Below are 115,343 nucleotides of genomic sequence, written 5' to 3' on the forward strand. Positions count from 1 at the left end.
GCAAAGGTAATTTATAGAACCTGCCTTAAACAAAATAGAAATGGTAAGGAAACGCGCCTTCGTACAGCTGTACTAATAAGGCGATGTGGTTTCGATACCATTTCTATCACGCTATAAATACGCATTGCCCAAGGGCCAACCGTGGGTCTAGGGCAATGGAATTGAGGTTACTTATTGAACATTCTTTCGAACGATTTAATCAAGTCGCTAGCCTGCTTGTACACGTCGGGGAAGTTCTTCTTCGTGAAGTAGTCGTTAAAACCATAGCTAGTTTTATCGTCAAACTTCAACAAAGCATAGGGTTTCCACATCACTTTATACTCTAGTGTTAAGTTGTTGTGTACTTGTTCTGCAAATACTGCTAACTCAATATTGGCGCTACGCTTATCAGAACCCTTCAAGAATATACCTGCATTGAGGTGATTATTGGCTTGTTCTACAAATCCCTTGGATTCACTCTCGGTGTAATAAACAAAGCTGTTGTTCTTAAACATACCACCTTCTTCAAGCTTTCTGTACCATTTGTTAAACGTGCTACCATCGTCTATCTTACCTTTGAACTGCACTTCACCCAGAATATCGAACGCCATATTTACCTCTCCTACACTCTGAATGCGGTCGTTGGTGGCTTTACCATTAACAGAAATCACCATGTCGAACAGCTTTTGGTTGCCAATAGTGACGGCGGCATCGGCCTTTGCACCCTTAGCGGCATCGAACAATGCGCGCTTAACCTCCACAACATAGTTGTTGATGGTTAGCTTGCAGTTGGCCTCGATATTGTCTTTTGCCACGTCGAGCGTGCCGTTTGTAGACACCTTGGTGTTCAATTCGCCCGTCATCAAGGTGTTTCCGCCCTGCGTAAGCGTAAGTGTTGCATGTTCGGGGATGTTTAATTTGGTTTCAATCTTTGTATGATCGTAATATCCATTGCCTTTATATTCCCTTTCTTCATCGTCCAAGAAAGGCACGTACATATTGGTTTGCTTACCCGAAAGCACAAGTTTTAGCACACATTCCTTGCCGTTATTGTCGTTAAAGACGAACTGCAAGTCGTTGGCATCCTCTCTAACCCATTGTCCGTTTACCACTTTAAAGTGCCCGTTAATCTGCGAAAGGTCTATCATGCGCTGCATTACCTTCATGTCTTTCTCGCGCTTGCCAAGGTCGGTCCAAAAGCTTTTCAGCTTATCCTTCCACCACTTGTTAATCTTTGCCGTGGCATGTTCGCTCGAAAGGTTGTCGTGTACATAGTTGGCAATGTTCTCAATGTTGTTAAAGTCGGTTGATTTAACCATTGCCAAGGCGCGTTTAGCGGTTTTGTCCAACTCTAGCTTTTTCTGTTCGGGGGTCAGTTCGGTGTTAATCTCGGTTTTGTTTCCTGGGTCTGTTCCGCCAGGAATAGTGGGCTTGTCGTCGTTCGACGAGCCACAAGCAGCCACACCGAACACCAAAGAGGCACCTAACATTAGGTACCCAAAGCGTCTAAATTCTCTCATGCTATCTAATTTAATTGTTAATTAATGGCCTTATGGCCGTGTTTTATTGTGTTAAGTTATTGAAGTCTGTAATTTGTAAGATGTTGATTTGGCGTGTTTTCCTTAGTCATAGTGTACTCATACACAAGGAAAACTTTTATCAATTGTTTCTATCTATTATAAAGCTTACGTATGCTTTCAAAGCGTCTTGCAGCTGTGGCTGAGCAATGTATTGGTTGATAAACCCATCGGTAAGTACCTTACATTGGGCCATTTTTTGTTCGGCATAGGCTATTCCGCCGTTGTTCTTGGTAAACTCAACCAGCTGAGCAATCTCTTCGGCCGACACGTTTCGCGCTTTTACTTTGCGCGCTAAGGCCGCCATTTGGGTATCGCCGGTGGTGTTAAGCGCATAAAGCACGGGCAAAGTTAGCTTACCTTCGGCCATATCGTTGCCCGTTGGCTTGCCTAAGTCGGCCGATTGGTAATAATCAAAGATGTCGTCGCGAATCTGAAAGATAACGCCCACGTTGCGTCCAAAGGCGCGAGCCGCCTCAACAGCTTGCCTGTCGGCTCCTCCGGCCTTTGCTCCAATCACGGCACAAGCCTCAAACAAGGCGGCCGTCTTTTGTCTTATAACCTCGAAATACACCTCTTCCGAGAAGTTGGTGTTGGCAATGTTGGTTAGTTGCAGTATCTCGCCGTTTGATAATGTGCGACCCAGCTCGGCCAAATCGCAAACAATGTCGCAATCGTTTGTGCGCGCAATGTTAAGCAAGGCCGTAGAAAGAATATAATCGCCAACCAGCACCGCCACCTTATTGTTATACGAAGCGTTTACCGATGCTTGCCCCCGGCGTTCGCCACTCTCGTCTACCACATCGTCGTGCACAAGGCTTGCCGTGTGCAATAATTCAAGTCCAACGGCGGCATATTGCGCCACAGATGTAACCTTGCCAAAGCTTTTTGTCATCAGCAAGATAAGTATGGGGCGCATGCGCTTGCCGCCTTTGGCGCGAACATGCTCTAATGCCTGACCCAACAGTCCGTCTTTGTGGGTCAGCGACTCGTCGAACAGCGCGATAAAGTCTTTTAATTCGGTATGTATAGGTGTCCGTATGGTCGACAAATAATCCATGTATTCTCAAATTTGACACAAATTTACACAATAAATCGTTACTAACCCCATTTTATTTCGTAATTTTACACGATATAACAATAAAACTTATGGATAAACTATTCCTCATAGATGCTTACGCTTTGATATATCGCTCGTATTATGCCTTTATCAATAACCCACGCATCAACTCGAAAGGACTTAACACTTCGGCCGTAATGGGCTTTTGTAATACCCTTAACGAGGTGCTAAACAAGGAGCAACCCTCGCACATTGGCGTGGCTTTCGACCACGGACTGACTTTTAGAAACGAAGCTTTTCCGCAATATAAGGCACAGCGCGAGGCAACACCCGAAGATATCAAACGCTCTGTGCCCATCATCAAAGACATTCTTACGGCCTACCACATCCCTGTGTTGCAAGTAGACGGCTTTGAGGCCGACGACGTTATCGGTACGCTTGCACTGAAAGCTGGTGAACAAGGCATTGACACCTACATGCTAACGCCCGACAAAGACTATGCCCAACTGGTGCGCCCCAACGTTTATATGTATCGTCCACGACATGGCGGCGGTTACGAAACGATGGGACCCGACGAGGTGAACCAAAAGTACAACATATCTTCGCCTTTGCAGGTTATCGACCTCTTAGCCCTCATGGGCGACTCGGCCGACAACTTTCCAGGCTGCCCAGGCGTAGGCGAAAAGACGGCATCTAAGCTTATCAACGAGTTTGGAACGGTGGAAAAGCTGCTCGAAAACACTGCGCAACTGAAAGGAAAGATGCGCGAAAAGGTGGAAGGAGCCGTTGAAGACATCAAGATGTCGAAGTTTTTGGCCACCATACGAACGGACGTGCCACTGGAATTAGACCTCGAACAGCTACGACTGAAAGAACCCGACACGGCCAAACTGCAAGAGATATTTACCGAATTAGAGTTTAAGAGCTTTGCCAACCGCTTGCTAAACAAGGCCGAAAAGCCTAAAAAGGCGGACAACAGGCAGCTTTCGCTGTTCGACGAACCAGCTATGGCTGAGGCCGACAACAGTCGGTTCGAACCCCTATCGGCACCCGTTGCCAATCGACAAACGATTGAAACCACACCCCACGAGTACCATTTGGTTCAGACCGAGGCCGACATTCAAGCCCTCGTTAACCTGCTTTCGGCTGCCGATGTAATCAGTCTGGACACCGAAACAACCTCTACCAACGCCATTGATGCCCAATTGGTGGGGCTTAGTTTTGCCGTAGAAGAGAAGAAAGCCTATTATGTACCTGTGCCCGAACAGGCTAACGAGGCGCAAAACATCGTGGATAAGTTCAAGGCTATATACGAAAATCCAAATACTTTAAAGGTAGGACAGAATATAAAATACGACCTTGAAGTTCTTCGCAACTATGGAATAATGCTGCAAGGACCACTCTTCGATACCATGATTGCCCATTATCTGCTGCAACCCGAACTGCGCCATAACATGGATTTCATGGCCGAAGTGTACCTGAACTACGAAACAGTGCACATCGATGCCCTTATCGGAGCGAAGGGAAAAACGCAGAAAAACATGCGCGAACTGGCTCCTAGCGAGGTGTATGCCTACGCTTGCGAAGATGCCGACATAACGCTGCAACTTAAAAACGTGCTTCAACCCAAGCTTGTTGAGGCTGGTGTGGAACGTCTTTTCAACGAAGTGGAGATGCCATTGATACCTGTTTTAGCCGAAATGGAGTGCAACGGTGTGCGCATTGACACGGCTGCACTGAAAGAAACATCGCAAGTTTTCACCGAACGCATGCTGCAATTGGAGCAAGAAATTTACCAAGCGGCTGGCAAAACGTTCAACGTGGCATCGCCAAAACAAGTGGGCGACATCCTTTTTGGCGAGATGAAAATCATCGATAAGCCCAAGAAAACCAAGACAGGGCAATATGTTACCAGCGAAGAGGTGTTGCAAACACTGCGCTCTAAGCACCCCATCGTGGCGCATATTCTAGATTATCGCGCGCTGAAAAAGCTGCTCGGCACATACGTAGATGCACTGCCCAAACTGATAAACCCACGCACGGGCCACATCCACACGTCGTTTAACCAAGCTGTTACGGCCACTGGTAGACTTTCTTCGAGCGACCCTAACCTGCAAAACATCCCCGTTCGCGGCGAAGATGGCAAGGAAATACGCAAGTGTTTCATTCCCGAAGAGGGCTGCGAGTTCTTCTCGGCAGATTATAGTCAGATTGAATTGCGCGTTATGGCTCATCTTAGTCAGGATGCCAACATGCTCGATGCCTTCCGCGAAGGCTACGATATCCATTCTGCAACGGCCGCAAAGATTTACGATAAGCCTGTTTCGGAGGTTACACGCGATGAACGAACGAAGGCTAAACGCGCCAACTTCGGCATCATCTACGGCATAACGGTGTTTGGTTTGGCCGATAGGCTCAACATCGAGCGTGCAGAGGCTAAGCAACTTATCGACGGATACTTCAAGATGTTTCCGCAAGTGCGCGACTATATGGAGCAAGCCAAGGAGACGGCAAAGGCCAATGGCTACGTGGAAACGTTCTTCCACCGCCGCCGTTACTTGCCAGACATCAACAGTAGCAATGCAACGGTGCGCGGAATTGCCGAACGAAACGCCATCAATGCACCCATACAAGGGTCGGCAGCCGACATCATTAAGGTGGCTATGGTGCGTATTTTCCAACGTTTCCAGCGCGAAAACATCCGCTCGAAGATGATTTTACAGGTGCACGACGAACTTAATTTCAGCGTTCTTCCAACTGAGAAAGAACTGGTTGAACGCATCGTTATGGAAGAAATGCAAGCTGCCTACCCGCTAGATGTGCCCTTGGTGGCCGATGGCGGTTGGGGAAACAACTGGTTAGAGGCACATTAAAAGGTGAAAAGGGGAAAAGGGGAAAGGGTGAAAAGATGGCTAACGCCCATAAAGAGGCATAGCCTTCAGATGCTTTTTTACTTTCTCAGATTAGTCGGAGCAATCAGACCTGTCGGACCAGTCAGACCTGTCCGACTAATCAGACTTTCCCCTAATAACGAAAGCCGCAAAACTACTGGCTTAACAACTTACTCATTCTTCCTACTTATTACCTTTACTACCTACTACCTTTACTACTTACTACCTTTACTACTTACTACCTTTACTACTTACTACCTTTACTACCTACTACCTTTACTACTTACTACCTTTACTACTTACTACCTTTACTACTTACTACTAACTTTTAAGTCCTGTTCTATAAATTACCAGCTTTTCTAAAAATCCATTGAAGGTAAGTTATAGAACACGCCTTAATTTTGTTTTATAGCAACCTCCATAATCCGCTCATCTTTCTCTATAACATGAATGTCAGGGGGAAGATGGAGGGCTTTCCCCGTGGTCTGGGCTTCTTTGTGAATGAATACGACCCCCATACGTGGACGAACAAGCTGGCAAAGATGGCCGAGCGTTGCCACATCGGCATGGCCGCTAGTGTGAAATCCATGCGCTGTACCATCAAAGATACGCGTGCCAAACAGGTTTCTTATTTCGATAATGCCGGGAATACGGTTCTCTTCTTTTCCATTGTGATAGCCTTGCCACATGGAATATATCAGGCAGGCAGGTTCATCGCCATAAACTTGCATTATGGCTTTTATCAGGTTGATCTGACTTGCCCTAACCGGCATCAGAAAACCTTCGTGCTGCAACTTGCGCTTAACACGATTGGCCTTATAACTAGTAAGCTCAAAGATGTGCGTAAACTGGAACAGTTCAGCCTGGGTATAGTTTGTGAATATATCCAATATCTTTTTTTGGTATCGATCGCAATAGAACACTCTGCCCGTTTGTTTACAGCCAGCATGGAAAGAAGCTAACCGCTCCATATCCGTAGATGAGCAGAGGGCAAACACATACTTGTGCCGTTTCAACACCTTTATGGTATTCGCCTGTATTGCATACTCAGGCAAGACCTTTTCGTGCGGTCGGCTTAGCATTGTTCCTTCGGTTATTAAAATATCTACTTGCCTGATATACTTTTTTAGAACTCCATCCAGACTTTTTCCCAAATAACCATGACGGCGGAAATCTCCCGTGTGAAGAATAACCCTCCCCTGTGTCTCTATCTTAAACATATAGGAATCGAAGGCCGAATGACTGCAATAGTAAGGGGTGATGCGGATGTCGCCTATCTGTATCGTACAATTTACCTGATAGGTTTTCATGCGATTAATGGCAGACAACTCTTGTTCTATGTTTTCATGCCTTGAAAGCGTCTCATATTTACATTTCATTACTTTCAAAGCACCTTCACCAATGTATTGGGGTATAGAATCTGGAACAAACTGGAACAGCCCCACATGATCGCCATGATAATGCGTATAGAAAATGGCGTCAACACCAGAAACAACCTCGGCTATTTGTTCTGCCATCAATTCCTTTACTTTACTTCCAGGCAGGTTGCTTCCCAAATCAATAATGATGCGAGACTGTGCTGTGGCAATTTCCGTGATGCAGCCGCCAATTTGATTTGCACCACGGTGAATATTAATCTCTATTTGTGACTTTGAAACTATCTCTTCCATATATGTTACCAGTTTTGATAAATATCTTTTGCATAGGACTTATCGTCAATGGGTTTCATAAACGACGACCAGCAGTAATCGCTTAACACAAGGTTATTACCACGCCTATACATAGTGTCAACCATCCCCCTTTCTTCTTTATAAGAAAGGGGGAGAGTCTTCACTACTTAACCACTCGCTTAAATTCAACAACCATCTTATCCATCTTGAGGATAGGCTGGCTAAGCCGTGTCTTCACCTCTTGATAACCATGCGCCTTTATCCAATCTACAACCCTGTTACGAACCGCGTTGTCGTAGTATAAGGTGAGTTGCAAAGGCAAGGCGTACTCATCAACGGGTTTTAGAAGGTTTTTTTCCAGTGGATTTCCCGTAGTTATTCCGAGGCAATAAGCCACGATACTTCCTGCCAGATTACCCTTGAAAGGCTCGGGAACGGCTTCCAAGTCTTGCCTTGCTCCGTCTACGATAGCTTTCAATGTCAGAAGGTTGTCTGCCAAACCGAGGTTCAGCAATAGTCTCAATTCGTCGTCAATGCGTGTGCGCATTTCATCCGTCAGCTCAAGTCCAAGGTTATGGATTCCCCATTCAACTTGGAACTGGAGTGACTCATCTTTTGTTCTTTTAGCCAGTTCGGCTTTGCGTCTTTTTGTTCTTTCCATATTATATAATACGAATGAGAAATTTAATATCGACAGCAAAGATAGAACGAAGATGCAGAAAGGTTAAGAATGGAATGTTATTTTTCTATCAAAGACCAAGTTTTAGCTTCCGAAGGCATGTTGGGAGTATATTTTTTTTCAATTCCTTTCTGTTTTTCAAACTCGAACTCATCAACAGCAATAGAATAAAGCTCTACATTAGATGTATCAAATTTCCACCCATTAATACTCTTTTCATCCCAGTTTTCCCAATAACTATTATTAGCTGCTACTACAAGTCTTGTTCTATCAGAAGCCACTTCCTCCCAATCAACAGCCTTACCGTTTTCCTTATGTCCATGAATTTTTTCATAATTTTCTTTAATTAGCTCATGATAGCGTTTCAGTTGCTTTGCAGCTTCTTCGGGGGTATCATTGTCGCTAGATTTCTTTCTAAACTTTACTTCACATAGCACATACTTACCATCAGCATCTTTGCCGATAAGGTCAATGCTTTTTCCACGTGGTTTTCCAGAATAATCTACGGGTATCTCTATGTCCAACCATTCTACTTCCTTACCATTCAGGTTAGATACTGATGATAAAATAATTGCTCTCTGCAAGGCACGTTCTGCTGAATCCGAAATTTCTGTGCTATAACGTACCGGATGATTTTCTTGTTTCATAATAAAGTAAATATTAAATTTGTAAAGTTGTTTTTAGTTTTTAATACTTCAATATGAAGAAGAGCTTTGTATCTTTTATAGGCAAACCAAGATAAACACTCCTCATCATTTACGAAGTGATGGACAAAGGTACAATAAAAATTGAAATTGTTCCCCACATATTATTAGAAGAACGAAATTACGTTTAGCACAAAACCAACCAGTTGAAAAGCAAGTGCACCACCTTGCGTTCATGGTTAGTCTAATCAAAAAGTGAAAAAGAAAAACTACTTTCCTACTTACTACTTTCCTACTTACTACTTTCCTACTTACTTCTCCACTCCCCAAAAATAAAATAAGGAGTTAAGTCACAAAGCATTTGGCTTAACTCCATAACTCCTTAACTCCTTAAAGGTGAAAAGGTGAAAAAGTGAAAGGGTGAAAAAATGGCCTTAAAAGGTGAAAAAGTGAAAGGGTGAAAAGGTGAAAAAATTGCTGCGCCTACCACGCTTGTTCACTATCAAAGTGAAATAAAAGCGTAATTTCACCTTATGTTCTTCTGTCAAAATAGAAAGGGTGAAAAGGTGAAAGGGTGAAAAAATGGCTGCGCCACATAGGCATTTGGCTTAACTCCATAACTCCTTAACCCTTAAAGGTGAAATGGCTAACACCACCTAGGCATTTGGCTTAACTCCATAACTCCTTAACCCAATAACTCCTTACAAGCAGGGCTTTTTTGGGGGTTAGTACATCTTTAAACACCATATAGTGCAAGTACAAAACACTTGTAGCGCTAGTACAAGACCCTTGTAGTGGTAGTACAAGATACCTTGTAGTGCCAGTACAAGACGCTTGTAGTGCTAGTACAAGATGCTTGTAGCGTGAGTACAAGGTGCTTGTAGTGTCAGTACAAGGCACTTTGTACTGATATTTACACCCGATATGTGCTAACTATCCCATAGCACAATTAATGCCAAAACCAATTCTTTTCGATTATAACTGAAACACTCGTCAACTTGTTAACTCGTTAACTAAGCCACTTGTCTTCTCGTTAACTTGTTAATTTGTCAACTCATCAACCAATACTACACTTCAATTAAGCCCATAATAAAAGCGTTCGAGTTAAGTTCTCGAACGCTTTTTATTATAAACCAACAAATGTTTCCGCTTATTTTTTAAGCTGTTTAAGCAATTTACCTGCCGTATCAGAAAGCAGTGTTATTGCCCCAGCCAATATCACAGTGTCTTTAATCACCAATCTACCTGCACCCGAAAGCAAGGGGAAACCATGTTCGCCACTTCCCAAATCGGGAACCCAACATTCGGGCGTTGTTATGAGGAAAGACAGCGTTCCTAAGGTCATAATGATACAGAGCAGTTCGCCGAAAATGCCAATCTTTGGTGAGAACATACCCAAGAAAACCAAGATACCGATGCTCATGATAAGGCAACCAAGTCCATAAGAAAACACATAGGTGCGGTTTTCTTCGTGCCACTGGCGGTTTTTCAACACCAATTCGCCCTCTTTGTTTTTATATTGCTTGTATTCTGGTGCTTCTTTTGCATAAAAGAAACTCATAAACGGACTGTTTGCAACGAAAGGAACGATGCCGTCGGCCTCGTAATGGGTAAACTTCAAACCTCCAATCCACACAAACACAATAAGAATGGCCACACGGATGAGGTTCAAACCTGTTTGGCGCAAGTTAGACGCCAATTCTAGAAATGCAATTACTTTACTTTTCATACTTACTTTATCGATTAAAAACGCACGCCCAAATAAACGGGCTAATGAATGAATATTTACTTACTAAGGCCGCTACATAAGTGCACTTACGCACCTTGTAGAACATTACATATTGTAACGTACAAGGCCTTTTAACCATGCAAAAATAATTGATTTAGCACGAAAAACAATGCAAAATAACATTGCTAATATCTATAAAGGCATTGAAAAAAGCTATCAGTTAACCACTGCCACCTTGCAAGCCACGCCGCTTTTACCCTCTTCGGTGGCCTCTAACACCACGTAAACGCCGCTTACAACGCGCTGGCCGCGAAGGTCGGTGGCATCCCAAGTAAACATTCCGCCGTTGCTACGCCCTTCTTTTACCAGCGTTCCGTTGGGCGAAACAATTTTTACATAGGCGTTGGGCGATAGGTTTACTATCCTAATAAGCCCCTTATAGCCGGGTTCAACGGGGTTGGGATAGGCGTATGCCTGCCTATCGTCGCCCGTTTGCGGTTCGGTTGCATCGCCTTGATAAGAGCAAAGGCCATTGTCGGTGGCGAAAAACACCTCGCCTGTTGTGGGGTTTATGGCGATGCAGTTAAGCACATTAGAACTTAACGCACTGTTGGCACTGGTGAAATGCTGCACTTGTTGCAGGTTATCGGCCGATATAAGGTAAGCACCATCGTTTAAAGTACCCATCCATTTGCGGTTTGCCCCATCGATAGCGATGTGCGTGATGTGCACTTCGTTAAGCAGATAATCGGCACTATTGGTGCCATCGTTACGCGGAATTTTAAACTGAACGAAATGTTTTTCGGCCTGATTGTTGCGTATTTGCAAGTAAAGCGGTGCCGCATTGGTGCCCACCCAGAGGTTTCCTTCGCGGTCTTCGGCAACACAAGTAACTGCATTTACGTGTATGGCCACGCCGTCTTGGTTGGTAAAAGTGTCGTAAACAGTGCATTCGCCCGTGGCTGGCTTATAGCAAGTAAGACTCGGAACGGTCCAATGGTCGTTGCAAAACCATACCCATCCACGACTATCCACCAGCATTTTCGTCATGTTTCGCAAGCTAAGTCCATCGGCCATCAGGCGTTCTTGATGCCTACTTTCCATCTGCTTGCCGCGCGGAATGGTAAGCAACGACTGGCGTTTAGTTTGACTATTCACAAGCCAAAGGTTGCCTTGTGCATCAAAATCCACACCATTTACGATAACATAATTATTGTCTAACTCCACTACCCCATCCACAGCGGGCAGCAAAGGGCTGTTATCGCGATTGAAATACGCCTTTAAACGTCCGTCTTGAAACTCGTATAAGCCCGGTCGTCCGCCCACAAACACGTGGTTAGGGTCTAGTGGGTCTACGGCTAAACAGTTAATATCGTTAAACGCGATGCCCGTAGTGGCGGCCACATCGTCTTGAAAGAAAGTCCACGAACCATTGCTTTCCAGCACTTGCACCAAGCCTGGGTAACCCTTTTGCGTACCTCCCGATGCATATTGTCCGCCAACGGTAAACAATTTACCAGCAGTAAACTTCATGAAATAGAAGTTGTTGTATCGCGGTCCGCCCACGTTAGCCTTCTTAGCCATTTCTAGCAGCTTGGCATCAGGCTGTGCTTGCGGGTTGGGTTGGTACTCCCCCACCCTCGTCCAGCTGTTTTTGTCGTTCAGATTGGCCGTTAATGGGGCTGCATAACACCCCACAACATCCGAGTAAGCCCATATTCGGTTGCCCTCAATGCGTGTCCAGTTCACCTTAAATCCAAGGTTATACGTGTCGTTAATCTGCATCTTTCGGGCATCGAGCTTAACAATTCCAAAGCCCGTTGCCAGGTAAGTGTTTGCGCCATAGGTGTTAATGCCAAACACAGTCTTATCCACCATCATGTTTTTATGGTACAAATCAGACAGGTTTTGCACCTCTCCATTGGGCATAACGAAGTCGATATTCTGGTTATCGTACACCACTACAAGTCGTTTAGCCACGTTGTTCCATGCAATAAAGGCAATGGGCGTGTCGCTAAGTCCGTTTATTCGGTCAAATGTTTGTATGCTTTCATCGGCCGTGTTATAGGCAAACAGGCGTTTAGAGGCCAGCACGTAAAGCGTATTTCCGGCTTTTTGCACCTGCGTTATGTCGCTGTATGCCGTGTAACTGCGCCATAAGGAAGCGCGAACGGGCAAACAAAAACATAATAATAAGGCGAGAAATAAACGAATAATAGTGGGTTTGCGCATATTAGGACTATGATTTATAAGCGTTATAATTTTATCTGTTGATAAGATTATAACGCAAAAACGGCTGATATATTGTTTAAAGGTGAAGGGGTGAAAGGGCTTTTAAAGGTGAAAAGGTGAAAGAGTGAAAAGGTGAAAAGGTGAAAAGATACTTACCCCCTCACTACCTTTACTACTTAACTATTTACTACCTTTACTACTTACCTCCTACCCCTTAAGAAACTGAACCAGCTTACCAACAGCCCTAGCCCGATGCGAAATTTGGTTCTTAATGTCGGTTCCAAGTTCGGCAAACGTCTTGTCGTAACCATTGGGAACAAACAGCGGGTCGTAGCCAAAGCCCGCTGTTCCGTGGCGTTCCGTGGCGATATGTCCTTCTACAATGCCTTCAAAAAACAAGGGTTGGTCTATGCCCAACCTGTTATTTGGCGGAGCAACAAGGGCAATGACCGTGCGAAAACGTGCATCGCGGTGGTTGTTATCTGCCAAACGACAAAGCAATTTGTGCATGTTAGCCTCGCTATCGTGCCCATCGCCACCTGCATAGCGTGCCGAATACACGCCAGGTTCGTTGTTTAGGGCGTACACTTCCAGTCCTGTGTCGTCGGCAAAGCATGCCATTCCATAGTGTTCTAGCACATATTGCGCCTTGATAAGGGCGTTTTCTTGCAATGTAGAACCCGTTTCGGGTATGTCTACATCGCAACCGATGTCCTTTAATGATAGCATTTGCAGGTTGGAAGGCATTATTTGGCGTATCTCTTCCAGCTTATGCGCGTTGTTGGTAGCAAAAACGATGGTTGTATTCATATCATTTCATTTATTTCTCAGAATTGTCGGACTGGTCAGACCGGTCTGACTAGTCGGACAAGTCCGATTAATCCGACAATAGCTAAAAAGCAATTGACTTAACTCCTTAACTCCATAACTTCTTAACTCCTTAACTCCATAACTCCTTAACTTCTCCCTTTACTACTTACTACTTTACTCCTTACTACTCCCTCCTTGATAAATCAGCGTAGTTAATTTATCTTCTGCAAACACCTCGCGAGCCACACTTTGCAGCTCTTCGGCCGTGATGGCGTCTATCTGTTGCAGCAAGTTGTCGATGTGTTTCTCCTTATTGAAATGGAGAAAACTTTTGCCAAAGTCGAGCGCAAAGCTCTCCCTATTGTCGCAAGCCACACATATCTGACCCTTAATTTGCCTTTTGGCAGCCGCCAGTTGACGAGCAGAAAGCGGCTTTTCGATAAGCCTGTTCAGTTCTTTCTTCACCAAACGCAGACAGCGGCGCAGGTCTTTTGGGTCGCAACCAAAGTAAACACACCACACACCTGTGTCTGCATAGCTCACCAAATTGCTTTCAACGTTATATACCAGGCCGTTGCGTTCGCGCAAAGCGATGTTCAAACGAGCGTTCATACCTGGTCCGCCAAGCAAGTTATTGGCCAAATAGAGGGGCAAACGGCGTTTGTCGTAAGTGCTGAAAGCACGATTTCCAAGCATAACATGTGCCTGATGCGTGTCCATCTGGCGTATAATTTCGCTGGGCTGATAGGGTGGGAGAGGCTCTCCCTCGTGCGTATCAATGTGCGGAAGAGCGTTAGGGAAATGTTGAGTGGCATGCTTTAACGACCTAACCAGCCAATGAAAATCCAACTCGCCGTATGCAAAGAACACCATATTGTTGGGCCTATACATCCTTCGCGTAAAGTCTTTGGCGTGTTCGGATGTGTAAGTACGCAGCAAAGAGGCCTTTCCAAGGATGTTATGACCCAGCGGATGACCCGAAAAAACGGCGTTTTCAAAATCGTCGTATATCAGTTCGGCAGGCGAATCGTTGTAGCTTTCAATCTCATCGCATATCACTTCAATCTCTTTTCGCAACTCGGCAGCTGGATATTGGCTGTCGAACACCATATCCGTTAGCAGCTTTACCGCCCGTGGAGCATGCCCTTTGGGGATGGCCGCATAATAAACCGTGTGTTCCTTGTTGGTGAAAGCGTTGATATCTCCGCCAACACTCTCCAAACAATTCAGTATACTAAGCGGCGTTCGCTTGCTCGTTCCCTTAAACGAAGCATGCTCGCAAAAGTGCGCCATGCCCATTTCGTCGTCTTTTTCGTTGCGTGTGCCAGCGTTAATTTGAAAGCCACAGTACACCACAGGCGACGAAGAACTGCGGTGAATGATGCGAAGACCATTGGCAAGCGTGGCCGTATTGTATTTGTTATCCATGCGAATGGCGGTGTTACTCGATGTGGTCATTGTTGAATTTAAAAGAAAAGGCGACGCGCGCTCGTCTCAAGCACACATCGCCGAATAAACCAAAATAAATATTACATGAAAAAAAACTGTATATTACAATAGCGCCTGTATCTCGGCGTCTAAGTCTTTAATCTGCGCATCGCGCTTTTGTAGGGTGTTGTTTCGGTCGATGAGGAAGAAGGTAGGCAGCGTTTGCACATTGTATTGCGACAATACGGTGCTACGAGTTCCGTTTTCGTCCCACACACTTACCCAAGGCAGCGCGGCTGTCTTTGTCTTCCAGAAATGTTCTTCGGGGTCGAACGACACCTGATAGATTTCAAAACCGCGGTCGTGATACTTATTATATATCTCGCGCATCATCATAATGCGTTTCAAACTGCCCTCGGCAGCAAAAGCCTGGAAGTCTAACAGAACCACCTTTCCTTTCAAGTCGGTAAGCTTTCTCACACGTCCGTGGTTGTCAGTAAGTGCAATATCTATCACGCCGGCCACCTTAACCTTGTCTGCGCTGATGGTTTGGCGAGCGTTATTTTCTGCAATACGCACGTTTTTCATCCCTTCGATGGCGATGTTGTGCAAGTTAAGTCCGCGTTCGGCCTTCGGGAAATAAGTGTCCCAACTTGTTGCCACGGCCGCGAACACCTTCACATCGTCTTTGCTGCTGCGTGGGTTGAAGATAAGGATATTGGCATTTCCCAACACGATGGTTTGGAAAAGGGCATAATAAGAATAGGCTTTCATGGGCTCTTTAAATATATAATTGAGCTTAACCTTATTCTTATAAACCTCCAAAACCTTGGTAACACTATCTTCTACTGCCTGTACGCCCAGCGTAGGGCTGTTTGCAATGGCCGTAACTTGCCTTTGCAGGGCTAGCTGCATGTAGGCCAAGTCGCGTATCTTTGCGCATTCTTCCGACCCGCTAACCTCGTAATTGACCGACATAGTGGGGTAGGCAGCCTTCACGGTGATGCTTTCCGTAGAGTCGACGGCAAGATTCACCATTTGGTTGGCAATGCGCAGGCGATAAAATTCGGGTGCATCGGGAGCTTTCTGCTTAAACTCGAAGTTGCCATTCTCGTCTAGCTTAACGCTATCCACCGCCTTAGGACCGTTAAGACTCATGTTTTCGAGATAGAGAACAGAGTCTTTTGCCTGGGTGATTGTTCCGTTAATGTTGAACTTCTTTTCGCTACACGAACCCAAACTCAAAACGGCTACACCCAAAACAGCGGTATAGAATAATCCCGATAGTTTTTTATTATTCATTTTTAGCAAGTTGATTAACTTGTTTGCAAAGTTAAAATAAACCTATCAAAATACAAAACCGTTAAGCGGATATTTTTAAAGTGTGCGAGTTTATAAGGTTTTGAGCAACTTAGTTTTTCGGTTTACTAAGGTTTAAGTTTGCCGTGTAAGCTGAATTTAGAATGTAATAGAGAATGGGGTTTCATACTCCAAGCTAGCTTTCAAACTCCTTCTTTTCTTGTTCTGCAACCATTATCTTGCCTTCTGAGATATTTTCAGAGAGCCAAGCATATTGGAGCGGTCTGAACAAAAGCTAATTGGTGATTATTTTACCTGCCTCAGGTTCCATCTTTCCATATCCAATCAACGCTATAAGTCCCACGATAGCAATCAGTACAAATGATAGCTGATAATGTGCAAGCGAATGAGGATTGGCAGAGGTAGATGCTACAAATCTCAATGCCAATGCACCTAGACCGATACCCAATCCGGAGGCGAGCTGAAGGGTAGTGCTGTAAAGCGTATTGGCTGAAGACATCATTTGTTGGGGTACGTCCATGTATGCCACCGTGTGAAGAGTGCTTAACTGTACCGAGCGGAAACAGCCCATCAAAAAGAGGCATACGATGATGGCGAAGACGGGTGAAGAGGCCTTGAACAGTGCGCAGGCAGCTGTTGACAGCGAAAGCAACAGTGCGTTAAGGAACAGGATATACTTGATGCGCCAATGATGCATCATCCATACGGTGAAAGGTTTGGTGGTGAGATTGCCCAGCATTAGCGAGAGTAGTAGCAAACCGGAATGAAAGGCATTGAAATGTAGGCCGTCTTGAAACAGTAACGGCAGTAGGAATGGGGCTGCACCGATAACCATCATCGACAGTGTGCCATAGATAATCGTTACCGAATAAGTGGGCACGCGCATTACGGAATAGTCTATCAGCGGCAATGAGGCGTGCAGCGAACGGCGTATACTGAAAGCAAAGAGTAGTATACAGAGAAACAGCAGAATGAGGGGGCGCACGAAACTGGAAACGTTGTTTCCCAACAGTTCAAGGCTGTACATCATGCCCGAAAGCGACAAGGCACTCAACAAGAAGTCAGGTATGTCTAATTTACCCCGCTGTCTGTCTACCGGCTGTTTAGGAATATATCTTATTGCCAGGACAAAGACGAGTAGCCCTACCGGAACATTCAGGAAGAATATCCAGTGCCACGAGAAATAAGTGGCAAGAAATCCGCCTATGGGAGGACCGACAACGGGCGCAATAAGCCCTGGAGTGGTTATCCATGCGATGGCATTTACCAAATCGCGCTTGTCGCAGTTTTTTAATACAGCCAATCGCCCTACGGGCACCATTAGTGCTCCGGCCATGCCTTGTATGAAACGTACAAAGGCAAACTGCGTTAGACTGTTGCAGAGAGAGCACAGGACGGACGTGCCGATAAATCCTAGAACTGCATAGGCGAACACCGAACGCGTGCCATACCTATCGGCAATCCAGCCGCTTACAGGGATAAACACCGCCAGCGAAATCATATAGGACGTAATCCCGATGCTCATCCTACCACTTTCCACACCGAAGTCTAAGGCCATTAGTGGCAGAGCTGTCACCAAGGCGGTCGAGTCAATGTATTCCATGAAGAAAGCCACAGCTACGAGAGCTATGACAATCCGTGAGATATACTTTTTCATTTCCTTGCCTCTTTGTAAATTGCAATCGAAGTTCTGTTGTTCAGACTTCTATTGCAAACAGATTAAAAAGTCTAGATGACTTCACTGTTTATTTTCATCATACGCTTCGGCAGCCTTTTCCAAAAGTACCTCAATAAGGCTCTTTAAGTTCGTCCCCCTGTTTGCAGCCATGATGGAAAGCCAGCGAAATGTGTCTTCGCTAAGGTCTATTGTTATTTTCTTCGATTGTAATTCCGTTGTTGCCATAAGCCTAAACTTTAATTCATTGCAAACATAAACAATATATGCCATATACACAAATATGGAGATGAAAATCAATTAAATAGATACAAAAAACACGTTTACTAGCCAAACCAACTTCAATGTATGGCTATCATAAACGCATTAAGTAAAAAAACTCAATCAGATACAAACCCAAATAATTCATCAACTAATCCCCTTACCAAATTAAAAACTCGAAATTCCGCACCATTTATCCACACGCACACAAATATTATCTTATATCTTTCTTTTTAGAAGAGAAAGAAAATGATGGTGATGATATGGCGTGGATAAGTTGATAACTTTTCTCATTACGCAACGTGTTTTTGGTTATCAACATTAGAAAAAAGTTATTCACAAGTTATTAGAAGTGCTTTTGGTTTGTAAGTTAAGGCTTTATATATGTTTTCCACATAGCAAAGTGGGGTAGGGCATTGTGCAAATGTTCATAACTTTTGTTGCTCTAAAAGTGTTGATAACGCTTGCATTTCGCCACAACAACTTCTTAGTTATCCACCAATCCTTAGGGGTGCGTTGTAGGTTGTGGATAAGTGAGGGGTTGTACATGGCTTTTACACGGGTTATCAACAGGGTTTTCCACAGCCTATGGGGGATAACTAGGATGCTATCAACAAACATAATAGGCAAACAAGGGTATGTTTTCATTCTTTTATAAAGTTGTATTGGCATAGTGTAGAAAGGGTTTATATCGAAAAATCCTTGCGGTTTCCATTTATTTAATTTGTAATTTTCTTTGTAAGTGTGTTATAAATGTGCTATCTTTGTATTATCACCAATAAACAATTTTGTTATGCACATTATAACCGCGCGCGAATTTAGGGCAAATCAGAAGAAGTATCTTGATTTGGCCGCAACAGAAAAAGTAGTTATTCTAAGAAACAACACACCATCTATCCAGTTGGTGCCTATGTTGGATGATGAAACTACCATCAGTGCTGCTTTGTTAGCTAAAATAGAGAAATCTAGAAAAGACATTAAGGCAGGGAAAGGTAAGACCTGTCGTTCTGTTGACGAGTTAAACGCATATTTAGAAAAGCTATGAGCTATGTTTTACGCTTTTCGCCCGATGCTGAGAAAGAGCTAAAAAAGTGGAAGAAGTCTGCACCAAAGCTGTTTAAAAAGCTTTCGGAAGTTCTTAGCGAACTAATAACACATCCAAAGCAAGGTATTGGGCATCCAGAAGCTTTAAAGGGTGGTGACGGTATTACTTATTCGCGACGTATTAGTGGCAAGCATCGTGTTGTTTATGATGTTTACGAACAAATTGTTGAAGTGCATGTTTTGTCTATTGGTGGGCATTATGATGATAAGTAAAACAAAGTTCATTTAAAAGAAAACACCTGATACCGATCTTTTTGACGAAAAACAGGAGCTAACATTCGTGCATGGGGTAAGGCATACTCTTAAAAACGCCGCGCATTTACTTGCTTTATACAGGGCATGATGATGGAGGATGCAGTGTATTGAGTGAGTAAATGCGCGGCGATTTTTGATATAGAATGGTACGAGGATTGTAAGAAATGTGCGTTACGACACGCATTTTCAGCAGCCGTCTTTTCTTATGCCGCCTTCTCTTCCACGTTCGCTTTATTGCGGTTAAGCTTGTCTACAACCAGTGCTATGGCTCCGTCACCCGTTACGTTACAAGCAGTTCCAAAGCTATCCATAGCAATGTAGAGGGCAATCATCAGTGCTTGTTCGTTCTCGCCAAAGCCAAGGATGCTGCCCAAAGGGGCAAGCGAGGCCATAATGGCACCACCCGGCACGCCAGGAGCGGCTACCATGAAGATGGCCAGCACCATAATGAAATGCAAGAAGAGGGGAAAATCGGTGGGCAAACCTTCAAGTAGGGCGATGGTAAAGGCGCAAGCGGTTATCTTCATGGCCGAACCCGAAAGGTGAACCGTGGCGCAAAGGGGGATAACAAAGCCTGCAACACCTTCGGAAACGCCGTTTTTGCGTGTCTGCTTTAAGGCTACGGGGATGGTGGCTGCCGACGAAGAGGTGCCCAGGGCCGTGAGATAGGCTGGAAACATGTTGGCCAATAGGCGGAAAGGGTTTTTGCGAACGATGGCTCCGGCAATGAGATATTGATAGAGCAGCACGAAAATGTGCAGCGCAAAGATAACGACAATAATCTTGGCAAACACGGTCATCATGCGCATTACGTCGCCGCTGAAAGTCATGTTGAGGAAGATGCCGAAGATATACACGGGTAAGAGGGGTATGATAACGCGCTCGATAACGCCCACGATGATGGCTTTCATCTCGTTGGTGGCACCGCGCAACACCGTGTGACCGCTGTATGCAATGCCCAAACCTACGATGAACGACAGCACAAGCGCGCTCATCACGTCTATCGGGGCAGGGATATTGATGGTGAAATAGGGCAGTATCTCGGCCGATTTCTCCACGGTTTCTAAGGTCTGTGAGCCGTTTCCGATGAGCGATGGGAAGAAGGTGCTGCCCGTTGCATAACTCAGTATGGCCGCAACAACGGTGTCGGCGTAGGCAATGCCCACGGTAATGAGCAGCAATTTGCCTGCTCCCTTACCAATATCGGCAATGGCCGGCGTTACCAATCCCAAGATGATAAGGGGAATGATAAAGCCCAAAAACTGTCCGAAGATGCTGTTGAAGGTTGCGAATATGCGCACCCAGGGCAGTGTAAAGATGTGACCTAATGCTATGCCGAGGGCAATGGCGATGAGAATGCGCCCAAGTAATCCGATTTTCATAGGTAATGTTATGTTTTTTAAGTTGGGCAGTCCGGTTTGGTTATGTGGGCTGCACGTGATACAATTGTCAAGAGGTTGGCCGCTCTGTAAGAAAGATAAAGCAGGGGGAGAACTTCAAATGAAGAGGCTCACGCCTCCAAACCAAGATATTCAGCCTATAGACTCACGCCTATGTTCTAGCTAAGTGGACAAAGACAACATGGTCTTTCGCTCCATTTTTGCATTTTAATTGGCCACAACTTAAATGCTCACGCATTCTTTATGTGTGGCTATTTCCAACAAAAAGTTAGTTATCTCCCCCTGCTGTTATCTTCTACGCGGCCGATGGGTTTGGCTTGTTACGGCCAAATCCACCGTGGCTAGCGTAGTTTGTTGTAGAACTTAACCTTGCGCCAAACGCTCGGCCATGGCCTTACCCAGTGCGCGACACTGCTCGGCCACTTCGGGCGATAGAGCCTGTTTCATTTCAACGGGCGTGCCAACGTGTTCGAAGTGCAGTCCGTTTTCGTTCCATTCGCCAATCTTCTGCACGGCTTTGCTGGCCCATCCGTAACTTCCGAACCATCCGATAAGGTGGTTTTTGATATCGCGGTTGGCCAGCTCGCTCAGCAAAACGTCCATTTCGTGGTATAGTCCGGTGTTGTATGTGGGTGCTCCCACGATGAGTCCGCGATAACGGAACACGTCGCGGATGATGTAAGAATGATGCGTTTTCGACACGTTATGCACCGCAATGTTCTTTACACCGGCCTGACTGGCAGCCCTAGCAATAACTTCGGCCATGCGTTCTGTATTGCCATACATCGTTCCGTAGCATATCACAAGGCCGTCTTCAGTTTCGTATTTGCTCATGTGGTCGTACATTTCAACCACCTTTTGCAGCTGTTCGTGCCACACGGGGCCGTGTGTAGAGCAGATATAGTCTATCTTTTCGTTGGCTAGTTTTTTAAGGGCGTTCTGCACGGGCGTGCCATATTTGCCCACAATGTTCGAATAATAGCGCACCATCTCCAGCCAGAAGTGTTCGCAATTAATCTCGCTGTCGAGCAATCCGCCGTTAAGAGCACCGAAACAACCGAATGCGTCGCCAGAGAAAAGCATGTTATTGGAAGTGTCTAGCGTCATCATTGTTTCTGGCCAGTGCACCATAGGCGTTAAGAAGAACTTCAATGTGTGCTTACCTAGCGACAGTTGGTCGCCGTTCTTTACTTCGTACTCGCAGCCTTCCATGCCATAGAAACCTTTAAGCAGGTCGAACGACTTCTTGTTTCCCACTACCTGCACGTTGGGATAATACTTCCTCATCAGGGCAAAAGAGCCGCTATGGTCGGGTTCCATGTGGTTTGTAACGATATAGTCGATGGGACGGTCGCCGATAACTTCGCGGATATTCTCGATAAACTGCGCGAAGAAGTCGGCTTCCACCGTGTCGATGAGGCACACTTTTTCGTCTACGATGAGGTACGAGTTGTACGAAACGCCGTTGGGAAGTGGCCATAGGCCTTCAAACTTTTCTTTCTTTCGGTCGTTCACACCCACGTAGTAGATGTCTTTTACTATTTCTATCATATTCTGAGTTTGTGAGTTTATGAGTGTATATGTGTATTTAGTTGACGGGTAAGCAAGTTAACAAGTTAACGAGTTCGTTAGTTGACAAGTTAACGAGTTACCGATACATTTGTCTTATTATATGGTTGATGAGGCAAAGTAGCAATGCTAATCACGCCCCTCTCCCCTTGGAGAGTGGTTGTTGGTGAGGCTTTTTCACTCCCCCAGAGTGGTTGTTGGTGAGGCTTTTTACTCCCCCAAAGTGGTTGTTGGTGAGGCTTTTTTCACTCTGGTTTCCAACCTTTCGGCACATAGTTATCCGTTCCCTTGCAGCTTTCGGCCGAGAAAGCCAGGGCGTAACTCATTATCTTGTTCCATTGTTCTTTGGTCAATCCGTCGATAAGGCGTTGCCTTGTAACGCCCAATTTCAGCATGCCGAAGATAAATCCGGCGTTGAAATTGTCGCCTGCCCCAATGGTGCTAACGGGCTGTGTGTCGCTAACGGCATAGCTTTCGCAAAAGCCGCCGTCGGCACGTAGCTGCACGGGGTTGGCTCCATCGGTGTAAACAAACCGCTTGCAATAGAAAGAAACCTCGGCAGCGTACACCTTAGCCGGGTCGGACAGGCGATAAAGCACCTCGAAGTCTTCTCTACTTCCGCGCACCACGTCGGCATACTCGTAGTTCTCCAACAAGTTGGGCGTTATGCGCATCACGTCGGTTCGGTGGCCCGAACGGAAGTTCACGTCGTAGTAGATGATAGCCCCACGGTTGTGCGCATATTCTAGGAACGAAACCACTTGTGGCCGTGTGGCAGGACTAACGGCGTAGTAAGAACCGAACACAACGATGTCGTCGGCCTGCACGTCGGGGTAAGCAAACTCCGGATTGTTCTTCTTATTGTCGCGATAGAACAGGTATTCGGCATCGTTTCGCTCGTTCAGGAAGGCCAGCGAGATGGGTGTTTGCCCCTCATCGCACTTCGTTACGTAATCGGCCTGCACGCCATTGTCTTTTAAGAAACTGATAACGTTGGTTCCAACACGGTCGTTTCCTACGGCCGAGATGAATGTTGCGTCGGCTCCCACGCGCCCTAGCGATACGATAGTGTTGAAAACCGACCCCCCAGGCAAGGCTCCTATGGGCTGTTCGTGCTTGAAAACGATGTCTAACACCGTTTCACCTACTCCGATTACTTTCCGCATAACGCTGTGATAAATGTTCTTTTTTAGGGTTGATATTTAAACAATATGCAAATATCCGAATTTTTAATCAGACGGCAAAACAATTGTGTAAGTTTTTGATTGGACATGTGGGATGGGGCTAAAAATGTACAAGGGGTTTGCATAACGCCAAGGGTTGGGGTGGGGCAACGCCCTTTGTTAGGGGGGCATGGCTTTGTGTTTGGGTATGCGTGTTTTGGCGTATAAGTTGCTTGTGCTGTTTATGGGCATTGTTTGCCGCATCCTAATTAGATTGGAGTTGGCAGCTAATGCGCATGTTTTTTCGTACCTTTGCATCAGCAACAGGTACGCCCCGTATGGCGTTTAAAAGGGAAACGGGTGAAAAACCCGTACAGTCCGGCTGCTGTGAGTTGCCCTTGGCGGCGTAAACAAAGGTCACTGAACACGGTGTTTGGGAAGACGTTTACTGCCTGGCAACAAGTCAGAATACCTGCCGTTGCACGCCTTCGTGTGGCCTCTTGGGTTAGGTTCGGCGCATTCGGCACGCTTTCGCTGGCGTGCTTTGTAGCATTTCATTTCGTTAAATCATGTCTTTTCACTTTGTATCAGGTTAAAAACCCCCTGTGCTTTCGCTGTGTGTGCAGCGCAAACAACATGTAAATCAACATTAACATCACAATAAATTATGAAGCAAAACCAACTTTTCATGGTTCTTTGCACCCTCTTTCTTTATGCCTTTTCGCCCCTGGTGGCTACGGCACAAAACAGAGAAGTGCGCATGGAACTTACGCCAAAATCCATTGATGTGGACGAAACGCCAATCGACTTTTACGACGACGGCGGACCCAATGGGCAGACTTCGCCCGAATTTAAGGACGGAAAAACAAGCAGCGTAACCTTTATTCCCAAGGTTACGGGCAAGAAAGTGCAAGTAGATTTCAAGCTGGTAGACATCTTCGAAGGCAGTATCCACAAGCAGTTTATCCGCGTTTACGATGGCACGGAGGTACGCGCCAACCGCCTTTTGGCTACCATCACCAAGGGCACTACGCCCATTGTGAAGGCCACCAACCCGCAAGGCGCACTCACAGTAGAGTTTGGTAGCACTACGGCCTTCCGCTCCAATGGGTTTAAAGCCGTGGTAAGTCTTTTCACTCCTCAACCGATGCGCTTTCGCGATGTAACCATTTCGCCCATGAAAGATGCCTCGCTGACCGCTGGCGACAAGGCTCAACCGCTGTTGGGCTTTAATGTTCGCACAGAAAACACCGAACCTGCACTCACCCTTAACGGTTTAACGCTCAAAGCTAGCGGACCAATAGCTGCCATTCAGCTATATCAAAGCACATCGGCCACCGACTTTTCAACTGCTCATCGCTTAGCCGAGGGCACCGTACAAAATGGAGAAGTGGTGCTAAACATAGCCGCTAAGCCTGCACTTCGTTCGGGCGACAACTTCTTTTGGCTGGGTTGCGACGTGGCAGACGAGGCCGAAAACCATAACACGCTCGCCCTTTCGCTCGCTCAACTGGCACTTTCCGATGGCCAACATGCCCTCCCCGCACCACTGCCAACAGGCGAACGAGTGGTAGAAAACGTGGTTTACGCACTCGAAGGAACGCATCAAAGGCGTGTAAATGGCGAATTGACGTTCCGTTCTAAAACCAATACGTACAACGATAATTACGAAGGCGGCTCGCGCGACCGCATTACCACCTTCACTCCGCTGCACGCCAGGCATGTGGTTCAGATAGATTTCTCCAAGTTCGATATTGTGTATTCGCCACGTACCGACGTCGGTGTGCGTGCCAAATTCGTTGTGTACGAAGGCAAAGGAACGACGGGGCGCAAGCTTTGGGAACTTACTTCGTCCGCCGATAAACAGCGCGGACCCGGCCAAACGCTACGTTCGCAATCGCCCGATGGTGCATTAACCATCGTGTTCAACCCCAACGACAGCCACTATGCGGCCAAAGGTTTCGTAGCCAAAGTAAGCGAATACATTCCCAAAGCCATGTCGTTGGCTAGTGTAGACGTGCGCCAAGCATCTGCGGCAGCTGTTTCGCCGGGTGCTACACGCCAGCCCTTGCTGCTGATTAACCTGCATACCGAGGACAATTTGCAGCCCATAACGCTGAACAGCCTGCAACTTAACCTCAAACAATCGTTGCCTGCTATGGCCGGTTTGCAGCTTTTTGTACAACCTAAGAACACGCCCGATGCCACTCCTAGCGGCAATCCGCTGGCTACCATCGCGCAAGCCGCCCTTAGTCAGCAACAAACCATGTCCCTGTCTACTCCCCTTGCCCTTACCGAAGGCGACAACTGGCTGCTGCTTTGCGCCGATGTGACCAACGATGCACAAGCCGGAAAACTGCTCGATGCGGCCTTAATGAAGGTTGAAACATCGCTAGGCGAAACAGCCGTGCAACAAGGTGACCCCGATGGAGCGCGCCGTGTGGAATACGAACGCGCACTAGTAAAGGGCGATAATGGCCGTGTTGAGGTGGCCGACAACACCACATTGACACTATACGACGACGGCGGAAAAGACGAAAATGAAAGTAAAGGCTTTGAAGGGCTAATTACTTTCGTGCCCAAAACCGCGGGAAGGCTCATCGCCATAAAGCCGACAACATGGAAATTAGCTGCTGCCGACAAGCTAGAAGTGTACTTCGGAACGGAGAAAAAAGACAAACCCGACTTCTCGTTCAGTCGCAACGACCATTTCGATAAGCTGATTTCCACCTCTCCCAACGGTGCCATTACCCTGCGTTATACCACGGGTAAGTATGTTGCTGCCGAGGGTTTCGCCCTCGAAGTGTCGGCCATTACGCCGCAAAAGCTTGCTGTTAGCGAGGTGCAAACCCACGCCATCGCCCCCGAAAAGGCATTTAAGGGACAAACAGATGTGCCTTTGCTGCACGTTGTTGTCAGCGTTAAGGGCGACAATGGCCAGCTCTCCATCACCCAAATGCAAGCCCAAATGCAAGGCGATGCCCCCATACATATATATAAGGTGTATGCAACTGGGCAAGACAATGCCTTTGCCACCACGCAAACATTCGCTACCAACACCCGCAACAACGGCATCTTCGATGGCACTTACACCATCGAAAAAGAGGGCGAATACCATTTTTGGCTCGCGGCCGATGTGGAAAGCGAGGCGCAAGTAGGGCAAACGCTCACCGCATCGCTCACCAATATAACCGCCAACAATGCCCAAGTTACGCCACAAACCGCTGAAACAGCCAACACCATCGTTGCACAAGGCATCAGCGGAACGCTTAACGTAGGCCCAAACGCCACCTACAAAACCATCCAAGCAGCCGTAGATGCGTTGAGAGATGGGGTAGACGGCCCCGTTACCATCAGCATCGAAAGCGGTAAGTACAACGAGCGCGTCCTCATTCCGCACATACCTGGCCTGTCGCCTGCCAATACACTCACCATCAAACCCACCTCTGGCAAACGCGGCGACGTGCATATCTTCCACGATAAGTTCGAAAAAGGCGGTTACGACCCCGACCAAATGGCCAAAGAGTACGGCGTGGTAACTTTCGACGGAGCCGATTATACCACCTTGCAAGCACTCGAAATAAGCACCGAAGACCTTACTTATCCTGGTGTGATACACCTGCGCAACGAAAGCCGACACGTAACGATAGACAGCTGTTACGTGCATGCGCCCCAATCAACCAACATACAACAGAAGGTAACGCTGCTCAACATGTACGCCAAAAGTCAGGCCAACGCCAACAACGACCATCTAACGCTGCGGCGTTCGCTACTCGAAGGCGGTTATATGGGCGTGCGTTTGGGCGGCACAGGCACCGTGGCACTGCCCAAAGAAGTGGGTGGGCGCATCCTCAACAACGTCTTCCGCAACCAAGAATCGAAGGCCATATACGTGGCACGCGAGGCAGATGCCCACATCGAAGGCAACATTGTAGAGAACGAAACCTCCGACCATAACGACTTTAACGCCGTAGACATCGATGCCTCGGGCGATGTTCGCCTTGCCCGTAACCGCATCAACCTGTCCACAAAAGCCTATTGCACGGCCATTTACGTGCGCAACATGTCGGGTTTGCCCACTTCGCAGGCGCAGATAGTCAACAATGTGGTGATGGTTAGCCACGGCACAACGCCCGCACGGCGCAATGCCTCTAAGGCATTAACCTTGAAAGGCGACCTGGCCAACCTGCTGGTAGCCCACAACAGCCTTTGCGTTGAAGGCAACGAGAAAGACATTACGGTGAGCATACTCGGCAAAATGGCCGACAACGTACGCCTAACCAACAACCTTTTTGCCAATACGGGCAAGGGAGCCGTTTACCAATGCACACGCAAAGAAAACCTAGCAAGCTTGCGTTTAGACCACAACAACCTTTACACCAACGGCCCTTCGCTGGCCGATGTGCGCACACCCGTAGCCACACTTTCGGCTTGGATGGCTCTTTCGGGCGAGCGATACGCCTATAATAATAAGGTGGAATTTGCATCAGACGTATTGTTGCAACCCCTTTCGGAACCCGAATTGCGCCACGCCACGCCCCTTGCCGTGGTGCCGACCGACATACTTGGGCAGCAGCGCAACACGTTAACGCCCCTCATTGGTGCTTACGAACATGCTTGGAACGGGCCTTCAACGGGCATCGTTGCGCCTTCGGCATCGGCCAATGGCATCCAACTAAGTGCACATAAGGGCGTGTTGAGCCTTTCGTTACTGCCCGCCAATGCCGTTGTCGAGGTGTTCTCAACGAGCGGCCTGTTGCTCTCGCGCCACGCTTTGCCAGCCAACGCCGACAGTTTGCAAGTAACGGACTTGCCCCAAGGCGTGTTGGTGGTTCGCATAACATGGAACAACGGCAGATGGAGCAAGGCCATCAAGCTATAAACAGGTGCGCCGATACCACCCAATTTTGCGGTTAATACCGCTAAGGGGTATATCATTACAAGGCAGGGTAGGGGACTTAGGTTGCCTGCCCTGCTTGCGTTATACAGGGCTTTAACCCAAGTTTGGGGTTTAGGCATCCGTTAAAAACTACCTAAGTGCTGCCAATATTCAGTATATAATCTTTACCTTTGCACCTAACATACATACAAATTAAGGATAACAAAGACAAGAACATGATTAGAGAAACGTGGAAGGGGCATCGGCCCTACAATGAAAGAATAGGCAAAATGCTATCCTCTTTATTTGCATCATTATTTCATCCAAATCCTGAAAAAGGGGCATGCGTAAGGCTGTTTGCTTATGTGCTTTTGGGTTTCATCGTCTCAATTCCTGTACAAGCGCAGATGCTTTTCACGGAAAACCTAACGATGAACATCGATAGTACAAAGACGATACAAGGTTCGTTGCAGCCCGTTCTCGACTTTAAGACAGAGAAAGAGAACGTGCTTACCTTTAAAAACACGGCCAACCTTAACTTACTTATCGGCAAAAATCGCGTGGTGAACCTCATCAACAAGCTAGAGTTTTCTGCTTATGGAAAGAAAGTTACCGTGAGTGGCGGCCATGTACATGCAGAGTTTCGTTACTTGCTTGTCCCTGCCGTTGAGGTTTACCCTTACGCCGAATCGCAATGGGCAGGCAGTAGAGGTATGAACTTCAAGGTTTCTGCTGGCTTGCAGTCGCGCTACCGATTGGTAAATACCGACCATTTCCTTATGTTTGCCACAGCAGGAATGTTCTATGAGTTCGAAAAATGGGAATATCCCGACCCACCGGTTGGCACACCGCTCCATGCGTATAGCCGAAGCATAAAGAGCCATGTGTCGCTTAGTTTCAAGCATACGATAGGAGAACATTGGGAGTTTATCGCCACGGGCATTCACCAAGCCCGACCGGACAGCTACCACAAGAGCGCTCGGTTTGGCGGTGCAGTAGACCTTGCCTACCACGTAACGCCCAGTGTAGGCTTTCGTGGCACTTATCGCATAATCTACGATACGGCACCCATTGTGCCTATTCGCAAAGACTACAACGTTGTTGAGGCCGGTATCGACATTTCTTTCTAAGCAAAAGATTGTTGTTGGCAGAGTAAATGGAGCAGGGTAGGGGGCTTAGGTCGCCTGCCCTGCTTGCGTTATTTTAGGGTTTGAGTTTTTGAGTTTATGAGTTGGTGAGTTGTTTATGAGTTGGTGAGTTAAAATCTTTTTTTGTCCACTTTTCAGTAGATATTTTAACACTAAGAGTGCCATTTTTATCCACCAATCGCTCACCTTGCCGCAAAAAATCGATTCTCGCGAGGGTTTGTTTTGGTGCAAAAAGGGGTTGTATAGGGATGTTGGCAAAATGAATATTTATTTAACAAAGCGGCCATTTGCACCTGTTTTGGGGCTATTTGGTGCTAAATTCAGTGCGTTTTGGTGCTAAATGCACTGCGTTTTGGTGCTAAATGGCGTGCGTTTTGGTGCTAAATGCAAGGTGTTTTGGTGCAAAACGCAAGGCATTTTGATGCTAAATGCAGTGCGATTTGCCGCTAAATGCGAGACGAAAAGCATAAACATTCACAATAATTGTATAAACAAAACCTTTTAGAACCATGAAACTCATGGCCAGAAAGGGCAAAATAGCCGTTAAAAAGTAGGTTTTTAGGGGCTAAAAGCAGGTAATTGGAGTTGAAAAAATATGAGTTGGCAACCAAACTAGAAAGGCAAAATGGTGCAAAATGCAGGTTCTTGGCCTAAAAATTGACAAGCACCAAGACATGGAAGGGTAGAAATAATGGCTTTTTGCCTACTTTTTAACCTGTATTTTCGCTAGAACGGAGCGAAAATTCGAGCGCTAATGTAAAATAAAAGATAGAAATTTAAGCTTTTAAGTTGATGGGTTTTTAAGTTGATGAGTTTTTAAATTGATGATTTTTTAAGTTGATGTTATTTTTGAGGTGATGAGTTTTAGGGTTGATTAGCTGTTGCGTGGTTGAGTTGATGAGCTTACTAGTTAGTGAGTAGGCGAGGTGATGTTCTCGAGAGTTGTTGTTTTTTGGTGAGTTTATAAGCCTATGAGTTGACTTGTTCTGCACGCCTCTCAGTTTGCAGAGATATTAAACGTCAAAACGACTTTATTGTTTGAGTTATTCATTTTATTGGTAGGTGATTTTTGTTTGAATTGTCGCGCTATTAAGTTTTTAGTTTGTGAGTTTTAATTGCTGCATCTTTCTTGTTCCGTCGCTGCATGGTTTGCTGCGCAAGCTTATGTCAAAGAGATAGGCGCCTTTGCTGCGTGTTCTTCGTTAGCGCGCAATATAGTGGCGTCTTGTCTATTCGTGTAAAAAACTTAAAGCCGTTGTAGTGATGCTAGCTAGATACTTTATCTACGCCCGTAAACAACAAGGACAAAATGGATAAGTGGCTAATTAAAAGATGGTTTGCTACATAGTTATGTTTATTATAAGTTGTAAATAAATTTTAATTTCACCGATTTAGTAAACGAAATAAGTTAAATTTTATTACCATATCAATCGTACGTTAGGATATATAACCACAAATAAGCATATTTTCGCTATATTTGCGACAGACCTAATAGTGAACAATAAGGAAACTTTATACGGAAATTGCAATCTATACATCAACCATATTAATAAATAACTATGACCCAAAAAGCAAGAAAACTAAGTAAAACCACGCGTGTGCCGCTATATGGCGTGCTGGCGTGTGCACTTGCCTATGGCATGCCAACGTATGCCGAAGGTAATGTTGCTGCGAAACCTTACGCATCGCAGGCTGGGCAACGAGCAGGCACGGTGTTGGTAACGGTTGTAGACCAAAACAACGAACCCGTTGTAGGGGCTAGCGTTGTGGTAATGTCTACTAAGGCCGGGGCAGCAACTGATGTTAACGGCCGATGCTCGGTAGATGCCAAACCGGGCGACAAATTGCAAGTGTCGTACATCGGTTTCGATACGCAAACGCTCACCGTGGGCAACAACAACAATGTGTTGGTGACCTTGGGAGAGAACAAAGCCATGCTCGATGAGATTGTTGTTGTGGGCTATGGCACGATGCGTAAGAGCGACGTTACGGGCTCTATCGCCGTGGCCAAGGGCGCAGACATGATAAAGGCGCAAAGTTTTGGCGCGCTGGACAACCTTCGCGGTAAGGTGTCGGGCGTTAACATCTTCTCTAATTCGGAGCAGGGAACCACTTCGCCGCGCGTTATCATTCGCGGTATGGCCACCATCAATGCCTCTACCGACCCGCTTTACGTGGTAGACGGGGTGGTGATGAACGACTTTGCCATGATGAACCCCAACGACATTGAGAGCATTGAGGTGCTGAAAGATGCTTCGGCAACGGCTATCTATGGCGCTCGCGGTGCCAATGGCGTCATTATGGTAACAACCAAACGCGGACTTTCGGGCACGGAAGGCACACGGATGAGCTACCAGGGCTCGGTGAGCATACGCCACATGGCGCGAAAGATGGAGGTGATGAACGCCCGCGAATGGTGCGATGCCTTTATGAAAGGACTTGAAAACGAAAACAAATACCAAGGAAACAGTTGGAAATTGGACCGTTCTTACTGGTTTAGCGACCGCAGATACTTTGATGCCAACGGCAATCCGCTGTACGATACCGACTGGCAAAAGGAGGCTACACGCACGGCCATTGGGCATAACCACCAGCTGAACATTCAGCAAGGAACGAAAACCTCGTCGATGGGTGCCTTCCTTAATTACAGCGACTACCAAGGAATTATGAAGAATACGTGGACAAAGCGTATCAGCGGTAAGCTGGCTTACGATGCCAATCCCACTAAATGGCTGACCACGGGCATTAATCTGATGGTGAACCACACGTGGGACAGACATACCGACGAGGGCGGAGGCGGACAAGAGGCACGCCGAACAATGATTGAGATGCTGCCGTGGCTGCCTGTAAGGACACCCGATGGCAGCTATACCACCTCTAATTCGCCCTCTGAAATGGTGGGTAAGTTTGGTTTTGAAGGCATGTCGAACCCTGTAATGATACTCGACATGCAGAAACGCCTGTATTATAACACGCAGGTGTTCGGCAACGCTGCATTTACGTTCCACATTCTGCCAGGGCTTGATTTGAAAACGCAGCTGGGTATCGACTGGCACGCAGAGGAAGGAAGGAGATACGCATCGCGCGAGCTGAACAACATTTCGCAAACCGAACAGGGTGTGGCAACCAACGGCCGACACAACAACTTGTATTGGCAAGAAGAAACATATCTTACCTATAACCGCACGCTTAAAGGCTTACATCGCGTGAATGCCATGCTGGGTATGTCGTGGCAAGCGTATGCTTCGAGGTACAACTACTCGGAGGCACAAAGCTTTGAGAGCGACTTGTTTGAAGACTTGAACATGGGAACGGGCAAAAATCCGCGTCCGCCAGGCTCTAACTACGACGAGTGGAAGATGAATTCGTACTTCTTACGCTTGGCCTACACCTACAACGACCGCTATTCGGCTACGTTTACTGCACGCTCTGACGGTTCTTCCAAGTTTGGAAAGAACAATAAGTACGCCTTCTTCCCCTCGGCTGGTTTGGCTTGGATTGTGTCGGAAGAAAGCTGGCTGAAAGGCAATCCGTGGCTGAGTAACCTCAAACTGCACACCAGTTACGGACTAACGGGCAACTCGGAAATCGCAACTTATCGTTCGTTGGCCCGTGTTGGTTCGGGAACGGTGCTGCTCGATGGCAAGCGGGCCGGCGCAGCTTACATCAGTTCGTTGGCCAATCCCGACCTGAAATGGGAAAAGACGGCACAATTTGACGTGGGTTTCGACCTCGGATTGTTCAACAATGCCGTTAACCTAGACTTCTCCTATTATTACAAGCACACCACCGACTTGTTGCTCAATACGCCTATTCCACATTCTAGCGGTTTTGGAAGTGTATATAAGAACATCGGCGAAGTGAAGAATTCGGGTATCGACTTTATGCTCACAGCCTATCCCGTGCGCACGAAAGACTTTACCTGGACCTCCATTTTGAACTTGAATTACAACAAGAATAAGATACTGAAACTGGGCAAGAACAACGAAGACATCGAAATATTGGAATGGGTTGGCGGCCCCGAAGGTATCTTACGTGTGGGCGAAAGCATGGGTAGCTTTTACGGATACAAGCGACTGGGCGTGTGGACGGAAGAAGATAAAGCGGCAGGACGATGCACAGCGAAGATGGTTGGTAGAGCCAAACGCGAAGAAAAAAAGTCTATTTTGGGTAAGGGAATACCCGATTGGACGGGTAGCTGGACCAACACCCTTAACTATAAGAACTGGGATTTGACGGTTGAAATGCAGTTTGTTACGGGCGTTCAGACCATGCAACAATTCTACCATTCGGTGTACGACCGCTTTGGAATAACCAACGGACTGAAAAGCATTCTCTATGATGCTTACAATGGCACAAATCCACGTACTATGCAGCAGATGCTTTACTTGACCAATAGCCCATACGACTCGCAAAGTCATGCAGGACAAGACACGACTGTGGATTCCAGTTGGGTGGTAGACGGCTCTTATCTGCGCTGCAACATGGTGCAATTGGGTTATACCTTTGCGCCCGCCACGTTGAAAGCGTTGGGGCTTAACGCACTGCGCCTGTACCTAAGTGGTAATAACCTCTTCTTACTTTGCTCAAAAGACTTCAAGGGTTACGACCCCGAAATGACGTCGCAGGGCAGCAAGTTCGGTCAAAACATGGCTTTCTTCTCTCTTCCCCGTTCAAGAGTATTCACTCTGGGTGTTAATGTAACGTTTTAAATGAACCTAAACAACAGACACGAAATGAACAAAATAATGATATTTGCAGCCTGCGCATGCTTGGCATTGGCTTCGTGTAACGACTTCTTGGAGGAAAGACCCAAGTCGCTCCTTAGCTCGCGCGACTTCAACAAGGCCGAAGCTCAAATTCGTTCTAACATTAATGGACTATATCGTAGGGGGGCAGTAACTGCCCATTCGTCGGTCGCTAGCGCTTATTTCGGTTCGGCCATGACCATTCCTGGTATGCTTACGGGCTATTTTAGCAACTCGTACGAAGGCCAAGAGCGCGTTTGTGCGTATGCAAGAACGCTTACGAGGCAGGAACAAACCAACAATGTATCGGGTTTTGTGGATGGTATTTGGGGTAGTTGCTATGGAGCCATCAACGTTGCTAACGTTGCTTTGAAGGCTATGCCCGAAGTACCTATGAGCGATGAGGCACGAAAAGTGTTGTTGGGCGAGGCTAAATTCTTCCGCGCCTTCAACTATTTCATGCTGGTAAAGTGGTTCGGAGACGTGCCAATGCCCACTCAACCCTCTGAGAACGTTACCGATTTGGAAAAGCCACGTACGCCTGTGGCCGACATCTACACGCTTATCGAACAGGATTTGACGGAAGCCGTGGCCGCACTTCCCGACCAAACATGGCAGAATAACGGGCATCGCATAAGCAAATATGTGGCTTTGCAGGCACTTACGGCGGTGTATATGCAGCAAGGTAAGTATCAACAGGCAAGCGAAACGGCCAAACAGATTATCAGTTCGGGTAAATACTCGCTCACAGAAAATGAAGATAAGGCCCTGAAAAGCGCCTATAACAAGCTGAGAACCATAGACGACCTGCCCGAAGTGCTTTACGCCGTGGAGTACGATGCTGACATATCGACCACCAGTTGGCGACCAACCTACGCCTTTTCTTCGTCGGCTATAAATGTATTTAAGAGTTATAACATCTTTGAACGCGTATATGGGCCCAACGCTCGCTATCTGAACATCTACACGGCAGACGACTTGCGCGGACAAGAACAGCAATTTTTCGCCACAAAGTATAAGAACCCGAACAACGATTCGGTATGGACTGCACCCAGTGCAGACGCTCGTGGATGCTGGTATTACTTTGATGAGGAGGCTGTTCTTAAAACAGGGCGCGGCACGAAGGACTGGAACATCTACCGTTATGCCGAAACGCTGCTCGATGCAGCCGAGAGTTTGGTGCAGAGCGGCGGGGCTGTTACAGCTGAGGCTGCTGGATATTTGGCGATGGTTCAGGCTAGGGCACTGGGTAAGACGCAGGCAGAACTCACCACAGAACTGTCGGCACTGTCGAAAGAAGCGTTTATTGAGGCCTGTTGGACCGAGCGTTTGCGCGAGTTCCCGTTGGAATATAAAATCTGGGATGATTGTTTGCGCACGAAGAAATTCCCAGATGTGTCGGCCACCGAGCTAGGAAAGGTAACCTATGTGGACCTCGTTGGTGCCACAAATGGTTCGGGTGCGGTGATTAAATCGTCAGATTTGCTGTGGCCGCTATCACTTAACGAGATGCAACGCAACCCGCAATTGCGTCCGCAAAACGAGGGTTACGCCGACAAATAGGGCCTCAATAAGGTCTAGTCTAATCGTATAACCTCATCGTATTTTATTGGTATCGCCACATTATCAGCGGCTGGGAGGGAGCGTATCACCCACAGGTATTGCCACTCCAAGGGTGTTGTAATGATTGTATATCATATATCTACCGATACAATACTTGTGTTGTATGGTCACCCCAAGGGTGTTATGATGATTGCATATCGTTCTGGTACTCACTCTCTCTGCCGCTGATGATGTGGCGATGTCTTTATATTGTGTGTTGAAAAATAAACTATTCGGGCTTGTTGGAAATGTTTGATAACCAGCTTATCGAGCCAATTAGTCGGGCGATTTGGCCAATTCAGTTGGATAATTTAATTAATCCATCTAGGCGATTTGGCTGGTTCGGTCGGGAAATTTTATTAATCCATCTGAACGATTTGGCTAATTCAGTCGGGTAATTTGATAGATCCGTCTAGGCGATTTAGCTATTTCAGTTGGGTAATTTGATTAATCCATCTGTACGATTTGGCCAATTCAGTCGGGTAATTTGATTAATCAATGCCGGCAAATCAAGTTCAATCTCTGTGACCAGTTAATCCGTTGCCGCTTTTACTTGTCAATGTTTCCCCATATATATTCCACAATTATGCAATGCCCAACACCTTATATATAGGCATTAAAATAATATCATAAAGGGATGATAGGCAACAAGCCGCTTACTATCTGCAATAAATTGCGGTTCATTGCTTAATCTCTGCAACGCAATGAAAGGCATAGCTTACTTTCTAACACTGCAAAACACGCTGACGACAAAATGATTTAATAAAATTCATGCTCAAAAATTTGTAACTATCTTTTATTTGTTTTACTTTTGCCACAATTCTAATTATAAACAATCTATAAGTGCTAATATTATGTCCGAAGAATTGGAAGTGAAAGAATTGGACCAAGTCGTGGTTCGTTTCTCAGGGGACTCGGGTGACGGAATGCAGTTAGCGGGAAACATTTTCTCGACCATTTCTGCAACAGTTGGTAATGACATCTCAACCTTTCCGGATTACCCGGCAGACATTCGTGCACCGCAAGGCTCGCTTAACGGCGTGTCGGGTTATCAGGTACACATCGGCGAAGACAAGGTGCTTACGCCCGGCGACTTCTGCGATGTGCTTGTTGCGATGAACGCCGCCGCCCTGAAAACACAGTACAAGTACGCCCGTCCGCAGGCAACGATTATCATTGATACCGACAGTTTTGGCCCAAAAGACCTTAAAAAGGCTGAGTTTAAAACCGAAGACTACCTCGCAGAGCTAGGTATTGATGCCGATTGCGTGGTGGCATGCCCCATCACTACGATGGTTAAAGAATGTCTGAAAGACACAGGCATGGACAATAAGTCGATGTTGAAGTGCCGAAACATGTTTGCATTGGGCATCGTATGCTGGCTTTTCAACCGCGACATGGAGCTTGCCTTCGACTTCTTACGCAAGAAATTCCACAAGAAACCGCATGTGGCCGAAAGCAATATCAAGGTGGTGATGGCCGGATACGACTACGGACACAACACGCACGCATCGGTTCCGGCTACCTATCGCATCGAGTCGAAGGTGAAAACGAAGGGGCGTTACATGGACATAACAGGCAATAAGGCCACGGCTTACGGACTTATCGCCGCCGCAGAAAAGGCTGGTTTGCAACTATTCTTGGGCTCTTATCCCATCACACCCGCAACAGACATCCTGCACGAACTAGCCAAACACAAGAGCTTGGGCGTGAAAACGGTGCAATGCGAAGACGAAATAGCAGGCTGTGCAAGTGCCATCGGCGCGTCGTTTGCTGGTGCGCTGGCCGCCACATCAACCTCAGGTCCTGGCATCTGCCTGAAAAGCGAGGCCATCAACTTGGCTGTTATCGACGAAATTCCACTTGTAGTAATAGACGTACAGCGCGGCGGACCATCTACTGGACTGCCAACGAAGAGCGAACAAACCGACCTTTTGCAGGCTTTGTACGGCAGAAACGGCGAGTCGCCCATGCCCGTTATCGCTGCAACAAGCCCTACCGACTGTTTTGATTCGGCTTACATGGCCGCCAAAATAGCTTTGGAATACCTTACACCCGTGATACTTCTCACCGATGGATTTCTCGGTAACGGGTCGGCTGCATGGCAATTGCCCGACATCAACAAGCTACCCGACATCCATCCGCACTTCGCAACCGAAGAAATGCGCGGCAACTACACGCCTTATCGCCGCGATGAGGAAACAAAAGCACGCTATTGGGCCATCCCCGGAACGCCTGGGTACGAACATATTTTGGGCGGTTTGGAGAAAGACGGACAGACAGGTAACATCTCTACCGAGCCCGAAAACCACAATCTGATGGTGCACCTGCGCGCTCAGAAGGTTGCTGGCATTAAGGTGCCCGATGTGCAAGTGCAGGGCGATGACGATGCCGACTTGCTCATTGTTGGCTTTGGCAGCACCTACGGACACCTGTTTTCGGCAATGAAAGCTTTGCGCAAGCAGGGCAAAAAGGTGGCTTTGGCACAGTTCAAGTACATCAATCCCTTGCCCGCCAACACCGAAGAGGTGCTGCGTAAGTACAAAAAGGTGGTTGTGGCCGAACAAAACATGGGCCAATTTGCCATGTATCTGCGCGGAAAGATAGACGGATTTGTGCCTTACCAATATAATGAGGTGAAGGGACAGCCGCTTGTTGTCACCGAATTGGTTGAAGCGTTCAAGAAGATAATTGATGAATAAAATGGCGACGAGGAGTTAAGGAGTTAAGAAGTTAAGGAGTTAAGCCGTATGTTGTGTTGCTAATGGCTGTCGGTTTATAAGCAAACTGATAGCTGGGGCAAGTCTAACAAGACTGAATAAAAACCCACAAAGCCCACAAAACCCACCAACTTTCTCTTTCATCTTAGCCACCTAATAACAAAGCATATCACTCCCCTCTCCCTTTGGAGAGGGGTTGGGGGTGAGGCTTTAACTCGTCAACTAACAAAACAACTGTTATGACTTATACAGCACAAGATTATAAACAAGGCACCCCGAGATGGTGTCCTGGTTGCGGCGATCATTTCTTTTTAGCATCGTTGCAAAAGGCGATGGCCGAGATGGGCATCGCTCCACACGAAACAGCAGTGATTTCTGGCATCGGCTGTTCTAGTCGTTTGCCCTATTATATGAAGACTTATGCCATGCAGACCATACACGGACGTGCGGCTGCAATTGCCACCGGTGCAAAGGTTGCTAACCCTTACCTCACCATTTGGCAGGTTAGCGGCGACGGCGACGGACTGGCCATCGGCGGAAACCATTTTATTCACTGCCTGCGCAGAAACGTAGACATTAACATTATCTTACTAAATAACCGCATCTACGGACTAACTAAGGGTCAATACTCGCCCACTTCGCCACGCGGATTTGTGTCGAAGTCGTCGCCTTACGGAACGGTTGAAGACCCATTCCGCCCTGCCGAGCTGGCATTTGGCGCACGCGGTAACTTCTTCGGGCGTGCCGTGGCTACCGATAACCAAGGCGTTATGGAGCTGATGAAGGCCGGACAACGCCACAAAGGTACTTCTGTTTGCGAGATTTTGCAGCACTGCGTTATCTTCAACGACGGCATTTACGACCCCGTTTACTCGTCGCCTGGCCGCAAAAGCAACGCTATCTACCTGAAACATGGCGAGAAAATGCTCTTCGGAGAGAACAACGAGTATGGCTTGGCGCAAGAAGGATTTGGGTTGAAAGTGGTGAAAGTGGGTGAAAACGGCGCAACATTAGACGATGTTTTGGTGCACGACGCACACGCCGAAGACCACACGCTGCAAATGAAACTGGCGCTAATGAACAACGAACAGGGGTTCCCTGTGGCACTAGGCATCATCCGCGACGTTGAATCGCCCACTTACGAGGCCTGTGTTGAACAGCAAATCGAGGATGTGAAAGGCCGTGCTGCCTATCATAACTTCACCGAATTGCTGGAAACGAACGACATTTGGGAGGTGAAGTAACAGCCTACTGCCTCAGAATAGAAGTTTCACCCCCGTCCCCCTCTCCACGGAGAGAGGGGAGTGGCATGCCTTGTTTACGCATGGCATGTTTGCTCCCGCTCGCCTTGGAGAGGGGCTTTGTGTGTCTAGGCCCTTGTATTCTGTGCTTAGGCGTTATGTATAACGCATGTTAGTGCCGTGCGTTTGTGGCAAGCAAACAACATCTTTCTTGCTAGCCGTATGGGTTAACGTTGTTCTAATAGTTATTTCAGTAGGTGAACCGCTACGCGGTAGTTGGCGAAAGACATTGTGATTGAGGGCTAGTGTTCGTTGTAAAGAAAACCTTTCTGCCGCAAAATGTTGGTGTCTAAGGGCGAGCGCAGCATCTGTAAGAGCGGTACGGCACGGTTGTGGTCGTCGAGATAGAGCCAAGGTTGGGGCTGATAGGTGGGCGATGCCACCGAACTTTGAACATTGACCCAGGGCGAACGTAGGCCTGCAAGGTGGGCAAAGGTGTGGAAAACGCTTACGCTAGTGGACACGGGTTGGTGCAGATTGGTACGTAAGGCTGTAACAACAGCAGGTTGCAACTGGGCGTAATGCGGCGAAAGCCACACCAATAACGGCACGTGCAACTCGTAATAGCTAGGCACGGGCGAGGCGTGGAGAAACAAACGACGAGCGTCGTCGAAGATGTTTTCGCCATGATCGGATGTATATAATAGGGCTGCTGATGCGCCAGTGCTACTGATACGGCTAATAAGCGCAGCCAAAAGGCGGTCGGTTTGCAAGATGGTGTTGTCGTAGGCGTTTACCAACTCAACGCGATTTTGGGGTTTGGCATCGCTGTTTTCGTCGGGAAAGAATGCCCCTTCGTTGTGCGGATAACGCTTGCGGTATTCGAAATGCGACCCGTATGTGTGCAAAACGATGAGTTGTTTCTGTCGTTTGCAGGCCAGCACACTGTCTACCAATGGCAGAAGGCGTTGGTCGTAGCCGTCGTAGGTGTCGGGTTTGCCTTCTTTTATAAACCGCCATTGGTTGGCTTGTTGCCCAAAGAAGTCGATAAACGAGTGGTTGGGTAGTTGGTTGGAGAGGTACACGGTGTGGAAACCAGCCTCGCGAAAGGCAGTCAGGAGGCTTTTGCGCGTGTAAATGCTGTCGTAATTGATGGCCGATACGGGCGAGAGCAGCATGGGAACGCTCTTGTGCGTGGTGTTTGATTGGCTCAAAGCGTGGTCGAACGCGTAGAGAGAAGGTAGGGCAGAGAGCAGTGGAGTGGTGTTGCGCGGATAGCCGTAGAGCCTAAATTGAGGTGCACGAGCCGTTTCGCCAATCACAAGTACATATATCTCGCGCTCCGAATTGGGGTGTGTGGGTGTGGCATGGAACTTAAATTGGGCAGCGGTTTGCTGGTAGTGTGCCGTCCTTTGAGTGCGAACTATGGCCAAACGGATGTTCTCGAACACGTTAAGCGGATAGAGATGCAGTGAAGGACGAAAGCCGTTGGCAAGCGCAAAGCCTGCTAAGCATAAGCCTACAATGCCCAAAATGCCTGCCGAACGGCGTACTTTATGGGTGAAATTTGCCGACAGACACCCACCGCAAAAGCCCGATATGGCCGACAAGAGCAATGTTGGCACATAGAGAACGATGACGAAAACCATTCCTGGCAGCAAGTTGTTGAGCAGTTCGCCGGCCTCGTTGGGGTTGGTGGTAACGAGGTTTAGGAACATGTCTACGGCGATAACCGAATGGCCGTAGAGATAAAGCAGCACCATTTGGAAGGCAGAAAGGAACACTAGGGGAAAGAGCCACCACAGTGTTCGGCCCGGTTTGCGCCACAATGTGAGTAAGGCGGCGTAGACGGAGAGCGGCAATGTTATGCCTACAAGGCGCGAAACCAAGGGCAAGGGCTCGGTGTAGGCCAAGCAAACATTGGGTAAGGCCAATACGGAGAGGCCCAACCAAAACGCGGTTTGCGGTGTAAGTGCACCGCTACATATTTGTTTAAAAGGTTTCATTGGTGTTCAATATAAAGCCCCACTGCCCACGGTTGCCCATGTCATAGTTTTGTTGTGGGGTTGCTGTTGTTCTTAAATGCCCGTCGATAACCAGTGCCCCAGTTGTGCAGCACGTACGAAAGGTGCGTGACCGAGAAACGAAGTAACACCGAGACATGGGCTAACCACGTGGCTATACCATTTGAGGTGGTACGGTTGCTACTTGCGTTTCCAGCTTATTTATGTAGCGACAGCACCCGTTGAGTATGAGGTAATCGAGTTTACGGCCTTGTGTTTCCAGCTTATTTGTGTAGCGACAGCACCCCCGACAGCAACTTTTCTCCTTATTTGTTTGGCTCAAACAGGCCACAATTTTCTTGTAGAGGTCCTTCCTTGAACGTCGGTTTCGGGCTTTGTACCCTGTCATTGACTCATTTTAGGTGTGTTCGCTGTAAGCAGTTGTGGGGCATTGTCTTGCTGATTGTCAGTGTATTGGTTGTAGAGAAAGACGCTGAGCGTGCGAGTGTTCTTCCTTTACGAACATTAGAAAACCAACCGAACATTGTCTATCCAGATAGTGTTGCCGGGCGAACCAATGAATGCTCCGCCGTTGCTAGATGAGAATTGGACGATAAGATGGGTTGGCGTTTCGTTGGCTGCGGCCCATCCCGTTTCTTTCAACGGTACGCTTTTGCCTTTGCTGTTGCGCACATAATCGGTGGATCTAAGTCCCATCAGTCGGGCGTTGTACCCAGATGTGTTGCGTATGTCGCCATAATGTACGGGATAAGTGGCGTTGTTCACCCATCCGTTGGTACTTTTGTTGTACTCCACCGCCATTGTTCCCACGCGCGAGGCCGATACATTACCGTTAGCATCTTCTGTTCTTTTCTGTAATATAAGCAAAGCCGTGGCGCAGTCGCGGCCGGCAATGGTTTGGGCTTTACTAAATCCAGTTTGTTTAATGCGGTTGGTTTCAGCAGATAGGGCGGTTCGATAGTCAAACCGTATGGCTTTGGGACGTTGCGTGTAAGGAACGCCCCAGTTTAGTGCTTTCTCGCCATCCTTAGTTCCGCCAATAGGTTCGCGCACGTCGCCTAAAAACACCGACCCTGCTGCAAGTACGCTGATGTTAATCATTCCCAGCACTTTTACGTGTTCGATATGTGTTGTTAGTTTGGCGCAATAGCCTTTTCCATGTGCGTCGCGATATACCGATTGGTTTGTCTTTGTTATGCCCATCACCTTAGCCATGACGTTAGATGTGGCCCAAGGCGAGTGTCCAAGGTTAATATAAGGTGTGTTTCCTGTTAGTGTGCGGTCGGGTCCAATCTCGTAAAGGGTTTTTTCGTTGCCGCCAATGATGGTACTTTCAGTGATGCGACGTGTAACCCAATGGTCCATATTGCCGTATAGAATGGGTTCTTCGCGTTCTTGAGCCATCCCGTTCTTTGCGAAAAGGGATGCCATGACGATAACTAATGTTGCTTTATCCATGTTGATTTCTTGTTTAGTTGTGCCCTATGTAAGATGTAAAGGGCTGGCTTTTTGCCTTTGTTGGTAGGCAGGTTTACAAGTTGACGAGTTAACAAGTTTACATGTTAACGAGTTAATGGGGTTACGTGTATTAGGTTTAGTAAGCTAGTGGGCTAGTATTCCTAGTCTTACTAGCTGTCCTAGTTTCACTAGCCTTCCTAGTTCTTCTAGTTCTTCTAGTTTTCCTAGCCCAAACTAAACATGCTTTTTCATCAGCTGGTACTGACATCTTTTCACCCTTTCACCCTTTCACCTTTCCCTATCTTTTCACCTTTTCACCCTTTCACCTTTCCCTATCCGCCCACAATCTTCTTTATGTCGTTCAGCTTATTAAGCGCCTCCATAGGCGTGAGGTTGTTGATATCGAGACCAAGAATCTCGTCACGAATTTGCGAAAGTACGGGGTCGTCTAGTTGGAAAAAGCTTAGTTGCATGCCCTCGCGACTTTCATCTAAGTGCTTAACACTGGGTTTACTCACGGTTCCGCCCACCTGTGCGTTGTCGTTTTCAAGCTGTTTAAGCACGGTGTTAGCCCTTTTCACAATGCTTTTGGGCATTCCAGCGATGTCGGCCACGTGTATACCGAACGAATGTTCGCTGCCACCACGTTCCAAACGGCGCATAAAGATAACCTTTCCGTTAAGCTCTTTCACGCTAACGTTGAAGTTCTTAATGCGCTTAAAGTTCTTTTCCATCTCATTTAGTTCGTGATAATGGGTGGCAAAGAGCGTTCGGGCGCGCGCTTTGGGTTGTTCGTGCAGGTATTCCACGATGGCCCAAGCAATGCTGATGCCGTCGTACGTGGACGTTCCGCGCCCCAACTCGTCGAAAAGGACCAGCGAACGGGGCGAAACATTGTTGAGAATGTTCGACGCCTCGGTCATTTCTACCATGAAAGTAGACTCGCCTTGCGCGATATTGTCGCTCGCCCCCACGCGCGTAAAGATTTTATCTACCAGTCCAACGCGCGCACTTTCGGCAGGAACAAAGCTACCTATCTGCGCAAGGAGCACGATAAGCGCCGTTTGTCTGAGCAAAGCAGACTTACCAGCCATGTTCGGACCGGTGATAATGATTATCTGTTGGCGTTCGGTGTCGAGCTGAATGTCGTTGGGAACGTAGTGTTCGCCAAGCGGAAGCTGTGTTTCGATAACAGGATGTCGGCCTTGGCGTATGTCCAACGCGTCGCTATCTTCAATCACGGGGCGCACATAGCGGTTCTCTTCGGCGGTTTTGGCGAAACTAAGCAGGCAGTCGAGCCGCGCCACCACGTTGGCATTGATTTGTATTTGGGGGATAAACTCTTGCGTAGCCGTAACCAATTCGTTGAAAAGACGTTCTTCTAGCGACTGAATTTTCTCGTCGGCACCCAATATTCTCTCCTCATATTCCTTCAATTCTTGCGTGATATAGCGTTCGGCTTGGGCCAAAGTTTGCTTTCTAACCCACTCTTCCGGCACCTTGTCCTTATACGTGTTGCGCACTTCGAGGTAATAACCAAACACGTTGTTGTAGCCAATTTTAAGGCTACTGATGCCTGTTGCCTCGGCTTCGCGTTGCTGAATGTCGATGAGGAAATCGCGTCCGCCACGCGATATGTTGCGCAGTTCGTCTAGTTCAGGACTAAATCCCTCGGCAATAACGTTGCCGCGATTTACAACCAGTGGCGGGTCGGGTTGTATTTCGTTTTCAATTCTGTCGCGCAAACTTTCGCAAAGGTTCATTTGTTCGCCTATCTGACGAATCGTTTCGTTGTCCGCTTCAAGGCAAGCAATCTTCAAAGGCTGTATGGCTAGCAGCGCATTCTTAAGCTGAACCATCTCGCGGGGCGACACACGGCCAACGGCAACCTTCGAAATAATGCGTTCTAGGTCGCCAATGCGGTGCAGTTGCTCATCGAGTAGGGTGCGAAATTCGGGGTAACGGAAGATATAGTCCACCACATCAAGTCGTTGTTCGATGGGCTTAACCTCTTTCAGTGGGAACACCAGCCATCGTCTTAGCAAGCGGCCGCCCATTGCCGTGACGGTTCGGTCCACCACATCGAGCAGCGATGCACCGTCTTCTTGCATGGGTTGTATCAGTTCGAGCGACCGAATGGTGAACTTATCTAGTCGTACATAGCGGTCTTCTTCTATGAGTGCGAGCGACGTTACGTGGCCGATATTGGTGTGTTGCGTAATCTCTAAGTACTGCATGATGGCGCCAGCGGCCACCACTCCGCTTTGAACATGCTCAACACCAAAACCTTTTAGGTTCTTCGTTCCAAAGTGTTTAAGCAGCTTTTGGCGCGCCGTTTGTTCGGTAAACACCCAATCATCTAGTTCGAACACAATGTGTTTGTTGCCAAAATAGCGTTCAAAGTCCTTCTTGTGGTTGCGTTCGTACAGCACTTCCTTGGGTGCAAAGCTGCCCAGAAGCTTTTCTACATAGTCGAACGAGCCTTGTCCGGTGATAAATTCGCCCGTAGAAATGTCGAGAAAAGCCACGCCGCAAGCCGTTTTCCCGAAGTGAACGGCTGCCAAGAAGTTGTTTTCCTTATAGTTAAGTACGGTGTCGCCCATTGCTACTCCTGGCGTAACCAGTTCGGTTATGCCGCGTTTCACGAGCGTTTTCGTTAGTTTGGGGTCTTCCAGTTGGTCGCATATAGCCACGCGTTTGCCCGCCCTGATGAGCTTAGGCAGATAGGTATCCAGCGCATGATGGGGAAAACCAGCCATCTCTGTGGCATCGGTATTGCCTTTGTTGTTGCGTTTGGTGAGGGTAATTCCCAGCACGCGCGACGCCTCTACGGCGTCTTCGCTGTATGTTTCGTAGAAGTCGCCGCAACGGAAAAGCAACAAAGCATCGGGATGTTTGGCTTTGAAAGAGTAGAATTGCTTCATCATGGGGGTTAACCCCTGATCGTTTTGCGCCATTGTATGGGTGGTTTTTTATTTGTTGTATCTTTATTTTTCGGTCGAAGAAACGGTACTTCGCAGGCCTTTCATGCCCACAACAAAAGCCTTGGCACTGCCAAATTTAAGGTTCATGTCTATGCGAACAGGAACGTGGTTGCTGTCGTCGGTAACGAAGAAACGGGCAATTTCCTTGGGCTTTTTGTTGGGTTTGCGCTCGATGTAGGACAAATCCAGGCAGCGATACTTCACGCCGTTGTCTGCCTTAACCACCGTTTTTCCGTTATATTTAAGCGTGGCAGGGATAAAACCATCGCCTTCGGCCACGGTAAAAGGTATTTCGTTGCCACTTTTCCAACCTTCGGGGTTGAACGAACGCGCCCTCAGAAAGATGTTCATCATGTCGAACACGCATTCGTCTAGCGTGCGATTGTCCCACAGATGGTTTCCATCGTGGGTTTGGCAGTGCTGTTTAACGTGGCACTTGCTGCCGTCGGGATAGCTGTAAAACACCTCGTCTACCGTGTATCTGCTGCCTTCGCGCGCGCCTTTTCGGTAGTAAAGCGGTGCCATATCGAGCGACGAATAGCACATTAGCGTATCGCGAAGTACGAAGAAATTGTCTACTTTGCTGTTTCCACGCGTGATGAGGCTGCCCCGATAGGCGGGCTTGCCGCCGTAAACGCTTTGCACTACCGACATGGATGCCGTGCCGGCCTTCACCCAAATAAACTTCCAGTTGTAGTAAAGGTTGTATGTGAGAAACTCGCCCGACTTAAAAGCGGTGTTCCGAAACGTGCATTGTGCCTGCATGTGTGCCGCCATCAGCAGCGCAACCAGCACCAGTGCCAACTTTATCTTCTTCATCTCGTTAGGTGTTTTATGTGCGGTGCGCTGCCGTTGGGCTTTGCATCGCGGGTTATTTATATGGTGAAAGGTCTCTTAATCCTTCCCCTGCTTTCACGTTTCATGATGTGTTTGCGCCCCGTTTCCTGCATGTGCTGTGTGGCAATTTGCAGTTCGGGGCGTTCAGTCCTTGGCCTTCGGGCAAAGGCATTTACTTTAATTCGGGCGGTAGGGGTATGCCCAATTCACGTGCACGTTCCCTATTTCGGCGTTTTATGCTCTTGCCTTTATCGGGCTTTTGCTTGGTAATTTTGCCAGGCTTTTGCTCGTTCAGCGGTTTGGCTGTGGGGTTCCAGGTGCGTGTGGCGTCCCAATTGGCCTTGCATTCTATTTCTTCGGGGAAGTAATACACCGTTTCGGGTTCTTCTCCACGATAGAAATCGCCCGTGTCCCAGCGTCCGTTCCCGTTGCGGTCTACGAACAAACGCAGGTAATACGTGGCGGGTTGCAGGTAGTAGAAGTTGGCCGTACCAGCCAAGGCGCGTGTTTGTTTCACCACAGCATCTTGTTCGTTGAGCAACTGAACCACCACATTAGAGTCGGTAAGCGCAGTAAGCGAAACGGCGAGCGTGGCAAACTCCTTGTCTTCTCTTACCTTAAAGCCTTGCTTTATCTTGCCCGACGTGGTTCCGTAGATGTCGGTGAGTGCCAAAGAGTCGAGTTCAAAGCTGTATTCCACGCCTGGTTTCCACTCGGCTTGCAGCTCCAACCATCGTTTGTGCAAGAGATTGGTCCCTACGGGCGCCAAACTGTCGCCCCCCTCGCGCACCCTAATCCTGTAACGGGCCTCATACCACAGCGTGTCGCGCTTGCTGTAAAGGTGCACTTTTGTCGAATCGAGACTTAGCAAGGGTGTGGGCAGCTCTATTCGCACGTTCTCGTCGGGAGCGATACTGTTGTTCACCTTCACCTCCACCTTCAACGCTTCGGGGCGCATTATCGTTTCAAAGGGTTCTCCTTTCTTTTGCGCCTTGTCTTGTGCCTTCTTCCATTCCTCCGCTTTCTTTTGCTTTTCTTTCAGCCTTTTGGCGTAAGGCGTTTTCGCAAGAACCTCTATCGTATCCTGTTTCATGCGCAGTTGCCCCGTGGTGTCTGTACTCCAATATTGCATCTGCATGCGCAGCGTGTCTTGATTAATCAGCGCAGAGTCTTTAATCCAATAGGTTATGGTGTCTTTCTTAGCCGTGGGCATTACGATGAACGCGCGCTCGGCGTTGTTGAAGTTCAGTCCGCGCAGCTGTGGAAGTTCGTTGCTGCCAGCCGTAAACACCAGCGAGAAACATTCGGGCAGTGTTCGTTCGGCCTTAGTGAAAAAACGATCGGTTTGTACATGTGTAAACGCGCGCAGCGTGATATTGTCGGGTAAGAAGTGCGTATAGCTAACGCGCGAGATGGAATCGATGCGCAACGAGTCGCGCCAAAGCGTGTCTTGCCGCACATCGGGTTTCGACGAAGGTACGATAATCTCGCGGTTGAAGGCCATTTCTTCGCCTTTCTGCGTGAGATGGTAGTCGCCGTCTACATCTTGCAGCGCATAAACGCGATACTTTCCGGGTGCGATGCCGCGAATAACGAAGTGTCCGCGCCCGTCGGTTTTGGCCACGCGCAGCATGGGTTGGGTGCGAAACGCGCTATCGGCAAGGTTAGCGTACAGTCCCACCAGTATGCCTTTCACCGGTTCTAGGTTTTCGGCGGCAAGAACCCACCCGCTCACCTCCATCGTGTCGATATGTTCGCCCGTAGAGAAACTATATGTATAGTTTCCCAAGGGGTTGCCTTCGTTGTTGTCGGTTATGGCGTCAGAAAAGTCCACCGTGTACGTGGTGTTAGCTTTGAGCGAGTCTTTCAGTTCGATGTCGATGCTTTTTCCGCCTGCCTTTATGTCGGGCGTTTCCAGCTGTGGAGGTGAAACCACTACGTTTTCCGTGGCGTTTTCTATTTTGATAAATTCGTTAAAGCGTATGTGTAGCTTTCTAGTCTTCACGCCAGTGGTCTTTTCTGTGGGCGATGCACCCACCACTCGCGGCGGTGTTTCGTCGTACCAGCCCCCATCGGGGTTGCCCATTCGGGCGCAAGCGGCCACTAATGCAAGTGTAAATAGCAACAGGGCGAAACGGCACAATTGCCAGTTAAGTCTGCTTGTGCGTTGCGTGGTGTGCGCCTTGTCCATATTGTAGCGTTCCTTCATATTTCCTTTTTACCTGCTGTTGCTTATTTGCACATTACTTTATTGTCGTGTTCGCACCTTTAATATATGGCTTTGCCTCGTTGCATGCAAGGGCTAAACCTTGGTTATATGTAGGCGTGCGGCCAACGTGTGCGTTGTTGTCGTTACTGTTATGCGTAGGTGTATGCGGCTCGCAGCGTGCAAGCAAGCCTGCACCGTTGCGAGTAACGTTTGCCCATAACGCCGCTTATGCCGGCATTTAGCCCGTATTCCTTGTGTAAACGGCATATTTGGGCCGTTGGCAAAGTTAGTAATAAAAAATGGAATATGGCTTTGTTGTTAGGGAATATTTGGAATTTAAACAGACGATTTAAGGAGTTATGGAGTTAAGGAGTTGTGGAGTTAAGCCAAATGCCTAGGTGGTGTTACATTTAAGGAGTTAAGAAGTTATGGAGTTAAGGAGTTATGGAGTTAAGGAGTTATGGAGTTAAGGAGTTATGGAGTTAAGGAGTTATGGAGTTATGGAGTTAAGGAGTTAAGCCAAATGCCTAGGTGGTGTAAGCCATCTTTTCATCTTTTCATCTTTTCACCTTTTCATCTTTTCATCTTTTCACCTTTTCACCTTTCCCCCTTTCCCCCTTAAAGGGCGCGAGCCATTTTTTCACCTTTTCACCCTTTCACCTTTTCACCTTTTCACCCTTTCACCTTTAAAAGTCTGCATCACGATTTAGCACGCCATGATATTGCGGTGTCAGCGAAATTTATTACATTTGCAATGTATTGTTTCATCTGTATTTAAGTTGAACGGCTATGAAAGAAAAAGTGACAATAAAGCTTTGCAACAACTTTTATGAGGCGTGGGCGACAAGCCAATGGCTTGCCGAGCATCATATCATGGTGTTGCCCAACGCCGCCAACAATGAACAACCAGGACAAGGAATAGCCATAACGGTTTACGAAACGGATGTGGAACAAGCCTTGAAACTGATTGCGCAATTAGAGAACAAACCCGTGGAAGAACGTTTGCCGCATGGAGTTGGCGACGATAACGAACAGGCACCAAAACGATGCCCCGTGCGTTTAGAATGGCGCATTAAGCCCCTTTCGCTATTCCTTGCCATAGTGCTAACCACGATATTTGCCATTGTTTTCAGCCTGCTTTGCAACGAAGAGTTCTTACCCCTTTGGGGAAAACTGATGTTGGGTGGTGGTGTTGGCTTGTTGGTTGGGAGCGTAAGGAGAAATTAAAGGGCCTAACCCAATCCCATTGCCATTAGAATGGATAGTAATTAGCTGGTTCTCACGGGTTTAATCGGACTAGCAGATTTGTCTTGTTTATATTGTTTATGCCTAGGTTTATATAATGAAGCCGTGTTGACTTTTTATGTTTCTATAAATTGAGCGGAGTTTGTTATCTTGGTGATACCAACACAAGACGGGCATCCCTTTCATGTACGAAGTGTAGGACAAATCGACCAACTGACTTATAAACTCACGAATAGCCAACAACTCCCGAATACATCAACTCATCAACTCACAAACTCATCAGCGTACAATCTCATCAACTAACAAACTCACCAACTCACAATCTCACTAATTCAAAAACTAACAAACTCACCAACTCAAAAACTAACAAACTCATCAACTCACCAACCTATAACCTCATAAGTTCAAAAACTCATCAACTCACCAATTCGCCAACTCAAAAACTTAAATTATTATTTTTATTTTTACAATGTCGCTCTATTTTTCACTCCGTTCTAGCAAAAATATAGGTCAAAAAGTAGGCAAATGGCCACTTTTTCTACTCTTTTGCGGCTTGTGTTTTGTCCATTTTTAGGCATATAACCTGCATTTTGCACCATTTTGCCTTTCTATTTGGCCGCCGACTCGCAATTTTTTAGCTCCCAATTACCCACTTTTTACCCCTAAAATCCCACTTCTTTACGGCTATCTTGCCCCTTTTAGCCATGTATTTCATGGTTCTAAGAGGTTTTGTTTATGCAATTGTTGTGGATATTTATGCTTTTTGTTTCGCATTTAGCTGCATTTTGCACTGCGTTTAGCACCAAAACACACTGCGTTTAGCACCAAAACGCATTGCATTTAGCATCAAAACGCACTGCATTTAGCACCAAAATACACTGCGTTTAGCACCAAATCGCACTGCATTTTGTAGCAAATAGCCCCGAAACTGGTGCAAATGGCGGTTGCTTTAAATAAATATTCATTTTGCCGACATTCACATGCAACCCCTTTTTGCATCAAAACAAACCTTCGCGAGAATCGATTTTTTGCGGCAAGGTGGGCAGTTGGTGGATAAAAATGGCACTTTTAGTGTTAAAAATCTTGCTGAAAAGCGGACAAATTCAAGTTGACGAGTTAACAAGTTAACAAAAGGGCAATTCACAAGGCATATCACTCCATAGTTGCCCAAAGGCCGCATGCACTCTTGGTTAACAAAAGGATAATTCACAAGGCATGTCATTCCCCTCTCCCTTTGGAGAGGGGCTGGGGGTGAGGCCTTGTTCTTCTTTAATTCATCTTCAACAGCTCCTCAATATTCTTACGGCTGTTTCCCAGTCGCGGCACCTTATGTTGTCCGCCCAGTTTGCCTTTGCTTTTCAGCCAATCGTTAAACAGGCCTTGTCGTGCCTCAACCACTTCCAGCTGTTGCAGCGTGATGTTCTTATGTCGTTTCGCCTCGTAGTCGCTGTTAAGTTGTTGCAGACGGAGGTCGAGTGCCTGGGCAAAGGCATCGAGAGAGGTAGGCTTGTGCGCAAATTCCACAAGCCATTGGTGTCTGCATTTGGCCTCGGCATCCATAAAAACAGGTGCCGCCGTGTACTCCAACACCTCTGCACCCGTTTGTTTGCAGGCGTAAGCCAAGCCCTGTTCGGCGTTGTCCATAATCAGTTCTTCGCCAAAGGCATTGATAAAGTATTTTGTTCGCCCCGTAATCTTAAACTTATAAGGCTGCGTGGAGGTGAAACAAACCGTGTCGCCAATAACATAACGCCACAAACCACACGTTGTGCTAATCACCATCGCATAGTTACGGCCTGGCTCAACGCCCCAAAGCGGAACCACCGAGGCATTGTCTGTCCCAAATTCGTCCATCGGAATAAACTCGTAGAACACGCCATAGTCTATCATGAGCAGCATTGCGTCGTCGTCGGGAGTATCTTGCAGACCGAAAAAGCCCTCGCTGGCGTTGTAGGTTTCCATGTATCGCATCTGCGACGAGCCCACAAGTTTGCGGTATTGTTCGCGATAAGGGCCGAAAGCAATGCCGCCGTGGAAGAACACTTCGAGGTTGGGCCACACCTCGGCGAGCGTATCTTTGCCCGAAAGTTCGAGCACGCGCACCAGCACAGAGAGCATCCACGAGGGCACACCCGATATGTTGGTGACGTTGGCGTGCAAGGTTTGTTGGGCAATGGCCTCGCGTTTCGCCTCGAAGTCGGGCATTAGCGCAATGCTTTTCTTGGGAACGCGCACGATATTGGCCAAGGGATTGATGTTTTCGATGAGTATCGCGCTGAGGTCGCCCACTAAACTATGCGCCACGTTGTAGTTGGCCGCATGACTTCCACCCAATATCAGGCTGCGCCCATCGAATAGCCTACTTTTGGGGTTGTTGCGCAGATAAAGTGCCACGGCATCTTTTCCGCCTTTGTAATGAATGTTTTTCAAGCCTTCGGCAGATACGGGGATGAATTTGCTTTTGTCGTTGGTTGTTCCCGACGATTTGGCGTACCACTTCACCACACCAGGCCACAACACGTCGGCCTCGCCGTGGCGCATGCGGTCGAGAGGCTCTTTCAGTTCCTCGTAAGAGGTTACGGGTAGCTGCTTGGCAAAGTGTTCGTAGGTTTGTATGTTGTTCATTCCCCACGTATTGCCATATTGCGTGCGTTGTCCTTGCTGCACAAGGTGGGTCAACACGCGCCTTTGTATCTCTTCGCTATGGTGGGCGTACGTTTCTATGTCGGCCTGTCGGCGTTTGAAAGCTCCGCTCACTAAGGATGTAATGCTCATTATCAGTTTGTTTGAAAGGACAAAATTACGTCAAAAACATGAAAAAACACTATGTTTGGAGAAGAAATGGTGAATGTGGAGGGCAAGCGATGAGAAATATAGGGGGTGGGGGATAAATAATAAAAGGTAAGTGTTACATATATGGAAACGTCTTAGTAACTTTGTAATATGGCGAGAAATGGGCATAAAGCCCCTATTTAGATTATGGATTTTGCTAGCTTGTGAATTAATAAAACATTTGGCCAACAACTTGTTAACTTGTTTCCTCGTGAGCTTGTTAACTGATAAAACTTCAATAAACGGCGACAACAATGAAACCAGAAAAGATATATACCCACGAAGAAATGCTCGACAAAGTGTTGGGCAAGCCCGGCGATTTGGCTCGCGAACAATATGAATCCGACATCAATGCTTTTCTCATTGGCGAGACAATAAAGAAGGCTCGCTTGCAACGCAAGCTTACTCAAGCCCAATTGGGCGAGCTGATGGGTGTTAAGCGAGCGCAAGTTTCGCGTATCGAAGGTGGTCGTAACCTCACTTTCGCCACGCTTTCAAGGGCTTTTAAGGCAATGGGCGTGGCTGCAATCATCGAGGCAAAAGGCATTGGCAAGGTGTCGCTTTGGTAGTGTATGCCGTTTCATCACATCAAAGCAGCTTACAACATCATGTCGGTTTGGCAGAATAATGCGCCCAAGTGGAGCAAAACTTGACTTATAAAACCTACGCAACATTTGCTGCAACGCCCGCATTTAATGGTTTGTAGTCAACATAAACAAAGGCGTGGCGGTGTATCATCACACCACCACGCCGGCTCTTTAATCTTGTCGCTAAATGCAAAACTACTATGCAAGTTGGTTTATAATGTGTTGTGCTAATCTCTTTTGCTTAAAGCTATGCTAAAAGTTTAAGTTGATGAGTGTTTTAGTTAATGAGTTTGTGTGGGACTAAGTTTTTAAGTGAATGAGTTTTATCGCGCACATGGTTGTGCAAAACGTTTCTGCGTGTAGCGTTGTGAAAGCGTTGTTGGGAAGTGAAATTGCTAACAAGCTAACGAACTCACTACCTTGAAACTCCGCATATCACAGCCTCACGACCTTACATCCTACATCTTGTTTGGCATTTGCCTTTGTGTGCAGTGGCTTGAAGTGAGGCGTAAAAAGGCGGCGACCTCATGGCGAAGTCGCCGCCAATCGTTTTTAACCTGATAATACGCACGGTGGCTAAACGCACAACGGCGTATGCGTTTGGCTATTTGCAGATAGCCGTTTTATTTTTTGTAGCTTTTATCTAAGAAAGCCACAAACATCCATACGTTCTTTTCTTGACCTGCGAGGAAACCATCCATCAAGCCCACCGTTGCATCGTCGTCGGCATCGGCAGCAAGCTTAGCGATGGCGCGCTCTTGCTTGATGAGGTTGCCCAGGTTGTCTAGCACTGTTTCAACACCTTCTTTTCCTTCGGGTTCGTTGCCGCTTTCTTTTATCGTTGCCACTTTCAGGTACTCGCTAAAGCGGTTTTCGGGAGTTGCGCCCAGTTGCAAAAGGCGTTCGGCAATCTCGTCAACTTTCTCGGCTGCATCGTTGTAAAGCTCTTCGTACTTGGCGTGCAAACCAAAGAAACGGTTGCCTTTTACGTTCCAATGCAAGCCGCGCAGGTTGGTGTAAAACACTTGGAAGTCGGCCAACAGTTGGGCCAATCCTTTAACAACGGGTTGAACTTTGTTCTCGTCTAGTCCTAAATACATCAATGTGTTCATTTCTAATTTCCTTTCTATATTTTAAATTGTGAGTGAAAATCCTTATTTCTTTCGTTTGCAAAGGTAGGCATATTGCATATCATGCCCAAACATTTCCTTCTATTTCGATATAGAATTAATCTATAATAACGTTGGAAGGTGCAGGCGTAAGTTTCTAAGTGATATGGGGTTGTGGGGGTTGTACGTTTCTAAGTATATAAGTTTGGCGAGGATATAAGTTTCTAAGTTTATGCGTTTGTGTGGCGTGTAAGTTTCTCAATTTACGAGTTTGTGCCAGCTCTAAGCTTGTAACGCTATGTCTTTAATCCTATTACAGCCACCTGTTGTAATGTTAAATAGCATGCTTCACCACCAATTTTCCGATTATTTTGCTTATCTTTGCCCCATAGTTATCGTGCGCCACTATCGTCCAACGCCTCTGCACCATTGTTGCAAAGGCCTATTAGGAGGGCTAAAAGGCGCGCCAGTTTTAGTATTAGAGACAGGATTAACAATGAAGAAAATTATTTTAGCAGCAGCGATATGCGTCTTTTTTGCTGCCTGTGGAGGAGACGACGGACTTACACCCACACCACAAAAGCCACCAACACAAGGAGAAACAACCGAGGTTAAAGCCGCGGACATCGTGAAATACTTCAATCTCGACAAGCAACTTAACGTGTACCAAGCCATAGAAAAGGCAAAAGCCGACCTCGGAAAGAAAACGATAGACGGCAAGGAAATTAACGTTACGGCTGTGAACGTGGTGAAACGCGACGACCAAAAGGGTACTTTCACGCTTAAAGTGACGGGCGTTGCAGGTAAAAAGCCTTTCGGATTGGACGTGGATTTCACCGGTTTTGCACAGAAACCTGCAGACCAAGACATGGCCATGCGTGCTGTGGCCAAATGGAAAGACGGCGTAGACTACCTGTCGGAGTTCGACTTCGATACGCTGTTCCGCCTGAACAAGACCGATAAGTTCACCGCGGAATATCTCTCAAAGCTGGTAGACCTTACGTCCTCTGCCGCAGATGGAAGTAACCATTACACCTTTACGCCCGACGATTGGGCCAAAACCACCATCAGCGATGTGCGTTATGTGCCCAGCAACAGCCATTCGGGGCATGTTATGTTTACCGTTACCTACAACGGAATAAAGGGTAAGACAGGCAACAATGGCTCTCCAAGCCTTGCCATTGATAAGAACGCGTATTACGCCAAGCAGTTTACCGTCGACACCCAGGCCGCAAGTAAGTTCTATATGCGTGGCGTTTACCGCCAGCTTGCTGCGTTCTATGGCTCCCTGATTAAGTACGACGAAACTAAGTTTGCCCCACTTCTGGCCAGTAAACAGAAGAACGACGGCGACAACTCCATCGCACTGACGATTAAACTCACGCCTAGGGATGGCTCGGAAACCGAATTGGCACAGTTTACCTTAACGCTGAAAGGCTTTAAACCGCTGGAGGACCTCAACAACGAGTGGAACATCGCCGGTAAAACAGAGGTAAACGAGTTCTTCGGTAAGCGGTTTAGGAACTCTGCCGACGGCGATAAGACGGCACAAGTGAAAGCCATCGACACGAGAGTGTGGCTTAAACTGGTGCAGATGACAGTTAAGCGAGGGGGCAATTTTGTTAGTTTGTATCCCAACGAGGTGGCAAGCGAGAACGGAAACTATAAAGTAACCGCATGGTTCCCATCGAGTAGCGATGCCGAATACAAGGACATTTATCTTGAAGAACCCCGAATTGAGGTTACAGCTGCCGAGAAAAAGGGTAACTTCCTCTATATAAAGTATAGGCTGACATCGGTTAACGAGACGGCCGTTGCCGGCGTTGAGAAAAGGACTGAGGTGCATCTCATTATGCCCTAACACGCAAAAAAGCCCAAGCCACGCATGCTGTGTGGTTCACTTAAACGCCCGTTGCGCTAGCCATTGCGCAACGGGCGTACTTGTATATGGGCTGCACAGGCGCGCCAGATGCCATTCGTGGCCCATCGTTTTAAAACCCATTGGGCTTTTAGGTTAAGTTTGTAAGATAGTCTTCGGCGGCCGATTTGGGTTACACCCAAAACAAAGAACGGCTTAATTGCATCGCTTTTCATGATTATTTACTAACTTTGTCACGATATTTCAAAACACAAGTTCATCCACATCACACCTTATATATATATGGAGAATGTTTGCAGAGCAAGAGGAGAGTTCGACGATATACGCCCCTATAACGACGACGAAGTGGCACTGGCCATGCGGCGAATAGCCCAAAGTCAGTGGCTGCCGCAGTTGGCCCACTTCGTATTTCCCGAACAAAACGCGCAAGACGTGGCACGTATGCTGCAAGACATAAGCACGGCACGCGAGTTTCAGCTCCGCGTGATGTATCATTTCAACCGAGAAGTGATGCGAAGAAGCACTACGCAATTTGTTTGCGAAGGGTTGGAACAGCTACAACCCGCCACGCCTTACCTCTTTGTAAGCAATCATCGCGACATAGTTTTGGATGCCTCGCTGCTGCAAAACGCATTGGTGGATGCAGGACACGATACCTGCGAAATAACCTTTGGAGCCAACCTCATGACCCACCCAACCGTGGTAGACATCGGCAAAAGCAACAAGATGTTTCGCGTGGAGCGCGGCGGAAACAAACGCCAGTTCTACGAAAGCGAGCTACACCTGTCGCGATACATCAGGCATGCCATCGTAGACAGAGGCTCGTCGGTATGGATTGCACAGCGAAATGGCCGCACAAAAGACGGACTAGACCGAACCGAACCTGCACTTATAAAGATGTTCGCACTTTCTGGAACGGGCAACAAGCTCACTTCGTTGGCCCAACTGAACATCGTACCTGTGGCCGTGAGTTACGAATACGAGTCGTGCGACTTGCTTAAAGCGCGCGAAATGGCGCAGGCCACACACAAACCCTACGTAAAACAGCCAGGCGAAGACATCAACAGCATCATAACGGGCATCAGTCAGCCCAAGGGAAGGGTGCATTTCCGCGTAACAAAACCCCTTGGCGCAGCCCAACTTGAACCCCTTGCGCACCTGCCCCTTAACGATGCCGTGCGCCAAGTGGCACTGATGATAGACCATGCCATTATAGATGCCTACCAACTGATGCCCACCAACATGGCCGCCTATGCCATGTTGCACCCCGAAGGACCGCAGAATGCCCAATGGGATGAGGCGAAAGCGTGGCTAAGCCAGCGTTTGCAACAGCTAACCACCGACGAAGAACGCCGCCACCTGCTGCATATCTACGCCAATCCTGTTGCCGCCAAACAACAAATAAAGCAAAGTTGACATGATTGCACAATGGCTTATTAGGTTGTACGACTGGTTTGCGCAACATCGCCTGCTGCGTATTGCCCTGCCCATTGCTATGGTGCTGGGCGCGTTGGTCGGCGCATCGCAACTGCGTTTCAAAGAAGACATCACCGACTTTCTGCCCAACGACCACAACTATCGTCGTTCGATGGAGATTTACAGGCAGACAAACGCTGCCGACCGCATCTTTATCGTGGCCTCGCCCACCGATACCACGCAGCTTAACACGCCCCTCTTGGTGCGCGCCATGCAGCTATTTCAACGCGAAAGCAAGGCCCGCGGATGGCAACTAACGGCACAAGCCGACTTCGAGAGCGTGATGCGCATTCCCGATTTCGCCTATCAAAACGCGCCTTTGCTGCTGGGCGATGCCGATTTTGCCCGCATACGCCGCATAACCTGCACCGACAGCATGGCCGCCGCGCTGCAACGCAATCGCGAAATGCTGCTTTTCCCCACGGGCGGAATGGTTACACAGAACATCGAACGCGACCCCTTGGGCCTTTTTACGCCCTTACTGGCCCGATTGCAGGCCAGTGGCAACGCCCTGCATTACGAGCTACACGACGGCTATATCTTTACACCCGACGACCGCCACGCCGTGGCTATGCTCACATCGCCCTACGGAGCAAGCGAAACAAATGGCAATGCACAGCTCGTTAAGCAAATAGATAGCGTGGCGCGAAGTGTAGAAACGCGCGTGCCGGGCGTGAAATTCGCCGCTACTGGCGCGCCCGTGATAGCCGTAGACAACGCCTCGCAGATAAAAAAAGATAGCATTTGGGCCATCTCTATTGCCGCAACGCTCATCGTTGCGTTGTTGGTGTGGGCCTTGCGGCGCGTTCGTCACCTGTTTCTCATCGTCGTTTCGCTGGGCTTTGGCTGGCTCATGGCTATGGGTGGAATGGCTTTGGTAAGCAGCGAAGTGTCTATCATTGTGTTGGGAATAGCCTCGGTAATCATCGGTATCGCCGTAAACTATCCCTTACACTTCGTTACGCATCTGGCTCATTGCAGCTCGCCGCGGCAGGCACTCGAAGAGATAGCCTCGCCCCTTGTGGTGGGCAACGTCACAACTGTGGGGGCTTTTGCCGCCTTAATACCCCTCGATGCCACCGCATTGAGCCATTTGGGCATCTTCGCAGCCCTGATGTTGGTTAGCACCATCTTGTTTGTTGTGGTGTTCTTGCCCCATTTTGTGGGCAAGAAAAACGTTTCTGTCAAGCCTTTGACCGCAAACGAACAAGACGAAATGCCCGATGCCGCCCCCATATCGGCCACATCTGGGGCTACTGCGACTGCCCATTCGCCCCATCATCGCAGGCGAACGGTGGTTGTTGGTACGGCTTTGGTGGTGGTAACGCTCGTGCTGGGCTATTTCAGTTTGGGCACACAGTTCGACACCGACTTGCGAAACATCAACTACCTAACGCCGCAACAGCAAACACTTTTGATGCAATTGGCGCAGATGCGCGGCGAAGAACATGGCACAACGCAAGTGTATTTCGTGGCCGAAGGAAAGCATGTAGAGCAGGCTTTGCAGGCTGCCGAACAGCCACAATACCCGCTTTTGGTGGCTAGTAAGGCCGAACAAGAACGCCGTTTGGCGCAATGGCACTGTATATTGAAGGAGCGTGCACCGCAATTAGACAGCTTGGGGCTTTTGGCTGCGAAGGAAGGCTTTGCTGCCGATGCCTTCGCGCCCTTCCAAAAGATGCTCGCCGCACGCTTTACACCGCAACCGCCCAACCATTTTGCGCCCTTTTTACAAGCCTCTTTGGGCAATCGCATAGTGGGAAACGCGGTGGTTAACATCGTTAATGTGCCTTCGGCGCAGGCCGATAGCGTGGCGGCGGCCTTTACATCCACGCCTAATGCCGAGCGTTGGGCGTTCACCCTGCCCAGTCTTAACGCCACGATAGCCAATTCGTTGTCGCAGCATTTCAATTATATCGGTTGGGTTTGCGGTACCATCGTTTTCGCGTTTCTTTGGCTTTCGTTCCGCAAGTTTAAGCTTGCACTCATCGCCTTCATGCCTATGATTGTGTCGTGGCTGTGGATTTTGGGCGCGATGCACCTTTTAGATATGCGTTTCAACTTGGTAAACATCATCTTGGCCACCTTTATTTTCGGTCAGGGCGACGATTATAGCATTTTTGTTACCGAAGGATTGATATACGAACGGCGCCACGGCCGCCCCATGTTGGCGGCCTATCGCAAGGGCATCTTGCTCTCGGCAGCCATTATGTTCATCGGTATGGGGTCGTTGGTTGTGGCTCGTCACCCCGCTTTGCATTCGCTAGGAGCAATAACCATCGTGGGAATGGGCGCAGTTGTGGCCCTCACTTATGTTGTTCCGCCATTGTTGTTTAAATGGTGGGTGAAGTAGGCGCGGCCTTATTCAAAAGCTAAGCAGTATCTTCTCTTGTCAATTTTTCGGTACATTTTTTAACATTGTGAGTGCGATTTTTGTTCGCAATCGTCCGCCTTGCCGCAAAAAATCGATTCTCGTGGAGGTTTGTTTGGGAACAAAATGGGGTGGCATGTGAATGCTTACAAAATGAATATTTATTTCAAGAAAGCATCATTTACACCGCTTTTGGGGCTATTTACCGCTAAATGTGGTGCGTTTTGGTGCAAAATGACCTGCGTTTTGCCGCTAAATGCAACGCGTTTTGGTGCTAAATGCAGTGCGTTTTGGTGCAAAACGCAAGGTAAAATGGTGCTAAATGCAGTGCTTTTTGATGCTAAACGCGAGACAAGAAGTATAAATATCCACAGCAATTGTATAAATAAAACCTCTTAGAACCATGAATAACAGGACTAAAAAGGGTAAAATAGTGGTTAAAAAGTGGGGTTTTAGGGTCTAAAAGGGGCAAATTGGGAACAAAAAAAATGCGAGTTGGCGGCCAAATAGAAAGGTAAAATGGTGCAAAATGCAGGTTGTGTTCTTAAAAATGGACTAAAACAGAAACACGTAAGGCGGCAATCCGCGGCCAATTGCTTGCTTTTTAGCCCTATTTTTCGCTAGAATGGTTGGCCGGCAGAATGTGTTTTGTAAAATCTATCACAAGAATTTAAGGTTCTGAGTTGATGAGTTTGTGAGTTAGTAAGTTAATAAGTGGGTAAGCTTGTGGGGTGGTAGGTTTGTAAGATGGTAGGTATATTGGTGGCTAAGTGTTTGAGTTTGTGAGTTAGTAAGTTAATAAGTGGGTAAGTTTGTGGGCAGGTAGGTTTGTAAGATGGTAGGTATATTGGTGGGTAAGTGTTTGAGTTTGTGAGTTAATAAGTTTATGGGTGGGTAGGCTTGTGGGCTGGTAAGTTTGTGAGATGGTAGGTATATGTGTGGGTAAGTGTATGGGTTTGTGAGTTAGTAAGTTAATGAGTGGGTAAGCTTGTGGGCTTGTAGGTTTGTAAGATGGTAGGTATACGGGTGGGTAAGTGTTTTTAGTTTGTATTACTTTTCATGGCATAACCACGTTTTGCCGCTGATAAATGGGACAATATTTCAAATTATATCGTAACTTTGTCTAGTACTTTGTACAGGAGAAGTGTGCTTATCTTGGTTTGTTTTTCGCAACATAAAGATAATAAGTCCCACTTAACTGATGGAAGTTTTAGAAGTAAAGGCGACTTCAACGCTCGAACTGAACAACTCACAAACTAAAAATAATATTGAGCTTTGCGTAAATTAAAAACCATAGAAATGCACCGCTTGACGGTGGACGAATTTAAAGCAGCCAGCAAGTTGCCCCTTGTAGTGGTGTTAGATAATGTGCGTTCGTTGCACAATGTAGGTTCGGTGTTGCGCTCGTGCGATGCTTTCCGTGTTGAGGCCGTCTACCTTTGCGGCATTACGGCTACACCACCAAGCGCAGAAATTCATAAGACGGCTTTGGGCGCGGAGGATAGTGTGACGTGGAAATACTTTGCCGAAACCAGCGATGCCGTTGACGAATTGCACGCCAATGGAACCAAAGTGTTTGCCGTGGAGCAAGTGGCAAACGCTACCATGCTGCAAAGCTTAGAAACCAAGGGAGGCGAACGTTACGCCGTTGTGCTGGGCAATGAGGTGAAAGGCGTTCAACAAACAGTGGTAGACCGCTGCGACGGATGTCTCGAAATACCCCAGTTTGGCACTAAACACTCACTCAACGTGTCGGTTGCGGCTGGAATTGTGGTGTGGGAGTTTGCTAAGAAGATTGGCAATAAGTGAGTTGGCGAGTTAACTTGTCAACTCGTCCACTTGTCTTCTTGTTAACTCGTCCACTTGTCCTCTTGTCAACTAATCTCTTCTTACAAACCGAACACTAGTTGTTACAATCCGAATAATCTGCAAGACACTTTATATCTAATCTAGATTTTTAACACAAGGGGTAACAGAAAAAGCCTTCGCTTTTCTTTTTTGGTTACACAAAATGTCGTAACTTTGCAAACGATAAAAGTATTTATTAAACATATCAATCATGAAAAAAACAACATTTGACAAGGCCCTACTGGGCTTTCTTGGCCTAGTGGCCATCCTTTTTATGGGAGTTACTTTATCCTCATGTTCAAACGACGACGATGGGCCAGTCGACAAAAAGAAAGATAAGGTTAGCGCAATCGTCGGAACTTGGCAACAAGACATGAAGGAGAAAGTTGGCGAAGGCACTGGTGAGGGAGAATCGGAAAAACCCGTTCCCGTTTTCGAAGTTTACCAAAAAGACGGCACTTATTTAAAGACCAGTGACCCCAAGAACAAAGAGGCGAAAGTAGAGGAAGGAACGTACACCGTAAAGGAGGACTCACTGTTTGTTGAAGTGAAAGGAACAGACGCTGTGCGCAAAGATGCATTCAAGTTCGTAATTAAAGAAAATAAACTGTCTAAACAACAGAAAGGAGAGGAGATAGCAACTTACACCAGGCTTAAAGAGAACCCCTGACCCGGGTGAATACAAGAAAAGCATGATACGCCGACTGATGCCGGCGGACATTAGCAGTGCAGACATCGAGAGATGTCTGCCTGTATGCCATGATAAGCATTGACCTTCTGCAACTAATGGCCTAATCAAACGCAAAAGTGGCTGCACAATACAGGGATAATCCTATGCAAGGGCAACCCAAAACACCTTTAAAAATGAAAAACAAGGCTGCATAATGCAGGGACAACCCTACGCAAGGGCAGCTAAAAACACCTTTGAATATGAAGAACAGGGCTGCATAAAGCAGGGGCAATCCTACGCAAGAGCAGCTAAAAAACACCTTTGAATATTAAGAACAGGGCTGCACAAAGCTGGGGCAACCCTACGCAAGGGCAGCTAAAAACACCTTTGAATATGAAGAACAGGGCTGCACAATGCAGGGACAACCCTACGCACGGGCAGCTAAAAACACCTTTGAATATGAAGAACAGGGCTGCACAAAGCAAGGGCAACCCACACAAGAGCAACCCCAAAACACCTTTGAATATGAAGAACAGGGCTGCATAAAGCAAGGACAACCTTGCGCGAGAGCAACCCAAAAACACCTTTGAGTATGAAGAACAGAGCTGCATAAAGCAAGGACAAGCCTACGCAAGAGCAACCCCAAACACCTTTGAATATTAAAATCAGCCACTTATCATAGACTCTTTGCCGCAAACCATACCACTTTTATTCGTGTTTCTCGAATTTCTGCACTAACTTTGCACATTATATATATAATTGTAAACAACAAGACATGTCATTAAAATGTGGTATAGTAGGGCTGCCCAACGTGGGCAAGTCCACCCTCTTCAATTGCCTTTCAAGTGCTAAGGCACAGGCAGCTAACTTCCCTTTCTGCACCATCGAGCCCAATGTGGGCGTTATCACCGTGCCCGACGAACGCCTAACACGCCTCGCCGAGATTGTACATCCTGGCCGAATTGTGCCTGCAACGTGCGAAATCGTAGACATCGCAGGCCTTGTTAAGGGCGCATCAAAAGGCGAAGGACTGGGAAATAAGTTCTTGGGAAACATCCGCGAGACCGATGCCGTGATACATGTACTGCGTTGTTTCGACGACGAAAACATCACACACGTAGACGGAACCATCGATCCCATACGCGATAAAGAAATAATCGACACTGAATTGCAGCTGAAAGACCTCGAAACCATCGAGGCCCGACTGGCCAAAGACCAAAAAGCTGCGGCCGCAGGAAACAAGGATGCCAAGCTGAATGTTACCGTACTGACGGCCTACAAGGAGGTGTTGGAGAAGGGAATGAACGCCCGCAACGTGACTTTCGAAAGCAAAGAGGAGCAACAAGCCGCACACGACCTGTTCTTACTTACCGCAAAACCCGTGCTGTACGTCTGCAATGTAGACGAGGTCGCGGCCAAAACAGGCAACGATTACAGCCGAAAGGTGGAAGAAGTGGCTAAGGCAGAGGGGGCCGAAGTGCTGGTTATTGCGGGCAAAACCGAAGAAGACATCGCCTCGCTGGAAAGCTACGAGGACAAGCAAATGTTCCTTGATGAACTGGGTTTGGAAGAAAGTGGCGTTAACCGACTTATCAAAAAGGCTTATGCCTTGCTTAATTTGCAAACCTTTATCACGGCCGGCGAGATGGAAGTAAAGGCTTGGACCTACCACCGCGGTTGGAAAGCGCCCCAATGCGCAGGCGTTATACACACCGATTTCGAAAAAGGATTTATCCGCGCAGAGGTTATTAAGTACGAAGATTACATCGAATATGGTTCGGAATCGGCCGTGCGTGAAGCCGGAAAGCTAGGCATCGAGGGTAAAGACTACGTGGTGCAAGATGGCGACATCATGCACTTTAGGTTCAACGTATAGTTATCTTGCTGGGCGAAATGGGCTGCAATCATACTCAATGCACGCTTATCTCTCACTCCGCACCATCGTGTATGGCCCGCTAAAATCTGTTTCGCAGTACGCCAAACGATGCCTTGTGGGTGGCGATGTGGCGCGAACCCATTTGCACCAACAAGGAGTTATTCGTCTAAAATGGCAGCATACAGCCGCTAAAATGGAAGAAGATAACCGCTAAAATGGCACAGAACGCGTTGCGCAAACCCCCATTGCGCACGCCTAAAATCTAAATAAAGACAAATGTTATCACACCTTAACTACATCCTTTGGAACCCCGATGTAGAGGCTTTTCACCTCTTTGGGTTCTCCGTTCGCTGGTACTCCTTGTGCTGGCTCATTGGTCTTGTGTTGGCCTACTTCATCGTACAGCGCCTTTACAAGCAGCAAAAGATAAAGGACGAGTACTTCGATCCGCTCTTCCTTTATTGCTTTTTCGGCATACTTTTGGGCGCGCGACTAGGTCATTGCCTGTTCTACCAGCCCGAATACTACCTAACCAGCTGGCAACATTTCATCGAAATGATTGTGCCCATCCACTTTTTGCCTGGTGGAGGAGGATGGAAATTCGTGGGCTACGAAGGGCTGGCATCGCATGGCGGAACCATCGGTCTCATCGTTGCCCTTTACCTTTACTACCGCCGAACGCGGCTAAACCTGTGGCAAGTGCTCGATAATATCGCCATTGCCACCCCCATAACGGCCTGCTTTATCCGCTTAGGCAACCTCATGAACTCGGAAATCATCGGCAAAGTAACCGATGTGCCTTGGGCGTTTATCTTCGAAAGGGTGGATAAGATGCCACGCCATCCGGGGCAGTTGTACGAGGCCATCGCCTATTTCGTGTTCTTCTTCGTGGGGCTTTGGCTCTATCGCAAGCATCCGCAGCGTGTGGGTACTGGTTTCTTCTTCGGACTTTGCCTCACGCTCATCTTCACATTCCGATTCTTTATCGAATATACCAAGGATATACAAGTAGACTTTGAAAGCGGTATGCCCCTCAATATGGGTCAGATTCTCTCGCTGCCCTTCATCGCCATCGGCATCTATTGCATGCGCAGAAAAGGCAAGGGGCAAGTCTCGAAGTAATGAAACCACAGGGCAGAACATGCCCAAACTACGGCAATGGCCAAGGAAAAGACCTGCCGTAGCTCACTCCATAAACCTCAAAAACAACAATGAAACAAACGCTTATCTTAGCTTTTCTTGCCCTCGCATCGGTTGCGCAGGCGCAAATCAGACAGGAACGAAACCTCGACAAGTGGCAATTCTCGCGCGACGGAAAGGATTGGCAGCAGGTTGATGTGCCGCACGATTGGGCCATAACGGGGCCTTTCGACCGGAAATGGGACATTCAACACCTAGCCATCGAGCAAGACGGACAAACCGAAGCCATAGACCATACGGGGCGTTCGGGTGCTTTGCCGTGGATTGGTAAGGGAGAGTATCGTACTACTTTCAGGCTACCCGCCGGCACAAAGCATACCACGCTCTATTTCGATGGGGCCATGAGCGAACCCGTTGTTTATGTCAACGGCCGCGAGGCAGGTCGTTGGATGTATGGCTACAACGCGTTCCGACTAGACATTTCGCCCTACGTGAAGAGTGGCGTAAACGAAGTTCGCGTGTTGCTGAACAACCAAGAGGAGAGCAGCCGTTGGTATCCGGGTGCAGGTCTTTATCGTCCTGTAACGCTCATCACGGCAGGCGATGCCCGAATAGACCCCTGGGCAACCATCTTTAAAACTGTAAATCTTGCAGGAAGTAAGGCACAGGTGTATGTAGAAACGCAGGCAACAACGCCCAAAGGCAAGGCTGGTGCGCGCCTTGCAGTGAGATTGCTCGATGCAAACGGCCGTGCTGTGGCGCAGAAAAACCTCACGGCCAACGCCCAAGGCACGGCTGCGGTACAGCTGAATATAGCCAATGCCAATGCGTGGAGCCCCGAACAACCCTATCTCTACACGCTCGAAGTAAGCCTATATCAAGGCAACAAACTGGCCGACCGCCTACGCCAACGCGTGGGAATACGCACTGTGGCCGTTAGTAAAGAGCATGGTTTCCAGCTAAACGGCCAGTCGCGCAAGTTTAAGGGCGTGTGTTTGCACCACGATTTAGGTCCTTTGGGTGCAGCTGTCAACAAGGCAGCCATCATTCGTCAGATACGTTTGATGAAAGATATGGGTGTAGATGCCATTCGTACCTCCCACAACATGCCGTCGCAAATGCAAATGCAAGTGTGCGATTCGATGGGTATGATGGTGATGGCCGAGAGTTTCGACGCATGGAAAGAACCCAAGGTGAAAAACGGCTACAACCTGTTTTACGACCAATGGTGGCGCAAGGACTTAGAGAACCTTATACGCGGACATCGCAACCACCCCTCTATCGTGATGTGGAGCATTGGTAACGAAATTCCCGAACAATGGAACAAGGAGGGCGCCCAAAGGGCGAAAGACATGACCGACTATTGTCATCAACTGGACAATACGCGCCCCGTAACCTGCGGTGGCGACAATCCTAAGGCCAATACCGAGTGTGGATTTTACGCCGCACTAGATGTTCCGGGCTTTAATTATCGCGTAAACCTTTACGATGAACTTATCTCCAAGCAACGCCAAGGCTTTATCCTCGGCTCCGAAACCACCTCAACGGTGAGCAGTCGTGGCGTGTATAAGTTCCCCGTCGACGAAAGGAAGATGGCTACTTATAAGGATGGTCAATGCTCTTCGTACGATGTGGAATGCTGCGGATGGAGCAATTTGCCCGACGATGACCTGATAGCGCAAGACGATCGCAGCTTTACCATCGGCCAATTTATATGGACGGGCATCGACTATTTGGGCGAACCCACTCCCTATTACTCGTATTGGCCCTCGCGAAGCAGCTATTTTGGCGCGGTAGATTTGGCCGGATTGCCCAAGGATAGGTTCTATTTGTACCGCTCAGTATGGAACGAAAAGCAACCAACCTTGCACCTTTTGCCCCATTGGACGTGGCCAGGACGAGAAGGACAGCAAACACCCGTGTACTGCTATACCAGCTATCCTGAGGCCGAACTCTTTGTAAACGGACAGAGCCAAGGCCGCATCAAGAAAGACAAGGCATCGCGACTAGACCGCTACCGCCTGCGTTGGAACAACGTGGTGTACCAACCTGGCGAACTAAAAGTAATTGCTTACGATGCCAATGGTAAGCCTGCGGCCGAACAAGTGGTGCGTACGGCTGGCGAACCCCATCATTTGGTGGTGCAGGCCGATAAGTCTTCGCTTGCCGCCGATGGTCAAGACCTGCTTTATCTCACAGTGTCGATGGTGGATAAGGACGGCAATCTATGTCCCGATGCCGACGACGAGCTAACGTTCGACGTTAGCGGAGCAGCCACGTTCAAGGCTGTTTGCAACGGCGATGCCACTTCGCTCGAAATGTTCCACTTGCCCCACATGCGCCTTTTCCACGGCCAGCTGGTTGTTACGGTGCAAAGCAATAAGGCTAAGGGCAAGGTAAAGATGGATGTAAAGGCACCTGCTCGCAACATTTCTACCATCTGGCAGAACTAAGAGGGCAGGGTATAGCCCAGTTTACAAACGGCTACACACACCGGTTAGCGTTATTGGGCGTATGGGTGCTTATTGCTTTTCCTAGCGTTCCTAGGTTTATTTAAGGCCCATTGTTCCACAGCTTTTAGATAGGCTAACCATCTAACAAACAAAACGGCAAGTGCTTGGTGAACATCCACCAGTCGCTTGCCGTTGTTGTTTATCCTCAATCTGTTCGTTAGAAAAATCCGCTTTCATTTTGCCAAAGGAAACACAGACCGCGCGCAAAGAGTTAACTTGCCAGCCGTATTTCAAACATCAGCGGAAGATTTTCCTAACACTTTGCTTTTGAAAATCCGTAACGACCAGTTTTAGTCTATGCCTCATTCAGGCCGCTAAACCCTGCTTGCCAACCACGTTCCGCAATGAAGGGCCACGAAACCTAGGGCAACACTTGCGCCCAAATAGCCTGCTGCCATAAGGATTTGGTTGGTATGCGCCATCCCCGACGTTTCGTTTACCAGCGAACTAAGCGTTGTTAGTCCGCCGCAAAAGCCCACACAAACCAGCAGTCTAAACCCTTCGCCACCGCCAAACCACCGTTGCAGCAGCGTTCCCACAAAGCCGATGACAAGGCATCCCAATACGTTGGCCGCCAAAGTGCCGAGGGGTAGCCCGCCATTTTGTGTTGCTGGCCACAGCCACGACAGCGCGTAACGAAGTGCGCTACCCACTGCGCCGCCCAATGCCACCAATATAATGTTGCGTATCATAAGCCTTATTGTTTAATGTTTTCTGAGTTTTTCAGTTATTTATTTTGTTTCTTTACCATCCTGCAAACCTTTCCTAGCGATACACTTGTGCCTAATAAGCCCGATGCCTTGTGTGATAAGCCCATCAATTCTGTGGCTAGCCAGCCCAACAACTCTGTTTTTGTTTTTTATATTCAACGTCTCCTTACTTACCTCCTTATTATATATAGCGCATCTGTTCGCAAGGCATCAAGTTGCACTCCTTTGCACCATTAGCAATATTTGTTGCCGCGCAAGGTCCTGTCCACATGCCTATTTCTGTCAACATCGCATAAGCATTCCCTGTGTACCACGTTCAATGGGGAGTTTTCCCATTTCATTATGCCGTCACAAAGTTAAGCAATTATTGTTTTCAACGCCCACATTCGAGATTGAAAACTTGGTGAAACGCAAGTATAGAAACCCCTAGACCCCTTCTTCTATTCACCATATAACGAAACAAAAGATATAATCATTTGCCGTAACGGCCCTCTTGCCCCTTCTTAAACCCAAACTGTTCATTAGAGTTTTTTAAAAATCAAAGTGCTACGTAAATCACCCTCTGTTGCCTGAAACACGAACAGCGACTAACCCTTTGCGCATATTCAGCGTTATCTTGGGCAAAACAAATGCGATTTCCCTAATGCCCAATTGGGGTTAAATTCATCTTTTACAGACAAGCAAGGCTGCGAAACCAGTTTCCATTTGCCACTAAAACAGCAAGTCATATCACTCCCCTCTCCCCTTGGAGAGGGGTTGGGGGTGAGGCCGAGAGGGGTTGGGGGTGAGGCCTTTAAAAAAAGAGCGCCACGTTTTGTGACACTCTTTTTTCCACTTAATTCGAAAACGAGCTGATGAGTGGGCTTTTGTTTAGCCCCTCATACTATTGTTGCGACTTGAATGCCGCATATATCTTATCAGCGATGCTTTGCATTTGCTCAGCAGTAAGTTTCAGTTTCTCTCGTTTAAAGTCGGCGTCCGCCTCCGATTTCAGGGGTAGCAGATGGATATGTGCATGTGGAACCTCCAAGCCCAGAACCACTTGTGCCACCTTGATGCAAGGGCAAGCCGTTTTTACGGCACGAGCAACGCGTTTGGCAAACAGCTGGAAGTCGGCCAATTCGTCGTCGTTCATGTCGAATATATAATCAACTTCTCGGCGAGGAATAACCAACGTGTGGCCTTCCATCAGCGGGTTGATGTCGAGAAAAGCATAGAATTGTTCGTTTTCTGCACACTTATAGCTAGGAATTTCGCCAGCGGCGATTTTGCTGAATATATCCATAATGTTAGCTGTGTTTAGGTTGTTTGCATGTACGCACGACCAAAAGGCGGCGACTTTAAATCGTAATCTTGTCTATTCTCAATTTGATGGTGCCGCGTGGGATGGTAATTTCCACCTCGTCGCCCTCTTTTTTGTTGAGCAAACCCTGTGCGATGGGCGTTGTGATAGCTATTTTGCCCTCTTTCAGGTTCGCTTCGCTTTCGCTCACAATGGTGTACGTCATCTTTGCTTTCGTTGTGAGATTAGTCATCTGCACCTTCGAAAGAATCTGCACGGCATCACTGCTAAGTCTAGATGTATCAACGATTTTCGCCTCGTTGATGGCCACCTTGAGCTTGTTTATCTTGTCTTCAAGGTGAGCCTGAGCCTCCTTAGCCGCGTCGTACTCCGAATTTTCACTCAAGTCGCCCTTATCTCTGGCCTCGGCAATGGCAGCCGATGCCTTGGGGCGTTCAATGGATTCGAGCCGTCTAAGCTCTGCCACGAGTTTCTCGTAGCCTTCTTGTGACATGTAAGCCATATTCTTTTTAACCTTAAATTATGTTGGTGTTAGTTTTTCCGATGACAAATAACTACAAATTCCGACAGCCTCAAGTTGTCGGAATCATTGATGTTCGTGTTCAACACACCTTCCTGCCAAGCAACGTTTTAGGTTCGCTTTACGTTGCATTTATGGCTTAAAGAAAAAGTCTCATTATTTCTTTGTGTGGATATGGATGCTGCAAAGTTAGGCAATTTTATGCAAAGGGACAAGCCTTGTGTGTAAAAAATGTTTAAATGCGGTGTGTTTTATGTTACGTTTTACCGTTGGCAAGCTGTTTGTTTGCATAGAAAGCTGCATGTCTTCCGCCCTCGTTTGGGTGCTGTCTAAGAGGCTGGTTAGATGGAAAGCTTGTGGCCTTAGCGTTCTAATGCGGATGCCATATAAGCCACTTCTAGGGTTGGTTAGATGTAATTTTTGTGGCCTTAGCGTTCTAATGCGGATGCCATATAAGCTACATCTAGGGTTGGTAAGATGGCTTTTTGGGTGTCTTAGCGTTCTAATGCGGATGCCATATTAGCTGCATCCAGGGTTGGTTAGGTGGAATTTTTGGGGTCTTGGCATTCTACTGCGGATGCCATACAGGCTATATTCAGTGTTGGTTAGGTGGAATTTTTGGGGTCTTAGTGTTCTAATGAGGATGTCATATAAGCCACATCCAGAGTTGGTTGGATGGTATTTTTGTGGCCTTAGCGTTCTAATGCGGATGCCATATAAGCCACATTCAGGGGTGGTTAGATGGAAAGTTTGTGGCCTTAGCGTTCTAATGCGGATGCCATAAAAGCTACATCTAGGGCTGGTTAGATGGAAAGTTTGTGGTCTTAGTGTTCTAATGCGGATGCCATGTAAGCTACATCCAGGGCTGGTTAGATGGAATGTTTTGGAGTCTTGGACTTAGTTCTGTGTCAACAAGCAGCCGCTTAACGCTCCCAATTAGGCATAATGAGCCGTCTCTTAATCTTTCTCTGCTGCCATATTTCTGTTAAATGTGTTGCTTTTGTTTTACAAAACGCGTTTTATTCGCCACTCATTCTAGCGAGAAATGGGGCTTAAAAGCATGCAATTAACCGCATTTTTCCGTTTTGTAGGTTCCTATTTTAGTCCATTTTTAAGAAATTCACCTGCATTTTGCACCACTTTGCCTTTCTATTTGGTCGCCAACTCGCAATTTTTTCAAGTCCAATTACCTGCATTTTATCCCCAAAACTCCACTTTTTAACCACTATTTTGTCCTTTTTAAGCATATATTTCATGGTTCTAATAGATTATATTTATACAATTTCGACGCATTTTTATGCTTATCGCCCCACATCTTGCGGCAAAAACCACTGCATTTAGCATCATTTTGACTTGCGTTTAGCACCAAAACGCACTGCATTTAGCACCAAAACGCATTGCATTTAGCATCAAAACGCAGGTCGTTTTGCACCAAAACGCACCACATTTAGCGGCAAATAGCCCCCAAAGTGGTGTAAATGATGCTTTGTTTAAATAAATATTCATTTTGTCTGCATGAACAACTAGCTCCTTTTAGCCTTAAAACAAACCTCCGCGAGAATCGAATTTTTGCGGCTAGGTGAGCAGTTGGTGGATAAAAATGGCACTCTTCGTGTTAAAATTATTGCTGAAAAGTGGACAAAGGGGCAGTTGGTGAGATGCCAAGTTAACAAGAAGACGAGGTGATTGGGAAGTGGACGAGAGGTTAGGGAGTTGACGAGTTGACAAATAACAAGCGTGCAATAAACAAAGCATTTCACTCCCCTCTCCCCTTGGAGAGGGGCTGGGGGTGAGGCCGATGATGGCTGTGGGTGAGTCTGGTGGATAACAAGTCAACCAGTAACAAGCGTGCAATAAGCAAAGCATTTCACTCCCCTCTCCCCTTGGAGAGGGGCCGGGGGTGAGGCCAGTTGTGTGGGCTGAGCCCAATCGTGTGCCCCCAGTTAGGCTAAATACCCCAAAACAAGCCTTAAACTCCAATTCTTAACCACGAAACAAATAATCTTTGTAATTTTCTTTTACAATTTAATTGTTTTTTATTACCTTTGTACACCTATTCAGAATACCACATGAAGAAGCTTTATTTACTTATTGCCGCCATGATGGTGGCCACGTTCGCATGCGCACAGACGCGCTTACCGAACATCACACTAAAAGACGTATCGGGTAACGACGTGCGACTAGACACGCTCAGCAACAACGGAAAGCCCATCGTGGTGGCCTTCTTCGCAACTTGGTGCAAGCCATGTAACCGCGAATTGAATGCCATCGACGAGGTGTATAACGACTGGAAACAGGAAACGGGCGTGAAAATTGTGGCCGTAAGCATCGACCAGGCACAGAACATCAATAAGGTGAAACCGCTCGTAGACGAAAACGGGTGGACTTACCAAGTGTTGCTCGACCCTAACGGAGAACTGAAACGCGCTATGGGGGTGCAAATGATACCCTATACGCTGCTGCTTGACGGTAAGGGATACATCGTATATAAACATAACGGATATGCCGATGGGGCAGAAACAGAACTGTACCAGAAGGTGAAAGACTGCTTGTAAGAAAGATCTTGATGCTGTCTCTTGGGCATCCAACGGTGTTGTTGGGTGCTGTCGAGGGCGAAATACGCTACCCACCTGCGGTGAGGGGAGCCTGGGAACTGTGTGCTTACACCCAACCGCTAGCAACAATAGCGGATAAACGCGCGGTGAACGAAATCTTGGAGCTGTGTGCTTATGCCCAACCGCTAATAACAATAGTGGATAAACGCGCGGTGAGCGAAACCTTGGAGCTGTGTGCTTATGCCCAACCGCTAACAGCAATAGCGGATAAACGCGCGGTGCGGGAGTGTCTTGGTGTCGCATTTCCACACCGTAAAAGCCCAATCCATTGGCCCACTATGAACGAACAAATACACCAACAAGAACATTGTGAATAACCATTTTTAATACGCATACGCCAAAATATATGCTTTTGAACAACATGTTTAGAAACCCTTTACCCAACAAACAGCTGCTGTTGCAACCCCGACAACCTAAATGGATGGGGCTGCCGCTGCAACAAATGCTGGGCATAAAGAAGAAATTTTCGGAACCAAGCGCGGTTGCGAAGAGCCACAGGGCCAACTGGAAACCCTGGGGAACAGCACTTGCCATTGCCATATATTGTGCAATGGCCCTGCCCGTTGGGGCACAAGACCAGCCGAAAAAGGGATTAACCCTGCGCGGCTCGATACAAACAGACATGCTTGTACCCGAAAATGACAAGCAAGCAGGGATAACAAAGGATAACGGAGACTTCTTGAACAACACTTATGTAGAGCTAGACGCATCGCTAAGAAACTTCGATGCGGGTGTTCGTTTCGAGTATATGCAATATCCCCTGCCCGGTTTTGAACCCGATTTTAAGGGTTGGGGCGTGCCGTATTATTACTTAAAGTGGCAAACACAGCACGTGGAACTAACGGCAGGAACGTTTTATGAGCAGTTTGGGTCGGGCTTTGTGCTGCGCAATTACGAAGAAAGGAGTCTTGGAGTAGACAACTCTTTGCTTGGCGGACGATTGAAAGCTAACCCGCTACCCGGCGTTTACGTTAAGGCTTTGGCAGGAAAACAACGCCGGTATTGGGAACATAACCCTGGCTGGGTGGGCGGCGCAGACCTGGAATTGCACATCGAACAGTGGCTGCTGGGCATGCAAGCGCACGACCATCACTTGATGTTGGGTGCATCGGTGGTTAATAAAAACGAACCCGACGAGGTGATTATGGCCGACGCCACCCATCGTTTACGCCTTCCGCGCAACGTGATGGCCTACGATATTCGCGCCCAATGGCAGCATGGAGCCTACAACGTGTTGGCCGAATATGCACAAAAGGGACAAGACCCAACGGCAGATAACGGCTATATCTATCGTCATGGATATGTGGCCATGCTGTCGGGGTCGTACTCAAAGCGCGGACTTAGCATGCTGTTGCAGGCCAAACGCAGCGTGAACATGGGTTTTCGCTCGCGCCGAAGCATGGTGGGCACATCGTCGTATGTAAACCATCTGCCTGCTTTCACCCTCGAACACACCTACGCTTTGCCTGCCTTGCGGCCCTATGCCACGCAACCTGAGGGCGAATGGGCCTATCAAGCATCGTTGGGTTACAAGCTAAAAAAAGGCACGCCACTTGGTGGACGTTATGGTACGGCTCTGAAATTGAACTTCTCGCACGTGCATGGCATTGCCAAAAACCATCATGGCGGGAAGGGAACAGATGGCTATGGCTCGGCCTTTTGGGCGTGGGGAGATGCCACTTACTATCAAGACTTGAACGTACAAGTGGAGAAACGATGGAACCCGGCATTAAAAACCACGCTGATGTACATGAACCAACGCTACAATAAAACGGTGGTTGAGGGCGAAGGGGGTATGATTAACGCTAATATCTTTGTGGCAGACGTGAAGTGGAAGATGTCGCCACGCAACACATTGCGCACCGAGGCGCAGTACATGCAGTCGAAAGACGGCAACGGCGACTGGCTTTTCGGCTTGGCAGAGCTTTCGTTGGCACCCTCGTGGATGTTTACCGTGAGCGACCAATACAACGCCGGCTCTACGCATATCCACTATTATCAGGCGTTGGTTACGTTTGTGCATGGTGCACATAGGCTGCAAGTGGGCTACGGACGCACCAACGATGGGTATAATTGTAGTGGTGGCGTGTGCCGATACATGCCTCCAACGAAGGGCGCAACGCTGTCTTATAGTTATAATTTCTAGCGTGTGAGAGCATTAGAGTCGCCTTTTTTCAAATTCATATAGACATATACGAAAGGGTAGGCAGGCGATATTGTCATCCCTGATAAACCCTTCTAGCTAAATAAACAAGGCCATTTACTCCCCTCTTTCCTCGGAGAGGGGCTGGGGGTGAGGCCGACAACAATAAACAATATGCACATAAAACCATTACACATACTGCTTGCCGCCCTTTTATTAGGTGCATGCAACGACATTGCACCAAGCGACAGGCTTATCGAAGTGCCTGCAACAACGGCCAAACGCAAGGTGCTTGTCGAAGAGTTTACGGGTCAGCGTTGTCTTAACTGTCCTGCGGCGGCCGAAGAATTGTCGCGGTTGCAGGCCCAATATGGTGCCGACACGCTCGTGGTTGTGGCCATTCATGGCGGCAGGTTGGCCATTATGCCTAAGGAAGGGCTTGTAGGTTTGGCCACACCGCTGGGCAATAGCTATGCCGAACATTGGGGATATGCCAACTCTGTGCCTAAGGTGTTGGTGAATAGGCAACGCGCTGGTTCGGTAAAAGAGGGGTGGGCGGCAAAGATTATCGCAGCGTTTGAAACCAAATCGCCGCTGAATCTGAAACTCTCCACCACTTATAATGCCGCAAATCGCGAGCTGCAAGTAAGCACTTCGGCGCAAACCTTGGCAGAAGGCGTAGAAGGAAAGCTGCAATTGTGGTTGGTTGAAGATGGGATTGTGGCCTTGCAGCAGTTCCCCGACGATGTTTTAAAGCGCGATTACGTACATAATCACGTGCTTCGTGCCGCGCTTAATGGCGATTGGGGCGAGCCAATAAGCTTGCCAGGCAATGCAGAAAAGACATTAACCCATAAGCTAACCCTGCCAGAAGGCATCAAAGCAGACAACGCTTGGGTTGTAGCTTTTGTGTATAATGATGCAGGAGTGGTGCAGGTTGAAAGGAGAAAGGTTGGTATTTAAGGCCTTAAGCTGTTAAAGGCATCAGTTTATGGGCCGATAAGTTGGTTGGTTAATAAGTCTGCTTGTTTAATGCGCCCCTGCTGTAAAGGTTGATTTGTCCTGGTTGTGAGGCTTGATTTGCCTCTGCTTGTTTCTGCAAACAACCTGTTAACTCACAGACTTGTAAACTTACAAACTCACAAATTCACGGACTCATTATCTTATATACGCATCAACTTACAAGCTTACAAGTTCCCTCCAACTCATCAACTCGCGAACTCATCAACTTATAAGCTCACGAGCTCACGAACTTACAAGCTCCCCAACACATTAACTTACATACTCATCAGCTTACAAACTGATAAACTCATAAACATATATAATCACAAATAAATCTATTTAACATGAAGAGATTATTACTTCTTAGCGTATTATTTTGCCTTGCATCAGTAATGACAATGCAAGCAGCAAATCGTGAAATGGTATTTGTTGATGCCAAAGGAAAAGTATTGGCAGATAAGGCCACATTATCGTTAACCAAGGTAGAAAATGCTGGATTTGGACCGCAAATTAAGTCGGGTTTGTCCATTCGTAACGTCTCAGGAAAGGAGTTTAACGTTATGCTTGTCTACGAAATTGTAGAAATCAGCGGGCAAGGAGCCGATTTGGAGGTGTGTTTCCCTTCAAATTGCAACACATGGGACAAGAAAGGCAAGTACTATACGTCCTCACGAAAGGTTAGTTCTAAGGCGCAAAACATCTCCATTGCCACGGACTTTAATCTTACTGGCAAAGCAAACTGCACCGCCATATTGAAACTTTACACCACAAAAAGCACCGCAAATGTAGAAAAAGCGGTACCCGAACAACTGCTAGCTACGGTTACATTGAAGTTTAATGGCAATGCAACGGGCATAGAAAGCGTGCAACGCACGGCACAGAATGCAGACAACGAAGTGTGGACTGTTAATGGCGTGCTCGTTGGCCGCAACATTTCCGATGTCAATAGCTTACCAAAAGGACTGTACTTAGTACGTCAAAACGGTAAGACAACAAAGGTTGTGGTGGGAAAATAGACCAAAGTAAACGTCATTTTCATCCCCTCCTAGGGAGAGGATCTCCGACTTCTGCCTACGATAGGGGTGCGAGGTGAGTGCAATGTAGGGGGTGAAGTGAGCCTTAGCCCCATTGCTTTGTGGCAACTTTAATGGAATGGAACATCATAAACAAGGCATCCCATTCCCCCAACCCCTTTGGAAAGGGGGCAGGGGGAAGCCTAATAAAAACAAATAGTAAATGAAAAAACCACTACTTTCGCGCCTTTGCGTACTCGCATTCATGTTCTGCGCCTGCGCAACAGCCTTTGCCGGGTTTGGCGAGAACAACTTAGCGCCCATTGCTGCGCCGCGCTTATTCGTTGCAAAGGGTGCAACTGATGCCAAGGGAACATTCTCTTGCGTTAACTATGGCACCAACCCCGTCGCCTCTTACCGCTACACCGCCACCGTGAATGGTAAGGTTGTGGAAGAAAAAGAGGTGAAACTGGCCGAACCAATCAACGTAAACGACTTCGGAAAACTCTTGGTTAAGGTGCCAACATTCAACCAATTGGGCGACCATCAGTTGGTTTGTAACATCACGCATGTTAATGGTAAGCCCAACACAACGACCTTTTCGTCGTCTACACTCGACATAACGGTGGTCACCAAGGTGCCAACATGCCGCGTGGTGTTCGAAGATTACACCGCCATGTGGTGCCGATATTGTCCTCGCGCAACGGCCATCATGGAGTATTTGACTAAGAAACACCCCGACGACTTTATCGGAATAGCCGTTCATCAGGGCGACAAAATGGGCATCGGTGGCTATAAAACCCCTGCTGTGGGTAAGTTTGGCCTTCCTTATGTGTGGGCCTCGCGCAGAGCCAAAGTGTCTGGTTATACCGGCGAAGATCTTTATAGGGAGGCCAAAGCGCGCGGAGCGGTGATGGATATCGACGTAAAAGCAGAATGGAATGCAAGCGGTAACGCCATCAACGTGCAGTCTACCACTACCTTCCGCACCAATATGCCCAACGCCAACTATGCACTGGCCTACGTGGTTGTAGAAGATGGCATGCACAACGCAAGCTGGTCTCAAGCAAATTCTTATGATGGGCTTACCGATTTGTTGGAAGAAAACGAAGAAATGGCCGTTTTTGTTAAAGGAGGTAGAGTTATTTATGGCCTTAAATACAACCATGTGGCTCGTGCTTTCTTAGGCATTGACAGCGGAATGGAGGGCTCGTTGCCCAAGAATGTGGTGGCCGACAGGGGCATTAAGCACCAGGCAATGTTCCAAGGAGTGGGCAGGAATTGGACTCCACAGAACAAAAAGAACCTGCGTGTTGTGGTGATGGTTCTCGATAATTCCACGAACAGCATTGTTAATGGTGCCCATTGCCCAATCAAGCCATACAATACAACAGGTGTCGCAACCACCAAAAACACCGACCAACGCGTAGAAGTGGCGCGCTTTAACCTCAAAGGTCAACGCCTTTCTGCACCCGAAAAGGGTATAAACATCGTGAAGTATAGCGATGGAACTGTTGAGAAGGTGAATGAAAGGTGAAAGAAAGGCATCTTAAAGGTGAAAAAGTGAAAAGGTGAAAGAGTGAAAAAATGGCTCACGCCCTTCAAAGGTGAAAGGGTGAAAAGGTGAAAAGATGGCTCACGCCCTTTCAATTTTAAACGCCTTTTTTCCCATAAAGAATGTACAAGTTGATGGGCGTGAGCCATTTTTTCACCTTTTCACCCTTTCACCTTTTTCACTTTTCAATGCCTCTATCGTATTCATTTTTAAACTGAAATAGCATGAAAAAACAACACTTTTTGCGCCTTTATGCGCTCATGGCCTTGCTTTGTATGCAGACCTATACCCTTCTTGCAGCCGACGTATATAGTCTGTCTGTGGACAAACCCGCACGGATGTATGTAAAGACAGGTGCCTCGGGGCATAAGAACACGTTCATTATGCACAATTACGGCAACATCGTACAAAAGAACTTCCACTACAAGGCCACCATAAACGGCAAGGTTGTTGACGAGCGGACGGTGACATTTGCCACACCTCTCGTGGCTAACGGCCTAACTGGTCTAACCATCAACATCCCGCCACAAAGCAAAGCGGGCGATTACGAGCTGGTTTTAGACGTTACACAGATTAATGGCAAGCCCAACGGAAGTCCAGGAAAGATAGCCAAACTGCCCATCACTGCCATTAATAAGTTGCCTACATGCCGCGTGGTGTTCGAAGATTACACCGCCAATTGGTGCCCCTGGTGCCCTTCTGGCATTGCCGTCATGAGGCAAATGGCCAAGAAACACCCCAACGACTTCTTCGGAATTGTGGCACATGATGGTGATGTGATGGGCATAAAAGGTTATAATGTGCCCGCAACTCCCCACACAGGACTGCCCACCGTATGGGCATCGCGTGCAAATAAGGTAGAGGGATTTACCGGCGAGCTGTATTATCAGATGACCAAACAGCGTGGAGCGATGATGGATGTCGACGTGAAAGCCCAGTGGAATAGGCAAGGTAAGAGCATTGACGTACAATCTACCACCACATTTCGGGCCACAACCAACAACGCCCGCTATGCTTTGGCCTACGTGTTGATAGAAAACCGAATACAAAGAAACGACTGGGCGCAAAGAAATGGATACAGCGGAAGTACCAGTTATCTAGGTCTTAACCCCGAATTGGATTACTTTATCAAGTCATCTGACCCCATTAAGAACTTTGTTTTCGAAGATGTGGCTCGCTCTCACATAGGCATTGCCAACGGATTAGACGGCTCTTTGCCCCAAAGCGTTGTGGCCGATAGGCCCATTGTTCATAAATCTGCGTTGAATGGCATTGGCGATTGGGTGACGGTATTTAATAAAAACAACTTGACCGTAGTGGTTTTGGTTATCGACAACACCACACATAGCATCGTTAACGCCGCCCGTTGTGTTGTGAAACCCTACACTGCCACAGACATCGAAACCCCCAAAGCCACGGCAGAACGTGTGGAAGTGGCGCGCTTTAACCTCACTGGCCGACGCCTATCAGCCCCCGAACCTGGCGTAAACATCATTAAGTACAGCGACGGAACTGTCCAGAAGGTGTTCGTTAGGTAACACTGCGTTACGCCCGAAGGCCAATAACACCATGCGTGTAAAGCCCATCGCACCATTTTTATTAACGGATGCCCTGCCCATCTGGCGGCATTGTGCCGTTGGTGAGGAACAAATACGCTCTTCTACCCTTTCTCCTAGTGGGGAGGGGTAGGGGCGTTTTGTAAGTTTTTTAGCAGAGATTTTAACACTAAGAGTACCGTTTTTATCCACCAGCTGCTCGCCTTGCCGCAAAAAATCGATTCTCGCGAAGGTTTGTTTTGATGCAAAAAGCGGTAGCAAATGAACGTTGACAAAATGAATATTTATTTGAAGAAACTGCCATTTGCGCTGTTTTAGGAGCCATTTACTGCTAAATATAGTGCAATATGCACCAAAACGTAGTGCGTTTTGGTGCAAAATACACTGCGTTTTGGTGCAAAATACAACGCGTTTTGGTGCAAAACGCAAGGTAAAATGGTGCTAAATGCAGTGCGATTTGCCGCTAAACGCAGGTCGAAAGGCATAAATATCCACGCTAATTGTATAAATAAAACCTTCTCGAACCATGAAAAACATGGCAAAAAAGGGCAAAATGACCCTTAAAAAGTGGGTTTTTAGGGTCTAAAAGTGGGTAATTGGGGGCGAAAAAATTGCGAGTTGGCGACCAAATAGAAAGGCTAAATGGTGCAAAATGCAGGCAGTATGCGCAAAACATGACAAAGACTGCGACCGAAATAGTGGCAAAATGGCCGTAAAATGTCCAATTTTGTGCCTTATTCTCGCTAGAATGAGGTTGAGAATAGTGTGTGTTTTGTAAAGTATAAACAATATTTTAACTTTATGTGTGCATGTGTTGTTTGGTAGTTCAGTGCCAGGGCCTGTCGGCTTGTTTGTTTTTCGTTTCCTGCGTTCGTGGGTTGTAGTTGCATGTGCATGGGGAAACAGCTTTCAGTTTGCAGCAACGATAAGAAACTATTCAACAGCGCTTGCGCCACAAAATATGGCTACAGCCCTGCTACTTATAGCCTTCAGTGGAGCTTGTACCGCCAAGCAGTGGGTATTTTGCCGCCAAGCAGCGGTTAAGAATGGCCTGTTGGTCTTTGCGGAACTATGCCATTCGCAACATAGTTGCGGCCTTTTCTCTGTTGCAAGCATGCAATAAGCGTGTGGGCAGCGGACACACTTAGATTGCCTTTACCAGTAAGTGGCATTGTGTTCCACTTGAAAAACAAACATTATTTTTTACACTTTTCTACACCAACTTATCGATTTTTTGTATAACTTTGCTACGTATTACACCTTATTATATAACTAAACCCATTTTAAGCTTATGTACGACGAAATAGGACTGTTCATTTTCCCGCTGATATTCGGCTTTGTTGCTGTGGTAATAGCTGTGCGGCTGAGCGTGAACAGCAAATTCGAAGAGCTGTTCTTTCAGTTCAAAGTGATGCAAAAACGGCTTGAAAGCACAACCGAATCACTCAATAACCTTCAAGAAGAGATTGAAAAAAGATTGCCACAAGGCGTTGCTACGAATGCAGGCAACCATGCAGAAGAACAAAAAGATGCCATTGAAACGCCACCACAAGCGGCAGGCAACGGTCCTTGGGCTACGCATACAGACCTACCAACAGGCGAAGACACGCACCAAGAAAGCGTGGAAGAGCCAGTCGCAGAGGTTACAACGCTGAGCGAACAGCAGCGTGTGGGTGCCCCAGTTGCCACTGTTGAAGTGCCTGTTCAGGGCGTGAATGTGCTTGCGAACGCGCCCGAAGGAGAGCCACAGCCGACAGAAGGCGAACTGCAAGGCACAGACAGCAACCTACATCAGGCGGAAACGCCGACCACTTGCGAAGTTGAAACATCGCAAGCTGGTGCAGAACTGCAAGACAACGATGCCGAACAGCAAGACGGCGACAACGAAACTCAGGGTGTTGACAACGAACAGCAAGCCGACAACACCGAAGAACAACGCGAAAACGCAGCCCAAGAGCAGCCGCAACTGCATGTACCGGTGGCTGCCTTTGTGCAAGACGAAACCGAGCAAGAAAGGGTTGAGCAAGCGCAAGAAGAGCCTGTTTTGACTGGTAGAGCCTATTTGGAGGCAAAGTATAAGCATGCTGCAACCAAAGGCAAGGCTGTAAACGGCTCCGCAATGGGTGCAGACAACGAAGACGGAGGTTTCAACTACGAGAAGTTTATCGGCGAAAACCTCTTCGGTAAGATAGGTATCTTGGTATTTGTGCTGGGTATTGCCTTCTTTGTTAAATACGCCATCGACCAGAATTGGATAGGCCACACCATGCGCACAGCCCTTGGCTTTGGCGTAGGTACATTGCTTTTGGGCCTGGCTTGGAGGCTGGGCAAGCACTATCGTGCGTTCAGTTCGCTGTTGGCTGGTGGCGGATGTGCCGTGTATTACGTCACCACGGCCATTGCTTTCCATTATTATCAGCTGTTCTCGCAGTCGGTTGCCTTTGGCATCATGGTGGTTGTAACGTTGTTTATGGCTTGGACGGCTCGGCATTACGAACGTCGCGAATTGGCCATGACGGCCATCGTGGGCGGTTTCCTCGCGCCATTCCTCACCGCAACAGGTACGCCCAACTTCCTTTTCTTGTACGTATATATGGTTATTTTAGGTCTGGGCAGCCTCTATCTTTCGTGGGGAACGCGTTGGAACGAATTGCCTTTGATAAGCACGGCAGCCACGTATTTGGCTTTATTGTTAATCGGTAAAGACCTTGTTGAACTGTCTTGGGGCGTTCATATCTTGTTCTATGGCCTATTTTGGGCCATCTCTACGGCAAGCTGCTTTACGCTTTTGCGGCGCGGAATGGTACCTTTGTTTACGGGTTTCCACATCGCTACGATGATATTGAGCAGCATGTTCACCATCTTTCTTGTGGCTGTGCAGGGCGACGACGAATATTATGAAAATGGTTTCACCGCCCTTACGATGGGTGCGGCCTACATAGGCTTGCATCTTTGGCTAAGATATAAGGAGCGGACCAAGGATGCAACGCAGGCCATATTGCTGGCCTTGGGCTTGGTTTACGTTTCTGTTTCGTTGCCTTTGTTCTTCTCTGGCGCGGTGCTCACCGTTTGTTTCTCGGCCGAAATGGTGCTGTTGCTTTGGCTTTATTGCCGACTCGACATGGGTGTTTACGGCATTGCATCGGGGGCTGTGATGGTTGTTTCGATACTTGGCGAATTAAGTCAGTTGCTCCTTGCCAATGCTCCAGAGGTGAGCACGCCCGTGTTCAACTCCAATTTCATGTCTACCATCTTCCGCGGTCTTTGTTTCTTGGCCTTCGCCCGCATCATGGACCGCAACAAAGAGAAGCTTGAAGCTTACTATGTGCCTTTAAACCACATTATCTATGGAGCGGGTATTATTACCATTTACGCCTGTCTCAGCATGGAAATGGACTTGTTCATCCCATCGCCCACCTACAATGCGGTAGTTACCTTGTTGCGCATAGGCACGTTGTTTGCCATTGCCGTGGGGTTCGGTCGCCGTTATCCGGCCGGCAAGTATGGTTGGTTGTACGCCGTTTACATGTTCGTGGCCATGTTCCTTATTGCAGGCGACGTGTTCTACTACGGCGAATATACCACGCCCATGGCGGCCATAGGTGTGCAATGGCTGGGCATTGCTTGCGGCATAGGGCTTTTTGTGCATGCGAGCAGAAACTATTACAAGCAGGCAGAACGGTCGACAAAGCTTTTCACGGTGTTTCTTAACGTGTCGGCCACCTTGTTGTGGGTAAGCATGGTGCGCGCCTTGCTGATGCAGATGGGGGTAGAACAGTTCAGCGCACCCCTGTCTCTGTCGCTCGCGGCCGTGGGAACGTTGCAAATGGCCTTGGGTATGCGCCTGCCAAACAAAACGATGCGCTTGCTGAGCATCGCCACTTTTGGTTTTATCATTGCGAAGTTGGCCCTTTACGACGTATGGCGTATGCCTGCCGTTGGCCGCATTGTGGTGTTCATTATCCTTGGCGCACTGTTGCTCACGCTGTCGTTTATGTATCAGAAACTGAAAGATACGCTGAACCTTGGCGGAGAAAACGAGGACCCGAACGGCCTTGATACACAGCTGCATGAAGCATCCGACGATGCAGAAGACAGCCACGAATAGAGTGAACCTATTGCACGATAGATATTATCTGTTTGTGACAGCCAATATTGTTAATAACTTTGCAGTCGTAATAAAATAACGAACAAATGTTTTTAACCAACTTATTTTTAGCAATTATGAATATAACAATGCCAACTCTTCCATACGCAGCCAATGCGTTGGAGCCTGTTATCAGCGAACAAACGATAAATTTCCATTACGGAAAGCACCTTCAGAACTACGTTAACACCTTGAATACGCTTATCCAAGGCACTGAGTTCGAGGGCAAGAGCGTTGAAGAAATCGTGAAGACTGCTCCCGATGGACCTATCTTCAACAACGCAGGGCAGACGCTTAACCACACCTATTACTTCTTGCAGTTTAAGTCGCCTGTTAAGGGTAACGAGCCTACTGGCAAGATTGCAGAGGCTTTGGTGCGCGACTTCGGTAGCGTTGAGAACTTTAAGAAGGAGTTCACGCAAGCAGCTGCAACGCTCTTCGGTTCGGGTTGGGCATGGCTGTCGCAAGATAAAGACGGCAAATTGGTTATCACCAAGGAGGCTAACGCCGGCAATCCTCTACGCCACGGCAACAACCCATTGTTGGGCATAGACGTTTGGGAGCACGCTTACTACTTGGATTACCAAAACCGTCGTGCGGACCACTTGGCCGCTTTGTGGGACATCATCGACTGGAAAGTTGTTGAAGGTCTTTTGAAGTAAGCCTTTCGTTGCACGCATTCATCGTGAAATAGATTTCCAAAACAACAGTTAAAACAAAATCATAGAACGCTTGTCGGACGTCGTTGGGGCGCGGCTTTTAACAAGAACGCGCCAACAACGGCACCGACGACAAAAATAATTAATACACATTATGCAATCAATCATCAATTCATTGCTGCCCGAATTTAAGGTGCAAGCTTATCAAAATGGCGAGTTCAAAACCGTATCTAGCGAAGACGTAAAGGGCAAATGGGCCGTTTTCTTCTTCTATCCAGCAGACTTTACCTTCGTTTGCCCCACCGAGTTGGTTGACTTGGCAGAGAAGTACGAAGAGCTGAAGAAGATGGGTGTTGAGGTTTACTCGGTTAGCTGCGACACGCATTTCGTTCACAAGGCTTGGCACGACGCTTCTGACAGCATCAAGAAGATTAACTATACCATGCTGGCCGACCCACTCGGCGTACTGGCTAAGGGCTTTGGCGTATTCATCGAAGAAGAAGGTATGGCTTACCGTGGCACTTTCGTTGTTGACCCAGAGGGCAAAATCAAGATCGCCGAAATTCAAGATAACAGCGTAGGCCGTAACGCCGAAGAGCTTGTTCGCAAGGTTGCTGCTGCTCAGTTCGTGGCATCTCACCCTGGTGAAGTTTGCCCCGCTAAGTGGAAGCAAGGTGCTGAAACGCTGAAACCCAGCATCGATCTCGTTGGCAAAATCTAATTTAGAGCCACACGTTTAGGTGTTTGAACATTGCGAACAAGTACCTATATATTTACCAGTTGCCCCATCTCTCCCCATTGGGTGGGGAATGGGGCAACTTATTAGAACAAACGCCCCAACACAATTTATCATTTTAGTAGAGTTATAAAACATATCAACGCATTAGGAACGGCCTAGAAATCGCTTGAAATTGATTTGATATCTGGGATAACTAGAAGTCTAGATGATGGAAATAAGGGGATTAAAAAGCACTTATTCCCCCTCTTCTAGTGCGCCTGTTCCAAGCGTTTTAAGCATATAAATACTCCTTAAAGAAACCAACACTATGCTCGATACCTCGATACTCAAACAAGTTAGCGACGTGTTCGCCGGCTTAGAAAACGACTATGTTCTTGACGTTCGCACCGACGCATCGCGCGCCGAATCGGCCGAACTGAAAGCATTCGTAAACGATTTTGTGTCTACTTCGGCACATTTGTCGGCCAATTTCACCGACACCAACGACGCCCAACTGTCGTTTTCGCTGCTTAAAGGCGGCCAACCAGTGGGCATAACGTTCCGCGGTATTCCCAACGGACACGAGTTTACATCGCTACTCTTGGCCGTTCTCAATGCCGACGGTAAAGGAAAGAACCTACCCGACGAGGCTATCAGCAGAAGAATTGCAAACCTCAAAGGAGAAATTAAGCTACAAACATACGTGTCGTTGACGTGTACAAACTGCCCCGACGTGGTGCAAGCACTCAACATCGTGGCATTGGCTAACAGCAGGGTGAGCAGCGAAATGATTGACGGAGCCCTCTTCCAAGATGAAGTTGCACGATTAAACATACAGGCTGTACCTGCTGTTTATGCCAATGGCGAGCTTTTGCACATCGGTCGCGGCGACCTAGGCGAACTTCTTGGCAAGCTTGAAGACATGTTTGGCAGCGAAGAAGACAGCAATGCCGAGCCCGTTGAGCGCCAATTCGACCTCGTTGTTATCGGCGGAGGGCCTGCTGGTTCTGCTGCCGCCATTTATTCGGCACGCAAGGGATTGAAGGTTGCCGTGGTAGCTGGTCGCATTGGTGGTCAGGTTAAAGACACTGTCGGCATCGAAAACTTGGTGTCGGTGCCCCAAACTACGGGTGCACAGCTTGCAGACGACTTGCGTTCGCACATCGGACACTACCCCATAGAGATATTCGAGAACCGCAAATTGGAGCGTGTAGACTTCTCGCAATCGCCCAAACGCGTGTATGCTAAGGGTGGAGAGGTGTTTGTAGCGCCTGCCGTTGTTGTTGCTACCGGCGCAAGTTGGCGACGTCTTAACGTAGACGATGAGGCTAAATACATGGGTAAGGGCGTTCACTTCTGCCCGCATTGCGATGGGCCTTTCTATAAAGGAAAGAACGTGGCCGTAGTTGGCGGTGGTAATTCGGGAATTGAAGCAGCTATCGACCTTGCAGGTATCTGTAACCATGTAACGGTACTTGAATTTGCCGACACCTTGCGCGCCGACACGGTTCTGCAAGACAAAGCGGCCTCTATGAGCAACATTGAGATATTCAAGTCGTCGCAAACAACGCAGGTTTTGGGCGATGGTAACCACGTAACAGCCATTCGTGTCAAAGACCGCACCAACGAAGAGGAACGCGAAATAGCTCTCGATGGCGTATTTGTGCAGATTGGTTTGGCTGCCAACACCGAGCATTTCCGCGATGCGCTGCCGCTAAACGAAAGGCGCGAGATTGTGGTTGATGCCACTTGCCGAACCAATATTCCCGGCGTTTACGCTGCTGGCGACTGCACAAACGTGCCTTATAAGCAGATTGTTATCGCTATGGGCGAAGGCGCAAAGGCCGCACTCTCGGCGTTCGACGATAGAATTAGGGGCATTATCTAAGTTGTTTCCCATGCACGAGCGTAGCTTGTTCCACTTATAAGACAAGGACTAAAACATCCCCACTCAAGATTTTTTATCTATATTTTTGTGAATAGAGCGCTCTCGCCTTCGGGTGGGGGCGCTCTTTTTATTGGGCGAAAAGGCGTTTAAAGGTGAAAGGGTGAAAAGGTGAAAAGGTGAAAAGATGGCTCGCGCCCACTAACTTATCAACTCGTTACCTCGTCCACTCCCTTCGTCTTTCCCACTCCACAAAAAAGGGGATGTGCCGTTGCAGGCCATCCCCTAACTATTAATTGTTTTAGAAATTTTATTCTTCCACAACCGAGAAGTCGTCTTTTCCTACTCCACAGATGGGGCAAACCCAATCTTCGGGAATATCTTCGAAAGCCGTTCCAGGTTCAATACCGCCATCGGGATCGCCCACTGCGGGGTCGTAAATCCAGCCGCAAGTCTCGCAAATGTACTTCTTCATAATCTTTTCGCTTTTAATTTGTTTATAATGAATTTATATTTTAATAATGAAATCAACCAACGGCAGGCCCATCAGCCCATTGCCGCGGTATATTTTGTTATCCAACAAGTTTCTTGTTATCGCTTATTCAGCACGCGTTTCACCCTTTCGTACACCATTTCGGGCGAGATGGTGCGCAAACAAGCTAGGTCGCCACGCAAACAAGGTTTGTTTCCGAATATGCTGCACGGCCTACAAGCCAAGTCTATCTGCACTGCATTCTGCGGTTTTTGCCCCCAACCCATAAAGCCCGCATAAGGATGGGTGGCGCCCCAAATGCTAACCACAGGCGTATTAACCAGCGAGGCGAAGTGCATGTTGGCACTATCCATGCTTATCATCACGTCTAGGTGGCTCATCAACACCAACTCTTGCGCTATTCCACCAAGCACTGCCGAGGCATTAAGGCACTGCGGATTGCGTTCTACGATGCCGTTGAGAATGGGATCTTCGTCGGGTCCCTTGCCAAAAAGGAACACACGACACGAAGGATGGTCCCTTACAATCATCTTTATCACCTTTTCGAGCATCTCAGGCGGATACACTTTCTGCTTGTGAGCCGCGAAGGGTGCAACGCCAACCCACTCTTGAAAAGCCTTCTTTACGCCTATTTCGGCAGGAAGAAGGCGCAAGTTGCCGCCTTGTGGAGGAAAGATAGAGGTGAAATCCATCTTTATGGGATAGCCCAGCTTGGCAAAAACGTCGGCATAGTTTTGGAAAGCCGTAGGCAAAGGCACCAGCCGTTTGTTTGTTTGTGCCACCAGTTTCTTGCGTTCGTTGCGGTGTTTGTCGATATGTTCCACCCGATAACGCCCAAGGTTGAACCGCAATCGCAAATAGCCAGAGCGCAACACATTGTGCAAGTCGGCCACGGCAGTGATGTTCTTAGCAACGATGCGCTTGTACAACTTGTTTAAACCGCCAACCCCGTGATATTCCTTCTTAATGTCGGCTCCCATAAATCCCACGTTAGGAGCAAGCCCTTCGAATAATGGGCGCGCAAAGGGTCGACTTAAAAACGTTATCCGCAACTCAGGGTATTGTTTCGCCAAAGACTGAACCACAGGGACAGTCATGGCAACATCGCCCATGGCCGAGAAACGGATGATAAGGATATGTTCGGTCTTCACACTGATGTGGGTATTAGTTTTTTTGCTTGGCAGCGAAACGCCCATTGCGTTTAAACGCACCAGAGGCCTTTATTTCTTGTACAACACGGGGTTTGTTGCCGGGTCGTTATACATCTTCATCTGCATATACACCTTCATGTAGATGCGCCCCTGCTCAATATCGGCCAGTAGTTGGTCGATAGCGGTCGACAGGTCGGCCTGTTGTTCCAGTAAGATGTTCAGCTTAGCCTTGCAACGCTCGTGATGTTCGGCATCTACATCCGTACGTTCCACCTGTTCGCGCATGTGATAAATCTTCAATGCGAGTATCGAAAGGCGGTCGATGGCCCATGCAGGACTCTCTGTGTTAAGCCTGGCATCGGCTTGCGGTTTCACATCGGCGTACTTCTGTCTGAAGTAGCTGTCAATCTGCTCCACCAGGTCCGTACGGTCTTGGTTAGAGCGGTCGATGCGCCTTTTAAGGCTCAGTGCCTCTTCGGGATTGATGTGCGGGTCGCGAATAATGTCTTCAAAATGCCATTGCACGGTGTCAATCCAGCATTTTAGATACAGGCGGTTTTCTATCGTTTCCCTTTTGTAGGGGTTGTTGATAGGTGTGTCGATGTTGTCGGTTACGTGGTAGTCACGTATCGCCTGATTGAAAATCTCGTTGCAAAGTTTAGTAAAAGACATATTGTTTTGCGGTTTAAATGTTCGTGGCCTACAAGCTTGTGCGTTTCCTTAGCTTGGGTAGGCGTGGCCTATCTTCTGCAAAAGTGGTGCAAACGCGTGCAGACTATCTTTTGCAAAGATATGTTTTTTATTTTAAATCCGCAATGAAAAGGCGATGAATATTTTCTATTACCATATTGGTAAAATCTTATGTCGCGCATTTGGGGGCAGACTAAGCTGCGTTGTAACCATTTGTTTATGTTTCTCTGGCGTAAGAACCGAACCTCATGCCACAGCCACCGCGTTGCGTTTGATGCAATAAATTAGTCTTAACTTTTAGTATTTCTATCAATAGAGCGGAGTTTGTTACCTTTGTAATGCCTGCACAAGATATTTTAATGCCAACACAATATAAGCACTCATCGCATATGCGAAGTGTAGGAAAAATCTACCCACTAGGCCATTAACTCGCGAAAACCCAACAACCACCGAATGTATCTACCCTTCAACTTACAAGCATATCAACCCCAAACTCGCAAGTTCATCAACTCACAAACTCAAGACCTCAAAGCTCCCATTGACTTATAACCCCATCAACTTACCAACTTAAAGCTCCATCACATTATAAACCCATCAACTCACAAACTCAAAACCTCATCAACTTACCAACTCAACAGCTCATCAACTTACCAACTCAACAGCTCATCAACTTACCAACTCAAAAACTCATCAACTTATAAACTCATCAACTTACCAACTCATAAAACTTAAAAGCGTTGCTTTTATTTTACAACAACGCTCTATTTTTCACTCCGTTCTAGCAAAATTATAGGTTAAAAAGTAGGCAAAAAACCACTATTTCCAGCTTCTCATGTCTGTTGTTTTGTCTATTTTTAGGAGAAACACCTGCTTTTTGCACCATTTTGCCTTTCTAGTTTGGCCGAAAGCTCGTAATTTATAACGCCCAAAAACTAACTTTTAGACCCCAAAACCCCACTTTTTAACCACTATTTTGCCCTTTTTAGCCATGTGTTTCATGGTTCTATAAGACTATATTTATACCATTGCAGTGGATTTTTATACTTTTCGGGTCGTATTTAGCGGCAAAAAACACTGCATTTAGCACCATTTTACCTTGCGTTTTGCACCAAAACGCACTGCATTTAGCACCAAAACGCGTTGCATTTAGCACCAAAACGCACATCGTTTTGCACCAAAACGCACCACATTTAGCGGCAAATAGCCCGAAAACAGGTGCAAAGGGCGGTCTTTCTAAATAAATATTCATTCTGCCGCATGCGCATACTAACCCCTTTTTGCATTAAAACAAACCTTCGCGAGAATCGATTTTTTGCGGCAAGGCGGACGATTGGTGACCAAAAAGGGCACTTATAATGTTAAATTTCTGGCAGAAAAATAGACAAAAGACGATTTCCCTGCATATAAGCGCATGGCAAAGGAACGGAAAAAGCGTACGCTTACGGCCACCAGTGTGAGGGCTTGCTGGGCATGCTGCTCACGGGCAGCGGAAACAACATTATGGAAAAGCAGAAGTAATATGGAATTGACAGCCAGTTTTCTGTTTGTGGAAAACCGTAATGAATAACTATTGCCTAGTCAGCTTTTTGAGAAACAACCATTTCTGGACACAGGCGAATGGGGCAGAAAATCAGATTTTATCGTATCTTAGTCTGGTACTTCGTACAAGAGAGACGTGTTTTTCATGGTTTTGCAGCACAAATATTATACAGCCCTTTCAAATTAAAGGTCAATACAACGGACAAGTCAGACCAGTCCGCCCCCGCTCTGATTATACCCCCCTTTCAATTTAAAGGTCAATACAACTTCAATATAAGCGAAGAGCACTTTTCTTATTATACGCCATCGCCCCCGCCTGTTTGCATCAAAAACTCTCCAATTCTTCAGCATACATTTTCCTAAAATGGCGTGCCAACTCTCTTGGCGTTATGTCCTTATCAAACGCTGATAACGCCGTTCGGCGCATAATGCTTACCACGATGTTGCCAGAAGATAGTGTTCGGGCGCGCTTGTTAAGCACATGCCCCGTGCCGTAGAGCAACACAGGCACAATGTCTAACTGAAAGCGTTTGGCTAAATAAAAGGCACCTTGATGAAAACGTTGCACTTTGAGCGAGGCCGAACGCGTGCCTTCGGGGAACAACATCACGCTATATCCGCGTTTAACAAGGTGGGCAATGCGCTGTTCGTTGTCTTCGATGTTGCGCGTAACGGGCAAATACTCGGCAAAACGTATGGCAACGGCATACAGGGGGTTGTACCACACCCACCGCTTGGTGAGTATCACCATGCGCGGCGTTAACGCAAGGATGCAAAGCAGGTCGAGGTGGCTTTGGTGGTTGCTGATAATGATGGAAGGTTGCGCGAAGTCTTCGCCCGCGGGGTTGTCGAAACGCGTTTTTATGCCGGGCAAAAGGCGCAGCAGTGTGCGGGCGATGCGCTGTATAAGGGCATGAAAACGCAGGCGTTCGGTTTCGCTTACGCGATGCGACAGAAAATAAATCAGCATGCCTATCTGCAAAAAGAACATCAACACGAACATCAGCAACAACACGCCTGCCGTGCAAACCACGCGCAAAAGCTTACGCGGCAGGGCATAGACGATGGCGAAGAAGGTGAGGAAGGTGTTTAGCACACTAATTCGGGCGAAGTCTACGCCTGGGCGGAAGTGGCTAACGCGCTCTTCGCGTGGCGGATAATGCACGTTGATGGGGATTGAAATGGTGCGCACGTTGTGCCAAGCGGCAAACACCAGCAAGGCAAGTTCGCTTTCGTATCGGTTTGTTACCAAGGGCAACCAGCGCAACAGGCGCAAAGGGTAGGCGCGAAAACCCGTTTGCGTGTCGGGTAAGCACCTACCTGTTTGCAGCGCAAACCAAAAGTTGCTGAACTTATTGGCAAACTTACTCTGCCCATTCATGTTGCGGTTGTTGGTTTCCGAAAACTTATCGGCATCAAAGCGGTTGCCCACCACAATGGCATTGGGTGCTTGGTGTATGGCTTTGAAGAACAAAGGCAGGTCGGCGGGCGCGTGTTGGCCGTCGGCATCGATGGTGATGGCGTGCGTATAGCCCATGTTTTGCGCCTGTTTAAATGCGCTGAGCAAGGCCGCACCCTTGCCGCGGTTGCATGTATGGGTAACAACGCATAGCTCTGGGAAATGCGTTGCAAGCAGTTGGGCGGTGTCGTCGGTACTTCCGTCGTTCACCACGATGATGTTTGGCGTGTGTTGGGCCACTCCGCGCACCACGCTGGCCAGTGTGGTGGCATTGTTATAAGTGGGTATCACCACGCATACGCGGTTGTTATTCATACACCAAAGACAGTTTGGCAAACACGTGTTCGTTGTTTTTCACCTCCGCTTTTACTAGCCACGTGTTGCCTTCGCATCGTATATTGAGGGCGAAAGTGGGGCAGGGCGTGTCTGTCGGGGTAAGTGGGGCAAGGTATTTCACGTTCTTGGCACAGCTTAGCTGCAAGGGTTTGCCCACCACTTCTTCGGCCAGTTCGCCCACCATTTGCAGTGTGCAGGCTCCTGGCGTGATGGGATTGCCGGGGAAATGCGCCGCGTAGATGGCGTGGTTGGGGTTGAGCCGCACACCGAAAACGTGCTTGTCGGCATCGTGTGTGGCGTTCTCAATGGTGTAAAAGTTATCTTTCAGTTTCATCTTCTGTAGGTTTAAGGGGTTTAAAGCGGTAGGTAATGTGGCGTTTCGGGTTTTCGTATGTCAGCGAATCGCGCGTAACCAGTTGCGGAACGATTTGTTGTAGGTCGTGGCGCAGCACGCGGCGTATGTACCATTTGTTGAGCATGGGCACCAAGTTATATAGCTTTACCTTGCCGTTGGGCATGCAAACGAAGTCTACCATCTTTATCCCGAACTCGTTAAGGATGGCTCCGCGTGGCTGTTGTTCCACGGTGTCGATGATGCAAAGGCCTGTTATGGCGGCCTTTTTAAAGCTTAACTCTACGTTCCAACGCCGACCTTGGGCCGAAAGCGAGGCAACGGAGAACCATAATAGAAGGATGTAAAGGGTTATGGTGCGCATGCGATGGGGTGTGTGATGACCTTAAATCTTAAACTCTTCGTCGCTCACTGCGGCGTTTTTCTTCACCTGATGCAGTTCTATGCGGGTGTTGTCGCCACCCTTTTCGCGCATCTCAACGGTTGTTGCGATAAGCTGTTTGCTGTCGAAAGTGATGACAAGTAGGCTGAACATCTGTTTCATTTCTTTTTTAAGGGGCGTTAGTTGGGCAATCCATTTGTCGCCATCAACAAACATTTGCGTCTTAAACCGCTGCTTGTCTGTAAGGCATTCGCCTGTAACGCTGCTGAGCATGATGCCCGTTATCTCGCGAAACACCTTGTTCTTGGCCGCGTCTATCACGTCTTTGCGTTGCGCGCTCTTCATCAACACCTTCGTTCCGTTAAGGATAAAGGTGTATTGGTAGGGCGAAGTGTACTGCCAACGCAACTTGGAAGGCTGACTGTAACACATCCTTCCCTTAGAAACCATCTTCTGACTAAGCATTTTCAGTGTCTTCGTTTGTGTGAACGAGCACTGCAAACTCTTCGTTTTCTGGGCTACTTCGCCCACCTTCTGCATCATCTCATCGGCCTTTGCACCGCTTACCGCGGTTTGCGCATGGCCTATTAGTGGCACGAAAAGTAATATTATGGATAATATATAGTTCATATCAATTGAATAAATGGAATTATTTACGAGTTTATGAGTTTGTGAGTTTATGAGTTTGTGAGTTTATGAGTTTGTGAGTTTATGAGTTTATGAGTTGACAAGTTTATGAGTTGATGAGTTGACAAGTTAACAAGGTAGTTAGCCCCTCTGCAACAAAGCATTTGGCTTAACTCCTTAAAGGTGAAAGGGTGAAAAGGTGAAAAGGTGAAAGAATGGCTGCGCCCTTTAGAAGGTGAAAGGGTAAAGGGTGAAAGAGTGAAAAAATGGCTAACGCCACCTAGGCATTTGGCTTAACTCCATAACTCCTTAACTCCTTAACTCCTTATCAGAAGCATTTGGCTTAACTCCTTAACTCCTTAACTCCTTAACTCCTCGCTTTTAACTCCTTAACTCCTCACTTTTTAACTCCTTAACTCCTCACTTCTCATCCCTGATAACTCACCATCACCACGCCTGCCATGATAAGTCCTACACCCAGCCAGCGAACCAACGGAACAGCCTCGTGAAAGACAAACACGGCAGCAAGCATGCCCATTACATAGCTAAGACTTATCAGCGGATAGGCCTGACTCAGCGGATAGTGCTTTAAGATGTAGAGCCACAACACCGTTGAAAGGGCGTAGCATATACCGCAAAGCGCGAACCAAAGGCAGGTAAGGGCGCGAGCGAAGAACGCCCACGACCACGAAAAGGCACCAATCTGCTGCAAAGACAGCTTTAATGTTACCTGTATGGCAGCCAATAAGGCCGATTGCACGAGGGCTAATGCGAGTAATTTGAACATAGTTGCCTAACGTCTTCAAGCGAATTGAGGGCGTATTCCGCCCCATCCGCTTCGTTTGTAAGTACCATCGAAAGGGCCGTTTGCCCTTCTTCATCGTGCCATCCCACCAAAGCCGTGTGTAAATCGCCCAAGGCTATTTGTAGCCAAGCATCGGTTAGTGCGCTTTCCAACGAGCGTTGCCCGTGCGCATAGGTGCTGTTATAGCCGTGGCAATGGGTGTGAATGGCAATAAGACTGCTGATGGTGTTGTGCGTTGAGTGGATGAAATTGGTGGGTTTCAAACTCCCCTCGCCGTCGTTAGCCAGTTCGCGAAGAAACTTCTCGGTCTCTTCTACGCAGCCAAGAGCCGTGCCAGTAACGATGGCTTGCGGCTGTTCGATGCCTGAACGCTTTAAGGTAACAAGCGAAGTGAGCAGCGCGCGCCGCAGAACACCGCTCAAACGGCGTGCCACTAACGGCGGGATGCGTGGCAGTTCGGTTTCAGGAATGTCGGCAAACTTCACCACCGTTTTAACATATACGGGGCGTAATGGCGGCGTTTGCAATGGCGTGTTGCTTGTAGATGGTGCCGAAAACACGAGCGATGTGTCGTTTCCGCCAAAGCCAAACGAGTTGCAAAGCACATGTCGAAGCTGCTGTTGGCGCAGCGTTTGCGCCACAGGAACGATGCCGTCGGCCATAGCATGCTGCCAATTGAGGTTGCTGGGGATAAAGCTTTGGCGCATGGCCAATAGGCAAATAACGGCCTCGATGCTGCCAGATGCACTGGTGGTATGGCCTGTTCGCGACTTAGTAGACGACACGGGAGGTACCTTTTCGCCGAAAACACTGTGCAAAGCCGCGCTTTCGCTGGCATCATTGTTGGGGGTTCCTGTGCCGTGAGCGTTCACGTAGTCGATGTCGGCAGGCTGCAAAGCCGCCCTTTTCAAGGCTTGCCGCATGGAAAGTACGGCCCCTATGCCATCGTCTGACGAGGCTGTTTGGTGGAAAGCATCGCAAGCGTTGCCCCATCCGCTAAGCTCTGCCAAGACCTCTACGCCGCGTTGGGCGGCATGTTCGGCCGTTTCGAGCACCACGAATGCTGCTCCTTCGCCCAGATTTAGTCCTGCGCGGGTGTCGTCGAAGGGGCGACAAGGCTCGCCGTCGAGTATCATCAGCGACCTAAATCCATTGAAATGAAAGCGCGAAAGGCATTCTGTTCCGCCCACAACTACTTGCTTGAAACGCCCCGAACGCAAGAGATTTGCCCCTAGGATAAAGGCGTTTGCGGCCGACGAACAGGCCGTGCTGCATGTTGTTACGTAACCGAACGGGCCTACATTCTGCACCATCTCTTGGGTAGAGCGGCCGCAATCGCCCAGCGCATTGTTGCTTTGGGCCGCGTTGAAGTGGCGTTCAACGCAGTCCATATCGGCCACTGTGGTGCCCGAAACCAGGGCAACATCCGCCAATTGCTCGCTGTTGATGCCTGCCATTGCCAACGCCTCGCGCAAAGCTAGTGTGCCAAGGAGCATCGTTCGCGAGGTGTTTGCCGTGCAAGGCACGCCCAACCGCTGGGCCAACTGTTCGTTAGAGAGCTTTACTTCGCCCACGGGCATCTGGCTGTGCTGGGTTTCTAGAAAGCGAACTGGTGCAATGCCGCTGGTGTCGGCCAACAAAGCATGCGCCACTTCGGGCGTGTTTGTGCCGATAGCCGATACAATTCCCGTTCCTGTAACAACAATCATTTCGTGCGGTTCTTTTCTATATACTCGGCCATCGTGTTCACCGAGGCCAAGATTTCTTTACCTTCGGCAGGGTTGTTCAGGCGAATGCCGTATTGTTTCTCCATCAATACGATGAGTTCTAGCGCGTCGATAGAGTCTAATCCCAGTCCGTCGCCGAACAAGGGAGCGGCATCGTCGATGTCTTCGGGGCGCATGTCTTCTAGCGACAAGGCCTCGATTATTTGCTTTTTCAAGGTTTCTTTCAGTTCTTCCATTTTGTATTGTCGTTATGTTTGGGCGCAAGTGCAGTGCTATGCGCCGCTTGGTTTATGCTTACTTGTTTGCCTTTACAGGGCGTGGTGTGGCTTTTTTATGCGCCACGCTCCACATGATATAATGTTATTTGCGCTTCAAAGTGGGTGTCGTCTTCGTATTCCAGCCATCCGCCTACCACCTGTTTGGCCTCTCCGTCCATTGCGGCCGACTGCAACAAGGTGCCCATTTGCGCCTCGTGAAGTTGCGATGCGATGAAGAAAGCCGTTTCGCCGTGCACGTTATGGCGTATGGCCAGTTCGCCAGTGGCGATGTTTGGCAGGGTGTAAACGAAGTGAGCAGGCGACGGGAAGAAGTTGTCGGCTTGCTGAATGGTGCCTTGATACTTGATGTCGCTGGCCAACGAGCCGCTGTTTCCTACGAAAACGATGGCTGCGCTATCGTCTAACGCCATGCTTGGCAGCCCCTCTGTGCCCTTGGTGAGCAGTTCGCCTGCCGCGAAAGCCAGCCTGCTAAGGCCGTCCATCTTGTAAAACTTGGGGTAATCGTTGGCCCATTGCTTGTAGATGGCTGTGAGTAGCGCGCCGTTTGGGTTGTCGATGGCCTGTGTGTGGCCGTCGATCTGCACTTCTTGTGGCGTAATTTGCACGCGGCGGAGCGGTGTAAGCGCGGGCAGTGCCTTGCTTTGGCCCTGCGTTTCGTTGCCGTAGGCCGTGTTTTCGCCCCATTGCCACCTCATGGCAACGTTGCATCCGCCAAAGCCCGACAGCATTTTAACGAACGAACGTTTACTTGTGGGCTGCGCTTGTGCGCTGATAAGCAAGGGCTTGCTTACCCCTAACTCGCTGAAACCGATGGTGGGCAGCACCGTTCCGTCTTCGATAGACATCATCGAAAGGACGGTTTCTAGCACGCCGGCGGCACCCATCGTGTGTCCGTAAATGCCTTTAAGGGCGTTAACGGGTACAGCCGAGAGCCCAGCCCGATGCAAAGCCTTGGCCTCCATCTCGTCGTTATAGGGCGTGGCGGTGCCGTGTGCGCTGACGAAAGCGATGTTCTCGGCATCGTTTACGCCCGTTGCCACCAACGCCCGATAGCATCCTTCGCCCTTTTTCGAGGGACTTGAAATGTGGTAAGCGTCGTTTCTGACGGCTCCGCCCACGATGTGCCATGCGCGTTGGGTTGCTGGTTCAGTGGCCGATAGTATCATCGTTGCCGCCGTTTCGCCGAGGTTTAGTCCGTCGCGATATAGGTCGAATGGCTTGCAAGGCGCTTGCGAGAAGGCCTTGAACGACTGAAACCCCGACACGATGAAGGCCGATTGCACATCGCAACCGCACACAACGACCTGCCGATACTGCCCCATCTCCAACAGACGATGGGCAAAGAGTAGGGCGTGAGCCCCCGAAATGCAGGCGTTGCACACCACATGGGGCGTGTTGGGACTGCCTAACGCCTGGGCAATGGCCGCTGCCGAGGGGGCTATGAGCGTGCGTTGGCGTGGTATGTGGGGCTGATTGGTGGGCGAAAGCAACTCTACATTGCCTTTTGTTGTTGCGAGAACGATGCCCACATCGCTGCTGCTGAGGTTGATTTGGGCTTGTTCGGCGGCCTGTTTTACAGACAATACGACGAGCATCTCAAAGCGCGAGAGGGCCAAACCCACATCACCCACGTGGCTGTTGAAACGTTCCTCCACGGCGTTATCGTCGAAGAGAGATGCCACAAAGCTTTGCGGCAGTGCCCATTTGTCCTTGTGGGTGGTTAGTTTTGTGCGCCCTTGCAGCACGGCGGCGAAGTTTTCTTCGCTCGTCCAGCCCAAGGGCGACGATATGTTGTGTGCAATGCAATGCGTCATCTTTGCTTATATTGCGTCTTCTTTGCTTATATATATAAGGTGTGAGGTGGTTTATCCCACTACTTACTCCTTATTGTTTCTTCCTTTTTACTTGCTCCTTACAACTTCCAACTTACGATTTACGGCTTTCTTCTTACTACTTTTACTACCTACTCCTTACTACTTTTCTCCTTACTTCTTACTCCTTACTACTAACTACCCCCTTACACCACTTTCCACCGCTCTTGCCACTCTTGATAGAAGGGTGGGCGATACCATTCCAGCTGATATTGCTTGTTCATGAAGGCCTGCACGCTATGACCTGTGGCCATCAGCGCGTTGTCTTCGCTACGCCTTATCTCGTAATCGAACACGATTTTAGCCGCTTCGGTGGGCACATAGAATATGTCGATGCGGCATTTCATGCCGTAAGCGATGGGCTGCCGATACTTAAACGTCAGCTCAACTAGCGGTGCGTAGTAGCCATTGTCGGCGATAGTGAGGTATTCCAGGCCGTATTTGGCACCGAAAGCCTCGCGTGCATCCTCGAAGTAAAGGGCGTAAGAACCATGCCACACCACGTTCATCGAGTCTACTTCGCTAAACCTTATCTCTATTTCTTTGGATGCTTGAAGGGACATTTGTTGTTATTTGAGGAGTTAAGGAGTTAAGGAGTATGCAGAGGAGTTAAGGAGTTAAGGAGTTAAGGAGTTAAGCCGTATGCAGAGGGGTTAAGGAGTTATGGAGTTAAGGAGTTAAGCCGTATTTTGAGGAGTTAAGGAGTTATGGAGTTATGGAGTTAAGCCGTATGCTTTTAAAGCATTCTCCTTTTACTCGTTGGAGTAGGGAAGTGTATCGAGAAAGCAACAAGGCCATTGGCTTAACTCCTTAACTCCTTAACTCCTTAACTCCTCGGCATACTCCTCAACTCACTCCTCAATCAACGCAATCTTTATCTCCGTAGTAGCCACCGTTTCGCCTTCGCATTCCACCTTTGCAGAGGCCAAAGTCATGCCCATCACGTTTTCTTCTACGTGTATCGTGGTGACGAGTTGTTGGCCAACGCGAGGCAGACGAGCCACGCAGAAGTTGCGAATGGCACCGATGAAACCCAACTGAACAGGCCGATTGAGCACATACTTATTGTAAAAGCCCAGTCGCGCGGCACAAGTTTGGGCCACGTTCTCCACCAATCCAGCGGCGCAGAGTTGCCCGTTGTCGGTAAACACGCCGTCTTCTGGCACGCAATAGCCGCAAACGGTGGTGTCGTTGTCAAAGCTCAGCAAGCTGTCTACCATTACAAATGGCGGCTGCTGGGGCAAAAGCTCGCTTACGTCGACGGTTCGGCCGATGAGCTTGTGGTTGTTGTCCATATATTAAAGAAGTTAAACCATTGTTCGGGATACAGCCTCACCACGCGTTCCAACTCGTTGGCGTAGGCTTGTGCCAGTTGTTGTATGCGTTCTTTGCGTGGTAAGTTGGTAGGAGGTAGCGGCAGTCGAGTAAGTATGGCGCGATAGCTTTTGATGCCCGTCTTAACCACCAGTACAACCAACGTAGGCACATCGCGTTGCACGATGGTGGCAAACGGACCTAGTGGAAAAAGCGCATCGCCACCGAAGAAACGGCAAACAACCGACCGCTCCGAACCAAATCGCCTGTCGGCTGTAAGGCTTAATATCTGTCCTGTGGCAAGCACTTCGTTGATGGCAAAGAGATGATTCATCCCATTGTCAACGGGTATCATGCGGATATTGGTTCGGCCGAACTGCTTTTTGCGGTTCTCCATCACCGTTTCCGTCTCTTGTGCAAACACCAACATGTGCATACTTTTGCGCTTAGCCGTGAGCATATAGCCGCCCATCTCGTAGTTTCCCACGTGTGCGCTCAGCATCACAAAGGCCTCGTCGCCCGCTTCCAGTTCGTTATACAACTCGATATTGTCGGTTGTAAGGGCGAAGGTCTTGCCTGCATATCGCGCAAAGCGGTCTATCATCACCTGCCCAAAGCGCAAGTGGTTTTTATAACTCCACCAAAACGATTTCAGCGCATTCCATCCAAACCTTTTGCGATAGAACCCATAACTGGGCTTAAAGCCCTTACCGAAGAGCATATAGAACGGCACCACCACCGCCACACCCATATAATAGATGTGTAGGGAGAGGAAACGAAAGCAATTTATCAATTGCTGTTGCATCCAACGATTACCGTCTGTTCTGCCTTGCCATTCCATATATCAGCCTTACGGAGATTGCGTTTAGGCGTTGTTCACTTTGCTTTCGATGTAGTCGCAGAATTGTCCGAGGGTGGTTATGCCAGCCATCTCTTCGGGTTTTATTTTAAATCCGAACTTCTTTTCCACGATAACCACAATGTCAACGAAGTCTAGGCTGTCGATTCCTAGGTCGTCTTTAAGCTTTCCTTCGGGAACAATCTTTTCTTCGTCAATCTCCAAATCCTCAATAAGAAATTCTCTTACTTTCTCTTCTATTTCTTGTCTAGACATATTTATAATGTATGATTAATGTTCTTTTATATCTTGTTTTCAAAACCAATGGCCGCAGAAATGCCGTCTGTCAATAACACTTTTGTCGTCGGCCCATCGGTACAAGCCTTTTTGTACTGCCACTACAAGCCCTTTGTAGCTGCACTACAAGTGGTTTGTAGTGGCACTACAAGCCTTTTGTAGCCCGGCTACAAGGCTCTTGTACCGGCACTTGCACTTTGTTTTGCCTCACCATTTAATGGGCATTCATTTCAAAAACAGCGTTTTTTTGCTGTATGTAGTGCCTACTCGCAGGCCGCGTTAGCCCCAGCCTTAGGGTAGCGAAACCTCCAAAATGCTGTGCCCGCGACCTATTCCGTCGTGCGTGGCCACCACTTTCAGGCCAGCTTGATCTATCAGTCGGGCCATGTCTTCGCTGTGATACATCTTCGAATTGCCGTTGGCCATAGCCGTAAAGTAAACACTGGTCATGGTTAGGCATAGGGCTGTGGTTTCGTATTGTTGCCTGTCCCAAAACGTTTCCATAATGAAAAGGCGTGTATTGGGATTCATCACGGCAGCCGCCTTTTGCAGAATGGCCACTATTTGTGGCTCCGAAAAGCAGTCGAGAAACTGACTCATCCATATCACGTCCCACTCTCCCTTGGGCAGTTCGTTTGTCTTGTCCAGCAAATCAGTGGGATAATCGGCAATGCGTTCGGCCCCTTCTTTGCCTTCGATGTTCTTTTTCATCATGCCAATCTGCCCAGGTAGGTCCACGATGGTTACGTTTACGTCGGCCGAATGAGCCACGCAGCGCAACGCAAACCGTCCCGTATTGCCGCCAACGTCCATCAAATGGCGTGGGTTATGGGCGAAAACGATGTTCAAAGCTTGGCTAAACGAGTTGTCGCTATAAAAGTGGTCGAACCCAAACCAGCTGCTTTGCACCTCTTCGGGCAGTTTCGATAGTCCCTCGTAGATGGTAGGCCAGTTGCCAAGCGTTTTCAGTCCTTCGGGCTTTTCGTTCGTCAAGGCCTCTTCTAAGAAGAACATCCCGCGATAGTTTACATCGTGGTTGAAGTCCATGTTCACCCGTGTAGAGTCGTCGGTGAGCAAGAACCAGCCCGTTTTCGATAGCGAGAAACGGCCCGTTTCTTCGTCTACCAGCACAATTCCAGCCGAAAGCGAGGCCTCGGTAAGTATCTTTACGGCATAGGTTGATAGCTTGGTGCGTTGCACCAGCTCGCCTTGCGTCAGTCCGTCGTGGCTGTCGCGCAGCAAGTCGAGTATGCCGAACTTCACCATTAGGCGCGAAACTTGGAACACCATGGGCGCCCAAGCGATGAATTGGGCCATGCGTTGTGCCTCGCCTGCCGACATGCGCTCGTGGCAATACTTCTTAGATAATGCGGGAAAGAGGTGCATATAATGTACTACGTATATGAGTTTACTAGTTTATGAGTTTCTGATTTGGGGCGTAAGCAGATGTGTAGGGCCAACGGTTTTGATGTTCTTTGGGCGAGGCGTTTGCCTGGAAACCTGCCTGTTTTGGGCACAAGGCCGCTGGCCTGCAAACCTAAGCACACCAGAACTGAACGAAATGCCTGTCGGGGAACCCTACGAACTTATTTCTGTTTCTTACAAGCTTTCTTGAGACACTTCACCGACCGCGCGGCCAGTTTCTTAAAGATGTCACGCAAGCGTTGGCTCTCGGTGTATTGGCTACCACTGGAAAGGTCGTCGATGCGAAGTTTGGTAATCTCCTTGTTGCCATCGTATATGTCCACTTCGCATGCCAGATGGGCATCGCCAGAACCGAAACCAATAACCACGGCCAGCGCGGTAATGCCCAGGTGCAGGCGCTTCATCTTCACCACAAGGCGCAAGGGTGTGCCCTCATCTTTCTCGGCAATGGCTTTCAGTGCGCCCTTGTTGTCTTTGTTCCACTTCTCCACAAACTGGCTAATGCACAGCTCCATGTCGCTTTTCCAGTCGCGCACGTTCTCTTCGCCCCTATCTTGCAGGTACTGCATGCAGGGTTTTCCCTCGATGTTCAGATCCGAGTAGTCTACGTCTACCACGCATTTGCGTTGGTCGTTAACGATGCAGGCATTGCCCCTGATAAAGTTCATGTCACTGTCGGCCATAGCTTTCGGCGCAAGGGCCAGCATGGCGAGTGCTAAAATAAGATGTCTCATAACGCTAGGTATTAAGTTTGGTGCATGGCTTGCGCTGCCCAGAGGCTTGCCCCATCGGTGCTTTTAGTGGCAGGTTGGGGGTGCGCAGCATGCTATTTTTTAATGATAAGTGCGCTGTTGGTACCGCCGAACCCGAACGAATTGCTCAGCACCGTATTTACTTGTGTGTCGATGCGATGCGTGGCCAGTCGTAGTTTGGCCGAATGTTCGTCGGGGTTTTCAAAGTTGATGTTGGGGGCAACAAAGCCGCCTTGCATCATCAGGATGGAGTAAACCACCTCGCTTGCGCCCGCCATCCAGCACTCGTGCCCTGTCATTCCTTTGGTAGAACTAATCCAAGGCATGTGTTGGCCAAACAATCGGTCGAGCGCGATGGCCTCGAACATGTCGCCTTGCAGCGTAGATGTGGCGTGCGCATTAACGTAATCGATGTCGGCAGGCGAGAGGTTGGCGTCGTTCAGCGCACGTGTCATGGCCGTAACCGAGCCTTCGTCGCTGGGTTGCGATATGCCGCCGCCGTTGCTCGAAAAGCCATATCCCACCACTTCGCACAGGATTGTGGCACCTCTCGCCACGGCATGGTCGTACTCTTCGAGCACCAATGCTGCCGCGCCACCGCTAGGTATCAGTCCGTCGCGGTCGCGGTCGAAGGGTCGCGAGGCACTCTGCGGGTCGTCCATGCGCTTAGAAAAGGCGCCAAGGGCATCGAATGTGGCCATCGAGTAGAGGTTAACCTCTTGTGCGCCGCCACAAAGCACCATGTTTTGCAGCCCTTGTTTAATCATCATGTAGCCCAATCCGATAGCGTGACTGCCACTGGCACATGCCGCACTGACGGTGAAGTTGATGCCGCGCAGGTGGAAGATGGTGCTTAGGTTCATCGTCACCGTCGAGTTCATCGACTGGAAGATGTAGCCCGACCCCAGCAGTTGCGAGTCGTGTTTCTCGCGCATAATGGCCGCAGCCTCGATAACGGGCGTTGAAGAAGAGTCGTTACCGAAAATGCAGCCCACCTCGTTGGCCAGCAGATAATCGTCGTCGATGCCCGCCATGGCAAAGGCTTCGCGGCTAGCCATGAAGGCATATTCGCCCTCTTCGGGCAGTCCCGTGCGCATTCGTCGGTCTAGCAAGCCCTTCAATACGGGTCGTTCAACGATGCCCGTCAATGCGCTTTGGTAGCCATAGGTAAGTCGGGCCTCGTCTATTCCGATGCCCGATTGCCCTGCTCGCAGCGCAGCAGTTGTCTCTTCGGTGTTTTTTCCCAAGCATCCCCATACGCCGATGCCCGTTATTACCACTCTTTTTTGCATTTGTTCTTTTTTAGGAGTTAAGGAGTAAGGAGTTAAGGAGTTAAGCCAAATGTTTTGTGACTTTCTCACTGCTCTCATCTTGAGGACTAAGCCAAACATGTCGCGACTTTCTCTCAGTTCCTATCGTGAGGGTTAAACCAAACATGTTGCGACTTTCTTGTAGTTCTTATCTAGGAGTTAAACCAAACACGTTGTTGGCTTTAAGATAGGAGCTTAATGTTTGGAATATAGGCCATTACTTGTTGTACTCGATGCACCAGCAAGGCATTTGGCTTAACTCCTTAACTCCTTATTCCTTGACTCCTTGATAATTTACAGCCCTCCCGTAATGCTGATAGTCTCTCCCGTGATGTACGCAGCCTCATCCGATGCGAGGAAAGCCACCAGTGCGGCCACCTCTTCGGCCTTTCCAAAGCGTTTCATGGGTACGATTTTTTTCAGTTCGTCTTGGTTTAAGTCGCCCGTCATGTCGCTTTCTATAAATCCAGGAGCCACGGCATTCACCGTAACCTTGCGTGCGGCCACCTCTTGTGCCAAGGCTTTTGTGGCACCGATAAGCGCGGCCTTTGCGGCCGAATAGTTCACTTGGCCAGCCATGCCTTTCAGTCCCGACACCGAAGAGATGTTTACAATGCGCCCATGACGATGGGTAAGCATGTCTTTCAGCAGTCGGCGCGTTAGGTAGAAGAAGGCGTTGAGCGACGTTTGCAACACGCTTTCCCACTCTTCGTTCTGCATAAACACCATCAGGTTGTCGCGACGGATGCCCGCATTGTTCACCAACACGTCGATATACTCGTCGGGATGGCGTTGCTGCCATTGCTCCACAGCCTGCTCTATGGCTTGGGGTTGCGCCACGTCAAAGCGCGACAGCTCGGCTTGTCCGCCTTCTGCCACAATCTGGTCGCGTGTTTGTTGTGCAGCTTCGTCGTTGTGTAGGTAGTTAATCACCACGGCATAGCCTTGCTTAGCCAGCTTAATGGCTATGGCTCTGCCGATGCCGCGCGATGCTCCTGTTACCAATACATATCTCATCTGATGTTTCTTTTCAGTAAATTTAGGGATAACAAACCCCTCTTGTAACTTGCAAAGATAAGTATATTTTCGCAAATCATTCCATTATTTGCTTTTATTATTAGATTTTTCAAATGCAAGCGATGGTGTGAAGGGAGGAAAAGGGCTCTTCTCACCCCCTACTGGCCTCACCCCCAGCCCCTCTCCAAGGGGAGAGGGGAGTGGTATGCCTTGTGTGTTGCACGTTTGTTACTGGTAAACTTGTTATCTGTCAGCCTCACCCCCCAGCCCCTACCAGCCTCACCCCCAACCCCTCTCCAAGGGGAGAGGGGGAGTGATATGCTTTGTGTATTGGGTGCCTGTTATTCTCAACTTATCTACTCATTAGCTGATGTTATGTCCACTTTTCAGCAAAAGTTTTAACATTATGGCTGCGATTTTTTCCGCTAATCGCCTACCTTGTCGCAAATAATCGATTCTCGTGGAGGTTTGTTTTGAGGAAAATAGGGGGTAGTTGGAAATGCAGACGGAATGAATTTTTATTTAATAAAATGGTTGTTTGTACCCGTTTTGGGGATGTTTGCTGCTAATTGTAGTGCAATATGCCGCTAAATGCAGTGCGTTTTGATGCTAAATGCAGTGCGTTTTGATGCTAAATGCAGTGCATTTTGGTGCTAAACGCAGTACGTTTTGGTGCTAAATGCAAGGTGTTTTGGTGCTAAACGCAGGGTGATATGCAGCTAAATGCACGATGATAAGCATAAAAATACGCCGCATTTGTATAAACATGACCTTTTAGAACCACTAAATATGTGGCTAAAAAGGGCAAAATAGCCGTTAAAAAGTGGATTTTTGGGGGTAAAAAGCAGGTATTTGGTAGTGAAAAAATAGCGAGTGGGCAACCAATTAGAAAGCTAAAATGGTGCTAAATGCAGGTAATGGTCTTAAATTTGGTGTAAGAATAAATGGTGCAAACCCGAAAAATGTGCCCAATGGCATGTTTAGGGAGCTTTATTCTCGCTAGAATGAGATGAAGTTTTTAACCGTTTTGTAAAAGATATGGTAATTTTTTTTAAGGGTGTGAGTTAGTGAGTTTATGAGTTTGTGAGTTTGTGGGTTTATAAGTTTATGAGTTCATGAGCTTGTGATTTTGTGGGGTTATGAGTTCATGAGTTATCAAATGCTGCAAAGGTAATAAATAAAAGACATGCCAGAGGTTTCAGCCTAGCAAATGTCCATTACGCCTAAGTTCACGAAGTTTTTAGTTTGTAAGGTGATGAGGTTATCGGTTGTGGGTACACGCGAAAGGGAAGAAGTAGAGATGGAGTGGAATGAAGTATGGCTGTTAGCGTTTGATGAGCGTGGCGGTTGTATTGTTATCGCCTTTCGTTTACAAGCCTATCATCTTATTAAGGTAATAAATCCAAATCGTACATTACAGCGCTTATCAAATATTTTGAGTTGTTTGCATTGCTTCCTGTGCATCTTTCGTTTGCTAGTCGGCATATTTTCTGTCTTACTCTCTTGACGTAGCCCGCTACGCCTTTAAGGGTGTAAGACAGGCAATATGCTCAACAATACACAAAATATGAACAGGCTCTAATGCCCGATTTGGGATAAAGCAAAAGCCCGATGCCGAGCATTGCGCTGCGGCATCGGGCAAGTGTTATGGTTGTGCTGAATTGGGCTTATGGCCTATTCTTTAACCACTTTAACTGCTTTATACAGTTTTCCGTTCTTCATTACGCGAACGATGTAAAGACCCTTGGCACCGGTGATGGCCACGTTAACCACGTCGCCAGCATTGGCCGTTGCCTTGGTGTTCTGCATTACGGCACCGTTAACGCCCGTTACCTGTATGGTATATTCGCCACCTTCGGCAAAGCGTAGGTTCACACTTTCAACGAAGGGGTTGGGATATAGGGCGAAGTCGGCAGCTTCAACGGCATTAACACCATTGGTTGTGCCCGTTACCTCAACGATATCGGTCACGGTCTTGGTATCTTCACCCCAGAGGTTGGCCAGTTTCAGCGTTGCAGCGTACTTGCCGGCAGCGGCATAGGTAACAGTAGCCACATCGCCCCTGCCAATAACGTTTGCTCCATCGAGCGTCCAGGTGGCTTGTGTCTTCACTTCTAGCGTACCAGAGATGCCGGGATAGCCCAGAACATTGTTGTTGTCTTCGCGTGGATCGTAGAAAGCGTTGTCCGTTTTCTCGCCGCCACCTTGTGCAATGGCCACAACGTCGCCCTTGAATTGTTCGCCGGCACTACCCCAGTTGGCGTACTTGCCATCGGCAGTTTTCTCTTCAAAGGTGTAGTATCCGCGCAAGTTGGCGGGCACATTGCCTTTGCTGTAACCATTCATACATTGTTTCACTTCTTCGGCAGATAGGAACTTGTCCCATACTTGCACTTCGTCTATCACTCCGTTAAAGCCAGCCTTGTACACGTTGCCGCCACCGATAAATATGTCTGCAAGCTCGTTTCTGCGTATGCGGCCATCTCCGCTATCTTCACGGCGAGTAGATGCACCGAAGAAAGCGTTAGCCACTTGCTTACCGTTGAAGTATATGCACTGCCTGCCGCCATCTTGCGTTACAACGATGTGGGTCCACACGCCAGGTACAACTTGATAGCCGGTTGACATCATGTCTGCTTTGGGATCATCGTGGTCTTTCCAGCCCATCGTGTTGAACGAAACCTCGTTTGCTGCGTGGTTTTTCCATTGCGGACGGATGGTTACCCAAAGGTCTCCCCAGTTGTTGTGGGGCCAATTGTCCTTAATGGTATTTTTGTTAATGAGGTTTGTTCCTTGCTTGTCGTGTCTGAATGGCTCGGCTTTGAACCAAAGGGCGTACGAATAGGTTGTGCCTTGCTGCAAGTCGGCAGGCATGCGGAACATGCTGGGGTCGCTGATGATAAGACCTCTGGACACTTTGCCGTCGCCTTTCTTGCCCGTAAAGCTGTACTTCACTTCTTCGCCGGCTTTGGTTTGTTGTTTGCTGGGCGTTATGTTTTCGATGTGTGGCACGGCACCAGTGCTTTCGGGCGAAACCTGAATGAAGCCGCGATTGAGATGCTCTTGGCCTGTGTTGTCTACCAATCTAACGTCGTACACGCCAACCTCATCGAGTTTGAGGTTGCAGCTCGTTGCGTTCTCTGCGCTGAAAAGAACTCGCTTATCGCTAGGTCTGATAACTTCCCACTTTTGTGCGGGCTCTTCGATAAGGTCTTCTAGGCTGAGCGTAAACTCTTCTCCGGGCTTGATAACGGCCTTGCTAAGCTTGGCGGTGTGCAAAGGTTGGTCGTAAGGAATGTCGGTCCATGCGCTCCAAGCAATGTCCGAATGGTTAAGTCCGTCGGGCGAAATGGCTCTAACGCCCATTCTTACCTGGCGGTTTGCCTTGTCGGAAGGCACAGGAGCGTCTACAACGTATGCCGCCCACGATGTGGTAGCGGTGAGCAATTGCTCTTTTCCACCTTTCGGTTGAATGTAAATTTCGTAGTACCAGGTGTCAACTTCGTCGTTGTAGGTTTTCTTTGCGCCCGTTCCGTCGTCGCTGTAATAGCGCATCTTGAAGTCGAAGGCATTGTAACGGCCTCTAAGAACTTGCAGTTCGCCCACGGTAGGTTTCTTGGTGTTGAAGGCTTGTTGGGGATTGCGCACGGCCATTTCGCCCACCAGCATGTTGTAGTTGTGGGTTGTTCCTTCTACTTTGATACCAATCATGGCCACAGTGGCGTTGGCCGTAATGCCAAAGTCGGACATTTTAGCGGTGAAGGTGTTCCATTGTCCTGCCTTTGGTGCATCGGGTATGGCCACTTCCTTATACTTGTTGGTTTCGCCTTTCAGTGCGATGAACAGCTTGGCGTGGGTTTTGTTGCCCTCGGTAAGCTTGTAGGTGATGCTAAGCGTATTGTCGGCTGTTACGTCGAGCATGGTTTTGAACAGCTTAACGTGCGATGCGGCCGTTTGTCCGTGCAGGCTAAGGCACGAACCGCCAAAGTAAGCCTCGTCGAAAATGAGGTCGGCCTTAATCAATGAGGGGTAAGAGGCGGCGTCTACCTTGTCTTCTGCGTTGGTAATCCACCAGCGCCACGTGGGCATAATGTCTTGTGTGTTGATGTTATGCCACTTGTGGTCGAAGGTAACTTCGCCTTGGTTGTAGAACTTCAAGCCGTTGCCCAGGTTAAATCTGGACACGAAGGGTACGCTGGTGATGGTACTCTTGGCCGTTAGCAACGAAGAAAGTCCGTGGAAACGTTGCAGAGAAGCGTTGGAGAGGTTGCAGTTGTCGGTGAATTCGGGGCGATAAGCCGGGTTGCGATGTCCGCCGCTGAAACATAGCTCTTGCTTTAAAAGGTAAGCCTTTTGTATGGCGATGTCTGAGGTTCCGTCGTCGGTTGCACTCTGGTGCAACAGACTTTGACTGTGCGCACCCCAGAAACCAACCGATGCCTTTGTTTCAGAAAGTGCGCGCCAAGAACGGTCTCCGCCAGACAGTCTCATTCCATTCTTTTGAATGTCGCAGCCTGCATAGATGTCGTAACTGCTTCTGTTCATACTCTTTGCCTTGCGGGCAGAGTTGTTGAGTTGGTCTTTGCCCCAGTTATAATTAAAGAAGAGCATGTCTACAACAGGCCTATCGCCAGCACCAAACATCTCTTCGTTGTGGCTATCAAGGCCTCCATCGAAGTGGATTCTGCCAGAAGAGCTGGTGCCGTCGTACCAATATACTTGGAATTCCCAGTCTTGTTTCTTTCCTTCTTCGTGACAAGCTGCGAAGAAATTGATGAGGCGAGTCATTGAACTACGGTCGGACTTGAACTCCGAGTTAACGCCAATGCCGTTAATTCCGTAGTACTTCATGTATTGTACCAGCTTTTCAGCATACTTATACTTGCCATAGCTCGATTCGGTAAGCATTTTTAGCGTTGCTGCGTGGCCGCTTGTTCCCCAGTTGATGTTGATGTGTACATCCCAGGGAATGGACATCAGAGTGCCCACCTTTACGCCGTTCTTGGCAGCTACGTCGGATAGGCCTGCCGAACACCTTACCCAAGGTGCCGTCCAGTTGCCGTGGATGTCGAGATAGCTCCACAGACTGAAGTTGTCTCCTTCGAAACAGTAGCGCGGAAAGGCCTTCCAGGTACTCGTTGGGTCGTCGAGTGGAACCCACAAGCACATCTTGCGCTTGCTGTCTACCGTAGCATCTACGGTATAATCGCCTTGTTCTGCGCCAATACGCTTTCTAGGCTTTACGCGCGAGATGAAAAACTCGTCGTCAATGCGCGATGCGTTGCCGATTGTTTTCCCAGGTTCCCAGCTCATGAAGCTGTTAATCCACTGGGTTTCGTCGGCCGTCGCGATGTCTAACGGATGTGATGGCGTTCGTTGCGCTTGGGCTGTGACGGCTATCGCCGACAGCGCCAAGGCCATCAATGTAGATTTTCTTTTCATTGTTTATAGTTTTATAAATACTTTGTTGGGGAGTTTCCCCGCAATAGTGTTGTCGTTTCAGATGTTTAGGGGGTTTTCCTTTGCGAGGACGGTTGTTTTTGTATTTTGTTTTTTAAGCATCAATGTAGTTCGGGGCTAAGCCAGCCCGTGGGCATGTCTTCGTGGTACGTCGATGTTTCCTTCTCTCAGTCGGTGTTAAGGTCGGTCAGTTTCAGTTTTGTTCGCAGCGTTCTCAGGGCGTTATAGATATGCGCATCCACCGTTCGCACCGAGATGCCCATCTCTTGGGCAATGTCTTTGTTCTTCATGTCGTGCAGATAGCTGAGCGTAAAAGCCTCCTTGCTTTTGGGTGGCAATTGCTCGATGGCGTTGGTAAGCTTGTTGCTTAACTCTTTGCAGGCCATGTTAAAGGCCACGTCGCATGCGTCGGGCGACAGTAAGGCTGCCGTTTTGTTTTCCATATCGACAACGGCCGCCGAATATCGGTTCACCACGGCACGGTGTTTCAGCACGTTGAGTGATTGCGTGTATACCGTTCGATAGGTAAATGCCCGCACATGAGCCGCAGTTGAGATGTCGTCGCGCCTGTTCCACAGTTCCAAAAACGTGCCTTGCAGCACGTCTTCCACATCAAGAGCCCCCAGCAGACGTGTGGCATATTGCGCTAGCTGTGGGTATAAGTCGCGAAAGTATGTTCGGAACTCCTTTTCTGTCATGTTTGGGTAGGTGCGGTTTAATGGGGTTTGCCCATCGGTTATAGCCTTTTGTTGCGTTTTTTAGCTAGTTTGTTGCAACGGCTTTTCGTGCCTGTGCTAATAGTTTTCTGCAAATATACGCATTATTTAACGAACCAGCGCAAGTTTATAAGACTTTTTTGCAAAGCAAGATTAGGTAAGCCCAGGCGTTGGAGAAAGGGTTTAGGCTGTTGTCTGTTGTTTTTCGTGGTTTTGTTAGGCTAGTTTGGCGAGTTGGTGTGTGCTTGATACACCTGCTTTTGCCATTAAACAATTTGCCCCCAACCACTTAACGAGGCGGTTGGGGCAAGGGATATTAGTACGAAATCTTCACTCCGAGGAAAAGGCTACGTGGCTGTGTGGGGCCGTAAACGTAGTCGGAGGCTCGCGAAGGGCCTTTATCCAGGTCTTTCTGGTAGGCATCCAGCAGGTTCTGAACGCCTGCGCTAGCCTGCAACTTCACTTGGTTGTAAAGGTAGAAGTCGTATGCCAGCTTCAAGTTCAGCGTGAGGAACGAGGGCGTATGCTCGATGATGGAGAAGTCTTTGGTGCGTTCGCTGCCGCCCTTGGGGTGTCCAACGTACATCCTACCCGTGTAAACGCCCGAGAGCGACACGTTGAAATCTATCATCGGGCGCACGTTCAGCGTGAAATAACCATAGGTGTCGGGCGTGCGCAGCAGGCGTTTGGTGGTTTTAAACTCGTCGGCAGCATCGTCGTCCCATTCTTCGGCCGTGCGATAACGGCTGCTTTGCCACGTAAATCCGGCCTGCAATTGCGCCCAAGAAGTAAGCGATGCCTTACCTTCGAGGTTCAGCCCAAACACCGTTGCGCCATTAGAGTTGTAGCGTTCTTCCACACGTGCACCATCAATAACGACGTCGTCGGCCAGCTTTCGCGTGGCAAACATGTTGTTCAGACGGGTGTAGAAACCCTCGATAAGCAGGTTGGTTTGCACCGTTCCAAAACTTTTATAGAGATCGGCCGATGCACTGAAACTGTGCGAACGCTCTTCTTTCAGGTCCTTGGCGAGGGCAATCTTCACGCGGTCGCCATCAGATATCTTGGTGTGTAGGTCTTCGTCGAAGGCTTGCGGAGCCCTAAAACCGCCTGCGTATGTAAGGCGGAAGTTGGCGTTGGGCGTGGGATTGTAGCGCAGGTTCACGCGCGGACTGAATATCAGGTGCGAAATAAGGTTGTGTTTGTCTAGTCGTCCGCCCAACAACAGTCTCCAATGGGCGTTCTTCCACTCGTTTTGCACGAAGGCGCTGCTGATGCGCACGCGCTGTTCGAGCAGGCTGTTGTAGCCCAACGAGCGGTCTTTTATGCGGTCGAAACTGTATTCAGCACCCACGGTAAGGTCGGCTGGCATGAACAACAGTCGGTCGAAGTTGTGCACATACTGCGCTCCGGCAATGTAGTTGATGTTGTGTGTAACGTTATACGCCCTTTGTGCTTTGTCGTAAGCCTGCGCGTTGGCTAAAATTTCTTGTTGGTCGTCGGGCAGTTTTGCCGCGTCTTCCTCGCTCATGTCTAGGCTAAGACCCAGCTTGTAGGCCTCGTTCAGAGCCTTCTGACCCTCGGCTGCGCTAGCCAGTTCGCCCAATCCGCCGTAATAGCTTTTGCGGTCTACGTTTTGAAACGAGGCGTATGCGCTGAAATGTCCCTTGCCATTGGGGTTGAAAAGGTCGTAAGCCAAGCTGCCGCCGTTGATGGTATGCTCTATTTGTTCGGCAATGTTGGCCTCGTGGGGCGGCAAGAAAAGGTTGTTGCCGCCACGGCGAAACTCTTTCAGCCCATGATATTTCAGGGTAACCTTCGAGTAATCGGTGAGCC

79 protein-coding genes and 1 riboswitch (1 of these 80 cut by a window edge) are annotated in these 115,343 nt (G+C 48.2%); of the genes, 32 read left to right on the forward strand and 47 right to left on the reverse strand.

All coding sequences use genetic code 11. The annotated features are described in order from the left end of the window. Positions 1 to 167: 167 nt before the first annotated feature. Both HMPREF0670_RS07480 and HMPREF0670_RS07485 read right to left on the reverse strand, forming a co-directional pair. Positions 168 to 1,499 carry a hypothetical protein gene (locus HMPREF0670_RS07480; protein WP_009230547.1) on the reverse strand — a complete coding sequence of 444 codons (1,332 nt, stop codon included), beginning with the start codon at positions 1,497 to 1,499 and terminating at the stop codon, positions 168 to 170. A gap of 139 nt (positions 1,500 to 1,638) precedes the next feature. Continuing rightward, positions 1,639 to 2,616 carry a polyprenyl synthetase family protein gene (locus HMPREF0670_RS07485; RefSeq protein WP_009230548.1) on the reverse strand — a complete coding sequence of 326 codons (978 nt, stop codon included), beginning with the start codon at positions 2,614 to 2,616 and terminating at the stop codon, positions 1,639 to 1,641. 89 nt (positions 2,617 to 2,705) lie between these two features. On the opposite strand from HMPREF0670_RS07485, the gene polA reads away from it, so the two are divergent. Continuing rightward, the gene (polA, locus tag HMPREF0670_RS07490) at positions 2,706 to 5,489 is read left to right on the forward strand and encodes a DNA polymerase I (protein WP_009230549.1); all 2,784 of its coding nucleotides are present in this window, start codon (positions 2,706 to 2,708) and stop codon (positions 5,487 to 5,489) included. Between the two features lie 413 nt (positions 5,490 to 5,902). On the opposite strand, the gene HMPREF0670_RS07495 is transcribed toward polA, so the two are convergent. The 10 genes from HMPREF0670_RS07495 to HMPREF0670_RS17070 all read right to left on the reverse strand — a co-directional run bounded on the left by HMPREF0670_RS07495 (position 5,903) and on the right by HMPREF0670_RS17070 (position 17,922). Continuing rightward, entirely contained in the window at positions 5,903 to 7,177 is a 1,275-nt protein-coding gene (locus HMPREF0670_RS07495) for an MBL fold metallo-hydrolase (RefSeq protein ID WP_009230550.1), read from the reverse strand. Between the two features lie 163 nt (positions 7,178 to 7,340). After that, positions 7,341 to 7,838, reverse strand: coding sequence for a hypothetical protein (locus tag HMPREF0670_RS07500; protein WP_009230552.1), 498 nt, complete (start codon positions 7,836 to 7,838; stop codon positions 7,341 to 7,343). Positions 7,839 to 7,915: 77 nt separating this feature from the next. Beyond that, positions 7,916 to 8,503: an endonuclease NucS domain-containing protein gene (locus HMPREF0670_RS07505; RefSeq protein ID WP_009230553.1), complete on the reverse strand. Its 588-nt coding sequence runs from the start codon at positions 8,501 to 8,503 to the stop codon at positions 7,916 to 7,918. A 1,147-nt stretch (positions 8,504 to 9,650) separates the two neighbouring features. After that, positions 9,651 to 10,229, reverse strand: a complete 579-nt coding sequence (locus tag HMPREF0670_RS07510; protein ID WP_009230554.1) for a DUF417 family protein — start codon at positions 10,227 to 10,229, stop codon at positions 9,651 to 9,653. Between the two features lie 216 nt (positions 10,230 to 10,445). Continuing rightward, entirely contained in the window at positions 10,446 to 12,461 is a 2,016-nt protein-coding gene (locus HMPREF0670_RS07515) for a two-component regulator propeller domain-containing protein (protein WP_009230555.1), read from the reverse strand. A 207-nt stretch (positions 12,462 to 12,668) separates the two neighbouring features. Continuing rightward, a complete protein-coding gene (locus tag HMPREF0670_RS07520; RefSeq protein WP_009230556.1) occupies positions 12,669 to 13,271 on the reverse strand; it encodes a non-canonical purine NTP diphosphatase in 603 nt (200 codons plus the stop codon). Between the two features lie 174 nt (positions 13,272 to 13,445). Then, positions 13,446 to 14,699, reverse strand: a complete 1,254-nt coding sequence (locus tag HMPREF0670_RS07525; protein ID WP_009230557.1) for a M16 family metallopeptidase — start codon at positions 14,697 to 14,699, stop codon at positions 13,446 to 13,448. A gap of 123 nt (positions 14,700 to 14,822) precedes the next feature. Then, positions 14,823 to 16,001 carry a TlpA disulfide reductase family protein gene (locus HMPREF0670_RS07530; protein ID WP_009230558.1) on the reverse strand — a complete coding sequence of 393 codons (1,179 nt, stop codon included), beginning with the start codon at positions 15,999 to 16,001 and terminating at the stop codon, positions 14,823 to 14,825. A 292-nt stretch (positions 16,002 to 16,293) separates the two neighbouring features. Further along, on the reverse strand, positions 16,294 to 17,676 hold the full coding sequence (locus HMPREF0670_RS07535; RefSeq protein ID WP_009230560.1) for an MFS transporter: 1,383 nt from the start codon (positions 17,674 to 17,676) through the stop codon (positions 16,294 to 16,296). Between the two features lie 81 nt (positions 17,677 to 17,757). After that, a complete protein-coding gene (locus HMPREF0670_RS17070; protein ID WP_232213884.1) occupies positions 17,758 to 17,922 on the reverse strand; it encodes a hypothetical protein in 165 nt (54 codons plus the stop codon). A gap of 826 nt (positions 17,923 to 18,748) precedes the next feature. On the opposite strand from HMPREF0670_RS17070, the gene HMPREF0670_RS07545 reads away from it, so the two are divergent. Both HMPREF0670_RS07545 and HMPREF0670_RS07550 read left to right on the forward strand, forming a co-directional pair. Beyond that, positions 18,749 to 19,000: a type II toxin-antitoxin system Phd/YefM family antitoxin gene (locus tag HMPREF0670_RS07545; protein WP_009230561.1), complete on the forward strand. Its 252-nt coding sequence runs from the start codon at positions 18,749 to 18,751 to the stop codon at positions 18,998 to 19,000. After that, positions 18,997 to 19,272 (forward strand): Txe/YoeB family addiction module toxin, encoded by a 276-nt coding sequence (locus HMPREF0670_RS07550; RefSeq protein ID WP_009230562.1) that lies wholly within the window; start codon positions 18,997 to 18,999, stop codon positions 19,270 to 19,272. The genes HMPREF0670_RS07545 and HMPREF0670_RS07550 overlap by 4 nt, the downstream gene beginning before the upstream one ends. A 245-nt stretch (positions 19,273 to 19,517) precedes the next feature. Here HMPREF0670_RS07550 and HMPREF0670_RS07555 read toward each other — a convergent pair whose 3' ends face one another. The 3 genes from HMPREF0670_RS07555 to HMPREF0670_RS07565 form a co-directional block, all read right to left on the reverse strand. Further along, a complete protein-coding gene (locus HMPREF0670_RS07555; RefSeq protein ID WP_009230563.1) occupies positions 19,518 to 20,696 on the reverse strand; it encodes a dicarboxylate/amino acid:cation symporter in 1,179 nt (392 codons plus the stop codon). A 381-nt stretch (positions 20,697 to 21,077) separates the two neighbouring features. Then, a complete protein-coding gene (locus tag HMPREF0670_RS07560; protein ID WP_009230564.1) occupies positions 21,078 to 22,265 on the reverse strand; it encodes an FprA family A-type flavoprotein in 1,188 nt (395 codons plus the stop codon). Positions 22,266 to 22,528: 263 nt separating this feature from the next. Then, a complete protein-coding gene (locus HMPREF0670_RS07565; RefSeq protein WP_009230566.1) occupies positions 22,529 to 23,449 on the reverse strand; it encodes a carbohydrate kinase family protein in 921 nt (306 codons plus the stop codon). Positions 23,450 to 23,754: 305 nt separating this feature from the next. After that, positions 23,755 to 23,941, forward strand: a riboswitch (cobalamin riboswitch). Between the two features lie 172 nt (positions 23,942 to 24,113). On the opposite strand from HMPREF0670_RS07565, the gene HMPREF0670_RS07570 reads away from it, so the two are divergent. The 6 genes from HMPREF0670_RS07570 to HMPREF0670_RS07595 all read left to right on the forward strand — a co-directional run bounded on the left by HMPREF0670_RS07570 (position 24,114) and on the right by HMPREF0670_RS07595 (position 39,787). Then, complete coding sequence (locus HMPREF0670_RS07570) at positions 24,114 to 28,328, forward strand: right-handed parallel beta-helix repeat-containing protein (RefSeq protein WP_009230568.1); 4,215 nt, start codon at positions 24,114 to 24,116, stop codon at positions 28,326 to 28,328. A gap of 287 nt (positions 28,329 to 28,615) precedes the next feature. Further along, entirely contained in the window at positions 28,616 to 29,455 is an 840-nt protein-coding gene (locus tag HMPREF0670_RS07575; protein ID WP_009230569.1) for a hypothetical protein, read from the forward strand. A 1,577-nt stretch (positions 29,456 to 31,032) separates the two neighbouring features. Further along, the gene (locus tag HMPREF0670_RS07580) at positions 31,033 to 34,185 is read left to right on the forward strand and encodes a SusC/RagA family TonB-linked outer membrane protein (protein ID WP_009230570.1); all 3,153 of its coding nucleotides are present in this window, start codon (positions 31,033 to 31,035) and stop codon (positions 34,183 to 34,185) included. Positions 34,186 to 34,209: 24 nt separating this feature from the next. Then, positions 34,210 to 35,784, forward strand: a complete 1,575-nt coding sequence (locus HMPREF0670_RS07585; protein WP_009230571.1) for a RagB/SusD family nutrient uptake outer membrane protein — start codon at positions 34,210 to 34,212, stop codon at positions 35,782 to 35,784. 893 nt (positions 35,785 to 36,677) lie between these two features. Next, a complete protein-coding gene (locus HMPREF0670_RS07590; RefSeq protein WP_009230572.1) occupies positions 36,678 to 38,525 on the forward strand; it encodes a 2-oxoacid:acceptor oxidoreductase subunit alpha in 1,848 nt (615 codons plus the stop codon). Between the two features lie 257 nt (positions 38,526 to 38,782). Continuing rightward, the gene (locus HMPREF0670_RS07595; RefSeq protein WP_009230573.1) at positions 38,783 to 39,787 is read left to right on the forward strand and encodes a 2-oxoacid:ferredoxin oxidoreductase subunit beta; all 1,005 of its coding nucleotides are present in this window, start codon (positions 38,783 to 38,785) and stop codon (positions 39,785 to 39,787) included. A gap of 299 nt (positions 39,788 to 40,086) precedes the next feature. On the opposite strand, the gene HMPREF0670_RS07600 is transcribed toward HMPREF0670_RS07595, so the two are convergent. From HMPREF0670_RS07600 to HMPREF0670_RS07620, 5 genes are all read right to left on the reverse strand, one after another. Next, a complete protein-coding gene (locus HMPREF0670_RS07600) occupies positions 40,087 to 41,790 on the reverse strand; it encodes a phosphoethanolamine transferase (RefSeq protein WP_009230574.1) in 1,704 nt (567 codons plus the stop codon). Between the two features lie 522 nt (positions 41,791 to 42,312). Continuing rightward, the gene (locus tag HMPREF0670_RS07605) at positions 42,313 to 43,266 is read right to left on the reverse strand and encodes a PCMD domain-containing protein (RefSeq protein ID WP_009230575.1); all 954 of its coding nucleotides are present in this window, start codon (positions 43,264 to 43,266) and stop codon (positions 42,313 to 42,315) included. Between the two features lie 332 nt (positions 43,267 to 43,598). After that, positions 43,599 to 46,223 (reverse strand): DNA mismatch repair protein MutS, encoded by a 2,625-nt coding sequence (gene mutS, locus HMPREF0670_RS07610; RefSeq protein WP_009230576.1) that lies wholly within the window; start codon positions 46,221 to 46,223, stop codon positions 43,599 to 43,601. Positions 46,224 to 46,253: 30 nt separating this feature from the next. Continuing rightward, positions 46,254 to 47,069 carry a DUF3108 domain-containing protein gene (locus HMPREF0670_RS07615; RefSeq protein ID WP_009230577.1) on the reverse strand — a complete coding sequence of 272 codons (816 nt, stop codon included), beginning with the start codon at positions 47,067 to 47,069 and terminating at the stop codon, positions 46,254 to 46,256. Between the two features lie 190 nt (positions 47,070 to 47,259). After that, on the reverse strand, positions 47,260 to 49,296 hold the full coding sequence (locus tag HMPREF0670_RS07620; protein ID WP_044077959.1) for an Ig-like domain-containing protein: 2,037 nt from the start codon (positions 49,294 to 49,296) through the stop codon (positions 47,260 to 47,262). Positions 49,297 to 50,085: 789 nt separating this feature from the next. Here HMPREF0670_RS07620 and HMPREF0670_RS07625 point away from each other — a divergent pair. After that, complete coding sequence (locus tag HMPREF0670_RS07625; RefSeq protein ID WP_009230579.1) at positions 50,086 to 50,523, forward strand: hypothetical protein; 438 nt, start codon at positions 50,086 to 50,088, stop codon at positions 50,521 to 50,523. A gap of 1,287 nt (positions 50,524 to 51,810) precedes the next feature. Here HMPREF0670_RS07625 and HMPREF0670_RS07630 read toward each other — a convergent pair. Then, the gene (locus HMPREF0670_RS07630; protein ID WP_009230580.1) at positions 51,811 to 53,316 is read right to left on the reverse strand and encodes a GH3 auxin-responsive promoter family protein; all 1,506 of its coding nucleotides are present in this window, start codon (positions 53,314 to 53,316) and stop codon (positions 51,811 to 51,813) included. A gap of 311 nt (positions 53,317 to 53,627) precedes the next feature. On the opposite strand from HMPREF0670_RS07630, the gene HMPREF0670_RS07635 reads away from it, so the two are divergent. Then, the gene (locus HMPREF0670_RS07635; RefSeq protein ID WP_009230581.1) at positions 53,628 to 53,942 is read left to right on the forward strand and encodes a helix-turn-helix domain-containing protein; all 315 of its coding nucleotides are present in this window, start codon (positions 53,628 to 53,630) and stop codon (positions 53,940 to 53,942) included. Positions 53,943 to 54,583: 641 nt separating this feature from the next. Here HMPREF0670_RS07635 and HMPREF0670_RS07640 read toward each other — a convergent pair. Next, a complete protein-coding gene (locus HMPREF0670_RS07640) occupies positions 54,584 to 55,072 on the reverse strand; it encodes a Dps family protein (protein ID WP_009230582.1) in 489 nt (162 codons plus the stop codon). Positions 55,073 to 55,565: 493 nt separating this feature from the next. Here HMPREF0670_RS07640 and HMPREF0670_RS07645 point away from each other — a divergent pair, with 493 nt between their 5' ends. From HMPREF0670_RS07645 to HMPREF0670_RS07690, 11 genes are all read left to right on the forward strand, one after another. Continuing rightward, positions 55,566 to 56,930, forward strand: coding sequence for a lipoprotein 17-related variable surface protein (locus HMPREF0670_RS07645; RefSeq protein WP_009230583.1), 1,365 nt, complete (start codon positions 55,566 to 55,568; stop codon positions 56,928 to 56,930). A 300-nt stretch (positions 56,931 to 57,230) separates the two neighbouring features. Then, positions 57,231 to 58,364 carry a 1-acyl-sn-glycerol-3-phosphate acyltransferase gene (locus HMPREF0670_RS07650; RefSeq protein ID WP_009230585.1) on the forward strand — a complete coding sequence of 378 codons (1,134 nt, stop codon included), beginning with the start codon at positions 57,231 to 57,233 and terminating at the stop codon, positions 58,362 to 58,364. A 1-nt stretch (position 58,365) separates the two neighbouring features. Further along, positions 58,366 to 60,777 (forward strand): MMPL family transporter, encoded by a 2,412-nt coding sequence (locus HMPREF0670_RS07655; protein ID WP_009230586.1) that lies wholly within the window; start codon positions 58,366 to 58,368, stop codon positions 60,775 to 60,777. A gap of 171 nt (positions 60,778 to 60,948) precedes the next feature. Beyond that, on the forward strand, positions 60,949 to 61,194 hold the full coding sequence (locus HMPREF0670_RS17075) for a hypothetical protein (protein ID WP_157579591.1): 246 nt from the start codon (positions 60,949 to 60,951) through the stop codon (positions 61,192 to 61,194). Positions 61,195 to 62,070: 876 nt separating this feature from the next. Beyond that, positions 62,071 to 62,604 (forward strand): RNA methyltransferase, encoded by a 534-nt coding sequence (locus HMPREF0670_RS07665; protein WP_009230587.1) that lies wholly within the window; start codon positions 62,071 to 62,073, stop codon positions 62,602 to 62,604. A 250-nt stretch (positions 62,605 to 62,854) separates the two neighbouring features. Further along, on the forward strand, positions 62,855 to 63,313 hold the full coding sequence (locus HMPREF0670_RS07670) for a lipocalin family protein (RefSeq protein ID WP_009230588.1): 459 nt from the start codon (positions 62,855 to 62,857) through the stop codon (positions 63,311 to 63,313). 321 nt (positions 63,314 to 63,634) lie between these two features. Beyond that, positions 63,635 to 63,859 (forward strand): hypothetical protein, encoded by a 225-nt coding sequence (locus HMPREF0670_RS07675; protein ID WP_009230589.1) that lies wholly within the window; start codon positions 63,635 to 63,637, stop codon positions 63,857 to 63,859. A 229-nt stretch (positions 63,860 to 64,088) separates the two neighbouring features. After that, positions 64,089 to 65,189: a redox-regulated ATPase YchF gene (gene ychF / locus HMPREF0670_RS07680; RefSeq protein ID WP_009230590.1), complete on the forward strand. Its 1,101-nt coding sequence runs from the start codon at positions 64,089 to 64,091 to the stop codon at positions 65,187 to 65,189. A 37-nt stretch (positions 65,190 to 65,226) separates the two neighbouring features. Next, positions 65,227 to 65,403: a hypothetical protein gene (locus HMPREF0670_RS16310; protein ID WP_009230591.1), complete on the forward strand. Its 177-nt coding sequence runs from the start codon at positions 65,227 to 65,229 to the stop codon at positions 65,401 to 65,403. A gap of 62 nt (positions 65,404 to 65,465) precedes the next feature. Beyond that, on the forward strand, positions 65,466 to 66,311 hold the full coding sequence (lgt, locus tag HMPREF0670_RS07685; protein ID WP_009230592.1) for a prolipoprotein diacylglyceryl transferase: 846 nt from the start codon (positions 65,466 to 65,468) through the stop codon (positions 66,309 to 66,311). Positions 66,312 to 66,400: 89 nt separating this feature from the next. Continuing rightward, positions 66,401 to 68,782, forward strand: coding sequence for a glycoside hydrolase family 2 TIM barrel-domain containing protein (locus HMPREF0670_RS07690; protein WP_009230593.1), 2,382 nt, complete (start codon positions 66,401 to 66,403; stop codon positions 68,780 to 68,782). 374 nt (positions 68,783 to 69,156) lie between these two features. Here HMPREF0670_RS07690 and HMPREF0670_RS07695 read toward each other — a convergent pair whose 3' ends face one another. The 3 genes from HMPREF0670_RS07695 to greA form a co-directional block, all read right to left on the reverse strand. After that, entirely contained in the window at positions 69,157 to 69,534 is a 378-nt protein-coding gene (locus HMPREF0670_RS07695) for a fluoride efflux transporter FluC (RefSeq protein WP_009230594.1), read from the reverse strand. Positions 69,535 to 70,435: 901 nt separating this feature from the next. Continuing rightward, the gene (locus tag HMPREF0670_RS07700) at positions 70,436 to 70,837 is read right to left on the reverse strand and encodes an HIT family protein (protein ID WP_009230595.1); all 402 of its coding nucleotides are present in this window, start codon (positions 70,835 to 70,837) and stop codon (positions 70,436 to 70,438) included. Between the two features lie 55 nt (positions 70,838 to 70,892). Continuing rightward, a complete protein-coding gene (gene greA / locus HMPREF0670_RS07705; protein ID WP_009230596.1) occupies positions 70,893 to 71,357 on the reverse strand; it encodes a transcription elongation factor GreA in 465 nt (154 codons plus the stop codon). 2,087 nt (positions 71,358 to 73,444) lie between these two features. Here greA and HMPREF0670_RS07710 point away from each other — a divergent pair. The 10 genes from HMPREF0670_RS07710 to ahpF all read left to right on the forward strand — a co-directional run bounded on the left by HMPREF0670_RS07710 (position 73,445) and on the right by ahpF (position 88,671). Further along, entirely contained in the window at positions 73,445 to 73,930 is a 486-nt protein-coding gene (locus tag HMPREF0670_RS07710; RefSeq protein WP_009230597.1) for a TlpA family protein disulfide reductase, read from the forward strand. A 610-nt stretch (positions 73,931 to 74,540) separates the two neighbouring features. After that, positions 74,541 to 76,136, forward strand: a complete 1,596-nt coding sequence (locus HMPREF0670_RS07720) for a DUF6029 family protein (protein ID WP_044078053.1) — start codon at positions 74,541 to 74,543, stop codon at positions 76,134 to 76,136. A 171-nt stretch (positions 76,137 to 76,307) separates the two neighbouring features. Then, positions 76,308 to 77,096, forward strand: a complete 789-nt coding sequence (locus HMPREF0670_RS07725) for an Omp28 family outer membrane lipoprotein (RefSeq protein WP_044077962.1) — start codon at positions 76,308 to 76,310, stop codon at positions 77,094 to 77,096. 383 nt (positions 77,097 to 77,479) lie between these two features. Beyond that, positions 77,480 to 78,151, forward strand: coding sequence for a hypothetical protein (locus tag HMPREF0670_RS07730; RefSeq protein ID WP_139145545.1), 672 nt, complete (start codon positions 77,480 to 77,482; stop codon positions 78,149 to 78,151). 220 nt (positions 78,152 to 78,371) lie between these two features. Next, entirely contained in the window at positions 78,372 to 79,685 is a 1,314-nt protein-coding gene (locus HMPREF0670_RS07735) for an Omp28-related outer membrane protein (RefSeq protein ID WP_009230601.1), read from the forward strand. Positions 79,686 to 79,927: 242 nt separating this feature from the next. Next, the gene (locus HMPREF0670_RS07740) at positions 79,928 to 81,241 is read left to right on the forward strand and encodes an Omp28-related outer membrane protein (RefSeq protein ID WP_009230602.1); all 1,314 of its coding nucleotides are present in this window, start codon (positions 79,928 to 79,930) and stop codon (positions 81,239 to 81,241) included. Positions 81,242 to 82,550: 1,309 nt separating this feature from the next. Further along, complete coding sequence (locus tag HMPREF0670_RS07750) at positions 82,551 to 85,367, forward strand: DUF2339 domain-containing protein (protein WP_044077964.1); 2,817 nt, start codon at positions 82,551 to 82,553, stop codon at positions 85,365 to 85,367. Positions 85,368 to 85,453: 86 nt separating this feature from the next. Then, complete coding sequence (locus HMPREF0670_RS07755; protein WP_009230605.1) at positions 85,454 to 86,068, forward strand: superoxide dismutase; 615 nt, start codon at positions 85,454 to 85,456, stop codon at positions 86,066 to 86,068. A 151-nt stretch (positions 86,069 to 86,219) separates the two neighbouring features. Beyond that, entirely contained in the window at positions 86,220 to 86,786 is a 567-nt protein-coding gene (ahpC, locus tag HMPREF0670_RS07760; RefSeq protein WP_009230606.1) for an alkyl hydroperoxide reductase subunit C, read from the forward strand. Positions 86,787 to 87,111: 325 nt separating this feature from the next. Next, positions 87,112 to 88,671 carry an alkyl hydroperoxide reductase subunit F gene (gene ahpF, locus HMPREF0670_RS07765; RefSeq protein WP_009230607.1) on the forward strand — a complete coding sequence of 520 codons (1,560 nt, stop codon included), beginning with the start codon at positions 87,112 to 87,114 and terminating at the stop codon, positions 88,669 to 88,671. A gap of 307 nt (positions 88,672 to 88,978) precedes the next feature. On the opposite strand, the gene rd is transcribed toward ahpF, so the two are convergent. From rd to HMPREF0670_RS07875, 22 genes are all read right to left on the reverse strand, one after another. Next, a complete protein-coding gene (gene rd / locus HMPREF0670_RS15670; RefSeq protein ID WP_009230608.1) occupies positions 88,979 to 89,143 on the reverse strand; it encodes a rubredoxin in 165 nt (54 codons plus the stop codon). A gap of 116 nt (positions 89,144 to 89,259) precedes the next feature. Beyond that, the gene (locus tag HMPREF0670_RS07770) at positions 89,260 to 90,312 is read right to left on the reverse strand and encodes a glycosyltransferase family 9 protein (RefSeq protein WP_044078054.1); all 1,053 of its coding nucleotides are present in this window, start codon (positions 90,310 to 90,312) and stop codon (positions 89,260 to 89,262) included. A gap of 69 nt (positions 90,313 to 90,381) precedes the next feature. Next, on the reverse strand, positions 90,382 to 90,984 hold the full coding sequence (locus tag HMPREF0670_RS07775) for a DUF4254 domain-containing protein (RefSeq protein ID WP_009230610.1): 603 nt from the start codon (positions 90,982 to 90,984) through the stop codon (positions 90,382 to 90,384). Between the two features lie 1,882 nt (positions 90,985 to 92,866). Further along, a complete protein-coding gene (locus tag HMPREF0670_RS07785; protein ID WP_044077966.1) occupies positions 92,867 to 94,315 on the reverse strand; it encodes a glycosyltransferase in 1,449 nt (482 codons plus the stop codon). Then, entirely contained in the window at positions 94,308 to 94,670 is a 363-nt protein-coding gene (locus HMPREF0670_RS07790; protein ID WP_009230614.1) for a hypothetical protein, read from the reverse strand. The genes HMPREF0670_RS07785 and HMPREF0670_RS07790 overlap by 8 nt, the downstream gene beginning before the upstream one ends. Then, complete coding sequence (locus tag HMPREF0670_RS07795; protein WP_009230615.1) at positions 94,654 to 95,052, reverse strand: hypothetical protein; 399 nt, start codon at positions 95,050 to 95,052, stop codon at positions 94,654 to 94,656. The genes HMPREF0670_RS07790 and HMPREF0670_RS07795 overlap by 17 nt, the downstream gene beginning before the upstream one ends. A gap of 21 nt (positions 95,053 to 95,073) precedes the next feature. Next, positions 95,074 to 95,700: an outer membrane lipoprotein carrier protein LolA gene (locus HMPREF0670_RS07800; RefSeq protein ID WP_009230616.1), complete on the reverse strand. Its 627-nt coding sequence runs from the start codon at positions 95,698 to 95,700 to the stop codon at positions 95,074 to 95,076. A gap of 424 nt (positions 95,701 to 96,124) precedes the next feature. Beyond that, positions 96,125 to 96,484: an EamA family transporter gene (locus tag HMPREF0670_RS07805; protein ID WP_009230617.1), complete on the reverse strand. Its 360-nt coding sequence runs from the start codon at positions 96,482 to 96,484 to the stop codon at positions 96,125 to 96,127. Further along, entirely contained in the window at positions 96,463 to 98,211 is a 1,749-nt protein-coding gene (locus HMPREF0670_RS07810; RefSeq protein ID WP_009230618.1) for a beta-ketoacyl synthase N-terminal-like domain-containing protein, read from the reverse strand. Before HMPREF0670_RS07810 ends, HMPREF0670_RS07805 begins: the two co-directional genes overlap by 22 nt. Next, a complete protein-coding gene (locus HMPREF0670_RS07815; RefSeq protein ID WP_009230619.1) occupies positions 98,208 to 98,465 on the reverse strand; it encodes a phosphopantetheine-binding protein in 258 nt (85 codons plus the stop codon). The genes HMPREF0670_RS07810 and HMPREF0670_RS07815 overlap by 4 nt, the downstream gene beginning before the upstream one ends. Before the next feature lie 95 nt (positions 98,466 to 98,560). After that, a complete protein-coding gene (locus tag HMPREF0670_RS07820) occupies positions 98,561 to 100,321 on the reverse strand; it encodes a beta-ketoacyl-[acyl-carrier-protein] synthase family protein (RefSeq protein WP_009230620.1) in 1,761 nt (586 codons plus the stop codon). 203 nt (positions 100,322 to 100,524) lie between these two features. After that, entirely contained in the window at positions 100,525 to 100,941 is a 417-nt protein-coding gene (locus HMPREF0670_RS07825) for an acyl-CoA thioesterase (protein ID WP_009230621.1), read from the reverse strand. Positions 100,942 to 101,229: 288 nt separating this feature from the next. After that, positions 101,230 to 101,673: a pseudouridylate synthase gene (locus tag HMPREF0670_RS07830; RefSeq protein WP_009230622.1), complete on the reverse strand. Its 444-nt coding sequence runs from the start codon at positions 101,671 to 101,673 to the stop codon at positions 101,230 to 101,232. Next, on the reverse strand, positions 101,631 to 102,533 hold the full coding sequence (locus tag HMPREF0670_RS07835; RefSeq protein WP_009230623.1) for a lysophospholipid acyltransferase family protein: 903 nt from the start codon (positions 102,531 to 102,533) through the stop codon (positions 101,631 to 101,633). Before HMPREF0670_RS07835 ends, HMPREF0670_RS07830 begins: the two co-directional genes overlap by 43 nt. Positions 102,534 to 102,557: 24 nt before the next feature. Next, positions 102,558 to 102,806, reverse strand: a complete 249-nt coding sequence (locus tag HMPREF0670_RS07840; RefSeq protein WP_009230624.1) for an acyl carrier protein — start codon at positions 102,804 to 102,806, stop codon at positions 102,558 to 102,560. Between the two features lie 312 nt (positions 102,807 to 103,118). After that, a complete protein-coding gene (locus HMPREF0670_RS07845; RefSeq protein WP_009230625.1) occupies positions 103,119 to 104,213 on the reverse strand; it encodes a methyltransferase in 1,095 nt (364 codons plus the stop codon). 200 nt (positions 104,214 to 104,413) lie between these two features. After that, positions 104,414 to 104,986: a hypothetical protein gene (locus tag HMPREF0670_RS07850; RefSeq protein ID WP_009230626.1), complete on the reverse strand. Its 573-nt coding sequence runs from the start codon at positions 104,984 to 104,986 to the stop codon at positions 104,414 to 104,416. Between the two features lie 92 nt (positions 104,987 to 105,078). Beyond that, positions 105,079 to 106,296, reverse strand: coding sequence for a beta-ketoacyl-[acyl-carrier-protein] synthase family protein (locus tag HMPREF0670_RS07855; RefSeq protein WP_009230627.1), 1,218 nt, complete (start codon positions 106,294 to 106,296; stop codon positions 105,079 to 105,081). Between the two features lie 312 nt (positions 106,297 to 106,608). After that, positions 106,609 to 107,331, reverse strand: a complete 723-nt coding sequence (fabG, locus tag HMPREF0670_RS07860) for a 3-oxoacyl-ACP reductase FabG (RefSeq protein WP_009230628.1) — start codon at positions 107,329 to 107,331, stop codon at positions 106,609 to 106,611. A 1,674-nt stretch (positions 107,332 to 109,005) separates the two neighbouring features. After that, on the reverse strand, positions 109,006 to 112,773 hold the full coding sequence (locus HMPREF0670_RS07865; protein WP_009230629.1) for an endo-beta-N-acetylglucosaminidase: 3,768 nt from the start codon (positions 112,771 to 112,773) through the stop codon (positions 109,006 to 109,008). A 185-nt stretch (positions 112,774 to 112,958) separates the two neighbouring features. Then, complete coding sequence (locus HMPREF0670_RS07870) at positions 112,959 to 113,489, reverse strand: RNA polymerase sigma-70 factor (RefSeq protein WP_009230630.1); 531 nt, start codon at positions 113,487 to 113,489, stop codon at positions 112,959 to 112,961. Positions 113,490 to 113,823: 334 nt separating this feature from the next. Continuing rightward, positions 113,824 to 115,343: the 3' portion of a TonB-dependent receptor gene (locus HMPREF0670_RS07875; RefSeq protein WP_052296869.1), read on the reverse strand. Its footprint extends 991 nt past the window's final position; the window shows 1,520 of its 2,511 coding nt (coding positions 992–2,511); its start codon lies beyond the right edge, outside the window; its stop codon occupies positions 113,824 to 113,826.

It is taken from the genome of Prevotella sp. oral taxon 317 str. F0108 (genome assembly GCF_000162415.1).
GTDB lineage: Bacteria > Bacteroidota > Bacteroidia > Bacteroidales > Bacteroidaceae > Prevotella > Prevotella conceptionensis.

Bases quoted from the DNA above. Each gene is read 5' to 3' on its own strand.
- HMPREF0670_RS07480 (WP_009230547.1), bottom strand. From the start codon at position 1,499: ATGAGAGAATTTAGACGCTTTGGGTACCTAATGTTAGGTGCCTCTTTG.
- HMPREF0670_RS07485 (WP_009230548.1), bottom strand. From the start codon at position 2,616: ATGGATTATTTGTCGACCATACGGACACCTATACATACCGAATTAAAA.
- polA (WP_009230549.1), top strand. From the start codon at position 2,706: ATGGATAAACTATTCCTCATAGATGCTTACGCTTTGATATATCGCTCG.
- HMPREF0670_RS07495 (WP_009230550.1), bottom strand. From the start codon at position 7,177: ATGGAAGAGATAGTTTCAAAGTCACAAATAGAGATTAATATTCACCGT.
- HMPREF0670_RS07500 (WP_009230552.1), bottom strand. From the start codon at position 7,838: ATGGAAAGAACAAAAAGACGCAAAGCCGAACTGGCTAAAAGAACAAAA.
- HMPREF0670_RS07505 (WP_009230553.1), bottom strand. From the start codon at position 8,503: ATGAAACAAGAAAATCATCCGGTACGTTATAGCACAGAAATTTCGGAT.
- HMPREF0670_RS07510 (WP_009230554.1), bottom strand. From the start codon at position 10,229: ATGAAAAGTAAAGTAATTGCATTTCTAGAATTGGCGTCTAACTTGCGC.
- HMPREF0670_RS07515 (WP_009230555.1), bottom strand. From the start codon at position 12,461: ATGCGCAAACCCACTATTATTCGTTTATTTCTCGCCTTATTATTATGT.
- HMPREF0670_RS07520 (WP_009230556.1), bottom strand. From the start codon at position 13,271: ATGAATACAACCATCGTTTTTGCTACCAACAACGCGCATAAGCTGGAA.
- HMPREF0670_RS07525 (WP_009230557.1), bottom strand. From the start codon at position 14,699: ATGGATAACAAATACAATACGGCCACGCTTGCCAATGGTCTTCGCATC.
- HMPREF0670_RS07530 (WP_009230558.1), bottom strand. From the start codon at position 16,001: ATGAATAATAAAAAACTATCGGGATTATTCTATACCGCTGTTTTGGGT.
- HMPREF0670_RS07535 (WP_009230560.1), bottom strand. From the start codon at position 17,676: ATGAAAAAGTATATCTCACGGATTGTCATAGCTCTCGTAGCTGTGGCT.
- HMPREF0670_RS17070 (WP_232213884.1), bottom strand. From the start codon at position 17,922: ATGGCAACAACGGAATTACAATCGAAGAAAATAACAATAGACCTTAGC.
- HMPREF0670_RS07545 (WP_009230561.1), top strand. From the start codon at position 18,749: ATGCACATTATAACCGCGCGCGAATTTAGGGCAAATCAGAAGAAGTAT.
- HMPREF0670_RS07550 (WP_009230562.1), top strand. From the start codon at position 18,997: ATGAGCTATGTTTTACGCTTTTCGCCCGATGCTGAGAAAGAGCTAAAA.
- HMPREF0670_RS07555 (WP_009230563.1), bottom strand. From the start codon at position 20,696: ATGAAAATCGGATTACTTGGGCGCATTCTCATCGCCATTGCCCTCGGC.
- HMPREF0670_RS07560 (WP_009230564.1), bottom strand. From the start codon at position 22,265: ATGATAGAAATAGTAAAAGACATCTACTACGTGGGTGTGAACGACCGA.
- HMPREF0670_RS07565 (WP_009230566.1), bottom strand. From the start codon at position 23,449: ATGCGGAAAGTAATCGGAGTAGGTGAAACGGTGTTAGACATCGTTTTC.
- HMPREF0670_RS07570 (WP_009230568.1), top strand. From the start codon at position 24,114: ATGAAGCAAAACCAACTTTTCATGGTTCTTTGCACCCTCTTTCTTTAT.
- HMPREF0670_RS07575 (WP_009230569.1), top strand. From the start codon at position 28,616: ATGCTATCCTCTTTATTTGCATCATTATTTCATCCAAATCCTGAAAAA.
- HMPREF0670_RS07580 (WP_009230570.1), top strand. From the start codon at position 31,033: ATGACCCAAAAAGCAAGAAAACTAAGTAAAACCACGCGTGTGCCGCTA.
- HMPREF0670_RS07585 (WP_009230571.1), top strand. From the start codon at position 34,210: ATGAACAAAATAATGATATTTGCAGCCTGCGCATGCTTGGCATTGGCT.
- HMPREF0670_RS07590 (WP_009230572.1), top strand. From the start codon at position 36,678: ATGTCCGAAGAATTGGAAGTGAAAGAATTGGACCAAGTCGTGGTTCGT.
- HMPREF0670_RS07595 (WP_009230573.1), top strand. From the start codon at position 38,783: ATGACTTATACAGCACAAGATTATAAACAAGGCACCCCGAGATGGTGT.
- HMPREF0670_RS07600 (WP_009230574.1), bottom strand. From the start codon at position 41,790: ATGAAACCTTTTAAACAAATATGTAGCGGTGCACTTACACCGCAAACC.
- HMPREF0670_RS07605 (WP_009230575.1), bottom strand. From the start codon at position 43,266: ATGGATAAAGCAACATTAGTTATCGTCATGGCATCCCTTTTCGCAAAG.
- mutS (WP_009230576.1), bottom strand. From the start codon at position 46,223: ATGGCGCAAAACGATCAGGGGTTAACCCCCATGATGAAGCAATTCTAC.
- HMPREF0670_RS07615 (WP_009230577.1), bottom strand. From the start codon at position 47,069: ATGAAGAAGATAAAGTTGGCACTGGTGCTGGTTGCGCTGCTGATGGCG.
- HMPREF0670_RS07620 (WP_044077959.1), bottom strand. From the start codon at position 49,296: ATGAAGGAACGCTACAATATGGACAAGGCGCACACCACGCAACGCACA.
- HMPREF0670_RS07625 (WP_009230579.1), top strand. From the start codon at position 50,086: ATGAAAGAAAAAGTGACAATAAAGCTTTGCAACAACTTTTATGAGGCG.
- HMPREF0670_RS07630 (WP_009230580.1), bottom strand. From the start codon at position 53,316: ATGAGCATTACATCCTTAGTGAGCGGAGCTTTCAAACGCCGACAGGCC.
- HMPREF0670_RS07635 (WP_009230581.1), top strand. From the start codon at position 53,628: ATGAAACCAGAAAAGATATATACCCACGAAGAAATGCTCGACAAAGTG.
- HMPREF0670_RS07640 (WP_009230582.1), bottom strand. From the start codon at position 55,072: ATGAACACATTGATGTATTTAGGACTAGACGAGAACAAAGTTCAACCC.
- HMPREF0670_RS07645 (WP_009230583.1), top strand. From the start codon at position 55,566: ATGAAGAAAATTATTTTAGCAGCAGCGATATGCGTCTTTTTTGCTGCC.
- HMPREF0670_RS07650 (WP_009230585.1), top strand. From the start codon at position 57,231: ATGGAGAATGTTTGCAGAGCAAGAGGAGAGTTCGACGATATACGCCCC.
- HMPREF0670_RS07655 (WP_009230586.1), top strand. From the start codon at position 58,366: ATGATTGCACAATGGCTTATTAGGTTGTACGACTGGTTTGCGCAACAT.
- HMPREF0670_RS17075 (WP_157579591.1), top strand. From the start codon at position 60,949: ATGAATATTTATTTCAAGAAAGCATCATTTACACCGCTTTTGGGGCTA.
- HMPREF0670_RS07670 (WP_009230588.1), top strand. From the start codon at position 62,855: ATGAAAAAAACAACATTTGACAAGGCCCTACTGGGCTTTCTTGGCCTA.
- ychF (WP_009230590.1), top strand. From the start codon at position 64,089: ATGTCATTAAAATGTGGTATAGTAGGGCTGCCCAACGTGGGCAAGTCC.
- HMPREF0670_RS16310 (WP_009230591.1), top strand. From the start codon at position 65,227: ATGCACGCTTATCTCTCACTCCGCACCATCGTGTATGGCCCGCTAAAA.
- lgt (WP_009230592.1), top strand. From the start codon at position 65,466: ATGTTATCACACCTTAACTACATCCTTTGGAACCCCGATGTAGAGGCT.
- HMPREF0670_RS07690 (WP_009230593.1), top strand. From the start codon at position 66,401: ATGAAACAAACGCTTATCTTAGCTTTTCTTGCCCTCGCATCGGTTGCG.
- HMPREF0670_RS07695 (WP_009230594.1), bottom strand. From the start codon at position 69,534: ATGATACGCAACATTATATTGGTGGCATTGGGCGGCGCAGTGGGTAGC.
- HMPREF0670_RS07700 (WP_009230595.1), bottom strand. From the start codon at position 70,837: ATGGATATATTCAGCAAAATCGCCGCTGGCGAAATTCCTAGCTATAAG.
- greA (WP_009230596.1), bottom strand. From the start codon at position 71,357: ATGGCTTACATGTCACAAGAAGGCTACGAGAAACTCGTGGCAGAGCTT.
- HMPREF0670_RS07710 (WP_009230597.1), top strand. From the start codon at position 73,445: ATGAAGAAGCTTTATTTACTTATTGCCGCCATGATGGTGGCCACGTTC.
- HMPREF0670_RS07720 (WP_044078053.1), top strand. From the start codon at position 74,541: ATGGCCCTGCCCGTTGGGGCACAAGACCAGCCGAAAAAGGGATTAACC.
- HMPREF0670_RS07725 (WP_044077962.1), top strand. From the start codon at position 76,308: ATGCACATAAAACCATTACACATACTGCTTGCCGCCCTTTTATTAGGT.
- HMPREF0670_RS07730 (WP_139145545.1), top strand. From the start codon at position 77,480: ATGAAGAGATTATTACTTCTTAGCGTATTATTTTGCCTTGCATCAGTA.
- HMPREF0670_RS07735 (WP_009230601.1), top strand. From the start codon at position 78,372: ATGAAAAAACCACTACTTTCGCGCCTTTGCGTACTCGCATTCATGTTC.
- HMPREF0670_RS07740 (WP_009230602.1), top strand. From the start codon at position 79,928: ATGAAAAAACAACACTTTTTGCGCCTTTATGCGCTCATGGCCTTGCTT.
- HMPREF0670_RS07750 (WP_044077964.1), top strand. From the start codon at position 82,551: ATGTACGACGAAATAGGACTGTTCATTTTCCCGCTGATATTCGGCTTT.
- HMPREF0670_RS07755 (WP_009230605.1), top strand. From the start codon at position 85,454: ATGTTTTTAACCAACTTATTTTTAGCAATTATGAATATAACAATGCCA.
- ahpC (WP_009230606.1), top strand. From the start codon at position 86,220: ATGCAATCAATCATCAATTCATTGCTGCCCGAATTTAAGGTGCAAGCT.
- ahpF (WP_009230607.1), top strand. From the start codon at position 87,112: ATGCTCGATACCTCGATACTCAAACAAGTTAGCGACGTGTTCGCCGGC.
- rd (WP_009230608.1), bottom strand. From the start codon at position 89,143: ATGAAGAAGTACATTTGCGAGACTTGCGGCTGGATTTACGACCCCGCA.
- HMPREF0670_RS07775 (WP_009230610.1), bottom strand. From the start codon at position 90,984: ATGTCTTTTACTAAACTTTGCAACGAGATTTTCAATCAGGCGATACGT.
- HMPREF0670_RS07785 (WP_044077966.1), bottom strand. From the start codon at position 94,315: ATGAATAACAACCGCGTATGCGTGGTGATACCCACTTATAACAATGCC.
- HMPREF0670_RS07790 (WP_009230614.1), bottom strand. From the start codon at position 94,670: ATGAAACTGAAAGATAACTTTTACACCATTGAGAACGCCACACACGAT.
- HMPREF0670_RS07795 (WP_009230615.1), bottom strand. From the start codon at position 95,052: ATGCGCACCATAACCCTTTACATCCTTCTATTATGGTTCTCCGTTGCC.
- HMPREF0670_RS07800 (WP_009230616.1), bottom strand. From the start codon at position 95,700: ATGAACTATATATTATCCATAATATTACTTTTCGTGCCACTAATAGGC.
- HMPREF0670_RS07805 (WP_009230617.1), bottom strand. From the start codon at position 96,484: ATGTTCAAATTACTCGCATTAGCCCTCGTGCAATCGGCCTTATTGGCT.
- HMPREF0670_RS07810 (WP_009230618.1), bottom strand. From the start codon at position 98,211: ATGATTGTTGTTACAGGAACGGGAATTGTATCGGCTATCGGCACAAAC.
- HMPREF0670_RS07815 (WP_009230619.1), bottom strand. From the start codon at position 98,465: ATGGAAGAACTGAAAGAAACCTTGAAAAAGCAAATAATCGAGGCCTTG.
- HMPREF0670_RS07820 (WP_009230620.1), bottom strand. From the start codon at position 100,321: ATGACGCATTGCATTGCACACAACATATCGTCGCCCTTGGGCTGGACG.
- HMPREF0670_RS07825 (WP_009230621.1), bottom strand. From the start codon at position 100,941: ATGTCCCTTCAAGCATCCAAAGAAATAGAGATAAGGTTTAGCGAAGTA.
- HMPREF0670_RS07830 (WP_009230622.1), bottom strand. From the start codon at position 101,673: ATGGACAACAACCACAAGCTCATCGGCCGAACCGTCGACGTAAGCGAG.
- HMPREF0670_RS07835 (WP_009230623.1), bottom strand. From the start codon at position 102,533: ATGGAATGGCAAGGCAGAACAGACGGTAATCGTTGGATGCAACAGCAA.
- HMPREF0670_RS07840 (WP_009230624.1), bottom strand. From the start codon at position 102,806: ATGTCTAGACAAGAAATAGAAGAGAAAGTAAGAGAATTTCTTATTGAG.
- HMPREF0670_RS07845 (WP_009230625.1), bottom strand. From the start codon at position 104,213: ATGCACCTCTTTCCCGCATTATCTAAGAAGTATTGCCACGAGCGCATG.
- HMPREF0670_RS07850 (WP_009230626.1), bottom strand. From the start codon at position 104,986: ATGAGACATCTTATTTTAGCACTCGCCATGCTGGCCCTTGCGCCGAAA.
- HMPREF0670_RS07855 (WP_009230627.1), bottom strand. From the start codon at position 106,296: ATGCAAAAAAGAGTGGTAATAACGGGCATCGGCGTATGGGGATGCTTG.
- fabG (WP_009230628.1), bottom strand. From the start codon at position 107,331: ATGAGATATGTATTGGTAACAGGAGCATCGCGCGGCATCGGCAGAGCC.
- HMPREF0670_RS07865 (WP_009230629.1), bottom strand. From the start codon at position 112,773: ATGAAAAGAAAATCTACATTGATGGCCTTGGCGCTGTCGGCGATAGCC.
- HMPREF0670_RS07870 (WP_009230630.1), bottom strand. From the start codon at position 113,489: ATGACAGAAAAGGAGTTCCGAACATACTTTCGCGACTTATACCCACAG.